Origin of the sequence: Curtobacterium sp. 9128 (genome assembly GCF_007673775.1) — a bacterium.
Taxonomy (GTDB): Bacteria; Actinomycetota; Actinomycetes; order Actinomycetales; family Microbacteriaceae; genus Curtobacterium.
In genome coordinates, this window is record NZ_VEAF01000004.1 from 285370 (window position 1) to 400712 (window position 115343).

At 71.5% G+C, this 115343-nt stretch carries 104 protein-coding genes, 7 tRNA genes, 1 other RNA gene and 1 pseudogene (2 of these 113 only partly in view); 76 read left to right on the top strand and 37 right to left on the bottom strand.

Annotated elements, in window-relative coordinates; genetic code table 11:
- Positions 1-537, bottom strand: the 5' portion of a protein-coding gene (locus FS641_RS10220) for an o-succinylbenzoate synthase (protein WP_260855777.1). The gene continues 474 nt to the left of window position 1, outside the view; only the first 537 of its 1011 coding nucleotides appear in the window; its start codon is at positions 535-537; the stop codon falls past the left edge of the window.
- 134 nt (positions 538-671) lie between these two features.
- Here FS641_RS10220 and FS641_RS10225 point away from each other — a divergent pair, with 134 nt between their 5' ends.
- The 4 genes from FS641_RS10225 to FS641_RS10240 are packed head-to-tail and all read left to right on the top strand — an operon-like array spanning position 672 to position 4330.
- Positions 672-1217, top strand: coding sequence for a hypothetical protein (locus FS641_RS10225; RefSeq protein ID WP_144763409.1), 546 nt, complete (start codon positions 672-674; stop codon positions 1215-1217).
- A 31-nt stretch (positions 1218-1248) separates the two neighbouring features.
- The gene (locus FS641_RS10230) at positions 1249-2178 is read left to right on the top strand and encodes a 1,4-dihydroxy-2-naphthoyl-CoA synthase (RefSeq protein ID WP_144763410.1); all 930 of its coding nucleotides are present in this window, start codon (positions 1249-1251) and stop codon (positions 2176-2178) included.
- The gene (locus FS641_RS10235; RefSeq protein ID WP_186317691.1) at positions 2178-3323 is read left to right on the top strand and encodes an AMP-binding protein; all 1146 of its coding nucleotides are present in this window, start codon (positions 2178-2180) and stop codon (positions 3321-3323) included. Before FS641_RS10230 ends, FS641_RS10235 begins: the two co-directional genes overlap by 1 nt.
- Before the next feature lie 11 nt (positions 3324-3334).
- Positions 3335-4330, top strand: coding sequence for a 1,4-dihydroxy-2-naphthoate polyprenyltransferase (locus tag FS641_RS10240; protein WP_260855778.1), 996 nt, complete (start codon positions 3335-3337; stop codon positions 4328-4330).
- Between the two features lie 13 nt (positions 4331-4343).
- Here FS641_RS10240 and FS641_RS10245 read toward each other — a convergent pair whose 3' ends face one another.
- Positions 4344-4667 carry a DUF4229 domain-containing protein gene (locus tag FS641_RS10245; RefSeq protein WP_144763413.1) on the bottom strand — a complete coding sequence of 108 codons (324 nt, stop codon included), beginning with the start codon at positions 4665-4667 and terminating at the stop codon, positions 4344-4346.
- Positions 4668-4731: 64 nt separating this feature from the next.
- Between FS641_RS10245 and FS641_RS10250 the strand changes: the two genes are divergently transcribed.
- Both FS641_RS10250 and menD read left to right on the top strand, forming a co-directional pair.
- Positions 4732-5085, top strand: coding sequence for a PLD nuclease N-terminal domain-containing protein (locus FS641_RS10250; protein ID WP_144763415.1), 354 nt, complete (start codon positions 4732-4734; stop codon positions 5083-5085).
- Between the two features lie 58 nt (positions 5086-5143).
- Entirely contained in the window at positions 5144-6811 is a 1668-nt protein-coding gene (menD, locus tag FS641_RS10255) for a 2-succinyl-5-enolpyruvyl-6-hydroxy-3-cyclohexene-1-carboxylic-acid synthase (protein WP_313957799.1), read from the top strand.
- A 446-nt stretch (positions 6812-7257) separates the two neighbouring features.
- On the opposite strand, the gene FS641_RS10260 is transcribed toward menD, so the two are convergent.
- Positions 7258-8517, bottom strand: coding sequence for an isochorismate synthase MenF (locus FS641_RS10260; protein ID WP_144763417.1), 1260 nt, complete (start codon positions 8515-8517; stop codon positions 7258-7260).
- 64 nt (positions 8518-8581) lie between these two features.
- On the opposite strand from FS641_RS10260, the gene FS641_RS10265 reads away from it, so the two are divergent.
- The 4 genes from FS641_RS10265 to FS641_RS10280 all read left to right on the top strand — a co-directional run bounded on the left by FS641_RS10265 (position 8582) and on the right by FS641_RS10280 (position 13108).
- Positions 8582-9373 carry a demethylmenaquinone methyltransferase gene (locus FS641_RS10265; protein ID WP_144763419.1) on the top strand — a complete coding sequence of 264 codons (792 nt, stop codon included), beginning with the start codon at positions 8582-8584 and terminating at the stop codon, positions 9371-9373.
- 43 nt (positions 9374-9416) lie between these two features.
- Positions 9417-10493 (top strand): polyprenyl synthetase family protein, encoded by a 1077-nt coding sequence (locus tag FS641_RS10270; protein ID WP_144763421.1) that lies wholly within the window; start codon positions 9417-9419, stop codon positions 10491-10493.
- A gap of 85 nt (positions 10494-10578) precedes the next feature.
- Positions 10579-11949, top strand: coding sequence for an FAD-dependent oxidoreductase (locus FS641_RS10275; RefSeq protein WP_144763423.1), 1371 nt, complete (start codon positions 10579-10581; stop codon positions 11947-11949).
- A 4-nt stretch (positions 11950-11953) separates the two neighbouring features.
- A complete protein-coding gene (locus tag FS641_RS10280; RefSeq protein WP_144763425.1) occupies positions 11954-13108 on the top strand; it encodes a heparan-alpha-glucosaminide N-acetyltransferase domain-containing protein in 1155 nt (384 codons plus the stop codon).
- A gap of 46 nt (positions 13109-13154) precedes the next feature.
- Here FS641_RS10280 and cls read toward each other — a convergent pair whose 3' ends face one another.
- A complete protein-coding gene (gene cls / locus FS641_RS10285) occupies positions 13155-14615 on the bottom strand; it encodes a cardiolipin synthase (RefSeq protein ID WP_144763427.1) in 1461 nt (486 codons plus the stop codon).
- 33 nt (positions 14616-14648) lie between these two features.
- On the bottom strand, positions 14649-15137 hold the full coding sequence (locus FS641_RS10290) for a YajQ family cyclic di-GMP-binding protein (RefSeq protein ID WP_144763429.1): 489 nt from the start codon (positions 15135-15137) through the stop codon (positions 14649-14651).
- Between the two features lie 125 nt (positions 15138-15262).
- Between FS641_RS10290 and FS641_RS10295 the strand changes: the two genes are divergently transcribed.
- Both FS641_RS10295 and FS641_RS10300 read left to right on the top strand, forming a co-directional pair.
- A tRNA-Tyr gene (locus FS641_RS10295) sits at positions 15263-15344 on the top strand.
- Between the two features lie 73 nt (positions 15345-15417).
- Entirely contained in the window at positions 15418-16239 is an 822-nt protein-coding gene (locus tag FS641_RS10300; RefSeq protein ID WP_144763431.1) for an inositol monophosphatase family protein, read from the top strand.
- Between the two features lie 207 nt (positions 16240-16446).
- Here FS641_RS10300 and FS641_RS18075 read toward each other — a convergent pair whose 3' ends face one another.
- Entirely contained in the window at positions 16447-16734 is a 288-nt protein-coding gene (locus FS641_RS18075; protein WP_186317692.1) for a hypothetical protein, read from the bottom strand.
- Between the two features lie 208 nt (positions 16735-16942).
- On the opposite strand from FS641_RS18075, the gene FS641_RS18080 reads away from it, so the two are divergent.
- The 3 genes from FS641_RS18080 (at position 16943) to FS641_RS10315 (ending at position 17876) form a co-directional block, all read left to right on the top strand.
- Complete coding sequence (locus FS641_RS18080; protein ID WP_186317693.1) at positions 16943-17608, top strand: M23 family metallopeptidase; 666 nt, start codon at positions 16943-16945, stop codon at positions 17606-17608.
- A 90-nt stretch (positions 17609-17698) separates the two neighbouring features.
- Positions 17699-17770, top strand: a tRNA-Thr gene (locus tag FS641_RS10310).
- Positions 17771-17802: 32 nt separating this feature from the next.
- A tRNA-Met gene (locus FS641_RS10315) sits at positions 17803-17876 on the top strand.
- A gap of 301 nt (positions 17877-18177) precedes the next feature.
- Here FS641_RS10315 and FS641_RS10325 read toward each other — a convergent pair.
- On the bottom strand, positions 18178-18567 hold the full coding sequence (locus FS641_RS10325) for a hypothetical protein (protein ID WP_144763437.1): 390 nt from the start codon (positions 18565-18567) through the stop codon (positions 18178-18180).
- A gap of 108 nt (positions 18568-18675) precedes the next feature.
- Here FS641_RS10325 and FS641_RS10330 point away from each other — a divergent pair, with 108 nt between their 5' ends.
- Genes FS641_RS10330 through FS641_RS10340 form a run of 3 tightly spaced genes read left to right on the top strand, consistent with a single transcriptional unit; the run spans position 18676 to position 20575 of the window.
- Positions 18676-19125, top strand: coding sequence for a MaoC family dehydratase N-terminal domain-containing protein (locus tag FS641_RS10330; RefSeq protein WP_144763439.1), 450 nt, complete (start codon positions 18676-18678; stop codon positions 19123-19125).
- Complete coding sequence (locus FS641_RS10335; RefSeq protein WP_144763441.1) at positions 19122-19544, top strand: MaoC/PaaZ C-terminal domain-containing protein; 423 nt, start codon at positions 19122-19124, stop codon at positions 19542-19544. The genes FS641_RS10330 and FS641_RS10335 overlap by 4 nt, the downstream gene beginning before the upstream one ends.
- 14 nt (positions 19545-19558) lie before the next feature.
- Positions 19559-20575 (top strand): UDP-N-acetylmuramate dehydrogenase, encoded by a 1017-nt coding sequence (locus tag FS641_RS10340; protein WP_260855779.1) that lies wholly within the window; start codon positions 19559-19561, stop codon positions 20573-20575.
- A gap of 109 nt (positions 20576-20684) precedes the next feature.
- Here the strand turns inward: FS641_RS10340 and FS641_RS10345 are convergent, their stop codons facing one another.
- The gene (locus FS641_RS10345) at positions 20685-21917 is read right to left on the bottom strand and encodes a pyridoxal phosphate-dependent aminotransferase (protein WP_144763445.1); all 1233 of its coding nucleotides are present in this window, start codon (positions 21915-21917) and stop codon (positions 20685-20687) included.
- Positions 21918-22056: 139 nt separating this feature from the next.
- Here FS641_RS10345 and FS641_RS10350 point away from each other — a divergent pair.
- From FS641_RS10350 to FS641_RS10375, 6 genes are all read left to right on the top strand, one after another.
- Positions 22057-22129, top strand: a tRNA-Trp gene (locus FS641_RS10350).
- 21 nt (positions 22130-22150) lie between these two features.
- Entirely contained in the window at positions 22151-22429 is a 279-nt protein-coding gene (gene secE / locus FS641_RS10355; protein ID WP_144763447.1) for a preprotein translocase subunit SecE, read from the top strand.
- A 158-nt stretch (positions 22430-22587) separates the two neighbouring features.
- A complete protein-coding gene (gene nusG / locus FS641_RS10360; protein WP_144763449.1) occupies positions 22588-23631 on the top strand; it encodes a transcription termination/antitermination protein NusG in 1044 nt (347 codons plus the stop codon).
- 136 nt (positions 23632-23767) lie between these two features.
- Positions 23768-24199: a 50S ribosomal protein L11 gene (rplK, locus tag FS641_RS10365; RefSeq protein ID WP_144763451.1), complete on the top strand. Its 432-nt coding sequence runs from the start codon at positions 23768-23770 to the stop codon at positions 24197-24199.
- Positions 24200-24287: 88 nt separating this feature from the next.
- Positions 24288-24977 carry a 50S ribosomal protein L1 gene (gene rplA, locus FS641_RS10370; RefSeq protein ID WP_144763453.1) on the top strand — a complete coding sequence of 230 codons (690 nt, stop codon included), beginning with the start codon at positions 24288-24290 and terminating at the stop codon, positions 24975-24977.
- A gap of 74 nt (positions 24978-25051) precedes the next feature.
- The gene (locus FS641_RS10375; RefSeq protein ID WP_144763455.1) at positions 25052-25666 is read left to right on the top strand and encodes a Pr6Pr family membrane protein; all 615 of its coding nucleotides are present in this window, start codon (positions 25052-25054) and stop codon (positions 25664-25666) included.
- A gap of 108 nt (positions 25667-25774) precedes the next feature.
- Here FS641_RS10375 and FS641_RS10385 read toward each other — a convergent pair whose 3' ends face one another.
- Positions 25775-26350: a YqaJ viral recombinase family protein gene (locus FS641_RS10385; protein WP_260855794.1), complete on the bottom strand. Its 576-nt coding sequence runs from the start codon at positions 26348-26350 to the stop codon at positions 25775-25777.
- Between the two features lie 199 nt (positions 26351-26549).
- Positions 26550-27761, bottom strand: coding sequence for an ROK family protein (locus tag FS641_RS10390; RefSeq protein WP_186317694.1), 1212 nt, complete (start codon positions 27759-27761; stop codon positions 26550-26552).
- A 141-nt stretch (positions 27762-27902) separates the two neighbouring features.
- Here FS641_RS10390 and FS641_RS10395 point away from each other — a divergent pair, with 141 nt between their 5' ends.
- The 6 genes from FS641_RS10395 to FS641_RS10420 all read left to right on the top strand — a co-directional run bounded on the left by FS641_RS10395 (position 27903) and on the right by FS641_RS10420 (position 34296).
- Complete coding sequence (locus FS641_RS10395) at positions 27903-28649, top strand: sugar phosphate isomerase/epimerase (protein ID WP_222122082.1); 747 nt, start codon at positions 27903-27905, stop codon at positions 28647-28649.
- Complete coding sequence (locus FS641_RS10400; protein WP_144763460.1) at positions 28646-29818, top strand: Gfo/Idh/MocA family protein; 1173 nt, start codon at positions 28646-28648, stop codon at positions 29816-29818. The genes FS641_RS10395 and FS641_RS10400 overlap by 4 nt, the downstream gene beginning before the upstream one ends.
- Positions 29819-29950: 132 nt before the next feature.
- Positions 29951-31255: a sugar ABC transporter substrate-binding protein gene (locus tag FS641_RS10405; RefSeq protein WP_144763463.1), complete on the top strand. Its 1305-nt coding sequence runs from the start codon at positions 29951-29953 to the stop codon at positions 31253-31255.
- 122 nt (positions 31256-31377) lie between these two features.
- Complete coding sequence (locus FS641_RS10410) at positions 31378-32370, top strand: carbohydrate ABC transporter permease (RefSeq protein ID WP_186317695.1); 993 nt, start codon at positions 31378-31380, stop codon at positions 32368-32370.
- A complete protein-coding gene (locus tag FS641_RS10415) occupies positions 32363-33202 on the top strand; it encodes a carbohydrate ABC transporter permease (RefSeq protein WP_144763465.1) in 840 nt (279 codons plus the stop codon). Before FS641_RS10410 ends, FS641_RS10415 begins: the two co-directional genes overlap by 8 nt.
- Before the next feature lie 155 nt (positions 33203-33357).
- A complete protein-coding gene (locus FS641_RS10420; protein WP_144763466.1) occupies positions 33358-34296 on the top strand; it encodes a biopolymer transporter Tol in 939 nt (312 codons plus the stop codon).
- Between the two features lie 84 nt (positions 34297-34380).
- Here the strand turns inward: FS641_RS10420 and FS641_RS10425 are convergent, their stop codons facing one another.
- The 5 genes from FS641_RS10425 to FS641_RS10445 form a co-directional block, all read right to left on the bottom strand.
- A complete protein-coding gene (locus tag FS641_RS10425) occupies positions 34381-35055 on the bottom strand; it encodes an ABC transporter ATP-binding protein (RefSeq protein WP_144763872.1) in 675 nt (224 codons plus the stop codon).
- Positions 35056-35156: 101 nt separating this feature from the next.
- Positions 35157-36689 (bottom strand): ABC transporter permease, encoded by a 1533-nt coding sequence (locus FS641_RS10430; protein ID WP_144763468.1) that lies wholly within the window; start codon positions 36687-36689, stop codon positions 35157-35159.
- A gap of 107 nt (positions 36690-36796) precedes the next feature.
- Positions 36797-37495, bottom strand: coding sequence for a glycosyltransferase family 2 protein (locus tag FS641_RS10435; RefSeq protein WP_260855780.1), 699 nt, complete (start codon positions 37493-37495; stop codon positions 36797-36799).
- Positions 37492-38844: a PIG-L family deacetylase gene (locus tag FS641_RS10440; RefSeq protein WP_144763472.1), complete on the bottom strand. Its 1353-nt coding sequence runs from the start codon at positions 38842-38844 to the stop codon at positions 37492-37494. Before FS641_RS10440 ends, FS641_RS10435 begins: the two co-directional genes overlap by 4 nt.
- Entirely contained in the window at positions 38838-39848 is a 1011-nt protein-coding gene (locus FS641_RS10445; RefSeq protein WP_144763474.1) for an acyl-CoA/acyl-ACP dehydrogenase, read from the bottom strand. Before FS641_RS10445 ends, FS641_RS10440 begins: the two co-directional genes overlap by 7 nt.
- A gap of 103 nt (positions 39849-39951) precedes the next feature.
- Between FS641_RS10445 and FS641_RS10450 the strand changes: the two genes are divergently transcribed.
- From FS641_RS10450 to rplL, 4 genes are all read left to right on the top strand, one after another.
- A complete protein-coding gene (locus FS641_RS10450; RefSeq protein WP_144763476.1) occupies positions 39952-40692 on the top strand; it encodes a response regulator transcription factor in 741 nt (246 codons plus the stop codon).
- Between the two features lie 19 nt (positions 40693-40711).
- Entirely contained in the window at positions 40712-42223 is a 1512-nt protein-coding gene (locus FS641_RS10455; protein WP_144763478.1) for a cell wall metabolism sensor histidine kinase WalK, read from the top strand.
- A 288-nt stretch (positions 42224-42511) separates the two neighbouring features.
- A complete protein-coding gene (rplJ, locus tag FS641_RS10460) occupies positions 42512-43027 on the top strand; it encodes a 50S ribosomal protein L10 (protein WP_144763481.1) in 516 nt (171 codons plus the stop codon).
- Between the two features lie 54 nt (positions 43028-43081).
- Positions 43082-43468, top strand: coding sequence for a 50S ribosomal protein L7/L12 (rplL, locus tag FS641_RS10465; protein WP_144763483.1), 387 nt, complete (start codon positions 43082-43084; stop codon positions 43466-43468).
- A 157-nt stretch (positions 43469-43625) separates the two neighbouring features.
- Here the strand turns inward: rplL and FS641_RS10470 are convergent, their stop codons facing one another.
- Positions 43626-44549 (bottom strand): hypothetical protein, encoded by a 924-nt coding sequence (locus FS641_RS10470; protein WP_144763485.1) that lies wholly within the window; start codon positions 44547-44549, stop codon positions 43626-43628.
- Between the two features lie 224 nt (positions 44550-44773).
- Entirely contained in the window at positions 44774-46201 is a 1428-nt protein-coding gene (locus FS641_RS10475) for an APC family permease (RefSeq protein WP_144763487.1), read from the bottom strand.
- A 135-nt stretch (positions 46202-46336) separates the two neighbouring features.
- Between FS641_RS10475 and FS641_RS10480 the strand changes: the two genes are divergently transcribed.
- From FS641_RS10480 to FS641_RS10500, 5 genes are all read left to right on the top strand, one after another.
- Positions 46337-48229, top strand: coding sequence for an ABC transporter ATP-binding protein (locus FS641_RS10480; protein WP_395879376.1), 1893 nt, complete (start codon positions 46337-46339; stop codon positions 48227-48229).
- A gap of 92 nt (positions 48230-48321) precedes the next feature.
- The gene (locus FS641_RS10485) at positions 48322-49686 is read left to right on the top strand and encodes a cystathionine beta-synthase (RefSeq protein ID WP_144763489.1); all 1365 of its coding nucleotides are present in this window, start codon (positions 48322-48324) and stop codon (positions 49684-49686) included.
- A gap of 34 nt (positions 49687-49720) precedes the next feature.
- Positions 49721-50923: a cystathionine gamma-synthase gene (locus FS641_RS10490; RefSeq protein WP_260855781.1), complete on the top strand. Its 1203-nt coding sequence runs from the start codon at positions 49721-49723 to the stop codon at positions 50921-50923.
- Between the two features lie 9 nt (positions 50924-50932).
- Complete coding sequence (locus FS641_RS10495; protein WP_144763493.1) at positions 50933-52345, top strand: MFS transporter; 1413 nt, start codon at positions 50933-50935, stop codon at positions 52343-52345.
- Positions 52346-52373: 28 nt separating this feature from the next.
- Entirely contained in the window at positions 52374-52937 is a 564-nt protein-coding gene (locus FS641_RS10500) for a hypothetical protein (protein ID WP_186317696.1), read from the top strand.
- Between the two features lie 18 nt (positions 52938-52955).
- Here FS641_RS10500 and FS641_RS10505 read toward each other — a convergent pair whose 3' ends face one another.
- Positions 52956-53537: a TetR/AcrR family transcriptional regulator gene (locus FS641_RS10505; RefSeq protein ID WP_186317697.1), complete on the bottom strand. Its 582-nt coding sequence runs from the start codon at positions 53535-53537 to the stop codon at positions 52956-52958.
- Between the two features lie 230 nt (positions 53538-53767).
- Between FS641_RS10505 and FS641_RS10510 the strand changes: the two genes are divergently transcribed.
- Together FS641_RS10510 and FS641_RS10515 are read left to right on the top strand one after the other, a co-directional pair.
- A complete protein-coding gene (locus FS641_RS10510) occupies positions 53768-55024 on the top strand; it encodes a multidrug effflux MFS transporter (protein WP_144763499.1) in 1257 nt (418 codons plus the stop codon).
- A gap of 144 nt (positions 55025-55168) precedes the next feature.
- Positions 55169-57190, top strand: coding sequence for a helicase HerA-like domain-containing protein (locus FS641_RS10515; protein WP_144763501.1), 2022 nt, complete (start codon positions 55169-55171; stop codon positions 57188-57190).
- Between the two features lie 105 nt (positions 57191-57295).
- On the opposite strand, the gene FS641_RS10520 is transcribed toward FS641_RS10515, so the two are convergent.
- Complete coding sequence (locus FS641_RS10520) at positions 57296-57847, bottom strand: hypothetical protein (protein ID WP_144763503.1); 552 nt, start codon at positions 57845-57847, stop codon at positions 57296-57298.
- 263 nt (positions 57848-58110) lie between these two features.
- Positions 58111-58198 (bottom strand) — tRNA-Ser (locus FS641_RS10525).
- Positions 58199-58319: 121 nt separating this feature from the next.
- On the opposite strand from FS641_RS10525, the gene pta reads away from it, so the two are divergent.
- Together pta and FS641_RS10535 are read left to right on the top strand one after the other, a co-directional pair.
- Complete coding sequence (gene pta, locus FS641_RS10530; RefSeq protein WP_144763505.1) at positions 58320-60464, top strand: phosphate acetyltransferase; 2145 nt, start codon at positions 58320-58322, stop codon at positions 60462-60464.
- 55 nt (positions 60465-60519) lie between these two features.
- Complete coding sequence (locus FS641_RS10535; protein WP_144763507.1) at positions 60520-61716, top strand: acetate/propionate family kinase; 1197 nt, start codon at positions 60520-60522, stop codon at positions 61714-61716.
- Between the two features lie 121 nt (positions 61717-61837).
- On the opposite strand, the gene FS641_RS10540 is transcribed toward FS641_RS10535, so the two are convergent.
- The gene (locus FS641_RS10540; RefSeq protein WP_144763509.1) at positions 61838-62512 is read right to left on the bottom strand and encodes an SDR family oxidoreductase; all 675 of its coding nucleotides are present in this window, start codon (positions 62510-62512) and stop codon (positions 61838-61840) included.
- Between the two features lie 36 nt (positions 62513-62548).
- Here FS641_RS10540 and ffs point away from each other — a divergent pair.
- From ffs to FS641_RS10600, 12 genes are all read left to right on the top strand, one after another.
- Positions 62549-62645: signal recognition particle sRNA small type (gene ffs, locus FS641_RS10545), an RNA gene on the top strand.
- Between the two features lie 129 nt (positions 62646-62774).
- Positions 62775-65747 (top strand): DNA polymerase III subunit gamma and tau, encoded by a 2973-nt coding sequence (locus tag FS641_RS10550; protein ID WP_144763511.1) that lies wholly within the window; start codon positions 62775-62777, stop codon positions 65745-65747.
- Complete coding sequence (gene recR / locus FS641_RS10555) at positions 65747-66346, top strand: recombination mediator RecR (protein ID WP_144763514.1); 600 nt, start codon at positions 65747-65749, stop codon at positions 66344-66346. Before FS641_RS10550 ends, recR begins: the two co-directional genes overlap by 1 nt.
- Before the next feature lie 164 nt (positions 66347-66510).
- Positions 66511-67773, top strand: a complete 1263-nt coding sequence (locus tag FS641_RS10560) for an aspartate kinase (RefSeq protein WP_144763516.1) — start codon at positions 66511-66513, stop codon at positions 67771-67773.
- Between the two features lie 12 nt (positions 67774-67785).
- Positions 67786-68841 carry an aspartate-semialdehyde dehydrogenase gene (locus FS641_RS10565; RefSeq protein ID WP_144763518.1) on the top strand — a complete coding sequence of 352 codons (1056 nt, stop codon included), beginning with the start codon at positions 67786-67788 and terminating at the stop codon, positions 68839-68841.
- A 93-nt stretch (positions 68842-68934) separates the two neighbouring features.
- A complete protein-coding gene (locus tag FS641_RS10570) occupies positions 68935-70422 on the top strand; it encodes a malate:quinone oxidoreductase (protein WP_144763520.1) in 1488 nt (495 codons plus the stop codon).
- Positions 70423-70467: 45 nt separating this feature from the next.
- The gene (locus FS641_RS10575) at positions 70468-71622 is read left to right on the top strand and encodes an Rv2578c family radical SAM protein (protein ID WP_144763522.1); all 1155 of its coding nucleotides are present in this window, start codon (positions 70468-70470) and stop codon (positions 71620-71622) included.
- Positions 71623-71779: 157 nt separating this feature from the next.
- Entirely contained in the window at positions 71780-73009 is a 1230-nt protein-coding gene (locus FS641_RS10580; RefSeq protein WP_144763524.1) for a sensor histidine kinase, read from the top strand.
- On the top strand, positions 73006-74160 hold the full coding sequence (locus FS641_RS10585) for a hypothetical protein (RefSeq protein WP_144763526.1): 1155 nt from the start codon (positions 73006-73008) through the stop codon (positions 74158-74160). The genes FS641_RS10580 and FS641_RS10585 overlap by 4 nt, the downstream gene beginning before the upstream one ends.
- On the top strand, positions 74147-74848 hold the full coding sequence (locus FS641_RS10590) for a response regulator (protein WP_260855782.1): 702 nt from the start codon (positions 74147-74149) through the stop codon (positions 74846-74848). Before FS641_RS10585 ends, FS641_RS10590 begins: the two co-directional genes overlap by 14 nt.
- Positions 74848-75480 (top strand): thymidine kinase, encoded by a 633-nt coding sequence (locus FS641_RS10595; protein ID WP_144763528.1) that lies wholly within the window; start codon positions 74848-74850, stop codon positions 75478-75480. The genes FS641_RS10590 and FS641_RS10595 overlap by 1 nt, the downstream gene beginning before the upstream one ends.
- Positions 75481-75574: 94 nt before the next feature.
- Entirely contained in the window at positions 75575-76615 is a 1041-nt protein-coding gene (locus FS641_RS10600; RefSeq protein WP_144763530.1) for an LLM class flavin-dependent oxidoreductase, read from the top strand.
- 113 nt (positions 76616-76728) lie between these two features.
- Here FS641_RS10600 and FS641_RS10605 read toward each other — a convergent pair whose 3' ends face one another.
- The 5 genes from FS641_RS10605 to FS641_RS10625 form a co-directional block, all read right to left on the bottom strand.
- Positions 76729-77352 carry a response regulator transcription factor gene (locus FS641_RS10605; RefSeq protein ID WP_260855783.1) on the bottom strand — a complete coding sequence of 208 codons (624 nt, stop codon included), beginning with the start codon at positions 77350-77352 and terminating at the stop codon, positions 76729-76731.
- Entirely contained in the window at positions 77349-78374 is a 1026-nt protein-coding gene (locus FS641_RS10610) for a sensor histidine kinase (protein WP_144763532.1), read from the bottom strand. The genes FS641_RS10605 and FS641_RS10610 overlap by 4 nt, the downstream gene beginning before the upstream one ends.
- A 182-nt stretch (positions 78375-78556) precedes the next feature.
- Positions 78557-78630, bottom strand: a tRNA-Pro gene (locus FS641_RS10615).
- A 118-nt stretch (positions 78631-78748) separates the two neighbouring features.
- Entirely contained in the window at positions 78749-79705 is a 957-nt protein-coding gene (locus FS641_RS10620; protein WP_144763534.1) for a metallophosphoesterase, read from the bottom strand.
- The gene (locus FS641_RS10625) at positions 79702-82266 is read right to left on the bottom strand and encodes a transglycosylase domain-containing protein (RefSeq protein ID WP_144763537.1); all 2565 of its coding nucleotides are present in this window, start codon (positions 82264-82266) and stop codon (positions 79702-79704) included. The genes FS641_RS10620 and FS641_RS10625 overlap by 4 nt, the downstream gene beginning before the upstream one ends.
- A 50-nt stretch (positions 82267-82316) precedes the next feature.
- On the opposite strand from FS641_RS10625, the gene FS641_RS18085 reads away from it, so the two are divergent.
- Together FS641_RS18085 and FS641_RS10630 are read left to right on the top strand one after the other, a co-directional pair.
- A complete protein-coding gene (locus FS641_RS18085) occupies positions 82317-82475 on the top strand; it encodes a hypothetical protein (RefSeq protein ID WP_022907077.1) in 159 nt (52 codons plus the stop codon).
- A complete protein-coding gene (locus FS641_RS10630) occupies positions 82472-82933 on the top strand; it encodes a RidA family protein (RefSeq protein WP_144763539.1) in 462 nt (153 codons plus the stop codon). The genes FS641_RS18085 and FS641_RS10630 overlap by 4 nt, the downstream gene beginning before the upstream one ends.
- A gap of 78 nt (positions 82934-83011) precedes the next feature.
- On the opposite strand, the gene acs is transcribed toward FS641_RS10630, so the two are convergent.
- Positions 83012-84964 (bottom strand): acetate--CoA ligase, encoded by a 1953-nt coding sequence (acs, locus tag FS641_RS10635; protein ID WP_144763541.1) that lies wholly within the window; start codon positions 84962-84964, stop codon positions 83012-83014.
- 610 nt (positions 84965-85574) lie between these two features.
- Between acs and FS641_RS10640 the strand changes: the two genes are divergently transcribed.
- The 14 genes from FS641_RS10640 (at position 85575) to FS641_RS10705 (ending at position 98535) form a co-directional block, all read left to right on the top strand.
- Positions 85575-86591, top strand: coding sequence for a CpaF family protein (locus FS641_RS10640; protein ID WP_144763543.1), 1017 nt, complete (start codon positions 85575-85577; stop codon positions 86589-86591).
- The gene (locus tag FS641_RS10645; RefSeq protein ID WP_144763545.1) at positions 86588-87415 is read left to right on the top strand and encodes a type II secretion system F family protein; all 828 of its coding nucleotides are present in this window, start codon (positions 86588-86590) and stop codon (positions 87413-87415) included. The genes FS641_RS10640 and FS641_RS10645 overlap by 4 nt, the downstream gene beginning before the upstream one ends.
- A gap of 93 nt (positions 87416-87508) precedes the next feature.
- Entirely contained in the window at positions 87509-87712 is a 204-nt protein-coding gene (locus FS641_RS10650; RefSeq protein WP_144763546.1) for a DUF4244 domain-containing protein, read from the top strand.
- 64 nt (positions 87713-87776) lie between these two features.
- The gene (locus tag FS641_RS10655; RefSeq protein WP_144763548.1) at positions 87777-88079 is read left to right on the top strand and encodes a TadE family type IV pilus minor pilin; all 303 of its coding nucleotides are present in this window, start codon (positions 87777-87779) and stop codon (positions 88077-88079) included.
- Positions 88080-88129: 50 nt separating this feature from the next.
- Positions 88130-88708, top strand: a complete 579-nt coding sequence (locus FS641_RS18585) for an Rv3654c family TadE-like protein (protein ID WP_144763549.1) — start codon at positions 88130-88132, stop codon at positions 88706-88708.
- Entirely contained in the window at positions 88635-91412 is a 2778-nt protein-coding gene (gene topA, locus FS641_RS10665; protein ID WP_144763550.1) for a type I DNA topoisomerase, read from the top strand. Before FS641_RS18585 ends, topA begins: the two co-directional genes overlap by 74 nt.
- Positions 91409-92041 (top strand): dTMP kinase, encoded by a 633-nt coding sequence (gene tmk / locus FS641_RS10670; RefSeq protein ID WP_144763551.1) that lies wholly within the window; start codon positions 91409-91411, stop codon positions 92039-92041. Before topA ends, tmk begins: the two co-directional genes overlap by 4 nt.
- 72 nt (positions 92042-92113) lie before the next feature.
- Positions 92114-93256 (top strand): DNA polymerase III subunit delta', encoded by a 1143-nt coding sequence (locus FS641_RS10675; RefSeq protein ID WP_144763552.1) that lies wholly within the window; start codon positions 92114-92116, stop codon positions 93254-93256.
- Positions 93257-93312: 56 nt separating this feature from the next.
- On the top strand, positions 93313-93948 hold the full coding sequence (locus tag FS641_RS10680; protein ID WP_144763553.1) for a TetR/AcrR family transcriptional regulator: 636 nt from the start codon (positions 93313-93315) through the stop codon (positions 93946-93948).
- A 44-nt stretch (positions 93949-93992) separates the two neighbouring features.
- A tRNA-Thr gene (locus tag FS641_RS10685) sits at positions 93993-94065 on the top strand.
- 149 nt (positions 94066-94214) lie between these two features.
- The gene (locus FS641_RS10690) at positions 94215-96122 is read left to right on the top strand and encodes an alpha/beta hydrolase (RefSeq protein WP_144763554.1); all 1908 of its coding nucleotides are present in this window, start codon (positions 94215-94217) and stop codon (positions 96120-96122) included.
- A gap of 20 nt (positions 96123-96142) precedes the next feature.
- Positions 96143-96646, top strand: a complete 504-nt coding sequence (locus FS641_RS10695) for a hypothetical protein (RefSeq protein WP_144763555.1) — start codon at positions 96143-96145, stop codon at positions 96644-96646.
- A 105-nt stretch (positions 96647-96751) separates the two neighbouring features.
- Positions 96752-97684, top strand: coding sequence for an ABC transporter ATP-binding protein (locus FS641_RS10700; protein ID WP_144763556.1), 933 nt, complete (start codon positions 96752-96754; stop codon positions 97682-97684).
- On the top strand, positions 97681-98535 hold the full coding sequence (locus FS641_RS10705) for an ABC transporter permease (protein ID WP_144763557.1): 855 nt from the start codon (positions 97681-97683) through the stop codon (positions 98533-98535). Before FS641_RS10700 ends, FS641_RS10705 begins: the two co-directional genes overlap by 4 nt.
- A 100-nt stretch (positions 98536-98635) precedes the next feature.
- Here FS641_RS10705 and FS641_RS10710 read toward each other — a convergent pair whose 3' ends face one another.
- Both FS641_RS10710 and FS641_RS10715 read right to left on the bottom strand, forming a co-directional pair.
- Complete coding sequence (locus tag FS641_RS10710; protein WP_144763558.1) at positions 98636-100342, bottom strand: alpha-glucosidase; 1707 nt, start codon at positions 100340-100342, stop codon at positions 98636-98638.
- A gap of 127 nt (positions 100343-100469) precedes the next feature.
- Positions 100470-102149, bottom strand: a complete 1680-nt coding sequence (locus FS641_RS10715; protein ID WP_144763559.1) for an HAD family acid phosphatase — start codon at positions 102147-102149, stop codon at positions 100470-100472.
- Between the two features lie 129 nt (positions 102150-102278).
- Between FS641_RS10715 and FS641_RS10720 the strand changes: the two genes are divergently transcribed.
- From FS641_RS10720 to FS641_RS10735, 4 genes are all read left to right on the top strand, one after another.
- A complete protein-coding gene (locus FS641_RS10720; protein WP_144763560.1) occupies positions 102279-103283 on the top strand; it encodes a Gfo/Idh/MocA family protein in 1005 nt (334 codons plus the stop codon).
- Positions 103284-103293: 10 nt separating this feature from the next.
- Positions 103294-104787, top strand: coding sequence for a D-alanyl-D-alanine carboxypeptidase/D-alanyl-D-alanine-endopeptidase (gene dacB / locus FS641_RS10725; RefSeq protein ID WP_144763561.1), 1494 nt, complete (start codon positions 103294-103296; stop codon positions 104785-104787).
- 23 nt (positions 104788-104810) lie between these two features.
- Positions 104811-105431 (top strand): isochorismatase family protein, encoded by a 621-nt coding sequence (locus FS641_RS10730; protein WP_144763562.1) that lies wholly within the window; start codon positions 104811-104813, stop codon positions 105429-105431.
- 68 nt (positions 105432-105499) lie between these two features.
- Positions 105500-106207 (top strand): hypothetical protein, encoded by a 708-nt coding sequence (locus FS641_RS10735; RefSeq protein WP_144763563.1) that lies wholly within the window; start codon positions 105500-105502, stop codon positions 106205-106207.
- Between the two features lie 5 nt (positions 106208-106212).
- Here FS641_RS10735 and FS641_RS10740 read toward each other — a convergent pair whose 3' ends face one another.
- From FS641_RS10740 to FS641_RS10775, 8 genes and pseudogenes are all read right to left on the bottom strand, one after another.
- Positions 106213-108051 carry an ABC transporter ATP-binding protein gene (locus FS641_RS10740; RefSeq protein ID WP_144763564.1) on the bottom strand — a complete coding sequence of 613 codons (1839 nt, stop codon included), beginning with the start codon at positions 108049-108051 and terminating at the stop codon, positions 106213-106215.
- A 6-nt stretch (positions 108052-108057) separates the two neighbouring features.
- Positions 108058-108273, bottom strand: coding sequence for a helix-turn-helix domain-containing protein (locus FS641_RS10745; protein ID WP_144763565.1), 216 nt, complete (start codon positions 108271-108273; stop codon positions 108058-108060).
- Between the two features lie 180 nt (positions 108274-108453).
- Positions 108454-109899: an MFS transporter gene (locus FS641_RS10750; RefSeq protein ID WP_260855784.1), complete on the bottom strand. Its 1446-nt coding sequence runs from the start codon at positions 109897-109899 to the stop codon at positions 108454-108456.
- 201 nt (positions 109900-110100) lie between these two features.
- Positions 110101-110730 (bottom strand): annotated as a pseudogene (ribA, locus tag FS641_RS10755) (GTP cyclohydrolase II); the annotation flags it as partial.
- A 23-nt stretch (positions 110731-110753) separates the two neighbouring features.
- A complete protein-coding gene (gene ribD, locus FS641_RS10760; RefSeq protein WP_144763879.1) occupies positions 110754-111806 on the bottom strand; it encodes a bifunctional diaminohydroxyphosphoribosylaminopyrimidine deaminase/5-amino-6-(5-phosphoribosylamino)uracil reductase RibD in 1053 nt (350 codons plus the stop codon).
- A 45-nt stretch (positions 111807-111851) separates the two neighbouring features.
- Entirely contained in the window at positions 111852-112427 is a 576-nt protein-coding gene (locus tag FS641_RS10765; protein ID WP_144763567.1) for a GNAT family N-acetyltransferase, read from the bottom strand.
- The gene (gene trpS, locus FS641_RS10770; protein ID WP_144763568.1) at positions 112427-113437 is read right to left on the bottom strand and encodes a tryptophan--tRNA ligase; all 1011 of its coding nucleotides are present in this window, start codon (positions 113435-113437) and stop codon (positions 112427-112429) included. The genes FS641_RS10765 and trpS overlap by 1 nt, the downstream gene beginning before the upstream one ends.
- A gap of 37 nt (positions 113438-113474) precedes the next feature.
- Positions 113475-114317: an exodeoxyribonuclease III gene (locus FS641_RS10775; protein WP_144763569.1), complete on the bottom strand. Its 843-nt coding sequence runs from the start codon at positions 114315-114317 to the stop codon at positions 113475-113477.
- 43 nt (positions 114318-114360) lie between these two features.
- On the opposite strand from FS641_RS10775, the gene FS641_RS10780 reads away from it, so the two are divergent.
- A protein-coding gene (locus FS641_RS10780) for a M48 family metallopeptidase (RefSeq protein WP_144763571.1) crosses the window boundary here: on the top strand, positions 114361-115343 show its 5' portion. Its footprint extends 109 nt past the window's final position; 983 of the gene's 1092 nt are visible here — the first part of the coding sequence; its start codon is at positions 114361-114363; its stop codon lies off the right edge, out of view.

Genomic DNA, 115343 nt, shown 5'->3' on the forward strand with positions numbered 1-115343 from the left:
GATCCGCTCCCGCAGCGCCGCGAGCTCGGGGACGGTCCGGCACGGCTGCTCGGCGTACTGCAGGTCGAACGGCGCGAGTCGTTCGAGCGCCTCGGTGGCCTGGTCGACGCTCCACAGCCCGTTCGCGTCGACCCGCACGGACGCGTCGGGCCTCATCGCCCGCCGGACCTCGGCGACCCGGGCCACGTCGTCGTCGATCGTGGTTCCCGGTTCGGCGACCTTGACCTTCGCGGTCGTGCATCCCGGGTAGCGCGCGAGCAACCCCGCGACGGCGTCCGGCGTGACCGCTGGCACCGTGGCGTTCACCGCGACCGACTCGGCTGCGGGGGAGTGCGCGGTCCACCCGAAGTCGATCGCCGCCCGGAGCCAGGCGGCGGACTCGGTGTCGTCGTACTCGACGAACGGGGAGAACTCCGTCCAGCCCTCCGGCCCGCGGAGCACGAGGGCCTCGCGCGTCGTGATGCCGCGGAACCGGACGCGCATCGGCAGGGCGACGACGTGGGCGTCGGCGAGGAGATCGCTGAGGTCGGGGAGCACGGACCCATCCTCGCAGGCGGTCCCTCGGCGTCCAGGCGACGTCACGGTTCCTCGGAGGCGACCGCCAGGGCAGGGCATTAGCATGCATCGGTCGGCCCAGGTGGACGACGACCGTCCGACCTGAGGGAGGCCACGTGGCGTCTGATCCGCACCAGCGGTCGTCGCGGTACGCGCCCGCCACCCCCGGACGGAACGCGCGAGCGTCGGCCGACACACCGGCCGCCAAGAACAACCCGGCAACCAAGAACACCCCCGCCGCCAAGAACACCCCGGCACGCACCGCCGCCGCCGGGCGCACGCCGTCCCGCGACACCGACGAGTTCGCTCGGCTGATGCGGAGCAACACCGTCGACGTCCGCGCGACGAACGCCCCGCGGCGGCGCCGCAACCCCCTGGTCGGCAAGATCGCCTTCGGTCTGGCCATCGTGTCGGCGGCGGTCGACGCCAGTGCCTTCGCGGTGTTCATGGGCGGCGACACGACGTTCGCGTTCGGGATCTGCTTCGTCGTCGTGTTCCTGACCCTGGCGGCGGCGGTCCTCGGCTTCATCGCCGCGGTGGGCGGATTCGGTCGGTGGTACGGCGCGATCGGTGTCGTGGTGGCCTTCGTCGCGAACCCGGTGATCCTCATCGTCATCGTGGTGACGGTGGCGCCCGAGCTGCTCACGGAGATGGGCGGGTAGCACCCCCGGGACGGCTCGGTAGGTTGGAGGCATGCCCGACACCGTGTCCGACCTGTTCGACCCCGACGTCTGGACGACTGCTCCGGCAGCCGCGTCCTTCACCGACATCACCTACCACAAGCACGCGTCGAAGGGCATCGTCCGGATCGCCTTCGACCGGCCCGAGGTCCGCAACGCGTTCCGCCCCCGCACGGTCGACGAGCTGTACCGCGCCCTCGACGACGCCCGCCAGGACCCCCGTGTCGGCGTCGTGCTGCTCACCGGCAACGGCCCCAGCCCGAAGGACGGCGGCTGGGCGTTCTGCTCCGGCGGCGACCAGCGCATCCGTGGCCGGAGCGGCTACCAGTACGTCGGCGACGAGGGCGCACCGCCGGAGGGCGTCGACCCCGCTGCAGCACAGGCGTCGATGGGACGACTGCACATCCTCGAGGTCCAGCGCCTCATCCGGATGATGCCGAAGGTCGTCATCGCGGTCGTCCCGGGCTGGGCAGCGGGCGGCGGGCACTCGCTGCACGCGATCTGCGACCTCACGATCGCGAGCGCCGAGCACGGGAAGTTCAAGCAGACCGACGCCGACGTGGGCTCGTTCGACGGCGGGTACGGCAGCGCCTACTACGCCAAGCAGATCGGGCAGAAGTTCGCGCGCGAGGTCTTCTTCCTCGCGCAGGAGTACTCCGCGCAGCGCGCGTACGAGATGGGTGCGGTCAACGCCGTCGTCCCGCACGAGGACCTCGAGCGCGAGGCGATCCGCTGGGGCGAGATCATCCTCGGCAAGTCCCCGACCGCGATCCGGATGCTCAAGTACGCGTTCAACGCCGTCGACGACGGCATGGTCGGCCAGCAGGTCTTCGCCGGCGAGGCCACCCGCCTGGCGTACGGCACCGACGAAGCCGTCGAGGGTCGCGACTCCTTCCTCGAGAAGCGCGCCCCCGAGTGGACGTCCTTCCCCTGGCACTACTGATGCCCCGCCCCCTGGTCCGGATCGGCACCTCCGACCCGACGGCGGTGCTGCACGGCCTGGAGGCCGCGCTCGCCGGCGGTCCCGCACTGCTCCCCGTCGCCGAGGGTGCACCGGCGCTGCCGACGCCGGCTCCGGCCGACGTGGAGCGCCGGGTCGCCCTGGTGGTCGAGACGAGCGGGTCCACCGGCACCGGCAAGCGCGTCGCGCTCTCGTCCGAGGCGCTCCTCGCCGGAGCGGCAGCGGCGGACGCCGCCCTCGGGGGACCGGGGGGCTGGGTGCTCGCGCTCCCCACGCACTACATCGCCGGCCTCAACGTGCTCACCCGGTCGATCGCCGCGGGCACGACGCCGTCCGTCGTGCCGCCGGGACACTTCGACGCCGAGGCGTTCGCCGACGCGGCCGATCGGCTGGTCACCGGCCCGGCGGCCCCGCGGCGCTACACCTCCCTCGTCCCGGTGCAGCTCGCCCGCGTGTTCGACGACCCGCGGGCGACTGCCGCACTGGCCCGTTTCGACGCGGTCCTCGTCGGCGGCCAGGCCACCCCGCTCCCGCTCCGGGAACGCGCGACGACGGCCGGCGTGCGGATCGTCACCACGTACGGTGCGAGCGAGACGAGCGGCGGCTGCGTGTACGACGGTCGTCCGCTCGGCACCGTGCAGACCCGGCTCGTCGACGGTGAGCTCTGGTTGCACGGCCCGATGCTCGCCGAGGGCTACCTCGACGACCCGAGCCGCACCGCGGCGACCTTCGTCGAGGACGCGGGACTGCGGTGGTACCGCACGGGCGACGCTGCGACGCTCGACGGCGACCGCGTCCAGGTACTCGGTCGGCTCGACGACGTCGTCATCTCCGGCGGCGAGAAGGTGCCGCTCGGTTTGGTGGAACGCCACGTCCGCGAGCTGCCCGGGCAGGACGCCGCGGTCGTCACCCGACGCGACGCGGGGGAGTGGGGGGAGGTCCCCGTCGTCGTCACCGCGGTGCCGATCGACCTCGCGGTGGTCCGGGACCACGTCGGGGCGGTGCTCGGCCGGGCGGCTCGGCCCGCCGACGTCGTGGTCGTCGACCGGGTCCCCATGCTCCCGTCCGGCAAGCCGGACCGCCGTGCCGTCCTGGGGCTCGTCGCCGACCGTCGGCCGCGCGGATAAGATCGACGGTCGTGGCACGAGCGAAGAACGAGACGCACAAGCAGGGCAGGTCCGGGAACCCGGCGAAGGCCGCGACACCGGTGGACCGTCGTGGACGTGCGACCGCACGGGACTGGATCGGCGGGGCGCGCCTCCGCACGCTCACCCTCGGCGTCGTCCCCGTGGTGCTCGGGACCACGGTGGGCTTCGTCGACAGCGGGATCAGCGGCGACTTCGGCGCGTACCTGGCGACCGACCACCACCTGCTCGTCGCCGTCATGGCGCTGCTCGTCGCGCTGTTCCTGCAGATCGGCGTGAACTACAGCAACGACTACTCGGACGGCGTGCGGGGGACGGACGAGTTCCGCGTCGGGCCCGCTCGCCTCACCGGCGCCGGCATCGCGAAGCCCCGCACGGTGCTGACCGTTGCGCTGACGTTCTTCGGCCTCGCCGCCGTGGCCGGCATCGTCATCGTCGTGCTCACCCAGCTCTGGTGGCTCCTCGCCGTCGGGGCCGCGGCGATCGTCGCCGCGTGGTTCTACACCGGCGGCAAGAAGCCGTACGGGTACAACGCCCTCGGTGAGCTCTTCGTGTTCGTGTTCTTCGGCCTCGTCGCCGTGCTCGGCACCCAGTTCGTGCTGATCCGGGAGGTCACGGCGAGCGGCTGGGCTGCCGCCCTCGCCGCCGGCTTCTTCGCCTGCGCGGTGCTCATGGTGAACAACATCCGCGACGTCGACGAGGACCGGCTGGCGCACAAGCGCACCCTCGCGGTGGTCGTCGGGCTGCCCGTCGCCCGGGTGCTCTACGGCGTGTTCCTGCTGCTGCCGTACGTGCTGCTGGTGTGGTTCGTCCTGCTCTACTTCCGCACCGGGTTCGCGTACTTCTCGCTGCTGCTCGCCCTGCCGGCACTCGCCATCGGGATCTCCTCCCGGAAGCCGCGCGAACTCATCACCGCGCTGCAGCTGTCGTCGTTCGCGTCCCTCGCCTACGGCGTCGTGCTCGGCGTCATGCTCGCGATCCAGCCGTAGCCGCCCGCCGCGCTCAGTCGGTCGGGTGCTCGCGGCGTTCGGCGTGCCGCTCGGCGTCGGAGACCGGGCGCGCGGCCGGCGCCTCGGAGTCCTCGGCGTCGACGAAGTCGTCCTCGAAGTCGGAGTCGACGTCGTGCTCGGGCCGGACCCGGCGGTTCGCCATGCTCGTCGTCACCTGGACCCGGAGCTTCGGCAGGGCGATGTACGACACGAGCAGCCCGATGAGCGCCGCCCCGATCGTCGCCCAGTACCACGGCAGTCCGATCACGAAGAGCACGACGAGCGCCGCCGCGAAGATGCCGAGACGGGCGAGGGTGTAGACGAGCCACGCTTTCACCCGGCAAGTCTACGGACGCGCAACCGTGAGGCCGGTCACAGCCTGGCGACCTACACTGCACGGCATGGTCCGCTTGTGGCTCGTCGTCATCGTCGCCGCTCTGGCGTTCACGGTGTACGCGCTCATCGACTGCGCGACCATGCCGCGCCAGCGCATCCGCTCGCTGGGACGCGGCGTCTGGATCCTCCTGATCGTGGTGCTGCCCGTGCTCGGCGGGGTCCTCTGGTTCCTGCTCGGCCGCGCACCCGCGTCGGCGTCGCCCCAGCCCCGGTACCGTGGTCCTGAAGACGATCCGGACTTCCTCGGCGAGCACGCTCCCGAGCGGACCCGCACGGACAAGGACCAGGACGACGCGACCCTCCGCAACCTCGAAGAACAGTTCCACGACACCGACGACGACGGCCGCACCGATCGCTGACGGCGGCGGCTCCCGTCCCGGTTCCGGCAGCCCGGCGTCCGACTTCGCCGTCACGCTCCTGCAGGAGTTCGCCCGCGCCGGCGTCACCGACGTCGTCGTGAGTCCCGGATCGCGCTCGCAGGCCCTCGCCCTGGCGGCGGTCACACTCGAACGCGCCGGCGGCATCACCGTGCACGTCCGGCTCGACGAGCGGACGGCCGGGTTCTTCGCGCTCGGGCTCTCCGTCGAGACCGGTCGCCCCGCAGCCGTCGTGACGACCTCCGGGACGGCCGTGGCGAACCTGCACCCCGCCGTGCTCGAGGCGTACCACTCCGGCGTGCCGATGGTCGTCGTCTCGGCCGACCGCCCGGACGAGCTCCGCGGGATCGGCAGCAACCAGACCACCGTCCAGCCGGGGATCTTCGCGCACGCGGTGTCCTTCGTCCGCGACGTCGCCGCACCCACCGTGCACGGCGTCGACGCCAGCACCAGGGACACCGTGCGCGCACTGGTCCGCGAGGCCGTCGCCGCGGCATCGGGCCACACCGGACAGCCGGGCCCGGTGCAGCTCAACGTCGCGTTCCGCGAACCGCTCTCCGCGACGCTGGAGGACGTCGAGCCGGTCCCCGAGGACGAGGTGGACCTCGCCTTCGCGCGCCGACGCACCCACACGGGGCTGCCCGTCGCCGAGCTCGCCCCGGACGACGAGCCCGCGACCGTGGTGATCGCCGGGCACGACGCCGGGGCGGACGCCGAACGGATCGCGTGGGAACTCGGTGCGCCGCTGCTCGCCGAGGTGTCGAGCGGTGCCCGGTTCGGACGGAACCTCGTCGTCACCTACCGCGAGCTCCTCGGTGACCCGGACTTCGGTGGTCGCGTGCGGCGTGCCGTCGTGCTCGGGCACCCGACGCTCAGTCGCGAGGTGCCGGCGCTCCTGCGGCGGGACGACGTCGAGGTGGTGACCGTCCGCGCGACGGGGGCCGACCCGTTCGACCCGAGCCGAGCCTCCCGGCTGGTCGAGGACGTCACCGTGACGGGCCGGACCCGACCCGAGCACCGTGCGTGGGTGGGACGCTGGGTGGCCGCGAGCCGGGCCGCGCTCGGCGACGGCGATGCCGGACCCGACCTCGACGCCAAGCGGTCCGCGGACCGCAGTGAACGCAACCGGTTCCTCCGGGACGAGGTGGCGCTCCGCCGCCGACCGGTCGACCGGGCCATGCTCGCTGACGCCGTGTGGGGCGTCACCTGGCCGCACGACCGCCTGGTGCTCGGCGCCTCCCAGATCATCCGGGTCGCGGACGGCCGCGTCCCCGGGAAGAAGATCCGGGTCCACGCGAACCGCGGTCTCGCCGGCATCGACGGGACGGTGTCGACGGCGCTCGGCATCGCGGCGGCGCTCGAGCAGACGCAGGCGCCCGGCGGGACGACACGGGTACTGCTCGGCGACCTCACGCTGCTGCACGACCTCGGTGCGTTCGTCACCGGGACCGAGGAACGCACCAGTCGGGTGCAGGTCGTCGTGGGGAACGACGCCGGTGGGGCGATCTTCCGCGGCCTCGAGGTGGCGGAGACGACCCCGGCAGAGGACATGCGCCGGATGATGACGACGCCACAGCACGTCGACGTCGAGCGGGTCGTGACGGGCCTCGGGTGGGAGTACCGCCGAGCTGCGACCTGGGGCGACCTCGAGCAGGTGCTCACCGATCCCGCGGAGCGGGTCGTCATCGAGGTGCCGCTGGCCGATTGAGCGGTGCGGCGGCGGCTCGGCGCGGCCTGCTCGGGCTGGTGCGGCGTTGGTTGCTCGGTGCAGGGCTGTTGCGCGGCACGGGCCGACCAACGGCGCACCAGGCGGCAAGCCCGCACGGTGCGGCGGGGGCGAAAGGCGCACCGTGCGGACCTACGGCCGGGCGGCTGCCTGCTCGGCGCTGCCCGCTCGCGCTGGTGCGGCGTTGGCCGCTCGGTGCAGGGGTGTTGCGCGGCACGGGCCGACCAACGGCACACCAGCCGGCAACCCCGCACGGTGCGGCGGGGTGAACGGTGCACCGTGCGGACCTACGGCGGGGCCGATGCCCGCTCGGCGCTGCCCCAGCCGGCAACCCCGCACGGTGCGGCGGCCAGCAACTCTGCACGGTACGGCGGCCAGCAACTCTGCACGGTACGGCGGCCGGCAACACCGCACGGTGCGGGGCTGGCTCAGGCCAGGGCGTCGCGGATCGGCCGGAACTTCAGTGCGGTCTCAGCGACCTCGCGGGCCGGGTCCGACTCGCCGACGATGCCGGCACCCGCCCACGCCCGCACCGAGCCGTCCGCACCGATCTCGGCACTCCGGAGCGCGAGCATCCACTCCCCGTCACCGGACGCGCCGAGCCACCCGACGGGACCGGCGTAGCGCCCGCGGTCGACCCCCTCGAGCTCGGCGACGAGCCGGACCGCGACGTCCGTCGGTGTCCCCGCGACGGCGGCGGTCGGGTGCAGGGCGTCGGCGACGTCGAGCGAGGTCGTCCCCACCGGCAGGGTCGCCTGCACGTCGCTGGCCAGGTGCCACAGGTTCGGCAGCTGCAGCCGGAAGGGTTCGGCATCGACACGGAGGTCCGTGGCGAGCGGTCGGAGCGCGTCGACGAGACTGCGGATCGCGAAGGCGTGCTCGGAGACGTCCTTCGCGCTCGCCGCCAGGGCCTCGGCGGCCGCACGGTCGGAGACCGCGTCCGTGCCCCGCGCGGCACTGCCGGCGAGCACCCGGGCGGTCAGCCGTGTGCCGTCGGTGCGTGCGAGGGTCTCCGGGGTGGCGCCGACGAGCCCGTCCACGGCGAAGGTGACGCACTGCGGGTAGGCCTCGGCGAGGTCGAGGAGGAGCGCACGGCGGTCGGCCCGCGGCGGGAGCGTGCCGACCAGGTCGCGGGCGAGGACGACCTTCTCCGCCGCGCCCGCGGTGATCCGCCGGACCGCCTCGGCGACGGACGCGGCGTACGCGTCCTCGTCGATGGCTCCCGGTGCGAACGCGACGGACAGGTGCGGCCCGACGTGCGGGACGGGGACCGAGGTCCTGGTGAACGCCAGCGGTGCCGGGTCCACCGTGGTGTCGACGGCCGTCAGCCAGGCCTTGCCACGTCGGCGGCCGACGACGACACGCGGGACGATGAGCACGCTGCTCGCGGCCGAGTCGTCCGCGAACGCGAACGCCCCGAACGCCACCAGGCCGGAGCCGCGCAGCTGGACGGGGTCGTCGACGACCGCCCGTTCGACGATGGAGCGCCAGACCGCGGCGGCGTCGCGCATCCGACCGGGGCCGGAGAACTCGAACCGGAGCGCCTCGCCGATGCCGACGATGCCGTCGCCGCCGCGGACGAAGGCGAGCGGAGCGTCGGGGAGGGTGTGTCGGAGCACGGCGCCCGGATCGTCGAGGATCCGGGTCGAGACCGTGAGCGGCGCAGCCGCCGTGGCGGTTCGGGTCACGGGACGATCGTACGCGCGCCGCGTGTCCCGGGAACGCACGGGACGGACCTCTAGGATTGGTTGGGTGAGCAGAGCGGACATGCACAAGCGGCCGGACGAAGTGGCGGCCATGTTCGACGACGTCGCGGAGAAGTACGACCTGACGAACGACATCCTCTCCGCCGGCAACGCCCCGCTGTGGCGGGTCGCGACCGTCCGCGCCGTCGAACCCCGACCGGGCGAGCGCGTGCTCGACATCGCCGCCGGCACCGGGACGAGCGCTGCCGCGTTCGCGAAGAAGGGCGCCGACGTCACGGCGCTCGACCTGTCGGCGGGCATGATCGCCGTCGGTCGTGAGCGCCACCCCGAGATCACCTTCGTCGAGGGCGATGCCGAACACCTGCCCTTCGACGACGACACCTTCGACGCCGTCACGATCTCGTTCGGGCTGCGCAACGTCAACGACCCGATGCAGGCCCTCGGCGAGATGCTCCGCGTCCTGAAGCCCGGCGGCCGTGTCGTGATCTGCGAGTTCTCGACGCCGCCGCTCGCCGCACTGCGGTTCGGGTACGGCACCTACCTCAAGCGGGTCCTCCCCGGCATCGCCAAGCTGTCGAGCAGCAACCCGGCTGCGTACCAGTACCTCGCGGAGTCGATCGAGGCGTGGCCGGAACAGCAGGTCCTCAGCCAGTGGCTCCGCGGCGTCGGTTTCACGATGGTCGCCTACCGCAACCTCACGGCCGGTATCGTCGCACTGCACCGCGGACGCAAGCCCGTCGCGGGGACGGTCCGCGAGTCGGCCGCCCGCCGGGCGAAGGCCCGTCGTGACCACCAGGCGACCGGCGAGCAGCCGACCGTCGAGCCGACCGACAGCTGACCGGCTCCCACCCGTCGGACTTCCCCTGAACCCGGAGTTGCACTTGAACCCGAGCGTCCCGGTCGCACGCCGCGCACCGAGTCTCCGAGCCTCGCTGGGCATCGGCGAGCGGCTGTTCGCCAGTCCTGCGGAGCGCCGGTTCATCACCGCGGTCGACGACGGACTCGAACTCGTCGAGCAGGGGCTCGAGGACGCCATGCGCTCCGCCGACACCCTCGCCGACACCACGAGCCGGTACCTGCTCTCGGCCGGTGGCAAGCGCATCCGACCCACGCTGACGCTGCTCATCGCGCAGCTCGGCAAGGGCGTCACCGACCACGTGGTCAAGGCCGCGGTGAGCGTCGAGACGACCCACCTCGCCTCGCTGTACCACGACGACGTCATGGACGAGGCGCCCGTCCGTCGCGGGGTGCCCGCCGCACACGTGACCTACGGCAACAACGTGGCCATCCTCACCGGGGACCTGCTGTTCGCCCGCGCGAGCCTCATCACGGCCGACCTCGGACCCGAGGGCATCCGGATGCAGGCGGAGACCTTCCAGCGACTCTGCATGGGGCAGCTGCACGAGACGACGGGGCCCCGCCCCGAGGACGACCCGCTCGAGCACTACATCCAGGTCCTCAGCGACAAGACCGGCTCGCTCATCGCGACGGCCGCCCGCGCCGGTGTGCTGTTCTCCGGTGCCGACCGCGCGTACCTCGACGCCGTCGGGACCTTCGGCGAGAAGGTCGGCGTCGCGTTCCAGCTCGTCGACGACGTCATCGACCTGGCACCCGCGAAGGACAAGACCGGCAAGATCGCCGGCAACGACCTCCGCGCCGGGGTCGACACGCTGCCGCTGCTCCAGCTCCGCCGCCGTGCCACGACCGACGCCGGGGCAGCTGCGCTCGTGGAACGCATCGAGCGTGACGTCACCGGCGCCCCGGACGAGGCCGTCACCACCGACGTCTACCTGTCCGCCGTCGCAGCCCTCCGTGACCACGAGGCGACGACGGCCACCCGCGCCCTCGCCGGCCAGTGGGCGGACGAAGCCGTCGCCGCCCTCGCACCACTGCCCGACGGCGTCGTGAAACGGGCGCTCACCCGCTTCGCGGAGACCGTCGTGGACCGCACGCACTAGCGACCGGGGTACCGGTCGGGCCGCAGGACCACCACCACGCCGACCGACCGCGAGCACCCCACCCGAACGAAACTGGAGACGAACCGTGCCCACCCTCCGCCTCGCCATCGTCGGCGCCGGCCCCGCCGGCATCTACGCCGCGGACATCCTCCTGCGGGAGGCGCACGCGTACGACGTGTCGATCGACCTCTTCGAGCAGCTGCCGGCGCCGTACGGCCTCGTGCGCTACGGCGTCGCACCGGACCACCCGCGCATCAAGGGCATCGTGAACGCCCTCCGCGACGTCCTCGACCGCGGCGACATCCGCATCTTCGGCAACGTCCGGTTCGGCGAGGACATCACTCTCGACGACCTCAAGAAGCACTACAACGCGGTCGTGTTCTCCACCGGTGCCGTCAAGGACGCCGACCTCGACATCCCCGGCGTGGACCTCGAGGGGTCCTACGGCGCCGCGGAGTTCGTCAGCTGGTTCGACGGACACCCCGACGTGCCCCGTACCTGGCCGCTGAACGCGCAGAGCGTCGCGGTGATCGGCAACGGCAACGTCGCGCTCGACGTCTCCCGCATCCTCGCGAAGCACGCCGACGACCTGCTGCCGACCGAGATCCCGGACAACGTGTACCAGGGCCTCAAGGCCTCGCCGGTCACCGACGTGCACGTGTTCGGTCGTCGCGGTCCCGCGCAGGTCAAGTTCACGCCCCTGGAGCTCCGCGAGCTCGGCGAGGTGCCGGACGTCGACATGGTCGTGTACGACGAGGACTTCGACCACGACGAAGCGTCACTCACCGCGATCCAGACGAACAAGCAGGTGATGGTCATCAACCGCGTGCTCGAGCAGTGGCGGAAGCGCGAGCCCGGAACCGCCAGCCGTCGCCTGCACCTGCACTTCTACGCGAAGCCGCTCGAGTTCGTCGGCGAGGACGGCAAGCTCACCGCCATCCGCTACGAACGCACGCGTCCGAACGGACAGGGCGGCGTCGAGGGCACCGGCGAGGTCCGCGAGATCCCGATCCAGGCCGCCTACCGCGCCGTCGGCTACTTCGGCTCCCCGGTCCCCGGCGTGCCGTTCGACGAGCGGCACGGCGTCATCCCGAACCACGAGGGCAAGGTCCTCGACGACGACAACAACCAGATCCCCGGCGTGTACGCCACCGGGTGGATCAAGCGCGGCCCGGTCGGCCTGATCGGGCACACGAAGTCCGACGCGATGGAGACCGTGCAGCACATCGTGGGGGACCAGGCGAGTTGGTGGACCCCCGAAGACCCGTCGCCCGAGGCGGTCCCGGCCCTGCTCCGCGAGCGCGGCGTCGAGTTCACCGACCTCGACGGCTGGCACAACCTCGACGCGCACGAGATCGCACTCGGTGCGCCCCAGGGCCGTGCTCGGGTCAAGGTCGTCCCGCGCGACGAGATGATCGACGCCTCCCTCGGACGCGTCGCCGCCGACCGGACCTGACCCGATGACCGCCGTGCACCCCGCCGCCGTCACCGCGGTGCGGGGCGCACGGCTGGTCGGCATCGACGTCGCCCGTGCCGTCGCGCTGCTGGGCATGGTCGCGGCGCACGTGGGCGGCGTCGCCGAGCAGCTGGACTGGTCCGACCCATCCACCTGGTCCGCCGTCGTGAACGGGCGGTCGTCGACGCTCTTCGCCGTCCTCGCGGGCGTCTCGGTCGGTCTGGTGAGCGGCCGCACCGCGCCGCCCGGTCCACCGGAGATCGGTCGGATCCGCGCCCGGCTGGCGGTCCGCGCCGTCCTGGTCGTGGTGATCGGCGTCCTGCTCATGGCGCTCGGCACCCCGGTCTACGTCATCTTGCCGACCTACGGCGCCCTGTTCCTGCTCGTCGTCCCGGTCCTCCGGTGGCGGCCATGGGCGCTGTCGGTCGCCGCGGCCGTCTGTGCACTGCTGTCGGCTCCGGTGGCGCTCGCGATCGTCCCCGCCTACGCGGGCGCCGACACGTTCGGCGTCCAGCTCGGTCTGGTCTACCCGGTGGTCACGTTCCTGACGTACGTCCTGGTCGGGCTCGCGGTCGCCAGGGCCGCACTCGGCCCACGCCGGTACTCGGGCGACGCATCAGCGGTGTCCGGGCCGGACCGGTGGGGGGAGGCTCGGCGAACGCAGATCGCGCTCCTCGCGTCCGGCGTCCTGGTCGCCGTGGCGGCGTACGTGGTCGGCACGCTCGCAGCGCCCGTCCCGTCGGACGCCGACGAGGCGTTCCCCGGCGTCCCGTTCATCCCGCAGGGGGCGACACCGGGGGAGGCGGTCGCGCAGGTGTTCCTCTCGCCGCGGGACCACTCGTCGTCGATCGTCGACGTCGTCGGCACCGGCGGTGTCGCGGTCGCCGTCATCGGGCTCTGCACGCTGCTGTTCGACGGCCGGGGTGCGCTCGCACGGCGGATCGCCGCGCCGCTCGCCGCGGTCGGGTCGATGCCGCTGACGATCTACGCGCTGCACCTCGTCGTCATCGCCGTGCTGCCGCCGCTCCCGCAGCAGGCGTCGACCTGGTGGTGGTTCGCGATCGGTGCGACCGTGTTCGCCCTGGTGTGGACCCGGTTCCTCGGGCGCGGGCCGGCGGAGCGGCTCGTCGCCCGGATCGTGTCCGCGACCACGCGCTGACCGGACGGGCGCGCCGGGGGCGCGCCGGGCCTCCCGGCCGTCGTCGCTACTGCAGGGCGGCGGTGAGCCGCGCGACGTTGTCGAGCACCTGCGACCGACGCGTCCGGCCGAGCCACGCGTCCAGGTCGAGCGGGATGCTCGCGGCGCGGTACGCGTCCTGCACACCCCGGAGCGCCTGGACGAAGCTCTCGCCACGGACCATGACCGAGATCTCGAGGTTCAGGCTGAACGAGCGCATGTCCATGTTGCTCGACCCGATCACCGCCACGTCGTCGTCGATCGTGAAGTGCTTGGCGTGCAGGACCGTCGGAGCCCGGTACAACCAGATCTTCACGCCGGCGCGGAGGAGCCCCTCGTAGTAGGAGCGCTGCGCGTGCCACGTCATCGCGTGGTCGCCGATCTCGCCGACGAACAGCTCGACCTCCACCCCGCGCTGGGCCGTCGTCGTGATCGCGTACAGCATCGAGTCGTCCGGCACGAAGTACGGCGACGTGATCGAGACCTTCTTCTGCGCCGAGTACAGCAGCGCGTTGAACAGGCGCAGGTTGTTCTCACCGTCGAACCCCGGCCCGGACGGCACGACCTGGCAGTCGATGGCGTCCCCGCGGTCCGCTCGGTGCACCGGGTCGCTCTCCCGCAGCAGGAGCTCGTCGGTCTCGCTGTACCAGTCCGTGACGAACAGGGCGTTGATGCCCGCGACGACCGGCCCCTCGAAGCGGGCGAACAGGTCCTTGTACGCCAGGCCCTTCTCGATGTGGGCCTTGAGGTCGTAGGACTTGTCGATGAGGTTCTGCGACCCGGTGAACGCGACCGAACCGTCGATCACGACGATCTTGCGGTGGTTGCGGAGGTCCGGGCGCTGGAACCGGCCCTTGAGCGGCTGCAGCGGCAGCATGAGGTGCCACTCGATGCCCGCCCGGTCGAGGAACGCCAGCGTGTCCTTGTACCCGGGGTAACCGCGGCTTGCCCAGTGGTCCATCAGGAAGCGGACGGTGACACCGCGTGCCTGGGCGCGGGCGATCGCCTCGAAGAAGACGCGCGTCGTGTCGTCGAGGGTGGCGATGTAGAACTCGACGTGCACGAACCGACGGGCGGCGTCGACGGAGCGGGCCATCTCGGCGATCGACTCGTCGTAGTCGGGGTAGAGCTCCGCCTGGTTGCCACCGACGAGGGGCATCGCACCGAGCTTCCGGTTCAGTTCGGTGATGCTCTCGAACCACGGCGGCCACGGGTGGTCGCGACGCACGCGCTCGATGCCCTCGGTCTGCTCGAGGATGTACGCGTTGATCTCTGTCTGCTTCTCACGCCGGGCCTTCGGCAGCTTCGTCGACCCGATCACCAGGAAGACGATGAAGCCGATGTACGGGATCAGGAAGATCGCCAGCAACCACCCGGTCGCCGTCTGGGGCTTCCGGTTGATCGGGACGTAGATGATCGAGAAGGCACGGATCGCCAGGTCCAGGAGGACCAGCAGGACGGTCAGTGCGACGGTGAGCCAGTGCTCCACAGGGGTGTCGTGTTCGTCAGCTGCGCGAGCGCGTCAGCGGAAGTTGATGAACTGGAGGGGCACGTCGAACTCTTCGCCCTTGAGCAGCTGGATCGTGTTCTGCAGGTCGTCACGGCTCTTCGACGAGACGCGGAGCTCGTCGCCCTGGATCTGGCTCTTCACGCTCTTCGGCGCCTCGGCACGGAGGAACGCGCCGATCTTCTTCGCGACGTCCTGTTCGATGCCGTTCTTGAACGACACCTCGATGCGGAACTCCTTGCCGGAGGCGTAGGGCTCGCCGGCGTCGAGGCTCTTGAGGCTGATGCCGCGCTTGATCGCCTTGGACTCGAACACGTCGAGGACGGCGGTCGCGCGCTCGGCGGTGTTCGCCTTGATGAGGACGTCGTCACCGCTCATCGCGATCGACGCGCCCACGCCCTTGAAGTCGTAGCGCTGTTCGATCTCCTTGGCGGCCTGGTTGAGGGCGTTGTCCGCCTCCATCTTGTCGACCTTGCTGACCACGTCGAAGGAACTGTCTGCCATGCCGACCAGCCTATCCGGCGGCGCTGACCGCGGTCCGGCACCACCGTGGTCACGACCACGTGCACCCATCCGCTATGCTGTTCTGGCGCCTCCGGTTGGTGACTACACGGGCTGGGTGCGCACCTGGCGAGTTACCCAAGCGGCCAAAGGGATCTGACTGTAAATCAGCCGGCGTAGCCTTCGGGGGTTCGAATCCCTCACTCGCCACACGACACGAGCCCCGTCCACAGGACGGGGCTCTCGTCGTTCCCGGAGCGGGTGTTCCTGGCAGGATCGGGGCATGACCGCTGCGCCGACACCGACCGAACTCGCCGACCTCGCCGAGTCCATCGCGACCGAAGCCGCCGCGCTGGCCGCCCGTCGTCGGGCCGAGGGCGTCGAGGTCGCCGACCGGAAGTCGAGCATCGCGGACGTCGTCACGGCCGCTGACCGCGAGGTCGAGGCGCTCGTGCACGACCGCATCCGCGCGGCCCGTCCGGACGACGGCTTCTTCGGCGAGGAGACCGGCGCTGCGCCGGGGACCTCCGGGCTCACGTGGGTGGTCGACCCGATCGACGGCACCGTCAACTACCTCTACGGTAGCCCGCAGTACGCCGTCAGCATCGGTGTCGTCCGCGGTGAGCCCGACCCCGCCGTGTGGGAACCCGTCGCCGGGGTCGTCGTCGCGCCGGCGACGGGGGACGTGTACCGCGCGGTCGCCGGGGAGACGGCGACCCGCAACGGGACGCCGATCGCCGTGTCGGAGCCCGCTTCGCTCGGCGAGACGCTCGTCGCCACCGGGTTCGGGTACACCGCCGACCGTCGTCGTGAGCAGGTCGCCGTGTTGACGGGGCTCCTCGGGGAGGTCCGCGACATCCGCCGAGCCGGGTCCGCTGCGCTCGACTGCTGCGCGGTCGGCGCCGGGATCGTCGACGCCTACTACGAGCGCGGGATCAACCCGTGGGACATGGCCGCCGGGTCGATCGTCGCCGCGAGTGCCGGCGCCGTCGTCACCACGTGGGAGGCCGGCGGGACCCGCTCCTTCCTGTTCGCGGCACCGACGATCGCGGCTCCCCTCGAGGCCCTGGTCCGCGCGGCCGAAGCCGGCGTCCTGGGCGACTGAGCCCGCCTCCGGACCGGCTGGGCGGCGTCGACGACGACTGGCGGCGGGCGGCGAGCCCTGGTACCGTCGCTCGGGCCCCGTTACCCGCTCGTTACCTGCGCCACCGCCGCGACGACGACCGAATCGATCAGGACCCCCTCCGAACCGCATGCCTGAAGCCACGCTCTCGCCCGCTGTCCACGGACAGGACGCCTCCGACGGACCCACTCAGGTGGTCCACACGACCCGGCGGGCCCGCATCGAAGCGGAGCGTGCGGCAGCGAAGCAGGAGCACCGCCGCGCCGAGCCGGAGCGGGCTCCGTCTCCCGTGGCCGCGGTCCCGACGGCGGCGACCGCTGCCGGGTCGCCGGTGACGCCCCCGGCGCCGTCCTCGCCCGCGATGCCGGTTTCCGCCGTCGACCCCGTCACGCCGCCGGCACCGTCCTCGCCGGTCGTCGCGCCGGCTGCTGTCCAGGCGGCGACCGCGGCTCCGGCTGCTGGCCAGGGGGCGACCACGGCTCCGGCTGCGGCTCCCGCTGTCGACTCGACTCGTCCGGCTCGACGGGTGTCCGGCCAGGTTCCGTCCGTCCGACGGCGCCCCGCCGCCCCGGCGGCCGGCCAGCGGGTCGACCGCGCCACGCGACACCTCGGCGCCGGTCGCACCGCTGCTCCGTCGACACGTTCCGGACGCACCGGTGCGTCCTTCCGCACGAACGCCTCCCGCGTGACGGCGGTCGGGGCACTGCTGTTCGCCGCCGGCCTGGTCGTTTCCACCTCGCTCCCGGCGCAGGCGCTCTACACGCCGGAGCCCGGTTCGACGACGGTGCAGGCGGTCGGCAGCGGCGACACGCAGTCCGTCCGGGTCGGTGACGCAGCGGCCGTGCCGACCGACCGGGACGCGTACACGGTGTCCGATGCCACGCAGTACAAGAACCTCGACTCGTCGAGCTTCACGAACGACCCGAAGGGCACCATCCAGTGGCCGTTCCTGACGGGCGTGCCGATCACCTCCGGGTTCGGCGGCCGACAGGTCGAGGGCTGCTCGTTCTGCTCGACGAACCACCAGGGTGTCGACTTCGCACCGGGGGCCGGGACGCCCATCCGGGTCATCGCCGCCGGTACCGTCATCAAGGTGCAACCGCACGACGGTGGGTTCGGCAACGACGTGTGGGTCGAGCACGACGTCGACGGCAAGCAGTTCACGAGCGTGTACGGCCACATGATGGACAACTCGTTCAAGGTCGTGAAGGGGCAGCAGGTCGCGGTGGGGGACGAGCTCGGGCTGGTCGGCTCCACGGGCAACTCGACCGGTCCGCACCTGCACCTCGAGGTCCACGTCGACGGTGTCCCGGTGGACCCGCTGGCGTGGCTCAAGGCCAACGCGAACTAGGCCCTCTGCGGCGGCACGCCCGGGCGACACGGCCGGTTCGGGGCCCTCTCCGGGTTCTGCTATCCTCGTGTGGTGCCGCTCGCGGTACACGCCCCGATAGCTCAGTGGTAGAGCACTTCCATGGTAAGGAAGGGGTCGTCAGTTCAATCCTGACTCGGGGCTCCGACCCGGCGAGAAACCAGCGCCGGATCTGTGGCGGGGTAGCTCAGTTGGTTAGAGCACACGACTCATAATCGTGGGGTCGCGGGTTCAAGTCCCGCCCTCGCTACCGCAAGCCCGGCGTCCGCGCCGGGCTTTCGTCGTTCCCGGGCCTGCCGGTGTCGGTGCCGCCGCCCTCACGAGCCCTGGTCGCCGGATCCGGTGCCGTTCGCCCGGGCCGCGGACGTGGTGCCGTTCGTCGCCGCACAACCGGATGCGCGCCGCGCCACGCCGATCGCCAGCGTTCCGTGCTCCCGGTTGTGCGAACGACGCCGCCAGCGCCGCCCGCGGCGCACCGTGCGCCGCCCGCGGCGCCGAGCACCGCCCGCGCGCCGAGCACCGCCCGCGAAGAGCACCTCTGACCGCCCCCGCTACGCCCGCGTCCGGCCGGCGTTCCCCTGCAGCAGCCCCGCCGACCGCAGCGTCCGCTCGAGCAGCCCGGTGACGTGCTCCCACCGCTGCCGCCGCCGCGCCGCACCGATCGAGCCCCCGGCGACGGCGGGCCCCTCGCCCGCAGACCGGAGCGTCAGCAGCGAACGGCCGCCGGCGGTCGACACGACGACCTCGTAGCGTCGGTACTCCCGGGACGGGTGCACGAGCGCGCCGAGCAGCACCGTCCACAGCCGACTGCCGGAGCTCGCCGTGATGGTCCCCGGGACGGCCTCGACGTGGTGCCCTGCTGATCGCAGCGCGGTCGCCGCGAGCTCCATCGCCGTGGACCGGTCAGCGGTGTGCACGGCGAACTCGATGCTCGTCTCCATGCGGTCCCCCCTCGCTCGAACGGATACCCCCCGGTATCTGCTGTCAGCATAGCCGATGCTTCCTCATGCACCACCGGGCATCGAACAGCGCTCGGTAGACTGCGCGTCGTGTCAGTGAACCCCGATCTCGTCGGCAGGAGCTTCCCGCCGGCCCCGAAGTACCTGGTCGGCCGTGAGAAGGTGCGCGAGTTCGCCCGCGCCACGTTCGCGACCAACCCGATCCACCACGACGTCGACGCCGCGCGCGCGGCCGGGTACGACGACGTCGTCGCACCGCCGACCTTCGCGGTCGTCGTGCAGGAGGCCACGCTCGCGCAGCTCCTGGCCGCGCCCGACGCCGGGATCGACTTCTCGCGCGTGGTGCACGGCGAACAGCGGTTCACGCACGAGCGCCCGATCGTCGCCGGGGACGAGCTCACCGCGACGCTGACCGTCACGAGTGTGAAGACCCTCGGCGGCAACGCCATGGTCACCGCCGAGAGCACGATGACCGACGCAGCGGGGGAGCACGTCGTCACGGCGACGTCGACCCTCGTGGTCCGAGGGGACGACGCATGACCACCGCAGCCACCGAGACGCCCGTCGGCACCGTCGTGGCCGAGCGCGAGGTGCACCTCACCCGCGACTCGCTCGTCCGCTACGCCGGTGCCTCCGGCGACTTCAACCCGATCCACTACCGCGACGACGTCGCCGCGTCCGTCGGGCTCCCCGGCGTGCTCGCGCACGGCATGCTCACGATGGGCCTCGCCGTCCAGCCGGTCTCGGAGTGGCTCGGCGACCGCGGCTGGGTCGCCTCGTACGGCGTCCGCTTCACGCGCCCCGTCGTCGTCGACCCGGAGCAGGGCGCGACCGTCGGCGTCGTCGCGAAGGTCGGGACCGTCGACGACCAGGGTCGTCCGCAGCGCATCGACCTCACCGTGACGGCAGCCGGGCAGACCGTGCTCGGCAAGGCGCAGGTCACGGTGGTGTTCCGCTGACCGTGTCGACGCCGGTGCTGGCCGACCTCACCACGCTCCGCGTCGGTGGGCCCGCCGCCCGGCTGCTGGTCGCGGACACGACCGAGGACCTCGTCGCGTACGTCCAGGACGCCTGGGCGGACGACGACTGGCTCGTCGTCGGCGGCGGCAGCAACCTGCTGGTCGCCGACGCCGGGTTCGACGGCACCGTCGTCGTGGTGCGCACCCGAGGCGTCGAGCACGACGTCACCGCGGACGGCGTCACCGTCCGCGTCGCGGCCGGTGAGCCGTGGGACGCGTTCGTCGCCACGACCGTCGAGCACGGCTGGACCGGCCTGGAGGCCCTCAGCGGCATCCCGGGCACCGTCGGCGCGTCCCCCGTGCAGAACATCGGGGCGTACGGGGTCGAACTGTCCGACGTGCTCACCCGCGCCGAGTTCCTCGATGCGGCCACGGGGGAGCGCGCCTGGCTCGACGCGGCCGAGCTGGCGCTCGGCTACCGCACGTCCACGCTGAAGCACGGGCGCCGTGGCGTGGTGCTCACCGTCGAGTTCGCCCTCGGGACCGACACCGACGGCGGTGTGCCGGTCCGGTACCCGCAGCTCGCCGGGTCGCTCGGGGTCGAGCTCGGGGCCCGCGTCGCCCCGTCGACGATCCGGTCCGCCGTGCTGGGGCTGCGCGCGGGCAAGGGCATGGTCCTCGACGCCGACGACCGGGACACCTGGAGCGCCGGGTCGTTCTTCACGAACCCGATCGTGTCGCGGGAGTTCGCGGACACCCTGCCCATCGACGCGCCGCGCTGGCCGGCCGGCGACGAGGTCAAGCTCAGTGCCGCCTGGCTCATCGAGCACGCCGGCGTGCACCGCGGGTACGCACTCGCCGGGTCGCACGCGGCGATCTCGTCGAAGCACACCCTCGCGCTGACGAACCGTGGTGACGCCTCCGCCGCCGAGGTGGCGGAGCTCGCGCGGTACGTCCAGCTGACCGTCCTCAACCGGTTCGGGGTCGCGCTCGTGCCGGAACCCGTCGTGGTCGGCGACCTGCTCGCCTGAGGCGAGCAGAGCCTCCCGTCCGCGTCGTGCGGGTCCCGCCGGGCCGCACCCCCGGAACGACGACGCGCCCCGTCGGAGCGGGGCGCGTCGTCGTTGCCGGGGTGCGGGGTCAGCTGAAGAGCTCGGCCAGGCGCCGCACGCCCTCGGCGATGTCGTCGTCACCGAGGGCGTACGACAGTCGCAGGTAGCCGGAGGGTCCGAAGGCCTCGCCGGGGACGACGGCGACCTCGGCGTGCTCGAGGATCAGGTCCGCGAGCTCGAGCGTCGTCGTCGGGGTCGAACCGGCCCATTCGCGCCCGAGCAGCGCCGTGACGTCGGGGTAGACGTAGAACGCGCCCTGCGGCGTTGGCGTGACGAAGCCGGGGATCGCGTTGAGCCCTGCCACGATGGCCTGCCGACGGCGGTCGAAGGCCTCGCGCATCGCCGTGACCGGTTCCTGCGGGCCGTTCAGGGCCGCGATGGCCGCGCGCTGCGACACGTTCGACACGTTCGACGACAGGTGCGACTGCAGGTTGGACGCGGCCTTGACGGCGTCGGCCGGGCCGATGGACCACCCGACGCGCCAGCCGGTCATCGCGTAGGTCTTGGCGACGCCGTTCACGAGGATGGTGGTGTCCGCGAGGGCCGGGACCGCCTCGAGCACGCCCGTGAAGCTGATGCCGTCGTAGACGAGGTCCTGGTAGATCTCGTCGCTGATCACCCAGATGCCGTGCTCGAGCGCCCACTCGCCGATGGCGCGGGTCTGCTCAGCGGAGTACACGGCGCCGGTCGGGTTCGAGGGGGAGCAGAACAGCAGCGCCTTCGTCTTCGGCGTGCGCGCTGCCTCGAGCTGCTCGACCGTGACGAGGTACCCCTGGTCGCTGCCGGCGAAGACCTCGACCGGGACACCACCCGCGAGCCGGATGGCCTCGGGGTACGTCGTCCAGTACGGCGCGGGGAGCAGGACCTCGTCCCCGGCGTCGACGATCGTCTGGAACGCCTGGTAGACGGCCTGCTTGCCGCCGTTCGTGACGATGACCTGCGACGGCTCGACGGCGATGCCGGACTCGCGGGCGGTCTTCGCGGCGATCGCCTGCTTGAGCTCGGGCAGCCCGGTCGCCGGGGTGTACCGGTGGTTCGCCGGGTCCTGGGCGGCGGCGACGGCGGCCTCGACCACGTGCGCGGGCGTCGCGAAGTCGGGTTCGCCGGCGGCGAAGGAGATCACCGGTCGTCCAGCGGCCTTCAGCGCCTTGGCCTTCGCATCGACCTTGAGCGTGGCGGACTCGGCGATCGCGGCGATGCGGGACGCGATGCGCGGACGCTGGTTGGCGGTGGACTCGGGGCCGTTGGCTGCGGTGCTCACCCGCCCAGCCTATCGGCGCGGCACGCCGGAGCATCCGTCAAGTGGACACCGTGTGACGCACTCCCGTACACTCGTCTGCGGCGGTCACGGCCTGCATGATGGCGGACGTGGTCACCCGGGAGTCGGGATCGGCTCCCGAAGGGCGGTGGCTCAATTGGTAGAGCAGCGGTCTCCAAAACCGCAGGTTGCAGGTTCGAGTCCTGTCCGCCCTGCACCTCTGGAAGGGTACGAAGTTGGCGAGCAAAGACGTGGAAGCGACGGCGGACGACGTCGTCGCCAAGGCGAAGCAGGACCGGGCTGGACGCCGCGGCCCGATCGCGGCGATCGCCCTGTTCATCCGCCAGGTCATCGGTGAGCTCCGCAAGGTCGTCACACCGACCCGCAAGGAGCTCTTCAGCTACACCGGTGTCGTCCTGGTCTTCGTCGTCGTGATGATGGTCCTCGTGTCGATCCTCGACTTCGTGTTCGGACTCGGTGTCGGCTACGTCTTCGGCAACGGTCCGACCGCCTGATCAGGCTGTCCCCGTAGGCTCTGCACAACGGGCCGACCTCCTGGCCACCCGGCACCCCGCCCGCGCAGATCGCAGATCCCGCGGGCGGTTGCAGAACCGGACGCCCCCAGGGACCGAACGCCAACCCGATCCGCACCACCGAACGGAAAGAACCGACAGTGTCTGACAACTCCCGCGACGAGATCGACCTCGCGACCGCTGCCGAGCAGTCCTCCGAGGTGGAGGAGAACCAGGAAGGCGACGTCGAGACCGGCGAGGAGCGCTCGGCGGAGTCCGCTGAAGAGCGTGCGATGGAGATCGAGGACGAGGACGACGAGTCCCTCGGCCTGAGCTCCGAGCCGGACGACGGCGCCGTCGCCGGCATCGACGAGACCCTCGAGGCGCTCCAGGAGTCGCGTGACCCCGAGGCCGACGCCGTCGTGGACGACGCGCTCGAGATCGACACCGCCGACGAGGCCGAGGCCGCCGTCGAGGCCGTCGAGGACGAGGAAGAGTCCGAGCTCGAGGAGGAGTCGCCCGAGCAGGCCAGCGCCACGATCGCCGCCGAGGAAGGCGCCGACGCGCTCGAGGACGACGAGCCGGCCGAGGTCGACCCGTACGAGGCGTTCAAGGCCGAGCTGCGGATGAAGCCGGGCAAGTGGTACGTCATCCACTCCTACGCGGGCTTCGAGCGTCGCGTGAAGTCGAACATCGAGAACCGCATGGTCTCGATGTCGATGGAGGACTACATCTACCAGGTCGAGGTCCCGATGGAGGACGTCGTCGAGATCAAGAACGGGCAGCGCAAGCTCGTCACGCGCGTCCGGATCCCCGGCTACGTGCTCGTCCGTCTCGACCTCAACGAGGACTCGTGGTCCGTCGTCCGGCACACCCCGGGTGTCACCGGCTTCGTCGGCAACGCGCACAACCCCACCCCGCTCCGCTTCGACGAGGCGTTCGGGATGCTGAAGTCCCTGGTCCAGGTCGCCGAGCCGGCACCGACCAAGGGCGGCAAGGGCGGCGGCCAGATGCAGGCCCAGCCGGCGGCCGAGGTCGACTTCGAGGTCGGCGAGACGATCACCATCAAGGAGGGCTCGTTCGCGGGTCTGCCCGGGTCGATCTCGGAGATCAAGCCGGAGAGCGGCAAGCTCACCGTGCTGGTCTCGCTGTTCGAGCGTGAGACGCCGGTCGAGCTCAGCTTCGACCAGGTCACCAAGCTCTAGCGCTCACACATCCGGTAGACTCATCGAGTTTGGGCCCGACACTCCGGTGTCGGGCTCGTCACCGCGAGCCGGATCCGCCGGTTCCGCGGGAGAGTGCACGGGTCCCCGTGCGTTCGATCCCAGGAGGAAGCACAACATGGCACCGAAGAAGAAGGTCACGGGCCTGATCAAGCTGCAGATCAACGCGGGAGCCGCCAACCCGGCCCCGCCGATCGGTCCGGCGCTCGGTCAGCACGGCGTGAACATCATGGAGTTCTGCAAGGCGTACAACGCCGCGACCGAGTCGCAGCGCGGCAACGTCGTCCCGGTGGAGATCACCGTCTACGAGGACCGTTCGTTCACGTTCGTCCTCAAGACCCCGCCGGCCGCCGAGCTCATCAAGAAGGCTGCGGGTGTGCAGAAGGGGTCCTCGACCCCGCACACGGTCAAGGTCGCGAAGATCTCGATGGACCAGGTCCGTCAGATCGCCGAGACCAAGCAGGCCGACCTGAACGCCAACGACATCGACCAGGCCGCGAAGATCATCGCCGGCACTGCTCGTTCGATGGGCATCACGGTCGAGGCGTAGGCCTCACCCCACTCAGGTCCACACCCCAAACCCTTCCGTGGGAGAGCCTCGCCGGCTCGCCAACCACGTATCTCGCAAGGAGACCACCATGGCGAAGAAGTCCAAGGCCTACCAGGCCGCGGCCGCGAAGATCGAGGCCGACAAGTTCTACACCCCGACCGAGGCCGTCGCCCTGGCCAAGGAGACCGGCTCTGCGAAGACCGACTCCACGGTCGAGGTCGCGCTGAAGCTCGGCGTCGACCCCCGCAAGGCGGACCAGATGGTCCGTGGCACCGTCATCCTGCCGCACGGCACCGGCAAGACCTCCCGCGTCATCGTCTTCGCGACGGGTGCCGCGGCTGAGGCCGCCATCGCCGCCGGCGCCGACGAGGTCGGTGGCGACGAGCTCATCGCGAAGGTGGCCGACGGCTACACCGCGTTCGACTCGGCCGTCTCGACGCCGGAGCTCATGGGCAAGGTCGGTCGTCTCGGCAAGGTGCTCGGCCCGCGTGGCCTCATGCCGAACCCGAAGACCGGCACCGTGACCCCGAACGTCGCGCAGGCCGTGAACGACATCAAGGGCGGCAAGATCGAGTTCCGCGTCGACAAGCACGCCAACGTGCACTTCGTCGTCGGCAAGGCCTCGTTCACCGCCGAGCAGCTCGACGAGAACATCTCGACCGCGCTCGAGGAGATCAACCGCCTCAAGCCGAGTGCCTCGAAGGGCCGCTACGTCATGAAGGGCGCCGTCTCGACGACCTTCGGACCGGGCATCCCGCTGGACGTCAACAGCATCTGAGTCCGACTCGCTCGAAGGCCCCGAACCGGTACCGGTTCGGGGCCTTCCTGCGTGCCAGCCGATACCGTTGCGGTGTGCGCACGCTCGTCAACTCCCTCCGGCTCATCGCCGTGATCGCGGTCGTCGCTGCGATCGTCGCCCAGTTCGTCCGGACGTCGCAGGGCCCCGGCGTCGTCTTCTGGAACTTCTTCGGCTACTTCACGATCCAGTCGAACATCATCATCGCGGCGGCGTTCGCGCTGGCCCTGGTCGCCGCCGCACGTCGACAGCGTGAGGGGGTCGGTGCGTCGGTCTTCCGGGGGGCGGCGACGGTGTACATCGCCACGACCGGCATCGTGTACAACACGCTGCTCGTCGAGGCCGCACTCGGGAACTCGTTCACGGTGCCGTGGTCGAACGACCTGCTGCACAAGGTCATCCCCGTCTACGCCGTCCTCGACTGGCTGCTCTTCTCGGACCGCGCCCGGCTGCGGACGCGGCACGTGTGGTGGTTCCTGCTCTACCCGGCGGTCTGGCTCGTCGTGGTGCTCGTCCGCGGAGCGACCGACGGCTGGGTGCCGTACCCGTTCCTTGACCCGGGCCTCGGGTACGGGGTCGTGGCGCTGTACTGCCTCGGGGTGGCGGTCTTCATCGCCCTGATGGGGTTGCTCGTGATCGGGATGAGCCGTCTGCGGTTGATCCGGGTCTAGCCGGAGCCAGCCAGCCGGAGCCAGGCCGGCCGGAGCCAGGCCGGCGGGGCCAGCCGGCCGGAGCCAGGCCGGCCGGAGCCAGGCCGGCCGAAGCCGGGCCGGCCGGCGTCAGCGGGCGTCGCGCAACCGGTCGAGCACCAGGTCCGCCAGCTGCACGAGCCCGCGGATCTGGTCGTCGTCGCGGTCGATCCAGCGGCACTTCGGTTCGTCCGCGACGGGCACGAAGTCGTCGTGCTCCTCCCAGACGAACAGCGTGCGCTCGGCGCCGAGGACGTACTGCTGCCACCAGACCTGCCGCAGGTAGTGGCGGGGGACGCGCTTCCAGCCGGACGAAGTCGTCTTGATCTCGGCGAGCAGGAGGCGGCCGTCGCGGTCGTGTCCGACGCCGTCCGGGGTCGCCAGGTGGGCGCGGTTCGCGCTCGCGTGGAACAGGTGCGCCGACGGCTGGATGCCGTGCGTCGCGGCCACCCACGCGGCGATCACGGGCTCGCGCTCCTTGCCGTGCTCGGTGTAGACGTTGCCGGAGAACCGGGAGCCGTAGCGCTTGTCGAGCACGACGGCCTCGACGGCGCGCAGCGAGGCGAGCCGGGCGACGTCGGTCGCCGTGATCCCGGCGGCGCGGGCGCGGAGCCACGCGACGCGGTCCGAGGAGTGGGCGACGATCCGCTCGGTGTGGCCGCGCAGGGTCGTGAAGGTGTCGTGCGCGCGGGTGACGGACGCGTCGGAGGCGAGTTCGGCCTCCAGGCCGTCGCCCCACAGGGTGGGCTGCACGATCGTCACCCGACGATTGTCCACCCGCGCACCGACGGTGGCGAACCGGCGCACCGTCGGTGGCCGACCGCGCACCGTGCCGGTGCCTGCTGGACGACGGGTCTGCGCCCGCTCAGGAGACGAGTTCGCGACCCTCGGCGAACGCGACGAGCTCGTCGACGCCGGCGGGGGAGAGCGCGTAGCCGATGGCCAGTGCCGCCGCGCCCTGGAGCGCCGCGATGCCGCCGGCACGGGACGGCGCGATGACGAGGTGTTCGGTGGCGAGCGGCATCGACCGCGAGTAGACGACCTCGCGCACGCCGGCCAGCAGGTGTTCGCCCGCCTGCGTGACGGACCCGCCGAGGACGATCACCGAGGGGTTCATCAGCGACACGCAGGTGGCCAGGACCTCGCCGATGTCGCGCCCGGCCTGGCGGACGGCACCGATCGCGTCGATGTCGGAGCGGGTGACGAGGTCGATCACGTCCGCGCTCGAGTGGACGTCGTGACCGCGCTCGCGGAGCGCCCTGGCGATGGCGGGACCGGACGCGACGGCCTCGAGGCAGCCGGTGTTCCCGCAGTGGCAGGGCATGTCGCCTGCCCTGGAGACCCGGACGTGCCCGATGTCCCCAGCGGTGCCCTGGGCACCCCGCTGCAGGCGTCCGTCGGAGACGATGCCGGAGCCGATGCCGGTCGCCACCTTGACGAAGAGCAGGTGGTCGACGTCCGGCCAGCCGTGCTCCCGTTCGCCGAGGGCCGCGATGTTCACGTCGTTGTCGAGCAGCACGTGCGCGGCGATGTGCTGCCGGAGCCACCCGGGGACGTCGAAGCCGTCCCACCCGGGCATGATCGGCGGGTTCGCCGGACGGCCGGTGGAGAACTCGACGGGTCCCGGAACGCCGATGCCGATCGCGATGACGTCCCGCCGGCTGCGGCCGACCTCGTCGAGGAGTTCGTCGATCGCCTGCACGAGCCACGTGAGCGTGGGGACCGGGCCCGCGGCGATGTCGATCCGCGCCTCGCGGGTGGCCAGCGGCGCTGCCACGAGGTCCGTCACGGCGACCCGGCCGTGGGACGCGCCGAGGTCGGCGGCGATGACGAGCCGCGAGGTCGACCGGAGCGCGACCTGTGCCGGCGGACGCCCACCCGTGGACGCCGCCGTCTCGACGGGTCCGACGAGTCCGACGTCGGTGAGGGCGTCCAAGCGCACGCCGATGGTGGAGCGTGCTGCCCCCGTCAGTGCGGCGAGCTCGGCCCGGGTCCGCGGGACACCGTCGCGGAGGATCTGGAAGAGCTCGCTCGTCCCGACCGGAGGCGACGCTGCCGTCCGAGTCAAGTCGACCATGCGGGGAGTGAACCACACATCGAACCGGGCACGCAATGAAGATCGTCGAAGTTCTGCGGACTTCTGCTTGACCGCCGACAGAAGTGCTCGTAGTGTGACGCTCGGTCACTGACGACCGCAGTCTCGATGAGGAGAACACAGGTGACACAACCGCTTTCGGTCCAGCTCTACACGGTCCGCGACGCACTCGGAGCCGATCTGCCCGGCACCCTGCAGCGCATCGCCGGCATCGGCTTCACGAAGGTCGAGCTCTTCGGCTACGTGGACCGCGCCGACGAGTACGCGGCCGCACTCACCGAGGCCGGACTCGAAGCCCCGAGCGGTCACGCCCGGCTCCTCGACGCCGGCGAGCAGGACCTCGAGCGGATCTTCCACGCCACGGCGACGATCGGCACGCAGACCCTGATCGACCCGCACATCGACGAGGCCCGCTGGACGACCCGCGAGGACGTCGAGGCGATCGCCCGCGAGCTCAGCGCGCTCGCCCCCCGCGCCGCGGACCACGGCCTGACCCTCGGGTACCACAACCACGCGTTCGAGTTCTCGAACCGCATCGACGGTGTCAGCGCCTACGAGGTCTTCGCCGGCGCGCTGTCCGACGACGTCGTGCTCGAGCTCGACACCTACTGGGCGAAGGTCGGCGGGGACGACCCGGTGGCCGTCATCGAGAAGCTCGGCGACAAGGTCCAGTTCCTGCACGTCAAGGACGGCGACGGATCGCACGACGACAAGCAGCAGGTCGCGGTCGGCAACGGCATCATGCCGATCCGCGAGATCGTCGCGGCGGCGCCGAACGCGCTGCACGTGATCGAGCTCGACGACCACGACGGCGACGTCTTCCAGGCCGTCGCCGACTCGTACACGTTCCTGCAGGGCGTCGGCGCATGACCGACACCACGACGGGCGAGCAGGGCGCGGCGACGTCGGACGCGGCCGCGCAGGGCGGCACGGCGAAGACCGGGCCGGTCGGAGTCGGCGTCATCGGCGCCGGGGTCATCTCGGACCAGTACCTCTCGAACCTCACGGTCTTCCCGGACGTCCGCGTCCACTTCATCGCCGACATCGACCTGCCCCGCGCAGCGTCGCAGGCCGAGAAGTGGGGCGTTGCCGGGTCGGGCACCGTCGACGAGCTCCTGGCCATCGACGACATCGAGATCGTCGTCAACCTGACGATCCCAGCCGCCCACGTCGAGGTCGCGCTGCAGGCACTCGCCGCCGGCAAGCACGTGTGGGGCGAGAAGCCCTACGCGCTCGACCGGCAGAGCGCCGCGCAGCTGCGCGACGCCGCCGTGGCCGCGGGCAGGACGGTCAGCGTGGCGCCGGACACCTTCCTCGGTGCCGGCCTGCAGACTGCGCTCCGCACCATCCGCGACGGTCGGATCGGCACGCCCCTCAACGGCCTGACCCTCTTCCAGAGCCCCGGCCCGGAGTCGTGGCACCCGAGTCCCGAGTTCCTGTTCGCGGTCGGTGCCGGCCCGCTGTTCGACATCGGCCCGTACTACATCACGACCCTCGTGCAGGCGCTCGGCCCGGTGTCGAAGGTCACCGCCACGGCGTCGAAGTCCCGCGCGACGCGCACGATCGGTTCCGGACCGAAGGCCGGCACGGAGTTCCCGGTCGAGGTCCCGACGAACCACTCGGCGCTCATCGAGTTCGAGAACGGGGGGAGCGCGCAGAGCGTGTTCTCCTTCGAGTCCGACCGTGGGCGGACCGGTTTCGTGGAGATCGCGGGGGAGACGGGCACCGTCGTGTTCCCCGACCCGAACAACTTCGACGGGGACACCGAGCTGTACGCGCTCGGCTCCGACGGACCCGAGACGATCCCCGCGGTCGGCTCCACCTACTCGCGCGGCACCGGCGTGGTCGACCTGGCCCGCTCGCTCCGCGCCGGCGAGGGGAACCGGGTCCCCGGTGCCCTCGCCTTCCACGTCCTCGACGTGATGGTCTCCATCGCCGAGAGCGCCGAACGTGGTGAGCCGGTGCTCGTCGAGAGCACCGTCACACCCTCCCCGACCCTCCCCGAGGGCTGGGACCCCGCGGAGCAGACCCTGGTCTGACCCGCAGCCGTGGGGCCGTCCCTGGCGGACCCGCGGCGACACAGCAGCACCCGAACCACCCGTTGCACCCGCTCCACCCGGAGCACCAGCAGTACCCACTGCACCATCTCAACGACGAGAAAGTAGAGAGTCATGCGCACTGCCATCCGCGCACTGGCCATCACCGCGGCCGCGGCACTCACCGTGACCGGCCTCGCAGCCTGCTCCTCCGGTGGGGGCTCCGGCTCCTCCGGTGACAGCAAGACGCTCACCTACTGGGCGTCCAACCAGGGCACGTCCCTGCAGAACGACAAGGAGGTGCTGACGCCCGTCCTCGAGAAGTTCACCAAGGAGACCGGGATCAAGGTCAACCTCCAGGTCATCGGCTGGAACGACCTCCAGACGAAGATCCAGACCGCCGTCACCTCGGGCCAGGGCCCGGACGTGGTCAACATCGGCAACACCTGGGCGACCTCGCTCCAGGCCACCAACGCGTTCATGCCGTTCGACGACTCGGCGATGAAGGCGATCGGCGGCGCGGACAAGTTCGGCAAGGTCGCGCTCTCCACCGGTGGCGCGCCGGGCAAGACCGTCACGAGCGTCCCGCTCTACGGCCTCGCGTACGGCCTCTACTACAACAAGCAGATGTTCCAGGACGCCGGCCTCCAGCCGCCCACCTCGTGGGAGGACCTGACCGCTGACGCGCAGAAGCTCACCACGGGCGGCAAGTACGGCTTCACCATCGCCGGTGGCTCGTACACCGAGAACGCGCACTTCGCGTTCATCAACTCGGCCCAGAACGGCGGCGAGTGGTTCGACAAGAGCGGCAAGCCGACCTTCACGTCGAGCGCCAACGTCGACGGCATCAAGCGCTACCTCGACCTGATGCAGAGCGACAAGGTCGTCAACCCGTCGAACGCCCAGTACGACAACGGCACCCAGGCGGTCTCGGACTTCGCGAACAAGAAGGCCGCGATGATGCTGACGCAGAACAACGCGAACGCGACGATCGAGTCGAACGGCATGTCCGCCGACGACTTCGGCGTGGTCCCCTTCCCGGCCCCCAAGGGCGAGAAGGACATCGCGAGCTTCCCGGCCGGCATCAACCTGTCCGTCTTCAAGAACACGAAGAACAAGGACGGCGCGCTCAAGTTCGTCAAGTACATGACGAGCTCGGACACGCAGACCACGCTCGACAAGCCGTACTCGGCACTGCCGGTGCTCGCCTCCGCTGCTGACTCGGTCACCGACGAGCAGACGAAGACGTTCCTCGACATCTACAACAACAAGGCGAAGCCGCTCCCGCTGGTGCCCGCCGAGGACCAGTTCGAGTCCACGGTCGGCAAGGCGATGAACGACATGTTCGCGAAGATCGCGACCGGTGGCACGGTGTCCGACAGCGACATCAAGTCCGCGCTGCAGACCGCCCAGGACCAGGTGTCCCAGGCGAACGGCTGATCCGGCCTGGAGGCCCGGGGCGCGTCCGCAAGGCCGCCCCGGGCCTCCACCACTCACCGCGACCGGCCACTGCCAGGGCCGACGCAGTACTCGAACTCTCCTGACGCCGAAAGGCCCTGCTCATGACCACGACGGTCCTGCCAGACTCCGAGGCCCCCGACCTGCTGCACACGAAAGCGCCGACCCTCGCGGGACCCCCGCGCAAGGGCAAGCGCCGAGTCCAGTGGCTGCCGTACGCACTCGTCGGTCCCGCGATCCTCTTCGAACTCCTGATCCACATCGTCCCGATGCTCACCGGCATCTGGATCAGCTTCGTGCAGCTCACCAAGTACTTCATCGCGAACTGGGGTGCGGCACCGTGGGCCGGCCTGCACAACTACCAGGTCGCGGTCGACTTCAACCAGGCGATCGGCAAGGGACTCCTCAACTCGTTCCTCATCACCTGCGCCTTCACCGTCCTGGTCGTCGGCCTGTCGTGGGGCTTCGGCATGATGGCCGCGGTCGCGCTGCAGAAGCCGTTCAAGGGCCGCGGGCTGTTCCGCACGCTGTTCCTGGTGCCGTACGCGCTCCCCATGTACGCCGGCGTCATCACGTGGAAGTTCATGTTCCAGCGGGACTCGGGTGCGATCAACCACATCCTGGTCGACCAGCTGCACCTGATGGGCAACGGCCCGTTCTGGCTCATCGGCAACAACGCCTTCGTGGCCGTCGTCGTCGTGGCGATCTGGAAGACCTGGCCGTTCGCGTTCCTGATGCTGATGGCCGGCCTGCAGTCGGTCCCGTCGGACGTGTACGAGGCCGCCTCGGTGGACGGTGCGAAGCCGTTCCGCCAGTGGCGCTCGATCACGCTGCCGATGGTCCGCCCGGTGAACGTGACGCTCGTGCTCGTGATGTTCCTCTGGACCTTCAACGACTTCAACACGCCGTACGTCCTCTTCGGCTCGACGGCGCAGCCCCCGGCGGCCGACCTGCTCAGCTTCCACATCTACAACGCGTCGTTCATCACCTGGAACTTCGGCTCCGGTGCCGCGATGAGCGTCCTGCTCCTCCTCTTCCTGCTCGTCGTCACCGGCATCTACCTCGCCGTGACCAACCGGAGGTCCGTCCGTGCGTGAAACAGTGGGCGCAAAGTCCTTCAAGATCATCGTCCTGGCACTCCTGACCGTCTTCACGGTCGTGCCGCTCTACGTGATGATCACCACGGCGATCAAGCCGCTCGGTGACGTGCAGAACGACTTCACGTGGATCCCGACCAACATCACGTTCCAGCCGTTCATCGACATGTGGTCGACGGTCCCGCTGGGGCAGTACTTCATCAACTCGCTCGTGGTCTGCACCGTCGCGACGGTCTTCTCGCTCATCATCGCCACGTTCGCCGCCTACGCGGTGTCGCGGTGGAACTTCAAGGGCAAGAGCACGTTCACGACCGCGGTGCTCTCGACGCAGATGTTCCCCGGTGTGCTGTTCCTGCTCCCGCTGTTCCTCATCTTCACGAACCTCGGGAACTCGCTCGGCATCCAACTCGTCGGCAGCTGGACCGGCCTGATCATCACCTACCTGACGTTCACGCTCCCGTTCTCGATCTGGATGCTGGCGGGCTACTTCGAGACCATCCCGCGCGAGCTCGACGAGGCGGCGATGGTCGACGGTTCGGGCCCGATGGGTGCGCTGTTCCGGATCATCCTGCCCTCGGCCCGTCCGGGGCTCGTGGCGGTCGGCATCTACTCGTTCATGACCGCATGGGGTGAGGTCCTCTTCGCCTCGGTGATGACGAACGGCAACGGGCAGACGCTCGCGGTCGGTCTGCAGCAGTACTCGACCCAGACGAACGTGTACTGGAACCAGATCATGGCGGCGTCCCTCGTCGTCTCGATCCCGGTCGTGATCGCGTTCCTCGTGGTCCAGCGGCAGTTCGTCGCCGGGCTGACGGCGGGTGCGGTGAAGTAGTCGGCCTCGCCGCGGCGGCCTCGCAGCGGCGGCCTCGCCGCGGTTCCGATCTCACGGGCTGAGCGACGGTCCACGCGCCGAGTTGCGCGTGGACCGTCGCTCAGCCCGAACCACTGCCCGGACGGACACCAGGGTGGACCAGACAGGATGGACGCATGACAGAACCGCGAGGCCGGCAGCTCCTGCCGGGACAGACCAGCCGGGTCCACGTGTACGACCTCGAGCGGCGTGAATCCCGGCTCGTGTTCGCGTCGAGCACCGTCCTCGTCGAGGCGCCGAACGTGCTCGACGACCACACCCTCGTGCTCAACGGCGACGGTGACCTCTGGCTGCTGCGCCTCCCCGAACCGGGCACCGTGCTCGACGAGACCGCCCTCGAGCGCGTCCCGATGCCCGGTGTCGCCGAGATCAACAACGACCACGTGCTCGACCCCTCCGGCAGGTCCGTCGTGGTGAGCAGCCGCGACGGCGACCTGCACCGCGTCCCGCTCCCGGCCGGGGGTGCCGCCGCAGCCCTCACCGACGCGTCGACGGCCCTGCCCGTGGTCCGGAAGTTCTACCTGCACGGCATCGCTCCGGACGGGTCGACCCTCGCGGCGATCGTCGGGGAGCTGACCGAGGAGGGGGTCTGGACGACCGACGTCGCCCTCGTCGACCCCGCCACGGGCGACCCGACGTTCCTCACCCGGGACGCCTTCCCGGACGACGGGGTGTCCTTCGCGGGGGAGGTGCTCGTCTGGAACTCGGAGCGCTTCACCCCGGGGACCGCGCAGCTCGTCGCGCTGGCAGCCGGGGCGACGGACCCGGTGCGGATCACGGCCGACGACCGGGTGAACTGGTTCCCGCACGTCTCGCCGGACGGCGCGCACCTGCTCTACCTGTCGTACGAGCCGGGCGTGCAGGGGCACCCCGCCGACCACCGCGTCGAGCTGCGGCTGCTCCCCGGGACCCTGGTGCGCGGCGCGCGGATCATGCCGGCACCGGAGACCCTCGTGACGCTCGACGGCGGTCAGGGGACGGTCAACGTGCCGCCGTGGGCGCCGGACTCGACCTGGTTCGCGTACTGCGACTACCCCGTGGCCGAAGCGAACTGACGCGCCCTCTGACGGACACCGCACCCCGAGACGACGGGGCGCGGTGTCCGCGACGGGGAGCGACGCCAGGAGGGCGCCCGGTGCCTACAGCTCCTGTACCCGCCCCTGTTCGATGCGCAGGCGACGCTCCGCCCGCTTCGCCACCCACGAGTCGTGCGTCACGACGACGACCGTCAGCCCGCGGTCCCGCCACTGCCGCTCGATGATCGCCATGACGTCGTCGCGGGTGGCTTCGTCGAGGGCGCCCGTCGGCTCGTCCGCGAGCAGGACGCTCGGGTTCTTCACCAGCGCCCGGGCGATCGCCACGCGCTGCTGCTGCCCACCGGAGAGCTCGGCCGGCAGGTGCTCGAGTCGGTCGCCGAGGCCGACCTCCTGCAGCGCCGCCGTCGCGCGCTCGCGGATCTCGGAGCGCGCGCGGTTCGCGAGTGAGCCGGCGAACGCGGTCTCGACGTTCTCGAGCGCCGTCAGCGTCGGCACGAGGTTGAACCCCTGGAACACGAAGCCGATCTGCATCGCCCGGACGTCGGTCAGCGCTCGGTCGCCGAGCGACGCCACGTCCCGGTCACCGAGGAGCACCGATCCGGCAGTCGGTCGGTCGAGTGCGCCGAGCATCTGCAGCAGCGTCGACTTGCCGCCGCCGGTCGGCCCCTGCACCGCGACGAACTGGCCGGCCGGGATGGTCAGGTCGACGCCGGCCAGGGCGGTGACGGTGCGGTGCTTCTGCCGGTACGTCTTGCGCACGTCGGTGAGTCGGTACATCGGACTGGAGGCACGGGTCGCCTCCGTCGTGGGGGCGGCGGTCTCGCTGGTGGTCACGGTGGCTCCTGTCGTCGGTTCGGTCGCGGTGTGCTCGTCGGTCATCAGGCCACGCTCCGGAGCGCCTCGGCCGGACGGAGCCGACTCGCGCGCCAGCCGCCGAGTGCGCCGGCGACGAGGCCGCCGAGCACCGCCAGGCCGACCGCGAGCAGGACCACCTCCACCGTCACCGGCGCGTGCAGCACGACGTCCGTCGTCGCCGCGGTGCTCGCGCCGCCGCCGAACCCACCGGCCGGTGCTCCACCGGTGGTGCCGCTGCCGGCTGCGGCGGTCGCGGCACCGCCGGGCATGCCCCGCCCGGGGCCGCGGGTGCTCGTCGCGGCGCTCGCCGAGATCGTCGGCGCGACGACGTTCACGACGAGGACACCGAGGAGCCCTGCGGCCACGCCGACCACGCCACCGATGAGCCCCTGGACGAGGGACTCGCCGGCGACCTGCCGGGTGATGCGGCCGTTCGACCACCCGATGGCCTTGAGGGTGCCGAACTCCCGGGTGCGTCGGGTGACGCCGGAGATCGTGAAGAGGACGGCGATGCAGAACGCCGCCGCGAGGACCAGGACCGACAGCCACGTGCCGAGGTTCGCCACGAGGGTCGATGCGGTGGCGAGGGAACCGGAGACGCTCGAGGCCAGGTCGGCCTCGGTCGAGACGGTCGCGCCGCTGAGCCGCTTCCGGAGTGCCGTGGTGATCGTGGTGACGTCGGAGGACGACTCCGCCGAGACGTACACCGAGGTGACCTTGCCGTCGAGGTCGGCCAGCGCCTGCGCGGTGTCGAGCGGGACGTAGGTGTTCGACCCGGTGGTGCTCGAGGAGCCGGTGGAGGCGACGATGCCGATGACGGTGAACGTCGTGCCACCGATGTCGAGGGTGTCCCCGACGGCCTTCGACGCGCTCTTCGCGTAGGCGGCGTCGAGCACGACGACGTCCGTGCCGGCGTCGGCCGCGCGGAACGTGCGCCCCTTCGTGACGGTGGTGCTCGTCAACGGACCGACCGCGTCGCCGGACACCGGGATGCCGGTCACGCTGAACGAGTCGACGCTGAACGACCCACCGCCGAAGCCGCCGCCGGTCCCGCCGCTCGGCGGCCCCTGCTGGGTGCCGGTGCCGGTGCTGCCGCTTCCACTGTCGCTGCTGCTGCTGCTGTCGCCGCTGCCGCTCTGCTGCTGGACGGACCCGGAGAACGTGCTGTCCTGCAGGGTGAGCACGCCCGTCGCGGCCCGCACGCCGTCGGTGTCCGTGACGGTCGTCACGGCCGACGACGACAGCGTGCCGGTGCCGGGAGCGACCGACAACCGGGACTGCGACAGCTGCGTGCTGCCGCTGCCGGACCCGTTCTGTCCGCCGAAGTCGAAGGACGGGCGCCCGCCGGACGACGACGGGGTCGTGGTCTTCGTCACGGTGATGTCGGTACCGACGCCGTAGACGGACTGCAGCACGCTCCGCTGCGCCGACTGCACGCCGCTCGCGATCGAGGAGACGATGACGACGAGGGCGATGGCCAGTGCCATACCCGTCGCGATGATGACGGTCTGTCTCCTGCGGTTCGTGAGTTCGCGCCGGAGGTAGGTCAGGGACATGGTGCTCCTCGTTGGTCGGACCGGGGCTGCCGGTGCGGGGATGAGGAGACCGTAGGGAGCGGGCCAGTGCCCGTCCCATCACGTCCGTATGAGGGCGCTGTGCGGTGTCAGGAGGCGTCGCCGTAGCTCTGCCGGAGGTGCTCCGCGTAGCCACCGGGAGTCCGACCGGTGAAGCGGCCGCTCGTCACCACCGGGAACTCGACCGTCGCGTCGACGCGGAGTCCGAGCGCGCGGGCGCGTTCCACGAGCCGGACGTCCTCGTGTTCGGGCACCGGGTCGAAGCCGCCGAGCGTGCGGTACGCGGCGACGAGCACCCCGAGGTTCGCCCCGTGCACGTGGCCGAGCGCCGCGCCGGGCGGGTGCGCCGCCGTCCACCGAGCGAGCACCACGGGGTCGAGGTCGTCGGGGTCGGGCACGACCGCGCCCACGAGCAGGTGTGCCCCGCGCGCCATGGCGTCGGCCTGCTGGACGAGCCACGTGGGGTGGACCCGCGAGTCGGCGTCCGTGTTCGCGATCCAGTGTCGGGTGGCAGCGGTCGGGCTCGCGGCACGGACGGCGTGCTGGACACCGAGCGACCGGGCACGACCGACGCCGACGTGCGGGGTCTCGATGACCGTGAACCCCGACCGCCCGGCGATGGCGGCGCTGTCGTCCGTGCACCCGTCGAGCACCACGGTCACGCCGGCGGTGAGCGTGGGGTGCTCGACCGCGAGGCGGTCCACCGCGACGCGGAGCGCCCCGAGGCACGCGGCCAGGTGGTCGGCCTCGTCGTGCGCGGGCACGACGACGTCGATGCGACCGGTCACCGGACGAGCCCCTCGCCACGGGCGACGGACGACACGGCGGGGCCCGGCAGGACACTCAGCACGAAGTCCTCCTCGACGTGGCGGACGACCGCGGGCCGCGGCCACCGCTCCGCGAGCCTGGCGTCGACGACGTCGCCGCTCGAGACGGCCTCGTCGTCGGGGTGCCGCCAGTGGCAGGCGACGAGCACACCGTCGTCCGCCAGGTGGTCGAGCACCAGGTCGATCGTCCGGTCGAGGTCGGCGGCGGACAGGTAGTAGCCGACCTCGCTCATCACGACGAGGTCCCACGTGCCGTCCGGCCACTCGGACGGCAGGGACGCCTGCACGAACCGGGCGCGGGGGGCTCGAGCACGCGCGCGTTCGAGCGGTGCCGCGGCGATGTCCGTCCCGAGGACGTCGTCGGCGCGTTCGGTCAGCGCCGCCGTCAGGACACCGGTCGCGCATCCGATCTCGAGCGCCGAGCGGTAGCGCTCCCGGGGCAGCGCCGCGAGGGTGACGGCACGCTTGCGGCGTTCGTACCAGGAGCCGTCGAAGTCCCACCCCTCGGGTTTCCTGGCGTAGTGCGCGTCGAACGACTCCCGCGACCGGGAGCGGTCGACGCCGAAGTACCACTCGGTGTCGCGGAGGTGGTGCGCCGCGTGCCGGTCGTCGACGATCGGCTCGTCGCCGGGGGCCGGAGACAGCGGCAGCACCTGGGAGCGGTAGGCGGCGAGGGCCGCACGCTTCCGCGTGAGGGCGTCGTCGCCGAGCGGGAGCGTCATCGCCGCCGGCCACGGCGCCGCGGACTCCGCCGGCACGTCCCAGTGCCAGGCCCAGATCGGGTAGGCGAGCAGGTCCACGTCGTCCCGCTCCGCCGCCAGGGACTCGGCGACCTCGCCGGCGACGCGGTGGTCGCGGTGGCCGTCGCCGGACCACGGCGCGACGAGCAGGGTGCGCCCGGTGGTCTGGTCGAGGCGGGCGACGAGGGCGTCCCGGAGGGTGTCCGGCTGCTCGCGGAGTCCGACGTCGGGGACGCCGAGGGTGCTCGCGGTCACCTCGGGGTGGAGGGTGGCGAGGGCGTCACGGAACTCGACGGCACGGACCCGGGCGAGGTCCTCCGGCGTCGTGGTCGGGGAGTCCGGGTGCGATCCCTCGCCGAGGGACACGAGGACGACGTGCACGGGGACCCCGGCGCTCGCCGCGGTCGCGATGAGGCCACCGGCGCCGAGCGTCTCGTCGTCCGGGTGCGGGGCGACCACCAGGACGGCGTCCGTCTCCGCGAGGTCGACCGACCGGGCGGCGGTGGTCGCCAGGAAGGTGGTCCACGCGTCGGGGTCGGTCCCGGGCTCGCGGTGGTCGAAGCTCACCATGCGACACCGCCGCGCTCGAGCACGATGCGCCCGAGGCGCGCGAGGTCGCGGTCGCCGTGGTCCTGCAGCACGTACAGCTCGAGGTCGGCGACCCGCGCGGCGACCGCGGGATCGGACACCAGCGGGCCCGGACCGAGTGCGGCGACGACGCGGGTCCGGACGGCGTCCACGGCGCGGCGCACCCGCGACCGGACGAGCTGGGCGAGGAGCGGGCCGTCCGTCGGCACGTCCGCGTCGATGCGGGCGGCGGCGTCGGCGAGGGCGTCCTCGGCGTCGGCGAGGTCGGCCACCACGGCGCCGAGCGCCAGGCGGAGCAGGTCGCTCTCCGGCCGGTCGGCGGCGTGGGCACGGAGCAGTCGGGCGAGCCCGACGGCACCGCCCCACCAGCACGCCGCGACGCCGATGCCGCCCCACGCGAAGCCGGGACGCGCGAGGTACCAGCCGGGACCGCCGACCGGGACGGCTCGGACACCGTCGAAGTCGACCGGTCCGCTCGGCACGTCGGGCATGCCCCGTGCGATCCACTGCTCGTCGTGCGTGGTGACGCCGTCCTGCCGCAGGTCGACGGCGAACAGCGCTCGGTCCTCGCCCCGGTGCGCGGTGACGAGCGCGTGGGAGAGCGACGACGCCAGCGAACACCACGGCTTGGTCCCGGTGAGCACGGCGTCCTGGTCGGCCTCGAGCCGGACCCCGGGTCCCTCGGCGGCGAACACGCCCCACGTCGAGTCCTGCGGCACGTCGACGCCGGCCTGGGCGAGGATCCCCAGTGCGTCGAGGTGCGGTTCCACGGTGCGTGCGAGCGCGACGTCCGCCGCCGCGACCGCGGCGAGCGTGACGAACGTCCTGGCGGCGGTCCCCGTCGTCAGGGGCGGCGTGGCGGCGGCGACGGTCCTCGCGAAGGCGAGCCGGTCTGCGGGGGCTGCACCGAGCCTCCCGGCTGCGGAAGCCAGGCCGGCGGTGTCCACGTTCGACGCGTCGGTGGGCCAGGCCCTCGAACTGATCATGCGGCCACGCTACGGGCAGCACCCGAGTGGGCGCAGGATCATCCACAGACCGTCATGGGCTGGCCCACAGACGCCTCATAGGAACGTCTCGATACTCAGAGAGGTGACCATCTCCCAGCCCTCAGCAGCTCCGCGCCTCACCCGTGCCGACGGTTCGCCGTTGCGCATCCTCGTCGTCGACGACGAAGCCAGCCTCACCGACCTGTTGTCGATGGCCCTGCGCTACGAGGGCTGGGACGTCACGAGCGCGAACGGCGGGCAGGACGCGCTGGCGAAGGCCCGTGAGTTCCAGCCGGACGCGATGGTGCTCGACGTGATGATGCCGGACCTCGACGGACTGCAGGTGCTGAACCGGCTCCGCCAGAACAACGACGACACCCCGGTGCTGTTCCTCACCGCGAAGGACTCGGTGGAGGACCGCGTCACCGGGCTCACCGCCGGCGGCGACGACTACGTCACGAAGCCCTTCTCCCTCGAGGAGGTCGTCGCGCGACTCCGCGGGCTCATCCGCCGTTCGCAGATCTCCGTCTCGGAGGCGGGGGACTCCCGCATCGTCGTCGGGGACCTGGTCCTCGACGAGGAGTCGTACGAGGTCTCCCGCGCCGGCCGTGCGATCGAGCTGACCGCGACCGAGTTCGAGCTGCTCCGCTTCCTGATGCGCAACCCGCGGCGGGTGTTGAGCAAGGCGCAGATCCTCGACCGCGTGTGGTCGTACGACTTCGGCGGGAAGTCGTCCGTCGTGGAGATCTACATCTCCTACCTCCGCAAGAAGATCGACGCCGGCGAGCAGCCGATGATCCACACCGTGCGCGGCGTGGGCTACGTCATCAAGCCCGTCTCCTGAGCACGACCGGTCCCACCCCGTGACACTCCGCCGCCGACTCGTCCTGAGCATCGTCGCCCTGGTCGTCGCCGTCAGCGCGGTGATCGGCGCGGGGAGCATCATCGCGCTCGCCTCGATCCAGACCGGAGCGATCGACCAGCAGCTGCAGAACGCGACCAAGCGCGCCACGAACAAGTTCGGGCAGGGCCAGGGCGACCAGCCGCCCGGGGACGACGTCCTGCGACCGGCGGGTCAGGCGGCGGGCACCCTGACGGCGTACTACGTCGTCGGGCGCGCCGGCGGCATCGTGATCCAGGACGACGGGTCCCCGGCCGCGCTCGACGCCGACCAACTCCGGCGGCTCGGTGACGTGAAGGTCGGGGTCGACCCGGCCACGATCGACCTCGGGAGCACCGGACGGTACCGCGTCGCCGCGGTTCGGGTCGACACCGGCTACCCGGGCGACGCCGTGCTCGTGGTCGGCCTGCCGATGTCACCCGTGTACCAGAGCGTCTGGTCGCTGCTCTGGGTCGTGATCGTCGTCGTCGCCACCGCACTGCTCGCCGCGTCGATCGTCGCGGCCGTCGTCGTCCGCCGGTCCCTCCGCCCGCTCGAGCGGGTCGCCGAGACGGCGTCGACGGTGGCGCGGATGCCCCTCGACCGCAGCGACGCCCTCGACGGCGTCCGCGTGCCGGACACCGATCCGCGCACCGAGGTCGGCCGCGTCGGCTCCGCGTTCAACCGGATGCTCGGCCACATCGGCGGCGCGATGCAGGCGCGGGAACGGTCGGAACAGAAGGTGCGGCAGTTCGTCGCGGACGCCTCGCACGAGCTGCGCACCCCGCTCGCGTCCGTCCGGGGGTACGCCGAGCTCACGCGGCGGATGGGCGGCGACCTGCCGCAGGACGTCGTCTACGCGATGAGCCGGATCGAGTCCGAGTCGGTACGGATGACCTCGATGGTCGAGGACCTGCTGCTCCTGGCCCGGCTCGACGAGGGCCGCGAGATCGCCTTCGACGAGGTCGACCTGACCGGCCTGGTCCTCGACGCCGTGAACGACGCCCACGCCGCGTCGCCGGAGCACCCGATCGAGGTCGACGTGCCCTCGTCGCCGGTCGTGGTCCTCGGCGATGCCGCACGGTTGCACCAGGTCATCGTGAACCTCGTGACGAACGCGAGGACACACACCCCGGACGGCACCCGGATCACGGTCGGCATCGCGGCGGGGCCGGACGGTGGTGTCGACCTCAGCGTGCGGGACACCGGGCAGGGGATCGACCCGGAGTTCCTGCCGAAGCTCTTCGAGCGGTTCGCCCGGGCCGACAGCTCCCGTTCCCGGACCGCCGGCTCGACGGGCCTCGGGCTCGCGATCGTCGACGCGGTCGTGCAGGCCCACGGTGGGACGGTCGGGGTGACGAGCGAGCCGGGCAACACCGTGTTCACGGTGCACCTGCCCGGGCACTCGACCCCGTCGTCGCCCGCGTCGTCGGAGGCGACGGCGGACACGGCCGACTGGTCGGCTGCCCCTGCCGTGTCCGACACGACCACCTGACGGACGCCAGGCCCACGCCGGCGCCGCCACGGGCCCGGCCGTCCGGCGGTTGAGCGCGGGGCGCGTCGTCTGGTACAGTTCTCGAAGCCAAAGACCGCCGGATGTCGCCGTGCTCGCACGACGACCGAAGGTCCTCCTCGTGAGGCATCCCGCGCAGGTGTTCCGAACCTCTCCCGCCATCTGGTGGAAGCAGCTCCGAGCCCCTGCGCCGGAGCTTTTTTCGTGTGTGGACTGTGTTCGACACAGTCATCGACCTGGGGCTACCGGCAAGAAACCCCAAGGAGAACCATGGCGAACAAGGAAGCTGCGGTCGCCGAGCTCACGGATGCGTTCCAGAGCTCGAACGCCGTTCTGCTCACCGAGTACCGCGGTCTCACGGTCGCGCAGCTCAAGGAGCTCCGCAACTCGATCCGTGAGCACGCCACGTACGCCGTGGTGAAGAACACGCTGACCAAGATCGCGGCGAACAACGCCGGCATCTCGTCGTTCGACGACGAGCTCGCCGGTCCGTCCGCTCTCGCCTTCGTCCACGGTGACACCGTCGCCGTCGCGAAGTCGCTGCGTGCATTCGCCAAGGCGAACCCCGAGCTCGTGGTGAAGGGCGGTTACTTCGACGGTAACCCGCTCACCGCGACCGAGGTGGACAAGCTCGCCGACCTCGAGTCCCGCGAAGTGCTGCTCGGCAAGCTCGCCGGCGCCTTCAAGGCCTCGCTGTTCGGTGCTGCGTACCTGTTCAACGCACCCCTCTCGCAGGCCGTCCGCACGGTGGACGCCCTCCGCGAGAAGCAGGAGTCCGCGGCCTGACCAGGCTCGCGTTCCACAACCACACCACGCATCAGTAAGTAGTAGGAGAAAATCATGGCGAAGCTTTCGCAGGACGAGCTCATCGAGGCCTTCAAGGAGCTCACGCTCATCGAGCTCTCGGACTTCGTGAAGAAGTTCGAAGAGGTCTTCGAGGTCACCGCCGCGGCCCCCGTCGCCGCTGCTGCCCCGGCCGCTGCCGGTGGCGCCCCCGCCGAGGCCGCTGAGGAGAAGACGGAGTTCGACGTCGTCCTCAAGTCCGCCGGTGACAAGAAGATCCAGGTCATCAAGGAGGTCCGTGGCCTCACGTCGCTCGGCCTGGGCGAGGCGAAGTCCCTCGTCGAGACCCCCGACGCCAAGGTGCTCGAGGGCGTCAACAAGGAGACCGCTGACAAGGCGAAGGAGGCCCTCGAGGCCGCCGGCGCCACCGTCGAGCTCGCGTAGTCTCGACCGTCTGGTCTGGAGGCCGCTGCCCCTCGGGGCGGCGGCCTTCGTCGTGTGCGGGGCGTGCGGGCGCGGCACGCGGTTCTTCGCGCTCACCGACACCTCACGCCCGTCTGCGCCCGTGCAGTGTCGGTGAGCGCGTGAGGTTGTCCGCTCACTACATCACCCCGTGCGCGCGGAAGAGCGCCAGGAGACGATCGGGCTCCACGAGGTGCCACCACGTCACGCGGACGACGGCGCGGACGGCGGGGACCGCGCGGAGTCGGTCCTCGCGACGCTTCTCGGCCCAGAGCACCTCGGTCGGATCGCGTCCGTCGAGCATGGCGGGGTCGACGTACTTCTGCTTCCCGTCGAACTCCACGACGACGCCGAGCGTCGGGAACCAGAAGTCCACCCGGTCGACGGTGCCGTCGGCGTGCCGGAACTCGGCCTGGGGAACGCATGGTGGGAGCCCGAGCTGGACGAAGCGGATCGCGGCGAACGACTCGCCCGGCGACTCGTGCGCGGGGTGCAGCGCGGTCAGTACCTGTTCGGCGCGGACCGATCCCCGTGCCGGGCGCACGGGCACGGCACGCCGCAGGTCGTCGAGCAGCAGCGTCCCCGTTCGGAGTGCCGCGTCGATGGCCACGGCGGCTCGGTGCGGTGGCTCGGAGACGATGACCGACGTCGCGGTGTCGAGCGCGCTGGTGACGGGGACACCGTCGAACGCAACGGCCGCGGTGTCCGGCGTCCGAACGGTGGGTTGCCGGATCAGCCCGGCGCGGTGCTGGACGACCCGGATCGTCGGGTCGGCCACGTGCACCTTGTCCGGCGGTGAGCCGACGAGCGGCCATCCGTGGATCAGTGCCGCCGTGAGGTGCGAGAACACCGACCCGGCGCGGAGTCGCGGCGCGATCGCCCTCGCTCGGGCGAGGTGCTGGCCGACCGGGCTGAGCGATGCCCATTCATCGGCGGCGATGAACACCCCGGCGAGGAGCCGGACGAGCGAGCCCGCAGCGTGCCGACGCTGGAGCGAGCGTGCCGCGCTCGGGTCCGAGGCGGTCGCGCGGAGGAGGGTCGGTCGGTGTCTGCTCTCGATCACACGGGCGATCCTCCCGTCCGGCCGGTGCCCGTCAGCCCGCCCGCGTGAATCTGTGGAGAACGCGCGCCGGTTCACAGCCGAGCTCGGGCGTCCGCCGCGGGCCCGTGGCGGCCCGCCGCGGGCAGCTCACGCGCCCACCGACAGCTCACGCGCGTCTGCGCCCGTGAACTGTCGGTGGGCGCGTGAGATCGGCCCGGTTCGGAGGGCGGGCCGTCCGGCCGGCGTCAGCGCAGGGTGCTGTAGCGGCGTCCGTAGAGCAGGTAGAGGGCGGCGCCGACGACCATCCAGACGCCGAACGCGATCCACGTGCCGGCGCCGAGGAACACGGCGAGCAGGACGCAGCACAGCGTGCCGAGGACCGGGACCACAGGGAAGAGCGGCACGCGGTAGGAGCGCTCGAGCGTCGGCTGGGAACGCCGGAGCACGATCACGGAGACGTTCACGAGGGCGAACGCCACCAGCGTGCCGATGCTCGTCGCGTCGGCGAGCTCGCCGAGGGGGACCAGCGCTGCGACGACCGTCACGACGCCCCCGACGATCAGCGTGTTCGCGATCGGGGTCCCGGTCCGGCGTGACACCCGGCCGAACACCCGCGGCACGAGGCCGTCCCGCGCCATGGTGAGCAGGATGCGGGTCTGTCCGTAGAGCACGGTCAGCACCACGCTCGCGATCGCGACCACCGCGCCGACCGAGAACACGAGCGCCACGAGCGGCTGCCCGGTGACGTCGACGACGATCCGCACGAGCGACGCCTCGTCGGCGGAGAACGACGTCCACGACCGTGCGCCGATCGCGGCGACCGCCACCAGGATGTAGAGCGCCGTGATGAGCGCGATCGACCCGATGATCGCGCGGGGGAGGTCACGGCGGGGGTCCTTCGCCTCCTCCCCGGCGGTGGACGCGGCGTCGAAGCCGATGTACGAGAAGAACAGCCGGGACGCCGCAGCGGTCACACCGGCGGCGCCCATCGGTGCGAGGGGCTCGAAGTTCCCCGCCCGGAACGCGGTGAACGCCACCGCGACGAAGAACACCAGCAGCGCGATCTTGACGACGACCATCAGGGTGTTGACCCATGCGCTCTCGCGGGCACCGGGGAGCAGCACCGCGGTGGCGACGAGCACGAGCGCCGCCGCGGGCAGGTTGACGACGCCACCGTCGCCGGGGGGAGCGGACAGCACGGTGGGGAGGTGCAGGTGGAACACCCGAAGCGTCTCGTCGACGTACTCGCTCGCGCCCACCGCGACGGCGGCGACCGACACGGCGTACTCCAGCACGAGGCACCACCCGCACACCCAGGCGATCCCCTCGCCCATGGTCGCGTACGTGTACGAGTAGCTGGACCCCGAGGTCGGGACCGCTCCGGCCATCTCGGCGTACGACAGCGCGGACAGGAGCGCCGCGACCCCGGCGAGCACGAAGGAGATCCACACGGCCGGGCCCGCGAGCGGCACCGCCGTCCCGAGCACGACGAGGATGCCGGTGCCGAGCGTCGCGCCGACGCTGATCATCGTCAGGTGCCAGACACCGAGCGTCCGCCGGAGCGGTTCCCCGTCGACACCGGTCGCGGCCTCGGCCCGCAACCGGTCGATCGGCTTCCGTCGTGCGAGCTGGTGACGGAGGGCTGGTGCGGGACGGGAGGGCGCGGACGGCATGGGGCCTCTCGGGACGGGGAGCGGGACGGATCATGCTCGCACGGGGTCCGGGCGGGGGCAATTCCGTCGGACCACGGGGCTACATTTGCTGGGTGAGCACGCCGTTCGGGGTGCGCCGGGCGGAAGGACCTCGCGATGAGCATGCACGGGATGCGCGGCGGGGGCATGGGCGGTCGCGGTGGCCGGATCTCGAGCGGCGACGTCGACGCGCAGAAGGCGGCCAACGCCGAGGCGCCGGTGATCCCGAACCTGCTCCGCCGCATCGCGGGGCTGTTCGTGCCGCACCGTCGCGCGATCATCGGGACGGTCGTCCTCGTGCTCGTCGGTGCCGCGCTGTCGGTGATCCCGCCGCTCCTGACGCAGAAGGCGTTCGACCTCGGGTTGTTCCCGGCGTCGGGCCACCCGGACGTCCCGGTGCTCGCCGAGCTGGTCGCGGCGATGGTGGCGCTCTGGATCGCCAGCGCCGGGGTCGGCGTCTGGCAGACGTACCTCACGGCCACGGTGGGCAACAAGGTCATGGGCGCGATGCGGATGCGGCTCTTCGCGCACCTGCAGCGGATGGAGCTGGCGTTCTTCACCCGGACCAAGACCGGGGTCATCCAGTCGCGCCTCCAGAACGACGTCGGCGGTGTCGCGAGCGTCCTGAACAACACCATCTCGTCTGTGCTCGGGAACACGGTCACCGTCATCGCGGCCGTGGTGGCGATGCTCCTCCTCAGCTGGCAGATGACCCTGGTCGCGGTCGTCCTGCTGCCGCTCCTGGTGATCGCACAGCGCCGGGTGGGTCAGGTCCGAGCGCGGATCGCGGGTCAGACCCAGGAGTCGCTGTCCGACATGACGGCCATCACCCAGGAGGCCCTGAGCGTCTCCGGCATCCTGCTCGCCAAGAGCTTCAACCAGCAGCGCAGCGAGACCCACCGCTACGGTGAGGAGAACCGCAACCAGATCGGCCTGCAGGTCCGCCAGCAGATGTCCGGCCAGTGGTTCTTCGCGATCGTGCAGATCTTCCTGTCGATCATCCCGGCGGTCATCTACCTGGTCGCCGCGTACCTGATCCTCGGTGGCGTCCCGATCACGGCGGGCACCATCGTCGCGTTCACCACCGTCCAGTCGCGCCTGCTCTTCCCGACCGTCGGGCTCCTGCGCGTCGTCCTCGACCTGCAGACCTCGGGGGCGCTGTTCGCCCGCATCTTCGAGTACCTCGACCTCCAGCCGGCCATCACGGACTCGCCGACCGCCCGCACGGTGGACGAGTCGCGGGTGGGCCACGTCGCGTTCGACGACGTCACCTTCACCTACCCCGACGGGGAAGCCGACCGCCCGACGCTCCGCGGCGTCTCCTTCGAACTCCGGCCGGGGCAGTTCGCTGCGTTCGTCGGCCCGTCCGGTGCGGGCAAGACGACGGTGTCGTACCTGGTCCCGCGGCTCTACGAGGCAACCGCCGGTTCGGTGCGCTTCGCGGGCGAGGACGTCCGTGACCTCGAGCACGAGGACCTGATGCGCCACATCGGCATCGTCAGCCAGGAGACCTACCTGTTCCACGCCACCATCGGCGACAACCTCCGGTACGCCAAGCTGGACGCCACGGACGCGGAACTCGAACGGGCCGCACGTGCCGCGAACATCCACGAGACCATCGCCTCGTTCCCGGACGGCTACGACACGGTGGTGGGGGAGCGCGGGTACCGCCTGTCCGGTGGGGAGAAGCAGCGGATCGCCATCGCCAGGGTCATGCTGAAGGACCCGCCGGTGCTCGTGCTCGACGAGGCGACGAGCGCGCTCGACTCCATCTCCGAGCACGTCGTGCAGACCGCGCTCGACGCCGCGGCGCGGGGCCGGACGACGATCTCGATCGCGCACCGCCTGTCGACCATCCGCGACGCCGACGTCGTCTTCGTGCTCGACCACGGGCAGATCGTCGAACAGGGCACGCACGACGAGCTCCTGGCCCTCGACGGCACCTACGCGATGCTGTACCGCCAGCAGAACGCCCCGATCGGGTCAGCGGCCGGGGCGGTCGACGGCTGATCACCACCGGGGGTGATGGCGGGCTCCGACGCACGGCGTCATCCAGCGTCGATCCCGGGACCGGTGTCGAGGGTGCCGCCTAGACTCGATCCGTGCGTTACGCGAACTCGGTCGTCGACCTCGTCGGCGACACCCCGCTCGTCAAGCTGAACCGCGTCACCGATGGTGTCCGGGCCACGGTGCTGGTGAAGGTCGAGTACCTGAACCCCGGCGGCTCGGCGAAGGACCGCATCGCCACGCGGATCATCGACGCCGCCGAGGCATCGGGCGACCTCGGCCCCGGCGGCACGATCGTCGAGCCCACCTCGGGCAACACCGGGGTCGGGTTGGCGCTCGTGGCCCAGCAGCGCGGCTACCGGTGCGTGTTCGTCCTGCCCGACAAGGTCGGCGAGGACAAGCGGAACGTGCTCACCGCGTACGGTGCCGAGATCGTCGTCACGCCGACGGCCGTCCCGCCCGAGCACCCCGAGTCGTACTACTCCGTCTCCGACCGGCTCGTCCGCGAGATCCCCGGTGCCTACAAGCCGAACCAGTACGCCAACCCGAACGGTCCCCGCAGCCACTACGAGACGACCGGCCCGGAGATCTGGCGCGACACCGAGCAGCGGATCACCCACTTCGTCGCCGGCGTCGGCACTGGTGGAACCATCTCCGGCACCGGGCGCTTCCTCAAGGAGGCTTCCGACGGCCGCGTCCGGATCGTCGGCGCCGACCCCGAGGGCTCGGTCTACTCCGGCGGTACCGGTCGGCCGTACCTGGTGGAGGGCGTCGGCGAGGACTTCTGGCCGCCGGCGTACGACCCCGAGGTCCCGGACGAGATCATCGCCGTGTCCGACGCCGGGTCGTTCGCGATGACGCGGCGACTCGCGCGCGAGGAAGGGCTGCTCGTCGGCGGGTCGAGTGGCATGGCGGTCGTCGCGGCGCTCCGTGCGGCGCGCGACCTGACCGAGGACGACGTCGTCGTGGTGCTCCTGCCCGACGGCGGCCGCGGCTACCTCGGCAAGATCTTCAACGACCGCTGGATGCGCTCCTACGGGTTCGCCGAGACCGACGACGCCCGCACGGTGGGGTCCCTCATCGCCGGCAAGGACGGCCGGCTGCCCGACCTCGTGCACGCGCACCCGTCGGACACCGTGCGCGAGGTCGTCGACATCATGTCGCGGTACGGCGTCTCGCAGATGCCGGTGCTGAGCGCGGAACCGCCCGTCGTGATCGGCGAGGTGATCGGTGCCGTCGCCGAGAAGGACCTGCTCGAGCAGGTGTTCACCGGCGCCGCGAAGATGGCCGACGCGGTGTCCGCGTCGGTCGGCGACCCGCTGCCGCTCATCGGCATCGGTGAGTCGGTGTCCACCGCCCGACGGGCGCTCGAGACCGAGGACGCGCTCCTGGTCGTCGAGGACGGCAAGCCCGTCACCGTGCTCACCCGCCACGACCTCCTGACCTACCTCTCCGAGTGAACCGCTCCGCCCCGAGTGAACCGCTCCGCCCCGAGTGAACCGCTCCGCCCCGAGTGAACCGCTCCACCCACAGACGAGGAACCACCGCAGCATGACCGAGTTCGACACCCGCGCCATCCACGCCGGCCAGGAGCCCGACGGGCCGACCGGCGCCGTCATCCCGCCGCTCCACCTGACGTCGACGTACGTGCAGGACGGCATCGGCCAGATGCGGAACGGCTACGAGTACTCCCGCTCGGGCAACCCGACCAGGGACTCGCTCCAGACGCTGCTCGCCGACCTCGACGGTGGCGTCGCGGCGTACTCGTTCTCGTCCGGGCTCGCGGCCGAGGACGCCCTCCTCCGCGCGACCCTGCGACCGGGTGCCCGTGTCGTGATGGGCAACGACGTCTACGGCGGCACGCACCGTCTGGTCAGCCGGCTGCACGTGCCGTGGGGCGTCGACCTCGTCGTCGTCGACATGAGCGACCTCGACCGGGTCCGCGCCGCACTGCAGGACGCGCCGGAGCCGACCGTGCTGTGGGTCGAGACGCCGACCAACCCGCTCATGAAGATCGCCGACGTCGAGGCCCTGGCCGCCGTCGGGCACGATGCCGGGGCCCTCGTCGTCGTGGACAACACCTTCGCGTCCCCGGCCCTCCAGCAGCCACTCGCGCTCGGCGCGGACGTCGTGGCGTACTCGACGACGAAGTACCTCGGGGGCCACTCCGACGTCGTCGGCGGCGCGGTCGTCCTCGCCGACCAGGAGCTCGCCGACCAGGTGCAGTTCCTGCAGTTCGGCGCCGGAGCCATCTCTTCGCCGTTCGACGCGTGGCTGACGATCCGCGGCATCAAGACGCTCGCGGTCCGCATGGAACGGCACTCGCAGAACGCCCAGGCCGTCGCCGAGGCGCTCGTCGGACACCCGGCGGTCGAGCGGGTCTTCTACCCGGGACTCCCGGACCACCCCGGTCACGACGTGGCGGCGCGGCAGATGCGCGGCTTCGGCGGCATGCTGTCCGTGGCGCTCGCCGGCGGCCCGGACGCGGCCCGGAGCTTCGCGGAGTCGACCGAGGTCTTCGCACTCGCGGAGTCCCTCGGCGGGGTGGAGTCGCTGATCGGGTACCCGAGCGAGATGACCCACGCCTCCGTCAAGGGCACCGAGCTCGCCGTCCCGGAGAACGTGGTGCGGCTGTCGGTCGGGATCGAGGACGCCCGTGACCTGGTCGACGACGTCACCCAGGCGCTCCGCCGTTAGCCTGATGCGGTGACCGCGACGACGCCGAGGACGACCCTGTTCAGCACGGGGTACGCCCTCCCGACGGTCGGCATGGTCGCGATCGTGGCGGTCGCCGCGTTCCAGAACCTGGCGATGACGACGATCATGCCGGAGATCAGCCGTGACCTGCACGGCGAGACGCTGTACTCGCTGAGCTTCGCGGCACCGCTCGCCGCGGGGGTGCCGGGGATGGTCCTCGCGGGGAACTGGTCCGACCGTGCCGGCGGCCGGGTGGTGGCCTGGGTGTCCGCGGCGCTGTTCGCCCTCGGCACGGCGATCGTGATGGTCGCACCGACGATGCCGGTCTTCCTCGCGGGACGACTCGTCGAGGGGTTCGGCGCCGGTGCGATCGACGTGGTCCTGTACGTGCTCGTCGCCCGGATCTTCCCGGTCGAGCTGCACGGGCCGGTCTTCGCCGGGTTCGCCGCCGCGTGGGTCGTCCCGGCGCTGGTCGGCCCGGCGCTCGCGGGCCTCGTCACCGAGGCGTTCGGCTGGCACTGGGTCTTCGCCGGGGCGCTCGTGATCGCGGTCGTCGCGTTCACCCTGCTCGTCCCCACGCTCGCTCGGCTCCACCCGCCGGCACCGTCGCTCCGGCCACCGTGGCAGCGCGCCCGGATCGCCTGGTCGGTCGGTGCCGCCGTCGCGGTGCTGCTGCTCAACGTCGCCCCGGACCTGCCGGTCGCGCTCCGGGTCGGCGCCGTGGTGGTCGGGCTCGTCGGCGCGTGGTTCGCGCTGCGGCCGCTGCTGCCGCGTCGGACGCTGACCGCGGCCCCCGGACTGCCCTCGGTGGTGCTGCTCCGCGGGGTCCTCGCGGCGGGGTTCTTCGGTGCCGAGGCGTACGTGCCGTTCCTGCTGCAGGCGCAGCACGGGCTGTCGCCGTCCGCCGCCGGGCTGGCACTGACGGTCGCCGCGCTCAGCTGGGCGGGTGCGAGCTGGGTGCACGGCCGACTGGGCGAGCGCCTGACCGCCGCGACCGCGTTCGGCTGTGGGCTCGGACTGGTCCTGGTCAGCCTGGTGACCGCGTTCGCCGTGGCGACGTGGGACCTGCCGGTCTGGGTGCTGGTCGCCGGGTGGTTCGTCGGCGGCGCCGGGATGGGGGCGGCGTACCCGCGGACCTCGATGCTGACGCTCCGGTTCTCCCGCGAGGGGGACGACGGCTTCGCCAGTTCCGCCCTGACGATCGCGGACGCTTCCGGCAGCGTGGTGGGGCTCGCCGTCGCCGGGCTGCTGTTCACCGCGACCGGCGGCCGGCACGACGCCGTGGCGTTCGCGAGCGTCTTCGCCGCCATGACGCTCATCGCCCTCGTCGGGATCCCGGCGGTGCGGCGGCTCGGTCCGGTGCCGTCGTCGTCGGCGCCCTCGTCTCCGGTGCCGTCGTCTCCGGGGCCGGAGAACGGGTAGCGTGACAGGCCGACGTCGAGGAGGAACCGTGCGCCGCATCCTGGCCGCCGCCGCAGTCGCGGTGAGTGCCGTCGCCGTGATCGCCGGCTGCAGCGGGACGACCTCGGTCGCGCCGACGCCGGTGCAGAGCACGGACCTGACGAGCTCCGACGGTGGGTTCGACCAGCACGCGGTGATCGGCGTCGTCCTGCTCCCCGTCGACGGGAGCTCGTCGAGCGGGGAGGCACTGCCGGACCGCTTCCGCACGGCGTTGACCGAGGCGGGCTTCCGCCCGGACGTCCGCGTCGCCGACACGAACGACCCGGCGGGCTCGCAGCGGTCGGCCGTGCACGACCTCGTGCGCACCGGGGCGAAGGCGCTGCTCGTCGCGGCCGACGACCCCGCGTCGCTGACCGGCGAGCTGCAGACGGCGCACGACGCCGGGGTGGTGGTCGTCGGGCTCGGGGACCAGCTCCCCGCGAACGGCACCGGTGGAGACGGCGTCTCCGCCGACTACCGCGTCGCGACGACCGGATCCGACGCCGACCTCGTGCACCGTGCCGTCGCCGCGGTCACGTCCCTGCAGCGCGGCGAGAAGCCCGACGGCGACTGAACGCCACTGCCGCGGGTGTCAGCTCCACCAGGCGGGGAACGACAGCGTGATGGTGTCGACCAGGGCCTTCCGGGACCGCCGCGGTCCGGCGAGCCACGCCTCGATCGCCCCGACGAAGCCCTGCGCGACGAAGCCGGCGGCGACGTCGTCGACGAGCTCCGGCCGGGTGTCCGGGTCGAGGTCGCGGATGTGCTGTGCACTGGACACCGTGAAGTGCTCGACGAGCAGGCGGTGCAGCGACGCGTCCTCCGGGTCGGGCAGCGCCCTGCTGTAGATGTCCCGGTGCAGGACGACGTGCTCGACGACCGCGTTGATGCCGCGGCGGGTGATCGCCGTGAACTCGTCCCGCCCAGCGCCCCGTTCGGCGGCCGTGCGCCGCGCCTCGGCGTCGTCGTCGCGGATGCGGTCGAGTTCCGGGGTCAGCACGTCCGCCAGGAGCGACCCGGGCGACACCGCGTGCGAGTAGAACGTGGCCCGGTTGATGCCGGCCGCGCGGGTGACGTCCGCCACGGTGATCCGCGACACCGGTCGGTCGGCCGCCAGTCGGAGGATCGCATCGCGCAGCGCTGCTGTGGTGTGCAGGATCCGAGCGTCCACCATGACGCCAACCCCCTCGTGCCGGTACTGGTCCGCCCGGATGCCCCCGAGCCCTCCGACGGTACCGCAGGACCGACCGGGGGAGCGCTGCCGGGCCGGGGACACGCGGCACGACCACGGCACGGGTGTCGCGGCGGCCGCCGTCGGCCCTAGGATGGTTCCGCGGACGAATCGATTCGATCGACGCTCGTGTCCCGCTCCTCCACCGCCCCTCATCGTCGAAGGACTCCGCCGTGACCGCGCCCGCGACCACCGGTTCGCTCACCGTCATCCTGCATCCGGGGGACTCCCTCTCCCGTGCCCAACGGCTCGTCTACGTGTTCGTGCTCGGTGCGCTGACGGCGCTCGGACCCTTCACCATCGACCTGTACCTGCCGGCGTTCCCGTCCTTGAAGGAACAGTTCGGCGTCACCGACGGCGCGGTGCAGTTGACCCTGACCGCGACGACGCTCGGCTTCGCCGTCGGCCAGCTGCTGGTCGGACCGTGGAGCGACAAGGTCGGCCGCCGACTCCCGCTGATCGTCGCGACCACCGTGCACATCGCCGCCTCGATCGGGGCGTCGCTGGCTCCGGACATCGAGCTGCTCGCCGTCTTCCGCGTGCTCCAGGGCATGGGTGCCGCGGCCGGCGGCGTCGTCGCGATGGCGACGGTGCGGGACCTGTTCGGCGGGAAGCCGTTGGTCCGGATGCTGTCGCGCCTGGCGATGGTGAACGGGCTCGCGCCCATCCTCGCGCCGCTCATCGGTTCCCAGATGCTGCGGGTCGTCAGCTGGCGTGGGATCTTCGTGTTCCTCGCCTGCTACGGGTTGGCGGTCGTGATCGCCTCGATCCTGCTCATCGTCGAGACGCTGCCGCCCGCTCGCCGACAGGAGGCCGGTCACTCGACGATGCGGCAGCGGTACCGGGCGCTGTTCCGCGACCGCATCTTCGTCGGGGTCGCGCTCATCGGTGCGATGGTCTTCAGCGGGCTCTTCTCGTACCTCAGCGCGTCACCGTTCCTGTTCCAGGACGTCTTCGGGCTGAACGCCCAGCAGTACGGGCTGCTCTTCGCGGTGAACTCGATCGGGGTCGTGCTCGGAGTACAGATCTCCTCGCGGGTCGCGCAACGGGTCGGACCGCAGTGGATCCTGGCGTGCTCGACGGCCACGCTGTTCCTCGCCTCGACCGCGATCATCGTGCTCGACCTGCTCGGCGCCGGACTCGTCGGCGTGCTGATCCCGCTCTGGTTCTTCATCGCGGCCTGCGGCTTCTCGTTCCCGCTCGTCCAGGTGATCGGCCTGGCTGCGCACGGCAAGGAGGCCGGGACGGCGGCGTCGGTGCTCGGGGCGCTGAACTTCGGCGTCGCCGGCCTGGTCTCGCCGATCGTCGGGTGGCTCGGCATCTCGCACGCGGCCCCGATGGCCGCGGTGATGGCGTGCACGTCGGCGGTCGCGATCGTGCTCCTCTGGACCGTCGTGCGACCGCGGACGGTGCCGGCGCTCTCGCACTGAGGCCGCTCGGTCGCCCGCCGCGGGCCTGCCGATCGCCGCGTCCGAACGACGGCGTCCACGTCGTACGACGACGATCTCGTCGTTCGGCGTCGAGGTCCTGCCGGGGCCGTTCCGCGGTGGCCCGCGCGTCCCTAGGCTGTGCGCATGAGCGACGTGGTGGAGCAGGCACGGGCCGCGGCTGCGGCCGCCCGGGCAGCGGCGGACGAGGCACGGCGCCTGGCGGACGAAGCAGCGGCGCGCGCCGAGGAACTCGCGCGGGCGCTCGAGGCGGCTGCGCCCGCGGCGGCGGCCGGCGGGTCCACGGACGGCACCGGCCAGGAGGCCCGTCCCGCCCCCACCGCCGACGTCACGGAGCCCGGTGGGGCGGCTCCGGAGCCCGCTGCAGCCGGACCGCAGGCCGACCCGGTGACGGGCACCGAGCCTCCCGGCAGTGCCGCGGTGACCGCCGGACCGCTCGGCGACGCCGCCGTCGCCGCGATCCGGGACGGCTACGCCGTCGCCGGCAGCGCCCTGGAACTCGGCGCCCTCGTCAACGGCGACGCGCGACCCGACGTACAGGTGCGCATCCCGCTCGGCATGCTGAACCGGCACGGACTGGTCGCCGGCGCGACCGGCACCGGCAAGACGCGCACGCTCCAGGTCCTCGCCGAACAGGTCGCGGCGAACGGTGTCCCGGTGTTCGCCGCCGACGTCAAGGGCGACCTGTCCGGTCTGGCGATACCGGGGGAGGGCAACGAGAAGCTGCTGGCCCGTACCCGCGGCATCGGTCAGGAGTGGCTGCCGGTGGCGAGCGAGGCGGAGCTGTTCTCGCTCGGGGGCCACGGCACCGGGATCCCGATCCGGGCGACGGTCTCCGGCTTCGGCCCACTGCTGCTCGCGAAGGTGCTCGGCCTCAACGCGACCCAGGAGTCCTCGCTCGGGCTCGTGTTCCACCACGCCGAGCGCGCCGGGCTGCCGCTCGTCGACCTGACCGACCTGCGGAGCGTCCTGACGTTCCTGGTCAGCGACGAGGGCAAGGCGGAGCTGGCCGACCTCGGCGGGCTGTCGAAGCAGACCGCGGGGGTGATCCTCCGTGAGCTCATCACCTTCGCCGACCAGGGCGCCGACGCGTTCTTCGGGGAGCCGGAGATCGACACCCGGGTGTTCCTCCGGACCGCCGCCGACGGTCGCGGCATCGTCAGCCTGCTCGAGGTACCCGGCGTGCAGGACCAGCCCGCGGTCTACTCGACCTTCCTGATGTGGCTGCTCGCCGACCTGTTCAACGAGCTCCCCGAGGTCGGCGACCAGGACAAGCCGAAGCTGGTGTTCTTCTTCGACGAGGCCCACCTGCTCTTCAGTGGCGCGTCGAAGGACTTCCTCGAGCAGATCGTCCGCACCGTGCGACTCATCCGGTCGAAGGGCGTCGGCATCTTCTTCGTCACGCAGACACCGAAGGACGTGCCGAACGACGTGCTCGCGCAGCTCGGGTCGCGCATCCAGCACCAGCTCCGCGCGCACACCCCGGACGACGCCAAGGCCCTCCGCGCCACCGTGTCGACGTACCCGACGAGCGAGTACGACCTCGGCGAGGTCCTCACCTCGCTCGCGACGGGCGAGGCCGTGGTCACGGTGATGAACGAGAAGGGCGCGCCGACGCCGGTTGCGTGGACGCGGCTCCGTGCGCCGCAGGGATCGATGGACCCCATGCCGTCGCCCGAGATGGAGGCGCGGGTCGCCGCGTCCCCGCTCCTCGCCGCCTACGGGACCCCCGTCGACCCCGACTCAGCGCACGAGATGCTGGCGCGGCGGATGGAGGCGGCCGCCGCACAGGCAGCGGCGGCCGAGGCGCAGGAGGAAGCGGCCGCCGCTGCCGCCGAGGCCGAGCAGGAGTCCGCACGCGCCGCGGCCGCGGCCGCGAAGGAGGCGGCAGCGCAGGCCAAGCAGGAAGAACGGGAGCGGGCTGCGGCACAGCGGGAGTACGAGCGGACGCAGCGGGAGTTCGAGCGGGCGGAGCGTGCGGCGCAGGCGAAGCGGTCGCGGACGTCGTCGCGGACCTCGTCGTCGCGGACCTCGACCACGCGTCGGGCGGACGACCCGCTGTCGGACATCCTGGGCAGCGGCCTCGGGCGGACGATCGCGAAGGAAGTGGTGCAGGGCATCTTCTCGACGCTGCGGCGCCGGCGGTAGCGGTCCGGGGGACGTCCCGGTCAGCGGCGGTGGTGACGTCGTCCCGCTGCATGGCGGTCCGGCCTCACGGCGAGGTCAGCAGGGTCGGCGTCAGCGGCGTCGGCGTCAGTGTCGTCGGCGTCCGGCCGGGTAGCGGCGCGCGAACTCGCGCGCCGGCAGCGGTCGGCCGAGCTCGGTGACCTGCACGCCGAGGCCGTCCACGACCTGGTCGATGCCGGCGTCACCCCACACGTCGGCGCGCATCCGGAAGAGGTGCTGCCCCGCGGCGTCGAGGGCGATCAGCTCCCGGGTGGTCCGGTCGACCGACCCGCCGAACGTGGTCGCGAGCACGACGGCGTCCACCGAGGCGACGTCGACCGTGCGGCTCGGGGTGAGGACACCACGCACCGTGACGCGGTCCTCGCTGAGCCCGACGAAGGCCGCGCGGAGGCGGGCGAAGAGGATCCCGACGAGCACCGCGAGGACGACGACCAGGGTGGCCACGGCGGCCCAGAGCCGCAGGGGGAACGAGACCCACAGCAACGCGACCGCCAGCGGGACGGCGGAGAACACGATGCTCAGCGCGGTGGAGCGCACGAGTGCCGGGCGCGGCCGGATGACGACGTCGTACACCGCGTCGTCCGTGATCGCCGTCGCCGGCGCCGTCGTGTCCCCCACGGCTGATCTCCTCGTCCCCACGGCGCACCCGTCCCTCGGGCGTGCCGTGCGGTCAGCATAGGGGACCCGCGGGTATCGGAGACGAGTCTGTCCACTCTCGGAGCGATCCCATGGGCTGCGGGGTTCGGACCGGTCCACACGATGGGGGACCGGGGAGCTGCAGGCTGTCGATCCGGCCCGGGAACGGCGAAGGCGCACGGTCCGTGTGGACTCGTGCGCCTCGTCGTGGTGCGCGCTCGCGCTGCACCCGTTCCTGCTGGTGATGGCGGAGAATGGGGGATTCGAACCCCCGAGGGCTTGCACCCAACACGCTTTCCAAGCGTGCGCCATAGGCCACTAGGCGAATTCTCCTGGCGCCATCTCGCGATGACGACACCCCATGGTACAGGTCTTCCGGGGTGTGCATGACCACGACCCTCCACAGCCCCGTCCTCCCAGAGGTCGTGCCGAGTCCGGCGACTAGCCTGGGACCGTGTCGACCCGCATCTACATCACGTCAGCAGAAGGACACACGGGCAAGAGCACGGTGGCGCTCGGTGTCCTCGAGACCCTCGCCCGCACCGTCGGACGCGTCGGCGTGTTCCGGCCCGTCGCGCGCAGCGTGGACGAACCCGACTACGTCCTCGAGCTGCTCCTGCAGCACACCGCCGCTGGCCAGTCCTACGAGGACGCCATCGGGGTCACCTACGACGACGTGCACGCCGACCCGGACGCCGCGCTCGGCACGATCGTCAACCGGTTCGCGCAGGTCGAGCGGCAGTGCGACGCCGTCGTGGTCCTCGGCTCCGACTACACCGACGTCGGCAGCCCGACCGAGCTCTCGTTCAACGCCAAGGTCGCCACGAACCTCGCCGCGCCGGTGCTCCTGGTGCTCGGCGGACGCGATGCGGCGGAGCGCGGGGTGCGCACGCCGGCCGACATGGCGCAGGTCGCCGACGTCACCACGAGCGAACTCCGCGCCGCACACGCGCAGCTGCTCGGCGTGGTCGTGAACCGAGCCGATCCCGACGCCCTCGACGCCATCTGCGACAGCGTCGCCCGGGCGGTCCACGACGACCACCCAGACGTCCCGGTGTGGGCCATCCCCGAGGACACCGTGCTCGTCGCGCCGACCGTGCGTGCGCTGCTCGCGGCCACCGGCGCCACCCTGGTCCGCGGTGACGACGCACTCCTCGACCGTGAGGCCCTCGGAACCGTCGTGGCCGGCATGAGCATGGAGAACGTGCTCCCGCGCCTCATCGAAGGCGGCATCGTCGTCGTGCCGGGTGACCGCAGCGACGTCCTCATCGCGACGCTCCTCGCGAACCAGTCGGACACCTTCCCGAGCCTCGCCGGCGTGATCCTCAACGGCGGGTTCGAAACGGCGCCGCAGATCACACGTCTGCTCGAGGGGCTCTCGAGCTCGCTCCCGATCGCCACGAACGACCTCGGTACCTACGACACGGCGCTCCGCATCACCCAGACCCGCGGGCGCCTCGCAGCGGACTCCCCGCGCAAGGCCGACCTCGCCCTGGCCCTGTTCGAGCGGCACGTACAGGCCGACGAACTCCTGGCGCGCCTGCAGGTCACCCCGTCCGGCGTGGTCACCCCGCTGATGTTCGAGCACGGTCTGCTCGACCGGGCGCGCGAGTACGGCAAGCGCATCGTGCTGCCGGAGGGTGACGACGACCGCATCCTCCGCGCCGCATCGACGCTCCTGCAGCGGCAGGTCTGTGCGCTGACGATCCTCGGCGACCCGACGGCCATCCGCGCCCGCGCGACCGAACTCGGCCTCGACCTCGACGGCGCGCAGCTCGTGTCGCCGTTCGACCCGGAGCTCCGGGAGCGTTTCGCCGAGGAGTACACGAAGCTCCGAGCGCACAAGGGGATGAGCATCGAGCTCGCCCGCGACACCGTCACCGACGTGTCCTACTTCGGCACGCTCATGGTCCAGCTCGGTCTGGCGGACGGCATGGTCTCCGGGGCGAAGCACACCACCGCGCACACCATCCGGCCGTCGTTCGAGATCATCAAGACGCGCCCGGACACGTCCATCGTGTCGAGCGTCTTCCTGATGGCCCTGGCCGACCGCGTGCTCGTCTACGGCGACTGCGCGGTGATCCCGGACCCGTCGAGCGAACAGCTCGCGGACATCGCGATCTCCTCCGCCGAGACCGCGACGCAGTTCGGCATCGAGCCCCGCGTGGCGATGCTCAGCTACTCCACCGGCGACAGCGGTTCCGGCGCCGACGTCGACAAGGTGCGCGCCGGCACCGCGTTCGTCCGGGAGCGCCGCCCCGACCTGCTCGTCGAGGGCCCGATCCAGTACGACGCCGCCGCCGACCCCACGGTCGCGAGCACGAAGATGCCCGACTCGCCGGTCGCCGGCCACGCGACGGTGTTCATTTTCCCGGACCTCAACACCGGCAACAACACGTACAAGGCGGTGCAGCGCTCCGCCGGCGCCGTCGCGATCGGACCGGTCCTGCAGGGGCTCCGCAAGCCGATCAACGACCTCTCCCGCGGGGCGCTGGTCAGCGACATCGTCAACACGGTCGCGATCACCGCGATCCAGGCGGGCACGGCGGCGCAGACCGACGCAGCTGCGCCGACCGGCCACGCGCCGACCGCGGCCTGACCACCCGACCCGTCCCGAGCCTCCCGTCCCGCCACCTCCTGAAAGTGAGCCACCAGTGACCGCTGCCCTCGTCGTGAACTCCGGTTCGAGTTCGTTCAAGTACCAGCTGATCGAGCTCGACGGTGAACGGACGCTCGCGTCCGGACTGGTCGAGCGCATCGGTGAGTCGACGGGCTCGTGGAAGCACACGAACGCGCTGTCGGGGGAGTCGTCCTCGAACGACTCCGCTCCGGTCCCCGACCACGCCGCCGGCTTCCAGGCGATGCTCGACGCGTTCGCGAAGGTCGGGCCGTCGTTCGACGAGCACCCGCCGGCGGTCGTGGGACACCGGGTGGTCCACGGCGGGACGACCTTCGACCGCGCCACCGTCGTCACCGACGAGGTGGAACGTCAGATCGAGGAGCTCTCCAGCCTGGCGCCGCTGCACAACCCGGCCAACCTCGAGGGCATCCGGGCGGCGAAGCAGGTCTTCTCCGACGTCCCGCACGTCGCCGTGTTCGACACCGCGTTCCACCAGACGATGCCGCCGCACGCGTACACGTACGCGATCCCGGCTGACCTCGCCGCGAAGTACGCCATCCGCCGCTACGGCATGCACGGCACCAGCCACAAGTACGTCTCCGAGCAGACAGCGGTGTTCCTGGACCGGCCGCTGTCCGAGCTAAAGACGATCGTGCTCCACCTCGGCAACGGAGCCTCGGCCGCCGCGATCGACGGCGGTCGGTCCATCGAGACGTCGATGGGACTCACGCCACTCGAGGGGCTGGTCATGGGGACGCGCTCCGGCGACCTCGACCCAGCCGTCCTCATCCAGCTGCACCGCGAGGCCGGGCTCTCCTTCGACGACCTCGACGACATGCTCAACAAACGCTCCGGTCTGCTCGGGCTGACCGGCAACGGGGACATGCGTGACGTCCAGGCGGCGGCGATCGACGGGGACGAGACCGCCGAGGCGGCGCTCGCCGTCTACCGGCACCGGATCCGTCGGTACGTCGGCGCGTACACCGCGCAGCTCGGAGGCCTCGACGCCGTCGTGTTCACGGCGGGGGTCGGGGAGAACAACGCGCTGCTCCGCCGTCGCGTGCTCGCCGGACTCGAGCACCTCGGCATCGAGGTCGACGACGATCGGAACGAGCTGCACTCCAAGGAGGCACGGCTCATCTCCACGGACGGCTCCCGTGTGGCGGTGCTCGTCATCCCCACGAACGAGGAGCTCGAGATCGCCCGCCAGTCGGCGGCGGTCGCGCTGTAGTCGCTCTGCCGTCGTGCCGTCGTGCCGTCGTGCCGTCGTGCCGTCGGGCCGTCGGGCCGTCGTGCGGTCGCGCGACGGTCCGGCTGACGCGTTCGGGTGAGCGCGTTCAGCCGGACGCGGTTCAGCCGAGCGCGGCGAGTGCGGCCGGGATCGGGGTGTTCCCGCTCGTGACCTCGAACTGCCGGCCGATCGCGCTGTCGTCGAGGAGCGTGTGGAGCACCACGGCCGCCACGTCGGCGCGCGGGATCGAACCGCGCGGGACGGTGCTGCCCACGGCGATGGTCCCCTGCGGGGGCGTGTCGAGCAGGCCACCGGGGCGGACGATCGTCCACCGCAGGCTCCGTGCCCGGAGGTTGGCGTCCGCCTCGGCCTTCGCACGCAGGTAGACCTGGAACACCGCGGTGTCGTCCGCTGCCGGGACGACCGCGAGCTGCGGGTCGTACGAGTCGGCTGCCATCGCCGAGATCATCACGTACCGGTGGATGCCGGCGCGTTCGGCCGCGTCGGCGAGGAGCAGGGCGCCGTCCCGGTCGACGGTGAGCTTGCGCTCCGCCCCGCTGCCCGGACCGGCGCCGGCGGCGAACACGACGGCGTCCACGCCGCGCAGACGGAGGGCGAGCTCGTCGTCGTCGAGCTGTTCGAGGTCGGCGATCATCGCTGTCGCCCCGGTCTGCTCGACGTCGGCGACGTGGGCCGGGTTGCGGACGATGCCGACGGCCTCGTGGCCGGCGTCGGTGATCATGCGGGCGAGGAGCAGGGCGATCTGGCCGTGTCCTCCGGCGATGGCGATCTTCATGGTTCGATCGTGCTCCTCGTGTCCGGTAGAGTGCTCTGTGGCTCCTCACGTGACGCCATCCAGGCCAACTCCCCCAGGGCGGAAACGCAGCAAGGGTAACCGGGCTCTGGCGGGTGCGTGAGGAGTCTTCTCGTTCCCCGGGCGCAACGGACGGACGCCATCCACGCGGGGTGCGTGAGGCGACTCGCCGTCTCCGGAGGAGTCCTCCCCAGGTCGCTGCCGTGCGGCTGTGGCTGTCGGCCGTCCCGGTTACCCTTGGGGCGTGGTCACCGCCCTGTATCGCCGTTACCGGCCTGAGAACTTCGCCGAGCTCATCGGGCAGTCGCAGGTCACCGACCCGCTGCGCACCGCGCTCCGGACCAACCGGGTGAACCACGCGTACCTCTTCAGCGGCCCGCGTGGCTGCGGCAAGACGACCTCGGCGCGCATCCTGGCGCGCTGCCTCAACTGTGCCGAGGGCCCGACCGACACCCCGTGCGGCGTGTGCCCGAGCTGCGTCGAGCTCGCGCGGGGCGGGAGCGGCTCGCTCGACGTGATCGAGATCGACGCCGCCAGTCACAACGGTGTCGACGACGCCCGCGACCTCCGTGATCGAGCGGTCTTCGCGCCGGCTCGTGACCGCTACAAGATCTTCATCCTCGACGAAGCCCACATGGTGACGCCGCAGGGCTTCAACGCGCTCCTGAAGCTGGTCGAGGAACCGCCGGAGCACGTCAAGTTCATCTTCGCCACCACCGAGCCCGAGAAGGTCATCGGGACGATCCGCTCCCGCACGCACCACTACCCGTTCCGGCTCGTCCCGCCGGCGGCGATGCTCGAGTACGTCGAACAGCTCTGCACGCAAGAATCCGTGTCGGTCGCGCCGGGCGTGCTGCCGCTCGTCGTCCGCGCCGGTGGCGGGTCCGTCCGCGACACCCTCTCGCTGCTCGACCAGTTGATCGCCGGCAGTGAAGACGGCGCCCTCCGCTACGAGCGCGCGGTCGCCCTGCTCGGCTACACCGACAGCGCGCTGCTCGACGACGTCGTGGACGCCCTCGCCGTGGCGGACCCCGCATCCGCGTTCGCGGCGGTCGACCGCGTCATCCAGACCGGTCAGGACCCCAGGCGGTTCGTCGAGGACCTCCTCGAACGACTCCGTGACCTCATCGTCGTCGCCGCCACGAACGAGAGCGCCGGCGCTGTTCTCCGGGGCGTCTCGCCAGAGGAACTCGACACCATGTCGCGGCAGGCCGGTGTGTTCGGCGCGAGCGGCCTCTCCCGCGGTGCCGACATCGCGAACCGGGCGCTCACCGACATGACCGGTGCGACCTCGCCCCGCCTGCACCTCGAGCTCATGATCGCGCGCATGCTCGTGCCGGAGGCCGACGACACCCAGCGCGGTGCGCTCGCCCGGGTCGAACGCCTCGAACGCAGGGTCGGTGTCGGCGATGCGGGCGGTCACGCCGGAAACCCGGAGCCCACGTCCGCGCCGATGCAGGCTGCCGTCCCGGCTGCTCGTCCCGCCCAGAACGAACCGGTGCAGCGTCAGCAGGCGCCGGCGTCCGCGGCGGCCCCGGGCGGCTCGCAGCGACCCGCCACACCCCCGACGGCTGCGGCGCCTCCGGCCGACCGTGTCGAGCCTGGGCGACCCGCCGCCGACGTTCCCGCTGCCCCGGTCGCGAACGCGGCGCAGGACGCTGCCGCCTCGTGGGCGGCCGTCGCCCCGGGTTCAGCGGATGCCGGCTCGGCGGCCCCGGGTGCCGCGCAGGCGTCGGACCAGGCGTCGAGTGCTGCGCAGGAGTCCGACCATGCGCCGGACGCTGCGCCGACGTCCGACCGAGCGTCGGTCTCCTCGACCGGCATCGGGACCGTGGTCGGTGCCGAGCCCGCGCTGCAGCCGATCGCGCCCGTCGGACTCCAGCAGATGCGGGATGCCTGGCCGCAGGTCCTCGAACACGTCCAGCACGCGGGGCGTTCGGCGTGGACGATCGTCCAGCCCGCACAGGTCACCGCGCTCCGTGACGACGTCCTGACGCTGACGTTCCCGAGCCAGCAGGACGTCGCCTCGTTCAAGGACATGTCCGACCCGGCGACCAGCGTGAGCGAGCTCGTCCGTGCGGCCATCATCGACGTGCTCGGGTTCCGGGTGAAGTTCGTCGCACGCGGTCCTGGTGGCCAGGCCGGCGCCCAGCAGCGTCCCTCGGCACCCGCCGCACCGTCGGTGGCTCCGTCGGGGCCGTTCGGCAGCGCAGCGCCGACGGCTGCACCTGCGACGTCCGCCGCTCCTGCTCATGACGCTCCTGCTGCTGCTCCGGCAGCGTCGGCGACGCCGGCCGCAGCCTCCACGCCGTCCCCGGAGCAGTCCGCTCCGACGCAGTCGGCCCCGTCGACGGCCGGGTCGCAAAGAGCAGCCCAGTCTCCGTCGGCTTCGGACGACGCAGCCGACGGCGTCTCCGAGCGCCGAGCAGCTCCGCCGGCGGCGCAGCGCCCGGTGCCGTCCTCGACCCAGGACCATCGCCAGCCCCAGGACCATCGCCAGCCCCAGGACCAGCGCCAACCCCAGGACCAGCGCCAACCCCAGGCCGGTCCCCAGACCCCCGAGCGGCAGCCCGACAGCACGCCGCCGGCAGCGTCCGGCCCCGTCACCGAGTGGGCCGTCGCCACGATCCCCGCGACCGATCCCACCGCCGGCGTGGTCCCGGACGACGTCGAGCCGACGTGGGCTGCACCCATGGGGTCGATCGGCCCCGGCGAGACCGTTGCTCCCGCATCCTCGACCGAGCCCTCGTCCGGCGCGGTCGCCGAGACCCAGGCCGCGCTCGACGCCCTCAAGGCAAAGGGGCGCGCCCCGCAGCAGGCGGCCTCGCAGCAGGCGGTGCCGCAGCAGACGTCCTCGCAGCAGACCACCCCGCAGCAGCCCGCTCCGGACGTGCCGGTGGACGACTACCCGCTGGACGACGAGCCCTTCGACGACGGTGCACCGTTCCCGGACCCGGGCCCCGGCGGTCCGACGCCGCCGCGCTCCACCGGACCGGACGCGCCCGCCGCGGCCCAGCAGCCAGCAGCCGCCCGCAGCACGGGCCAGACTCAGCAGCAGCCCGCGCAGCAGCAGCCCGCGCAGCAGCGGGCCGCCCAGCAGCAGGCAGCCCCCCAGGTCCGTCGGACCCCCGTACCGGGTCGGTACGGCGAGGCCGTCGTCCGTGAGATCCTCGGTGCCCAGTTCATCGAGGAGACGTCGTTGAGCGAGGGAGCCTGATGTACGACGGCATCGTCCAGGACCTCATCGACGAGTTCGGTCGGCTGCCCGGCATCGGCCCGAAGTCGGCGCAGCGCATCGCGTTCCACATCCTCCAGAGCGAGTCGTTCGACCCGTCGCGCCTGTCGGAGCTCCTCGCCGACGTCAAGGAGCGCGTCCGCTTCTGCGAGATCTGCGGCAACGTGACCGAGTCGGAGCGCTGCAGCATCTGCCGCGACCCCCGCCGTCAGCCGGCGGTCATCTGCGTGGTCGAGGAGGCGAAGGACGTCGCCGCGATCGAGCGCACCCGCGAGTTCCGCGGGCTCTACCACGTGCTCGGGGGAGCGATCAGCCCGATCGACGGGGTCGGCCCGGACGACCTCCGCATCCAGCAGCTGATGACCCGGCTCGCCGACGGCACCGTGGAAGAGGTCATCATCGCGACCGACCCGAACCTCGAGGGCGAGGCCACGGCGACCTACCTCAGCCGCCTGCTCGTGCCGATGGGCATCCGGACGACGCGTCTGGCATCGGGCCTGCCGGTCGGCGGCGACCTGGAGTACGCCGACGAGGTCACCCTCGGCCGTGCGTTCGAGGGGCGCCGCCTGGTCGGCGGATGACCCGATCCCGCTCCGTGCAGCACGTGGGGCCTGCCGGTGCCTCGGCTGCCACACGCACGATCCTTGCGTGACGGCCCGCTCACACGCAACATCCCCGAAACACCCCCTACCATTGTCGAAGCCGCGCTCCGTCGCGGAACCGTCGTCCCCAGGAGTACCGACCCGTGGCCTTGATCGTGCAGAAGTTCGGTGGATCGTCCGTCGCGAACGCCGAGAGCATCAAGCGCGTGGCCAAGCGGATCGTGGCGACGAAGAAGGCCGGCAACGACGTCGTCGTCGCGGTGTCCGCGATGGGCGACACGACCGACGAACTGGTCGACCTGGCGCACGAGGTCACCCCGATCCCGGCCGGGCGGGAGCTCGACATGCTCCTGACCGCGGGGGAGCGCATCTCGATGGCGCTCCTCGCGATGGCGATCAAGAGCCTCGGTGTCGAGGCGTCGTCCTACACCGGCAGTCAGGCCGGCATGCTGACCGACGCCCAGCACGGCAAGGCCCGCATCGTCGACGTCACCCCGCGCCGCGTCCGCGAGGCCCTCGACGCCGGACACGTGGCCATCGTGGCGGGCTTCCAGGGCTTCAACCGCACCACCGGCGAGATCACCACGCTCGGCCGCGGCGGCTCCGACACCACGGCGGTCGCACTCGCTGCCGCGTTGGACGCCGACATCTGCGAGATCTACACCGACGTGGACGGCATCTTCTCCGCCGACCCGCGCGTGGTCCCGAAGGCCCGCAAGATCGACCGCATCACCAGCGAGGAGATGCTCGAGCTCGCCGCCTCCGGCGCCAAGGTCCTGTACATCCGTGCCGTCGAGTACGCCCGCCGGCACGGCGTCACCCTCCATGTCCGCTCGTCGTTCAGCAACGTCGAGGGAACCATCGTCTACAACCCTGCAGAGGGGGAAACCGTGGAAGAACCGATCATCACCGGCATCGCCGGAGACCTCTCCGAGGGCAAGATCACCGTGGTCGGCGTGCCCGACCAGCCGGGGAAGGCCGCCGAGATCTTCACGATCGTGGCGCGTGCCGGAGCGAACATCGACATGATCGTGCAGAACGTGTCGGCGTCGAACGGTCGCACCGACATCTCGTTCACGCTGCCGAAGGACCAGGGCCAGAGCGTCCTGACCGCGCTCGGCGTGGCGAAGTCCGAGATCGGCTTCGAAGCGATCCAGTATGACGACCAGATCGGCAAGCTCGCCCTGGTCGGTGCCGGCATGCGCACCAACGCCGGTGTCTCCGCGGAGCTCTTCCGCGCGCTGCACCAGGCATCGATCAACATCGAGATGATCTCGACGTCGGAGATCCGGATCTCGGTGGTCACCCGCGCCGACACCCTGAACGAGGCCATGCGCGTCGTCCACCAGGCCTTCGGCCTCGACGCCGACAACGAGGCCGTCGTGTACGCCGGCACCGGCCGCTGAGAGGAGCACCCCGTGTCTGAGGACTTCACCGTCGCCGTCGTCGGCGCCACCGGTCAGGTCGGTGCCGTGATGCGGCGCCTGCTCGAGGAGCGGGCGTTCCCCGCGACGACCGTGCGCTTCTTCGCCAGTGCCCGGTCCGCCGGCACGACGCTGCCGTTCCGCGGCGAGGAGATCGTCGTCGAGGACTCCGAGACCGCCGACCCGTCCGGCATCGACATCGCGCTGTTCTCGGCCGGTGCGACGGCGTCCCGTTCGCTCGCGCCGCGGTTCGCCGCCGCCGGGGCGCTCGTCATCGACAACTCCAGCGCCTGGCGGATGGACCCCGAGGTCCCGCTCGTCGTCAGCGAGGTGAACCCGCACGCCATCGACCAGGCCGGCAAGGGCATCATCGCCAACCCGAACTGCACGACCATGGCGATCATGCCGGTCCTGAAGGTGCTCGATGCCGAAGCCGGCCTCCGCCGACTCGTCGCGACGACGTACCAGGCGGTGTCGGGCAGCGGGCTCGCCGGCGTCGACGAGCTCCTCGGCCAGGCCAGGGCCGCACTCGAGCAGGACACCGCTCGCCTGACGCACGACGGCTCGGCCGTCACCTTCCCGGACCCCGTGAAGTACGTCCGTCCCATCGCCTTCGACGTGGTGCCGCTCGCCGGCAGCATCGTCGAAGACGGCCTGGGGGAGACGGACGAAGAGAAGAAGCTCCGCAACGAGAGCCGCAAGATCCTCGAGCTGCCGGACCTGCTCGTCGCCGGGACGTGTGTCCGGGTGCCGGTGTTCACCGGCCACTCCATCTCCGTCAACGCCGAGTTCGAGCGCCAGCTGGCGCCCGAGCGCGCCACCGAGATCCTGGCGGGTGCGCCCGGCGTGGAGCTCTCCGACGTCCCGACGCCGCTCCAGGCCGCCGGGCAGGACCCGACCTTCGTCGGACGCATCCGCGCGGACCAGTCCGCCCCGGAAGGACACGGTCTGGCGCTCTTCGTGAGCAACGACAACCTGAGGAAGGGCGCAGCCCTCAACGCGGTGCAGATCGCGGAAGTGGTCGTCGCGCGCCGCGCGGTCGCGGCGTGACCACCTGACGGACTGGAGGCTCCCCAGCGGCCGGCACCGAGCCTCCCGTCCGTCTCCCTCCGCGCTGTCAGCGCGCGCCGCTAGGATCATCGGGTGGCAGTGAAGCAGGTGGATCCGATCGACGTCGTCCTCATCGGGGGTGGCATCATGAGCGCCACGCTGGGCGCACTGATCCACCGGCTCGAGCCCACCTGGCGCATCCGGGTGTACGAGCGGCTCAGCACGGTCGCGCAGGAGTCGTCCAACCCGTGGAACAACGCCGGCACCGGGCACTCCGCGCTCTGTGAGCTGAACTACACCCCCGAGCTCCCCGACGGCCGCGTCGACATCGCCAAGGCCGTCACCGTCAACGAGCAGTTCCAGATCTCCCGGCAGTTCTGGTCGTTCCTCGTCGAGACCGGTGCGCTCCCCGAGCCGTCGAACTTCATCAACCCGACCCCGCACATCTCCTTCGTCTGGGGCGAGGACAACGTCGCGTACATGCGTGCCCGGTACGAGGCGATGAAGGACCACCCCCTGTTCGCCGGACTCGAGTTCAGCGACGACGCCGAACAGATCCGCAAGTGGGCACCGGCGCTCATCCCCGGTCGCAAGCGCGACCAGCCCATCGCGGCGACGTACTCGGCCGCCGGGTCCGACGTCGACTTCGGGTCGCTGACCCGGCAGCTGTTCGACCAGCTCGAGGTGGACGGCGTCGAGTTCGAGCCGAACCACCAGGTGACGAACATCCGACGCGGCAAGGTCTTCGACGGCTGGGCACTCGACGTCCTGCACGAGGTCGGGCGGTCGAAGCAGAGCATCGCCGCGAAGTTCGTGTTCGTGGGTGCCGGCGGCGGCGCGCTGCACCTGCTGCAGAAGTCCGGCATCCCGGAGATCCGCGGGTACGGCGGCTTCCCGGTGTCGGGCGAGTTCCTCCGCACCGACGACCCCGAGGTCGTCCAGAAGCACGCGGCGAAGGTCTACGGCAAGGCGAGCGTCGGCGCACCGCCGATGTCGGTGCCGCATCTCGACACCCGGATCGTCGACGGCTCGGCCTCGCTGATGTTCGGACCGTACGCGGGCTTCAGCCCGAAGTTCCTCAAGCAGGGGTCGATCTTCGACCTCGTGCGCTCCATCCGGCCGCACAACCTGCGTCCGATGCTCAGCGTCGCGTTCTCGAACTTCGACCTGGTGCGGTACCTGATCGGACAGCTCCTCGCGTCGAAGTCGAAGAAGTTCGATGCGCTCCGCGACTTCATGCCGGCCGCGGAACCGGAGCACTGGCACCGGATCACCGCCGGCCAGCGCGTGCAGGTCATCAAGCCGGACAAGGACAAGGGCGGCGTGCTGCAGTTCGGGACCGAGGTGATCACCTCGGCCGACGGGTCGATCGCCGGGCTCCTCGGCGCCTCCCCGGGGGCGTCCACGGCGGTGCCGATCATGCTCGGGCTGCTGCGCAAGTGCTTCCCGGACCGGTGGGACCGGTGGGAAGCGGCGGTCCGGGTGATGGTGCCGACGTACGGCAAGGACCTCGGGCACGACGCCGCACTCGCCGACGAGACGCTCGAGCGCACGGCGAAGGTGCTCGGACTGCACCACTGACCCGCGGCGCTTGCAGTGCGTTCGAACATGTGTTCGAATGACCGCATGCGATGGGACGGGCAGGCGATCACGGCGTCCGACGGCGACATGCTGCCAGGGCTCGAGTCGAACAGCGGGTTCGTGCGGAGCGTCACGACGCCGGAGTTCGCGGGGGTCACCTTCCACGAGGTCCTCGCGAAGTCGGCGCTGAACCGTGTCGGCGCGATCGAGGGCGGCACGTGGGGGATGACGATCAACCCCTACCGTGGGTGTTCGCACGCGTGCGTGTACTGCTTCGCGCGGCCCACCCACACCTACCTGGAGTTCGACGGCGGCGCAGACTTCGACCAGCAGATCGTCGTCAAGACGAACGTGGCCGACGTCCTGCGACGCGAACTCGCCAAGCCGTCGTGGGACCGCCACCCCGTGGCCCTCGGCACCAACACCGACCCCTACCAGCGGGCGGAGGGCAAGTACCGGCTCATGCCGGGCATCATCGCGGCCCTCGCCGACTCGGGGACGCCGTTCAGCATCCTGACGAAGGGCACCCTGCTCCGCCGGGACATCCCGGCTCTGGTGGCGGCGTCCGAACGGGTCCCGGTCGACCTCGCCATGTCCATCGCGGTGTACGACGACGACCTGCAGCAGTCCGTCGAGCCGGGCACGCCGACGACCACGGCACGACTCGCCACCGTCCGGGCCCTGCGCGACGCCGGTCTGTCCTGTTCGGTGTTCCTGATGCCCGTGCTGCCGTTCATCACCGACACCACGGCGCACCTCGACGACGCGATCGGCCGTGCCGCTGCCGCCGGTGCGACGAGCGTGATGTACTCGGCGCTGCACCTGAAGCCCGGCGTGAAGCCCTGGTACATGGACTGGCTCGCGCGGACCCACCCGGACCTCGTCGAGCGGTACCGCGCGATGTACCTCGACAACACCTACGCACCGCGGGACTACCGGCGGTGGCTCGGCGAGCGGATCCGGCCGATCATGCGGACGCACGGCGTCGGGCTCGGCCGGGTCGATCCGGCGACGGGGTCGATGGGCTTCTCGGTGGACGGGCCGGGGAGCGACCGCGCGGCGGGGGTCTCGCCGCTCAAGCGGGCCGACCCGGCGTGGGAGCACCGATCGGCCCTCGGCGGTGGGTCCCGGTCGCGTGCGCTCGGTTCGGGCAGACGGCCGAGTCCGGGGATCACGAACGGCGTCGCGACGCTCTTCTGACGTCAGCGCAGAGCACGTTCGGGGGACACGGTTTCGTCGGTGATCCCGGGTATCATCGGATCAGTCGTCGCCCGGTGCCCGATCCGGGGTACACGGCCGGTCCAACGGTGGTTGGATCGTGGGCGGCGCTCCCTGGCTCCCGGAAGGACGATCCACCGTGCTCGGCATCCCCACACACCTCGCTCCGCGTGTCAACGCGTGGTCGACGGTGCGGGCGTTCCACGCGGCGGCGATCGGTTCCCTGGTCGCTGCAGCGATCGTGCTGCTGCTCGTCCGGCTCAGCGTGCCGGGATCCCACGTCCTCCCCGCTGTCCTCGCACTCGTTCCGATGCTCGCCATGGTCGGCGTGCACGTGCAGTTCGGCACGTGGCGGTCAGCGGTGGCGTTCCTCGTGGTCGGTGGGGCCTGTGCCTGGTGGTTCACGCTCGTCGTCCAGCAGGAGATCGCCGTCCCGTGGGTGGTCTCGTACCTGCTGTCGCTCGTCGTGGTCCCGCTCGTGCTCGTCGGCGGTGCCGGCGCGGTGCCCGAACGGGTCGTGCTCTGGTCGGTCGGTGGCTTCGCCGTCGGTCGGCTGGCGACGCTGGCCGCCACGGCACAGTCCGGACGGCCGGCGAACGTGCTGGTGCTCGCGTGGGTGACGCTGGCCTTCGTGGTGGCGATCGTGCTCGTCGCCGGTCGGACCACGGCGCGTGCTCAGCGGGTGCAGCCGGAGCTCCTCCGTTCGGCTCGCGAGGAACACGTGTCCGCCTACCGCGCCGGAGTCGAGGCCGAGGCCGCGGCGATCCTGCACGACACCGTGCTCAACCACCTCGGGGCCATCGCGCTCGCTCCCGACGGGCCGATGGACGCGCAGCTGGCGAAGACCGTCGAGTCCGACGTGGCGATGCTCACCGGCCGGGAGTGGCTGGCGCCCACGACGGACACCGACGACGGCGCAGCGGTCGAGGCGTTCGAGCGGATCCTCGAGGACTCCCGTGCTGACGGGCTCGACGTGCTCGTCACGGGGGACCCTGCCTCCATCGGCCGCCTCCAGCCCGATGCGGTCACCGCGCTCGTGCGGGCCGTCGGACAGTGCCTGGCGAACGTGCACAAGCACGCGGACACCGACTCCGCCGAGGTGAGCGTGTTCGACGACGGCACCGCGTGCACCGTGATGGTCGTCGACGACGGGCGGGGCTTCGACGAGCAGCAGACCGGCTCCGACCGGATGGGGCTGCGGAACTCCGTCCGCGAGCGCATCGGCCGGGTCGGCGGTGACGTCCAGGTGTGGTCGTCGCCCGGGACCGGCACGAGCGTGATGATGAGCGTCCCGTACGGCACGCGCACCGGGTCGGTCGCGACGACCGGTGGCTCGGCGACGGGCGAACGTCTGCGAACGGCCTCGTGAGCGCCCGTGCACCCCGCGGCGTGCAGGACCGCACGGCGCAGCAGTACGACCCGCTCGGCGCGATGGGGTCCCGTCCGCTGACCGTCGTCCTCGGCGCCGTCGGCGTGGTCTGGGCGATCTCCGTCTCCGTCTTCGACCGTGACGTCGTCGGCATCCCGACGCTCAGCGCGCTCGCGATCCTGCTGCTCGCCGCGTCGACCGCCGTCGTGTTCGTGGCGTCGAGCCCGTTCCGTGCACCGTTCCCGCGGTGGGCGTTCGTGCTGCACGTCGGCCTGCTGGCGCTCGCGACGGTGGCGAGCGTGGCCGCGCAGTGGGGTCCTGACCGGAGTGCGCTGAACGACTTCATGTCGCTCCTGACCGCCACCGGGATCGTGATGGTCGCACCGTACCGACCGTGGCGCGACCTCGTCGTCGGCGGGGTCGTGCTGGCCGTGGTGGACGCCGCCAGCTGGGGTGGCGCCGCGTGGGTGTTCCCGCACGCGGTCCCGGTGACGGTGGCGGCGTTCCTCGCGGCCGCCCCCACGCTCGTGCTGACCGCGGCCGCCGGGGTCTTCGCGTGGACGTTCGCGGGGCTGGCCGAGCGGGTGCAGATCCGAGCCGGGTCGTACTCGGTGGAGCGCGCCGAGCGCGACGGCATCGCCGAACGTGTCCAGCAGGACCGATCGGTCATCCTCGCGCGGGACGTCGCACCGTTCTTCGCCGAACTCCGCACCCGCGACACCATCACCGACGCCGACCGTGCGCGCGCCCGCGAGATCGCCGACGGCATCCGCCGAGCGATGGTCGCCGACGCGGACCGGACCTGGTTCGAGTACGCCGTCCTGGCGGAGGGCGGCGCCGGTGCGACCGTGGACGACCCCGACGGCATCATCGCCACGCTCGACACCGACCAGCGGACCGTCGTCCGGACGTTCGTCCGTGCTGCGCTCGGTGCGTCGACGGTGGACCCCGCCGGCTTCCGTGCGACGGTCCGACGGACCGCCGAGGACCGTGCGGAGATGGCGCTCGAGGTCGCGGTGGCCGACTCCGACGTCGGCATCCACCGCACGTTCGACCCCTACTTCGCCGTGCTCCGTGTCACCTTCCCCGACCTCGACGTCGCGGTCCGTCCCTCGTCCCTCGCATTAAGGTTCTCCTATGACCAGCACTGACCCGCACAGGCTGACGGAAGGGATGTCCACCCTGCCGAACCCCGGATCCCGTCGGGTCCGGCTGGCCATCCTCGACGACCACGAGGTCCTGCTCGACAGCCTGTCCAGCTGGATCGCCGTGAACGCCTTCGACTTCGACCTCGCCCTCACTGCGCACACGTGGCTCGAGATGGTGCACAGCGACAGCTTCCCGACGGACCTGGTGTTCCTCGACTTCCAGCTCAAGGAGCCGGTGTCGATCGAGGCCCGTGTCCGCACCTGCCGTGCCGCCGGTGCGAAGGTCATCGTCCTGTCGAGCGTCGACGCCCGCGAGTCGCGCGACCGCGCTCTCGCCGCGGGTGCCGCAGCGTTCCTGTCGAAGTCGCTGCCGATGCGCGAGGTGATGGACGTCGCCCGCGACGTCATGGGTGTCGAGCGGGAGACGCCGACGCAGCGCGAGTGGCGCCCCCTCCCGACCGGTGCGACGGCGCACCAGCGCCCGAAGCTCAGCCACGGTGAGGAAGAGGCGCTCCGGCTCTACGTGTCCGGGTACTCCACCAATGAGGTCGCGAGCCAGATGAACGTGCAGTACGAGACCGCGAAGACCTACCTGCGGCGCGTCCGCGAGAAGTACGCCAAGGTCGGTCGTCCGGCGTCGAAGAAGTCCGATCTGATCCGTCGTGCGGCGGAGGACGGCTTCCTCGCGTAGTGGCGAAGCTCTACTTCCGCTACGGGGCGATGAACAGCGGCAAGAGCACCGGGCTCCTCCAGGCCGCCTACAACTACGAGGAGCGCGGCCAACGCGTCCTGCTGGCGAAGCCGGCGATCGACACGAAGGGCGATCACGAGATCGTCTCCCGCCTCGGCGTCACCCGCACCGTCGACGTGGTGTTCTCGGCTGAGGACGACGTCCGCGCCGCCGTGGCCGATGCCGGAGCGGTGGACCCGGCATCGGGGCACCTCGACGGCATGGTGCGGCCGGTCAGTTGCGTGCTCGTCGACGAGGCACAGTTCCTCACCCCGCACCAGGTGGACGACCTGCTCCGGGTCGCCGTGCTCGACGGCATCCCCGTGCTGGCGTACGGAATCCGCACCGACTTCCGGACCGAGGCGTTCCCCGGCAGCCGGCGTCTCCTCGAACTCGCGCACTCGCTCGAGGAGCTGAAGACCATCTGCCGCTGCGGGCGCAAGGCGGTCTTCAACGCCCGCAAGGTCGACGGCACCTTCGTGTTCGACGGCTCGCAGGTGGCGATCGACGGCGTCGACGTCGGGTACGAGTCCCTGTGCGCGAACTGCTACCTCACCGAATCCGGCGGCCGCCTGGACGGCGACCTCGGCTGACGCCCCGGACCGTCTGCCGGCCAGGAGGCGCGGTGCGGAGCCGCCCCGTGCCTCCCGTCGGAATGCCGGCGCGCTGGCGCGCGTTGGCGACCACATGAGCGACGCATCCGTGCACCTGTCCGTCCTCGACCTGGCGACCCGCGAGTACGGGCAGTCGAACACCGAGGCGCTGCAGGGCTCCATCGACATGGCGGTCCACGCCGAGCACCTCGGCTACGAACGCTTCTGGGTCGCCGAGCACCACGGCATGCCCGGCATCACCTCGTCGGCTCCGGCGGTCCTCCTGAGCGCCGTCGGCGCCGCCACGAGCACGATCCGCATCGGTTCCGGCGGCGTGATGCTGCCGAACCACGCGCCGCTCGTCGTCGCGGAGCAGTTCGGCACGCTGCGCGCCCTCTACGGCGACCGTGTCGACCTCGGACTCGGTCGCGCACCCGGCACCGACGGTGCGACGGCGATGGCGCTGCGCCGGACGGACCGTCTCGACGTCGACGACTTCCCGGAGCGTCTGGCCGACCTCATCGGGTTCTTCACCGGCATGGACGCCGCGAACCCGCTGGCCCGCATCCGCGCTGTCCCCGGGTACGGCGACGTCCCGGAGTTCTGGCTGCTCGGCTCCTCCGGCTACAGCGCCCAGGTGGCGGGTGCGCTCGGGATCTCGTTCGCGTTCGCGCACCACTTCGCGTCCGACAACACCGAGGCGGCGCTCGCGCTCTACCGCGACTCCTTCCGACCGTCCCGGTTCCGCTCGGAGCCGAACGCGCTCATCGGCGTGCAGGTCGTCACGGACGAGGACCCGGCCGTCATCGAGGAGCAGAGCGCTCCCGGGATGATCTCGTTCATCCGGATGCGGCAGGGCACCAAGCCCGAGCCCGTCTCGATGGAGGAGGCGCGCGCCTACGAGTTCAGCGACCTCGAGCGTCGCTTCATCGCCGCGCGCACGGAGCGGCAGGCCTACGGGAACGCCGATCAGGTCGCGGCGAAGATCAACGGGCTGCTGGAGTCCACGGGAGCGAACGGCGTCATCGTCGCGCCCGGCGCCGCGCAGGCCCGGTACCGGCACCAGGCGCTCGACGTGGTCGCGTCGCTGCACGAGGCGGGCCGTCTGGTCCGTCCGTCGGTCGCCGTCGGCTGACCGCGGGTCGGTCCTCGGACGCGTCGGTCGGTCCGCCGTCCGCGCGCGTCCGTCGGCCGTTCGCTCGTGTCTGCCGTCCGGTCGCGCCCGCGTCGTCGGACGGGAGGCTCGGTTCAGCCGAGTAGGCCGAGACGCGTCGCCGCCGCCACGGCTCCGACCCGACTCGTCACGTCGAGCTTCCGGAACACGTTGTAGACGTGCCGCTTCACCGTCCCGACCGCGAGGCCGAGCTCCGTGGCGATCTCGGCGTTCGAGCGCGCGGCGGCGATGAGACGCAGGACCTCGACCTCCCGGTCGCTCAGGGGTGAGCCGGCCCTGGCGTCCGTCACGACGTCCACCGGGAACGTCACCGGCGCCGCCGGTCCGGTGCTCGCACGGACGATGCGCTCGACGAGTTCACGGCTCGGGGTGTCCTTCGTCACGAAGTCGACGGCGCCCGCGTCGAGCAGCGCCCGGCGGAGCACGGCGTCGCGGTGCATGGTGAGCACCACGACGGCGATTCCCGGGTGGTTCCGCCGGACGGTCGCGATCGTCGTCCGCGCCGGGGGACCGTCGAGCTCGACGTCGAGGAGCAGCACGTCGATGGCGGCTGCCTCGGCGCCGTCGAGGACCTCGGACGGGCGCTCGCCGTGCGCGACGACGCGGATCGTCGGGACCGAGGACAGGATCGTCGCGAGTCCCTCGCGGAACAACCGGTGGTCGTCGACGATCGCCACGTGGGTGACGGCCGGGCTCACAGCGCGCCCTTCGGGACCACGAGCGTGACGGTCGTGCCGGTACCCGGTGTGCTCACGACGTCGAGCCGCGCTCCGATCAGCGCCGCGCGCTCGCGCATCGTCGACTGGCCGAGTCGACCGTCCGCGACGGCACCGGTGTCGAAGCCCGGCCCCTCGTCGGCGACGGTGACCTGCACCGCGTCGTCCCGCCAGTCGAACCGCACCCGGACGGCCGTCTCGTGCGCGTGCTTCCACCAGTTGGTCAGCGCCTCGAGCAGGATCGTCAGCGCCTCCTCGGCACGCCAGTTCACGAGGGTGTCCGGCGTGCCGTGCGAGTCGATCGTGACGAGCTCGCTCTCCGGGAAGAGATCGCGGACGTGTCGGGCGAGCGCAGCGTCGAGCAGGTCGTCGCCGACACGGGCGTGCAGGGCGACGGCGAGGTTCTGCACGTCGCCGAGGGCGCGGCGCAGCTGGGCGGCCGCGGCCTCGAGCTGCGCCGTGCGCTCGGGTGCCGGGGGATCGGTGAGGAGCGCGAGGTCGATGCGCTGGAGACCCGCGAGGATCCCGTGGGCGACACGGTCGTGCAGGTCGCGGGCGACGTGCGCGCGGGAGTCGAGGTTCGCCGTCGTGACGCGCTGCCGCAGCGCCTCGGTGTACGCGACCGCTCCCGCCGGGAACCGGCTCCAGATGCCCGCGTGCAGGGCTCTGGACGCCCGCAGGAGCTCATCGGGGGTGGCGGCGCCGACCTCGTCGACGAAGACCGGCAGGTACTCGTCGAAGAGCACCTCGGCGGCGAGCATCGCCCCAGCGGGGTGCTGCATGTGCTCGGCGTGCAGGGCGCCCGTCGCCAGGTGTTCGTCGGCGAGGAGCCCGTCGCTCGTCAGCGAGTGTTCCAGGCCCTCGGCGTACCGGCGGTGGGCGTCCGTGAGCATCGACGTGACGTTCTCGAGCAGACTCGCGGCCATCACCGGGTCGTCACGGAGTTCGGGGGTCATCGCCCCGATGCGGGCGACGACGGGGGCGAGGCGGTCGGGGATCTGCATGGCGCGATCAGGCTAGCGGTGTCCGTCGCTGCGCTCGGCGGTGGGCCGGGGGATGTGTCGCGGGACACACGCCCCGGTCGCGCCGGGGAACGACGAAGGCCGGCGAACGACGAAGGCCCGGGAACGACGAAGGCCCGGGAACGACGAAGGCCCGGGTCCGTGTGGACCCGGGCCTTCTGCTGTCGGGGTGACAGGATTTGAACCTGCGACCTCCTCGTCCCGAACGAGGCGCGCTACCAAGCTGCGCCACACCCCGAGGTGTGTCGGCCACTCCGCGGAGCGACCTGAAGCAGTCTAGCCGATGATCCGGGGTGCTCACGACCACACCCGTGCCGGCCGGGCGCGTCGCTCTCGGCGGCGTCGACGGGAGTGCGTCAGCCGGCGCGCGCCGTGAACGTGACGACGACGGCCTCCGGGCGGCAGGCGAACCGCACCGGGGCGTAGATCGACGTCCCGAGTCCGGCGGACACCTCGAGCCAGGCCCAGTGCGTCCGCTCCTGCCAGCGGTGCAGACCGCTGGCGTACTGCCGGGGGAGGTCGCAGTTCGTGACGAGTGCCCCGACCCCGGGGACGGCGACCTGGCCACCGTGCGTGTGTCCGGCGAAGACCACGTCGGCACCCTGCCGGACGAACGCGTCGAGCACCCGGCGGTACGGGGCGTGCGTCACCCCGATCGCGACCGGAGCCGGACCGTCCTCGTCCTCGGACCAGGGCACCTCGCTGCGCATCTCGTCGACGTTCGTCGGCAGCAGGTCGAGACGGTCCCAGTCGCGGTGCGCGTCGGACGTGCCGAACAGCTCGAAGCGGGAACCGCGGACCTCGATGGCGTGGGCCTTGTCGTTGAGGTCGAGCCAGCCGAGCGACTCGAAGAACGCGGTCTGGCGTTCGACGTCGAGGTCGACCGGTCGTGCCTTCGCGTGCAGTCGGCTCGGGCCGCCGAAGTACTTCAGCGGGTTCCGGGGGGAGGGGCCGTAGAAGTCGTTCGACCCGTACACGAACGCGCCGGGGATCCCGCGGAGGGGCTCCAGGGCGTACTCGACCGCGGCGTTGGCGGTCTCGTGGCCGAGGTTGTCGCCGGTGTTGACGACGAAGTCGGGCTCGACGAGGCTGAGATCCCGCAACCACTGCTGCTTGTCCGCCTGCCACGGCGCCATGTGGATGTCCGACAGGTGCAGGACGACGACGTCGCGGGATCCCGGGGGGAGGACCGGGACGGTCTCCCAGCGGATGCCGAAGCGCCGGCGCTCCACCAGGGTGCCCCAGGCCGCGGCGCCGACACCGACCGCTGCCGTCGCCGCGAGGGTGCCGAGGGTCGTGCGCCCGCGGGTCACTTGCAGTCCTTCGGCGCCTTGCCGTCCTTCTCGCCGAAGAGCTTGAGGGTGATCCCGGTGGCCTTCGCCGTGTTCGTGCCGGCGCCGGGGTCGACGCTCGACACGGTGCACTGGTTCTTGCCGTTGCCGGGGTCGAACTGGTCGGAGACGTTCACGGTGCCGAACCCGGCGCCGTTCAGCGTCGAGCGGGCGTCCCCGAGTGCCTTCCCGGCGACCTCGGGCACCGTGGCCTGCGAGCCGTCAGTCGTGTACACGGTGACGCTCGAGCCCTTCGACAGGAGCGAGCCCTCCGCCGGCGACGTCGAGGAGACCGTGCCCGCTGTGCCGCCCCCGGCCTGCGCGCCGCCGTCGACGTAGGTCAGGCCGGCGGACTGCACGATCGAGCGAGCCTCGTCGGTGGTCTTGCCCGCCAGACCCGGAACGGCGATGCTGTTGCCGCGGATCGCGGTCTGCGACGGCTTCGGGAAGGCCTCACCCGGGTACATCTGGTTGATCGGGGTCATCGCCTGCTTCCAGACGTTCGCACGAGCAGTCGCGTACGCGCCACCGCCCGCTCCGCTCGAGTAGCGGCGGAGGTTGACCTTGCCGCCGTCCCAGTTGCCCTGCCAGTACGCCGTGGCGACCTTCGAGCTCGCCCCGACGAGCCAGATCTGCTCCGCCTGGTCGGTGGTGCCCGTCTTGGCGAACATCGGCGTGCCATCGGCGGTCTGCGCGCCCACCGCGGTGCCGTACTGGATCGTGCCCTGCATCGCGAACGCGGCGGTCGCGGCGACGCTCGGGTCGAGGACCTGCTTGCACTCCTTGGGCTGGCCGCCCAGGCTCTTGCCGTTCGCGTCGGTGATGTTGTCGATCGCGATCGGCTTGCAGTACGTGCCGTTGTTCGCGACGGTCGCGTACGCCGAGGCCATGGTCATCGGCGCGATGGTGTTCGTCCCGAGGATCGAGGACGGGTAGGAGTTCAGCTCGGTCTTCTCGTCGGCCGAGTGGACGCCGAGGTCCATGGCGGTCTGGCGGATGTCGCAGAGGTCGAGCTTCGCCGCCATCGAGGCGAAGGCCGCGTTCACCGAGAGCGCCGTCGCCTTGGCGACCGTGTAGTCGCCCTTCTCACCGGGGCTGTCGTTCTTCGGGCCGTAGCTGGTGTAGTCCGTTGCGCCACACTGCTTCCAGCGGGTGATGTTGTGCGGCGTGCCGTTCACGACCTCGTTCAGGCCGTGGCCGTCCTTGAGCCAGTCGAGCAGCGTGAACAGCTTGTACGTCGAACCGGTCTGGAACCCGCCCGACCCGCCGTACTCCTTGTCGACGCTGTAGTTGAGCGACGTCGCGGTCGGCGGCGACTGCAGCGACTGGTCGAAGTCCCGGTTCTGGGCCATCGTCAGGATGCGGCCGGTCGAGGCCTCGATCGAGTTCATCGTCGCGCCGAGCTGGAAGCGCGTCTCGGTGTTCGGGTCGTACTTGTTCAGCAGGTCCTTCTGCTGGTTGTTCAGGTCGAGGTTCAGCGTCGTCTGGACGGTGTAGCCGCCGTTCCGCCACGCGGCGTTGCGGTCCTTCTCGGACCCGCCGAGCTGCGACATCTGCTTGACGACCTTGACCGCGTAGTCGCAGAAGAACTGTGCGCCGTTGCCCGCCGCGGCCTTGCAGCCCTGGTTCGGTGCCGTCAGGTGCACGTAGTCGGCCGGCTTCGAGGCGATCGCCGCGTCGAACTGTTCCTTCGTCAGGTGCTTCTGGGCGTACATCGACTTGAGGATGACGTCGCGACGCGCCACGTTGGCGTCGTAGTACTTCGGGTCCGACAGGTTGCGGCTGTTCGGGGACTGCACGATCGCGAGGATCGAGGCGGCCTCCTGCGGGGTGAGGTCGGTCGCGCTCTTGTTGTAGTAGTGCTGCGCGGCGGCCTGCACGCCGTACGTCTGGTCGCCGAAGTAGGCGATGTTGAGGTACCCGGTCAGGATCTCCTGGTGCGAGTACTTCTTCGCCAGTCCGATCGCGAGCTTCATCTCCTCGAGCTTGCGGGGGATGGTCTGCTCGACGGCGTCGTTGTAGGCCTTGGTCCGCTCTTCTTCGGTCGGGAGCTCGAGGGCCTGCTGCATCTTGATGTTGCGGACGAGCTGCATCGTCAGCGTCGACCCACCGCCGGATTCGCCGAGCCCGCCGGCGAGCGAGCCCACGCCGGCACGCACGAGCGAGGTCATGTCGACGCCGCCGTGCTCGTAGAAGCGCTTGTCCTCGCCGTCGATGGCCGCGTTCTTCAGCTGGTCGCTGATCTGGTCGAACTTCAGCTCCTGGCGGTTCTGGTCGTAGACCGTCGCCAGGTGCACGGGCTGACCGCCCTGGTACGCGAGCACCTCGTTGCGCTGCGGCAGGTCACCGATCTCGATGTACTCCGGCAGGGACTCGAACACGCCGATCGTCGAGGTCGTCGTGACACCCGCGACGGCGATCGCCGGGGTGACGCCGATCGTGACCAGGAGTCCGGCGAGCGCGCTGAAACCGACGAATCCGACGAAGGCGCCGACTGCAGAGACGGGCTTGGTCCGCGAGGCAGACGTCTTCTGGGCAGACATAGGATGCAGCCTAAACGACACCTCGGACTGAAAGGCTGGCAAGGAACCGCATGACTCGCTGGGAATACCTCACGACGCCCTTGATCATCCACAACACCACCGCCATCCTCAACAACTTCGGCGACGAGGGCTGGGAGCTGGTGCAGGTCGTCACCGGTCCCGAGGGGGGCCTGGTCGCGTACCTGAAGCGTCCGAAGGCCGACGCGTGAGCGTCGCCGAGCGCCTCGACGAGCTCGGGCTGACGATCCCCGCGGTCGCCGCGCCCGTCGCCGCGTACGTGCCGGCGGTGGTCACCGGGCAGTACGTGTACACGGCCGGCCAGCTGCCGGTCGTCGACGGTGCGCTGCCCGTGACGGGCAAGGTCGGTGCCACCGTGGACGCCGAGACCGCGACCGCGCAGGCGCGCCAGGCAGCGCTCAACGCGCTGGCCGCCGTGCAGTCCGTCGCCGGCTCGCTCGACCGCGTCGCCCGCGTCGTCAAGGTCACGGTCTTCGTCGCCTCCGACCCCGCATTCACCGGGCAGCCCGGCGTCGCGAACGGCGCATCGACCCTGGTCGGCGACGTCTTCGGCGAGGCCGGCGTCCACGCGCGGAGCGCGGTGGGCGTCGCGGTGCTCCCGCTGGACGCACCGGTCGAGGTCGAGCTGGTGGTGGAGCTGACCGCCTGACGGGCGTTCCCCCGTCTGCCAGACGTGATGAGGGCCTCCAGTCCGTACTGACTGGAGGCCCTCATCACGTTCCGCGGACTACATGAGTTCCGCGATGGTCGCCATGATCGTCGGGTCGGCCAGCGTGGTCGTGTCGCCGATCCGGCGGCCCTCGGCCGCGTCGCGGAGGAGGCGGCGCATGATCTTGCCGGATCGCGTCTTCGGCAGCTCGGGCACGATGACGATCTGTCGGGGCTTCGCGATCGCGCCGATGCGGGTGCCGACCCAACCACGCAGCTCGGCGGCGACGGCGTCGCGGTCGACACCGTCGGCGGCCTCGGTGGTCAGGATCACGAACGCCACGATCGCCTGCCCCGTCGTCTCGTCGGCGGCGCCGACGACGGCTGCCTCGGCCACGCCCTCGTGTCCGACGAGTGCCGACTCGATCTCCGCGGTGGACAGCCGGTGACCGGAGACGTTCATCACGTCGTCGACCCGGCCCTGCACCCAGATGTCGCCCTGTCCGTCGAGCCGTGCGCCGTCGCCGGCGAAGTAGCGGCCCGGGAAGCGGTCCCAGTACGTCTCGACGAAGCGGTCCGGGTCCCCCCAGATGCCGCGCGCCATCGACGGCCACGGTTCCGTGATCGTCAGGTAGCCGCTCTCGCCGGGGTCGGCGCGGTGCCCGTCCTCGTCGACGATCTCGGCAACGATGCCGGGCAGCGGGGTCTGCGCTGCTCCGGGCTTGAGCTTCGTGACGCCGGGGAGCGCCGAGATCATGATCGCGCCGGTCTCGGTCTGCCACCACGTGTCGACGATCGGGGTGCGGTCGTGTCCGATGACCTGCCGGAACCAGTGCCACGCCTCGGGGTTGATCGGTTCGCCGACGCTGCCGAGCAGACGGAGTGACTCGAGGCTGCGGGCGTCGGGGACCTGGCGTCCGCCCTTCATCGCGGCGCGGACCGCGGTCGGTGCCGTGTAGAGGACGGTGACGCCGTACGCGTCGACGACGTCCCACCAGCGGCCGGGCTCCGGCTCGTCCGGGGTGCCCTCGTAGAGCACCTGCGTCACGCCGTTCGCGAGCGGGCCGTACACGACGTAGGTGTGCCCGGTGATCCAGCCGATGTCGGCCGTGCACCAGTAGACGTCCTTGCCGGGGTGGATGTCGAACACGTTGCGGTGCGTGTAGGCGGCCTGGGTCAGGTACCCGCCGGACGTGTGGACGATGCCCTTCGGCTTCCCGGTGGTGCCGGACGTGTAGAGGACGAAGAGCGGGTTCTCAGCCGGGAAGGCCTGCGCCTCGTGCTCGGGGGCGGCCTGCGCGAACGCGTCGTGCCACCAGAGGTCACGGTCATCGTCCCAGGCGATCTCGTTGCCGCCGCGCTTGACGACGACCACGTGCTCGACACTGTCGGTGCCCTCGCCCTGCAGGGCCTCGTCGACCGCGGGCTTCAGCGGCGCCACGGCACCGCGGCGCCAGCCGCCGTCGGCGGTGACGACGAGCTTCGCGCCGGCGTCCTCGATGCGGGCGCGGAGGCTCTCGGCGCTGAACCCGCCGAAGACGACCGAGTGCACCGCGCCGATCCGTGCGACGGCGAGCATCGTCACGACGGCCTCGGGGATGAGCGGCATGTAGACGACGACGCGGTCGCCCCGCGTGACGCCGAGCGACTCGAGCATGTTCGCGGCACGCTGGACGTCGGCCGTCAGCTCCGCGTAGGTGATCCTTCGGGTGTCGCCGCGGGCGCCCTCGAAGTGGATCGCCACGCGGTCGCCGTTGCCGGCCCGGACGTGGCGGTCGAGGCAGTTCTCCGCGACGTTGAGGGTGCCGTCGGCGAACCACGACGCGAACGGAGCTGCCGACCAGTCGAGCGTCTGCGTGAACGGCGTCCGCCAGTCGAGGAGTTCACGGCTCTGGTCCGCCCAGAAGGCCTCGCGGTCCCGCGCGGCGGCCTCGTGCAGGCGCTCGTCGGCGACGGCGTCCGCGACGAAGTCCGCGGGCGGCGGGAAGGTGCGGTCGTCGTGTCGTTCGTCGACGTTGGTCGGAGTGGACATCGAGGTCCTTTCGCGTCGTTGCGTCCGGGGTGCAGTCGGAGACTACCCCTCGCCCACGACTCGTCGCGCCCGCGCCGACACGGTGTTCCGCTCGGCGCGGGGCCGGCCTCGTCCACGTGCCACCGGTGCCGTCGTCCACTCGGCGCGTCGGGGTTGCCCGGGACACGTCGATGTGGGGTACAGTGGTTCCTGCCGGACTCGTTTCCGGCGGCATCGGATCGGATTCCCCCCAATCCTCCGTTGTCATGGCGGCACCTGTTCCCCCCAACCGGTGCCGCCTCTTCTTTTTCCCCGACCGGTCCGGCGTGCAGCGTCGCCCGACGGACCGGCCGGGCTCCGGGGGATCGGCGCAGGTATGCGGAACGGTGGACAGACCGGTCCACGCGCTCGCGCTCCGTGACCGCTCGGTTGCGGAGCGATCGGACGGCCCGCAGGTCGGCCCGCGCTTCCGCCCGTTCCCGGACGCCGGCGCGGACGGTCGAGGACGCGGTCCGGGGTACGTGGAATGTGTTCGGGGGACAAAACTGCGCACTGGTGGTGATGACAACACACTGTCCCCACGTCGTCGACCGCCTGCTCCGGGGCGACCAGGGGGTTCTACCGTTCCCGGATGCACCGCCACAGCGCCGCGACTCCGCCCTTCATACCGGGCTCGACCCTGCCGCGTCGTGCCCGCCACGGGGTCGACCCGTTCGAGTTCGAGGAACTCACCCCCTTCGTCACCGACGACTCGGTCACCGACGTCCTGGTGAGCGGCGGCGTCGGGGTGTGGCTCGACCGCGGTGACGGGCTCGTCGACGCCGGGATCGTCCTCGCCGAGGAGCGCACCAGGGAACTCGCGACGCGGCTCGTCGCCGTCGGCGGACGACACGTCGACGAGACCACTCCGGTCGCCGACGTCCGACACGGCGACGGCGTGCGCGTGCACGTCGTCCTCGCACCGGTCGCCGTCCGCGGGACGGCACTGTCCGTCCGGTTGCCACGTGGAGCGCCGCCGACCCTCGACGCACTCGAGCAGAGCGGCACCTTCGACCGCATCCCGAGGAGCGTCGTCGCCGACGCGGTCCGCCTGCGCCGCAACGTGCTGGTCTCCGGAGCGACGGGCAGCGGGAAGACAACGCTCCTGGCCGCGATGCTCGCCAGCGTGCCCGACGACGAGCGCATCGTGACGATCGAGGACCTCGCCGAGCTCCGGATCCACCACCCCCACGTCGTCGCACTCGAGGCACGACAGGCCAACGCGGAGGGGGTCGGCGACATCGGACTCGACCGCCTCGTCCGCGAGTCCCTCCGGATGCGTCCCGACCGGATCGTCGTGGGGGAGTGCCGTGGCGGTGAGGTCCGGGAGCTGCTCTCCGCGCTCACCACCGGACACGACGGCGGTGCGGGCACCGTGCACGCCAACGGGCTCGACGACGTCCCGGCCCGGCTCGAAGCCCTCGGCGCGCTCGCCGGGCTCGGTCCGACCGTGTTGGCACGCCAAGCGGTGAGCGCCTTCGACCTCGTGCTGCACATGCAGCGGCGGCGCGGGCTCCGGCGACTCGTGGCTGCCGGGAGGCTCGGGCTGGACCATGCGGACCGGCTGTCCGTGGAGCCGGTGGTCACCGCTGCGGCGCGGCGCCGGTGAGCGCACCGGCCGACGGGGAGACGCTGCACCTGGCCCGGCTGCTGGACCGCGTCGCCGTCCTGGTGGCGTCGGGTGTGCCGCCGCCGCGCGCCTGGACACTCGCCGGGCCGGTGCCCCGTGGTCCGGCGCGGGAGGACGTCGCGGTCGTCGTCGCCGTCGCTCGGCAGACCGGCGCCCCGGTCGCTCCGACACTGCATGCACTCGCGGCGGCGGTCCGGCGCACGGCGGCGGCGGACCGTGCCGTCCGCGTCGCGCTCGCCGGACCGCGGACCAGCGCGAACGTGGTGCTCGCCCTGCCGCTCCTGGGAGCGGGGCTCGGGGCGACGTGGGGTGTCGACTCGGTCGAGGTGCTGACGTCGTCCCCGATCGGATGGGCGTGCTGTGCTGCCGCAGCCCTGCTCGTGGCGGTCGGCCGGGTCTGGACCAGGCGACTCGTCGACGCGGCGAGCCCGAGCGGGCGCATCCCGGGCGTCCTGCTCGACGCCTGGGCGGTGGCGCTCTCCGGCGGCGGGTCCTGGTCGGGTGCGGCCGAGGTGGTCCGTGGCGCCACGGACGGTCGGCCCGCAGCGGAGATCGAGGGAGACCGCCTGCGCGAGGTGCTCGACCTCGCCCGTCGCGCCGGCGTCCCCGCGGCGACCCTGCTGCGGCACGCGGCGGAGGACCTCCGTGACGACGTCGCCGCCGAGGCCCTCGCCACGGCGGAGCGCCTCGGCGTGCGGCTCGTCGTGCCGCTCGGGATGTGTGTGCTGCCGGCGTTCGTCCTGATCGGGGTGGTGCCCGTCGTCGTCGGGATCCTGTCCTCCACCGTGCCGGGTGTGCCGTGAGCTCTCCACGGAGACCGCGCTGCCGTCTCCGGTGCGGGCGTCGGATCGCGAAGCTGGTCGCACCGATCAGTTCCCGACAGGAAGGACACCACCATGACCGATCGATCGACACCGTCGTCCGCACCGGGTGCTCGCCTCGCAGCCCGGCTCCGCGACGACCGGGGCTCGGCCACCGCGGAGTACGCCGTCGTCATCCTCGCCGCCGTCGCCTTCGCCGGGGTGCTCGTGGCGGTGATGCGCTCCGGAGAGGTCCAGACGATCCTCACCGACCTCGTCCGCGGTGCGCTCTCCCTCTGATGTCCGCCGGTCTGCTGCTCGACGACGACGCCCGACGCCCCGTGCCGATCGCGGGTCGGTCACGGTGGAGTTCGCCGTCGTGCTGCCGGCGGTCGCCGTCGTGCTGGCCCTGGCGATCGCCGGGGTCGCGCTCGTCGATGCGCAGGGGCGCCTCCAGGTGGCGGCGGCGACCGCGGCTCGGGCCTACGGGCGGGACGACCCCGCTGCCGCGCGGGCGGCCTTCGACGACACCGCACCGGATGCCACCATGAGCGTGACCCGGCAGGACCATGTCGTGTGTGTCGTCGCCGAGCGCCGTCCAGGTACGGGGCCGTTGGCGGCCGTGACCGTCCGGAGTCGAGCGTGCGCGGCGACCGCCGGTCGGTGAGCGGCCTGCCATCGGGTGTCCCTCCGCTACGTCCGGAATCTCCGCCAGGTGTGGGGTCCCCGCCCCGTGCGGGGTCGTCGGAGCGGGGATCGGCGACGGTCCTGCTCGTCGCCGTCCTCGCCGTGACGATGGTCGCGGTCGGAGCCGTGCTGGCTGCCGCCGGCGCCCGGGTCGGGTCCGTCCGTGCGGCGTCGGCGGCGGACGCGGCAGCGCTCGCCGGTGCCGCCGCCGTCGTCGGGCTCGTGCCAGGCGGTCCGTGCGCCGCCGCAGCACGGGTCGCCCGGGCCAACGGCACGGACCTCGTCGCGTGTGCTGTGCGCGGCGCAGTCGTCTGGGTCGTGGTCTCGGTCGCCGCCGGACCCGTCACCCTCCACCGCTCGGCGGTGGCCGGTCCGGCACCGGTCCCTCCCGAAGCGCACGACCGGGCATCGTCCCGGTGGGCATCACCGCCACTGTGTGTATGGTGTGGCTGTCGGCCCGCCGGTCATCGATGTCCCGGTCGACCCGGACGCGTCCGCGTCCCAGGGCCGACAGCACCATCGATCAAGGAGTCACGTGCCAGGCACGAAGAAGCTCGTGATCGTCGAGAGCCCCGCGAAGGCGAAGACGATCGCGCAATACCTCGGTGACGGATACGAAGTCCAGGCGTCAGTCGGACACATCCGGGACCTCATCGAGCCCAAGAACCTCCCGCCCGAGCTCAAGAAGGGCTCCGTCGGCAAGTTCTCGGTCGACGTCGACAACGGGTTCGAGCCGTACTACGTCGTCTCCGACGCGAAGAAGAAGACCGTCGCCGAACTCAGGCGCGCCCTGAAGGACGCCGACGAGCTCTACCTCGCAACTGATGAGGACCGCGAGGGCGAGGCCATCGCGTGGCACCTCCTGCAGGTGCTCAAGCCGAAGGTGCCGGTCAAGCGCATGGTGTTCCACGAGATCACCAAGGAGGCGATCCAGCGTGCGCAGGAGGCCACCCGTGAGCTCGACACGGCGCTCGTCGACGCGCAGGAGACCCGCCGCATCCTCGACCGTCTCTACGGCTTCGAGGTGTCCCCGGTGCTCTGGCGGAAGGTCGGACCCGGACTGTCCGCCGGCCGCGTCCAGTCGGCGGCGACGCGTCTGGTCGTCGACCGCGAGCGCGAGCGCCTGGCGTTCGTCTCGGCGAACTACTGGGACCTGACGGCGCGCTTCGAGAAGGTCGGCGAAGGTGCGTTCTCCGCACGGATCGCCCGGGTGCAGGGCACGCGGGTCGCTTCGGGCCGCGACTTCGACGACCGCGGAACGACGACCTCGGACGCCGTCGTCCTCGACGAGGCATCGGCCACGACCCTCGCCTCGGTGCTCGAGCGTGCTGGCGATGCCGTCGTCCGCAGTGTCGACTCGAAGCCGTACACGCGTCGTCCCGCTGCGCCGTTCACCACGTCGACGCTGCAGCAGGAGGCGGCGCGCAAGCTCCGGTTCTCGGCGCGCCAGACGATGAGCGTCGCGCAGTCGCTGTACGAGAACGGCCACATCACCTACATGCGAACCGACTCCGCGTCGCTGTCGCAGCAGGCGGTCACCGCGGCCCGGAAGCAGGCCGCCGACCTCTACGGCGCCGAGACGGTGCCGGACAAGCCCCGCAGCTACGCGGGCAAGAGCAAGAACGCCCAGGAGGCGCACGAGGCCATCCGCCCCGCAGGTGACACCTTCCGCACGCCGTCGCAGATGGAGAAGGTGCTCCGCGGCAACGACTGGAAGCTCTACGACCTGATCTGGAAGCGCACGGTCGCGTCGCAGATGGCGGACGCCAAGGGCTCGACCGCATCGGTGGTGCTCGGCATCACCTCGACGGAGTCCGTCGAGGGCCTCGCGTCGACGGCGAACGGGACGGACGTCGAGTTCACCGCGTCGGGCACGGTCATCACGTTCCGTGGCTTCCTCAACGCCTACGAAGAGGGCCGTGACGAAGAGCGGCACGACGCCGCCGCGAACAGTGCGGACGCCAAGCTCCCGGCGATGGCCGAGGGCGACCACCTCGGTGTCGACGACGTGGAGGCGAAGGGGCACGACACCTCGGCGCCGCCGCGCTACACGGAGGCGAGCCTGGTCAAGACGCTCGAGGAGCTCGGCATCGGCCGTCCCTCGACGTACGCCGCCATCATCTCGACCATCGTGGACCGCGGCTACGTGACCCCGCGCGGCACCTCGCTCGTGCCGAACTGGATCGCCTTCAGCGTCGTGCGGCTGCTCGAGGACTACTTCGGTGACCTCGTGCAGTACGACTTCACGGCGGAGATGGAGAACGACCTCGACCGCATCGCGAGCGGCGACGAGGACCGTGTCGACTGGCTGAACGGGTTCTACTTCGGCGGTGGTGACCAGCGCGGGCTCCGCACGGTCATCGACAACCTCGGCGAGATCGACGCGCGGGAGATCAACTCCGTCGAGCTCTCGCCCGGGCTCACGCTGCGCATCGGGCGCTACGGGCCGTACATCGAGACCCCGAGCGACGACCCGGAGAAGCCCCGCCGGGTCAACGTCCCCGAGGACCTCGCCCCCGACGAGCTCACCGCCGAGAAGGCACGCGAACTCGTGGAGGCGCCCGTGGTCGGCGACCGCGTCGTCGGCATCAACCCGGACTCCGGGAAAGAGGTCCTGGCGAAGGACGGCCGGTTCGGTCCGTACGTCACGGAGCGCACGCCGGAACCCGAGCCCACGGTCGACCCCGCCACCGGTGAGGTCCTGAGCGCCGAGGGCGGCGTGAGCACCACCACCGCGACGGCCACGGCGACGAAGGCGGAGCCCGCGACCAAGGCCAAGAAGACGACGAAGAAGGCGGCCGCGCCGAAGGAGCGCACCGCGTCCCTCTTCAAGTCGATGGACCCGCAGACCGTCGACCTCGAGACCGCGCTGAAGCTGCTCGACCTGCCGCGCACGGTCGGGGTCGACCCGGAGTCCGGCGACGAGATCACCGCGCAGAACGGTCGCTACGGGCCCTACCTCAAGAAGGGGACGGACACCCGGACGCTCCCGAGCGAGGACGCGATCTTCGACGTCGACCTCCCGGGCGCGCTCGAGCTGTTCGCGCAGCCGAAGTACGGCGCCAAGCGTGCCGCGAGTGCCGCGCTCAAGGAGTTCGACGCCGACCCGGTCTCCGGCAAGCCGATCAAGATGAAGGACGGCCGGTTCGGTCCCTACGTCACCGACGGCGAGACGAACGCGACCATCCCGCGCGGCGAGGAGGTCGACGCGGTCGACTTCGAACGCGCCGTCCAGCTGCTCGCCGACAAACGTGCGAAGGGCCCGGTCAAGAAGAAGACCACGACCAGGCGCGCGCCCGCGAAGAAGAAGTGACCGGTCGGTTCATCACGCTCGAGGGCGGCGACGGCGCAGGGAAGACCACCCAGGCCGAGCTGCTCACCGAGTGGCTCGAGGAGAACGGGCGGACCGTCGTCCGCACCCGCGAGCCCGGGGGGACCGACTTGGGCCTCCGCATCCGCGCGATGGTCCTGCACGAGCGCGGGCACGTCGAGCCCCGGGCCGAGGCGCTCCTGTACGCGGCCGACCGCGCCCACCACGTGGAGACGGTCGTCCGCCCGGCGATCGCGCGCGGCGACGTCGTGCTGCAGGACCGCTACATCGACTCCTCGGTCGCCTACCAGGGCGTGGCTCGCGGACTCGGGGCCGATCAGGTCAGGAGCGTCTCGGACTGGGCGGCGGACGGACTCGTCCCGGACCGGACCGTGCTGCTCGACCTCGACGTCGCCGAGGGCCGGGCGCGTGTCGCGGCGGCGCGCGGGGACGTCTTCGACCGCCTGGAGTCCGAGGCCGCCGCGTTCCACGACTCGGTCCGTGCCGCGTTCCTCGCGATGGCCGCCGACGAGCCGGAGCGGTTCCTCGTCGTCGACGCCGGTGCTCCCGCCGACGACGTCCAGCTGGCCATCCGCCGCGCCCTCGGGCCTCTCGTTGGGATCGCGCAGTGACCGTGGACGGATGCCCGACCAGGACCGGCGCACGATGACGCCCGCGTCGGTGGCGCCTGACAGGATGACGCCGTGAGCGTGTGGGACGGCCTGACCGGGCAGGAAGAAGCGGTCGCTGCCCTGCGCAGTGCCGCCGAGGCACCCGACGGCACCGGGGGCATGACCCATTCGTGGCTGATCACCGGCCCGCCCGGATCCGGACGCTCGAACGTCGCGACGGCGTTCGCCGCGGCGCTCGTCGGGTCCGGTCCGGACGACGACCACACCCTCCGGCAGATCACCGCGCACACCCACCCCGACGTCTCGGTCCTCACGACGCAGCGGGTCATCATCACCATCGACGAGATCCGACAGCTCGTGACGTCGTCGTACTACTCGCCGTCGGTCGGACGGTGGCGGGTCGTCATCATCGAGGACGCCGACCGCATGACGGAGCGCACCTCGAACCTGCTGCTGAAGGCGCTCGAGGAGCCGCCGACGCGGACGGTGTGGATCCTGTGCGCCCCGAGCGAGGCCGACCTCCTGCCGACCATCCGGTCCCGCGTCCGCTCGGTCCGGCTCCGCGTCCCGGGCATCGAGTCCGTCGCCGACCTCATCGTCGCTCGCACCGGCGTCGACCGGACGCTGGCCCTGGACGCCGCCCGGCAAGCGCAGAGCCACATCGGGATGGCGCAGCGCCTCGCCACCAGTGCGGACGCCCGTGACCGCCGTCGGCGCACGCTGCAGACCGTGCTCGGCATCCGGAGCGTCGGCGAGGCCGTGACCGCCGCGGCGGAACTCCTCGCCGTCGCCGACGAGGACGCCAAGGCCATCACCCAGCAGCGCGACGCCGAGGAACGCGACGCCGCGCTGCGGTCGCTCGGTGTCGAACCCGGCGGAACCGTGCCGCCGGCGCTCCGCTCGCAGCTCCGGGCGATGGAAGAGGACCAGAAGCGCCGGGCGACCAGGAGCCTGCGGGACGGCCTCGACCGCATCCTCGTCGACGTCTCGTCGCTGTACCGCGACCTGCTGCTCATCGGTCTGGGCGCACCGGGGGAGCCGGTGAACCTCGCGATGAAGGACGAGCTCGACCGGGCGACGGCGTCGGTGCCGCCCGCCGCCGCGCTCGAGATCCTCGACGCGATCGCCCTCGCACGGCAGCGCATCGCCGCGAACGTGGCGGCGCTCCTGGCGCTCGAGGCCATGCTCGTCACCCTGGTCCGCGCGGTCCGCTGACCCGGAGACGACCGCGCTGCCCGCCCGCTGACGGTCGGGCGTGGGAGAATCGCCCCATGCCCGAAGCAGAACCCGGCCTGCGGGAACGGAAGCGACGCGCCACCCGCCTGGCGATCCAGCAGGCTGCCCTGCGCATCGCGGCCGAGGACGGCCTCGCCGCGGTCACCGTCGACGAGATCTCCCGCCGGGCCGACATCTCGCCCCGGACGTTCTTCAACTACTTCCCGAGCAAGGAGCAGGCACTCCTCGGCGAGGACCCCACCCTGCCGCACGACGACGTCGTCGACGCGTTCGTCGGTGGCGGCCCGTCCGGGGACCTGCTCGCGGACATCGGCACGCTGCTCGTCCACTCGACACAGTCGCTGATCGAGGAGCGTGGGCTCATCGAGGAACGGCAGCAGGTGCTCCGCGCGAACCCCGAGCTCTTCAGCCAGCGGATGGCGTCGATGAAGGAGTTCCAGGCCGGGCTCGAGGGCGTGATCACCCGTCGCCTCACGAACGACGACCCGGCCTTCGCCGAGGACGAGGTCGCGCTCCGCCGACGCGCCAGACTCGCGTCACTGGTCTCCCTCGCAACGCTCCGACACGCCTGGTGGGAGTGGTCCGACTCACCGGCCGAGTCCCACCTGGTGGACGACCTGCAGCGGTCGTTCGACGAGCTCGGCGCGCTCGTTTCGCGCTCGCTCGTCTGAACCTGTATAGTTGTGACCCGTGCCGCTCCGGGAACGGAGCGTCCGCCGCCTTAGCTCAGTCGGTAGAGCGATTCACTCGTAATGAATAGGTCGTCGGTTCGATTCCGACAGGCGGCTCCCCGAAACCCCCTTGTTCCCGCGGAACAAGGGGGTTCTCCCGTTCCACGGGCCGTCGTCGCCAGCTCCGAACCGGTGCGTACCGCGTGTGGCATGCTGGGACGACCGGCGGCCATCCCGTCGGTCGTCGGTGGGGACGAGGGGGACACATGGGGGCGATCGAGTTCGACGACGCCGCGGCGAGCAACCTGGAGACGGCTGCTGGGTCGGCGGCGGACCGGCTCCGCGGACAGAGCGGTACACGTCGCGCCGCCGCGGACGACGCATCGACGGACTTCTCCGGCGCGTACGCGGACCGGTTCGCTGCCGCGGCGCTCGCCGAGTCGACGGATCGTCCGAAGCTCGCATCCGTGCTCTCGGACCTCCGTTCGCAGGTCCGGACCGTCGCGGCCGAGGCCGAGCGTGAGCGGAAGCGGCTCGCGGACCACGCCGCGTGGGAGGCCCGCGACCAGGCTCGTCGGGTGGCGGTGGCCGCCGACACGGTGCACGCCGTGACTGCGTGGGGCGAGGGCCTGCTGGACCCGCAGCCGCCGGACACGCCGATCCGTCCGACGCCGATCGACGCGTCGTTCTCGCCGCAGGAGCGGAGCAGGTCAGCCGGCGGCGGGACCAACGGTCGGAGTTCCGCTGACCCGAGTCGGCTGCGGTCGTTCGCCAGGGAGTCGCGGGCTGCGGACACCGCCGCGAACGAGGAGCTCCATCAGCTCCAGACCGCGTGGTCGACCTTCGTCGCCACCTGTGGTTGGGCACCCGTCGACAGCGCCACGTTCCTCGGCGGCTTCGAGCGACTGCTGACCGAGAACGCGGCTGATGCAGCGTGGGCCGACCAGATCGCGGATGCGTTCGACCGGGCCGGGGGCGGTCACTCCGTCGCGGACGCCGCGCTCGACATCGTGCTGTCCGGCGCCCTCCCGACGGCGCTCCGCGACCTGCTGGCCGCCGGGCTGTCGCCGAGCGAGGTCGCTTCGCGGTGGGGTGCGCTGGACTGGGCGGGCGGGAGCCCCGACGACGTCGCCGACCTCAAGGCCCTGCCGCTGGCGGTCCTCGCGCAGATCGGGAACCTCGAGGGGACGCCGTACTGGGCCCGCGGCGTCGCCAACCGAGCCGTGCTCGACGCTCGCCTCGCCGCCGCCGAGCGGAACCACGGCCCCGACCTCCCGGCGCTCCGTGACATCACGGCGACGCTCGACGACAAGACCCACCCAGGACCCGGCCGGACGCTGATCTCCCTCACGACCGATTCGCCGCCGCTCGCCGCGATCTCGATCGGGAACCTCGACACGGCGACGAACGTCACGTGGGCGATCCCGGGGATGGGGTCGAGCACGGAGAAGATGTCCGACTGGACCGATGCCGCGCAGAACGTCTACAACGAGCAGGCGACCGTGCACGGCGACCCGAACCACGCCGTCGTGGCGTGGATGGGGTACAAGGCGCCACCGATCCCGGGCAACGGGAACGTGGACCTCGGCGTGTTCCACTCCGACTACGCCGAGAAGGGCGCCGACCACCTCGCCGACGCCCTGCGCGGGTTCGACGCTGCGCGGAGCAACTCCCTGGTGCACACGAACGTCGTCGCCCACTCGTACGGGACGACGACCGCGTCGATCGCGCTGACGGAGTCCGACGTGCACGTCGACACGTTCACGACCGTCGCATCGGCGGGCATCCCGGACGACATCCCGTCGGCGTCGTCGATCCACGCGACGCACATGTACTCCGGGCAGGCGCGCGACGTCACGCCGCTCGTCGAACGCGACCAGGGCGACCAGTGGGCGCACATCGGCCGTGACCACAGCACCGACCACCACAAGGACCCCACGGACCCGGACTTCGGCTCGACGACGTTCGGGGCCGACGGCGACGACTCGCTGAAGGGGGTGACCGACCACGGGGTGCACACCGGAGGGAACACCGGGTACCTCGACCGTGGCACCGAGTCGCTCCGGAACGTGGCCTACGCCACCACCGGGCAGCCCGACCGGATGACGGAAGCACGGCCACCGGAGCCGACGTGGTTCGATGAGCAGTACGCCCACCGGCAGCCGACGCCGTGAGCGCGCCAGAAGAGAGAGCGATGATCGCCAAGACCCTCGTCGCGACCGCGGTCCTCGCGGCCACGACACTCCTGTTGACCAGCTGCGGAGGAACACCGGTGCAACCGAACGAGTCGAGCGCGACGGCCGTCCAGCCCGACGACGCGAAGCAGTCCATCGTCGACTTCGTCGACCGCTCCACAGCGGCGCTCGGCGGCGACTGGAAGCCCCGACAGGGGCCGGGCCTGAGCAAGTGCACGACGGGCGCGGGCGACGACGGAGTCTCGTGGGTCTACATCGTCGACCGGTCGGACGCAGGTGACCCGAAGGCCGACGTGGACACGCTCGAGCAGCTCTGGAAGCAGCGCGGGGTGACCACGGAGCGCTACCAGAGCGGTGGCCAGGACCCGATCCTCGGGGTCCGCGGAACGGGCGGCCCGACGACCACCGTCGACTTCACCGCCGATCCCCGTGGCTACGCGATCACCGGCGAGTCCGAGTGCGCCGAAGGCGACTACGCGACGATGGTCCGAGGCGGCGCCTGACGTCGTCGACGGGGACTGCCCTCCACCGCAGGGTGGAGGGTTGCATGCGGTATCTCGTACGCAAGGATGACGCGCTCGGCGCCCCGGCCCCCGTAGCGTGGCCGCGTGATCGAAGTCGACCATCTCACCAAACGCTACGGTCCGAAGCTCGCCGTGGACGACGTCTCCTTCGTCGTCCGCCCGGGCAGCGTGACCGGCTTCCTCGGGCCGAACGGCGCGGGGAAGTCCACCACGATGCGCATGATCATGGGGCTGGACCGGCCGACCGCCGGTCGCGCCGTGGTGAACGGGCGGCCGTACCAGACCTTCCGTGACCCGCTCCGGCAGGTCGGAGCCCTGCTCGAGGCGAAGGCCGTGCACTCCGGGCGCAGCGCGTACAACCACCTGCTCTCCCTCGCAGCGACGCACGGCATCCCGAAGGCGCGGGTGCACGAGGTCATCGACATGACCGGGCTCGACTCCGTCGCCCGGAAACGCGTCGGTGGGTTCTCGCTCGGCATGGGGCAGCGGCTCGGCATCGCCGCCGCGCTCCTCGGCGACCCGAGGACCCTGATCCTCGACGAGCCGGTGAACGGCCTCGACCCCGACGGGGTGCTCTGGGTGCGGCAGCTCGCCCGCCGGATGGCTGCGGACGGTCGGACGGTGTTCCTCTCCAGTCACCTGATGAGCGAGATGGCCCAGACCGCGGACCGCGTCGTGGTGCTCGGCCGGGGCAGAGTCCTCGCCGACGCACCGATCGCCGAGTTCGTCGCGGGCGCCGGGGGTGCGGGCGGCGCAACCGGCGGGGGTGCGCGGGTCGTCGTCCGGACGCCGTCGCCCGAACAGCTGTTCGCCGCGATCGGCTCGGACGCCGCTGTGACGGCCCGGGAGGACGGCTCCTTCCTCGTGGTCGGACCGGATGCCCCGACGGTCGGGGCGATCGCCGCCGGCGCCGGGATCGTGCTCCACGAACTCACCCCGCAGGGCGCGAGCCTCGAGGAGGCCTACATGGCACTGACCCGCGACGACGTCGAGTACCGATCGGAGGGCACCCGATGACCGCCCAGCACGCCGCGACCACCCGGGACACCATGCCCGGCGCGCACCTCTCCGCGACCAGGCTCGTCCGGAGCGAGTGGATCAAGCTCCGCAGCATCCGCTCCACCGTCTGGTGCTACGCGATCCTCGTCGTGCTCACGATCGCGATGGCGGTGCTGCTCGGACTGTTCGTCAACCGGGGCGGCCCCGACGTCCGGGGCGACCAGGCGAACAGCATCCTCGTCAGCATGAACACCGCCGGCGTCACGTTCACCGCGCTCGTCGTCGGTGTCCTCGGCGTCCTCATCATCACGGGGGAGTACGGCACCGGCCAGATCCGGTCGACGTTCACGGCCGATCCCGGTCGGGTCGGAGTCGTCCTCGCGAAGGCCTCCGTGCTCGCCGTGACGACGTTCCTGGTGAGCGTCGTGGCGACGTGGATCGGCGTGCTCGTCGCGGCACCGCTGCTGGCCGGCAACGGCGTGCACGGTGACCTGGCCGACCCCGCCGTCTTCCTGCCGATCCTCGGGTCGTCGGTGTACGTCACGCTCCTGGCACTGCTGGCCTACGGCATCGGGCTGCTCGTCCGGTCGAGCGCAGGCGGGATCGCCATCACGCTCGGCGTCCTGCTCGTGCTGCCGGTGATCCTGTCGCTGCTGTCCAGCCTGCTCGGTGCGCAGTGGCTCAGCGACGTCGCCCGCTTCCTGCCCTCCGACGCCGGCGGACAGCTGTACGCGTACTCGTCGGGTGCGCAGCAGCCGGCGCAGCCGGGTCTGGTGCTGAACGGGTGGGGCGGGTTCGCGGTCCTGCTCGCCGAGGTCGTCGTGGTCGGCGCCGCCGCCCTCGTGCTCGCGAAGCGACGCGACGTCTGATCCGACGGGAACACGGGCGCTGCCGCGCCGGACGGGAGGCTCGGTGCCGGACGTGCACCGAGCCTCCCGTCCGGCGCACGGAGACGAGCAGCAGCGGGGCTCACGCGAACTCGTGGACCCGTGCCTCCCACGGGCGCAGCGCGCCCGTCTCGGGGTCCGCGAGGTTACCGAGGACGCACGCACCGAGCCGTGTCACGATCGACCGCGGCAGCTCGAGCGGTGACGACGACAGGTTCGCGACCACGGCCAGCGCTGGCTCCGACGCATCGGCGAGGCGTCGGGTGAACGCCCAGAGCGACGGGTGGTCCGGTTCGAGCAGCGCGAACGCGCCGAGCCGGACCGTCCTCGACGTGTGCCGGAGGTCGATGAGCCGCCGGTGGTGCTCGTAGACCGAGCGGTCACCCGCCGCGCGGTCCGCGGCCACCGTCACGGTCGGCCAGCCCTGCCCCATGCCGATCCAGGGGGTCGTCCTCGAGAACCCGCCGGCCGGTTCGCTGTCGTCCCACGGGATCGGGGTCCTGGCGTTGTCGCGACTCCGGACGGCCAGGGCCTCGAGTGCGGCGGCGATCGGCATCCCCCGCCCGACGGCGCCGCGGAACCAGTTGAGCGACTCGACGTCGCGGTACTCGTCGATCGAACGGAACCCGGCGTTCACCATGCCGATCTCGTCGCCCTGGTAGACGTACGGCGTGCCTCGGTGGAGGTGCAGCACGGTCGCGAGGAGCGTGGCGGACTCGTAGCGGAACGCGAGCGGGTCGGCGTCGAGACCAGCGGCCGCCGCCACCGCTGCCGCGCCGAACCGCGACGCTGCCCGCGGCTGGTCGTGGTTGCCGAGGTAGAGCGAGTTCCAGCCGACCTCCGCCAGGCCGTCCTGCCACCGGGCGAGGGACGCCTTCAGCTCGGGCAGGTCGAAGGGCCGGTTGTCGAACTTCGTTGACGGGCCGTGGTCGAGGCCCACGTGCTCGAACTGGAACACCATGTCGAGCTCGTGTCGCGCCGGGTCCGTGAAGCGTGCGGCGTCCTCGACGGTCACACCGGGCATCTCCCCGACGGTGAGCAGGGCGTCCCGTCCGGCGAACACCCGCTCGTGCATCTCGCGCAGGTGGTCGTGGATGCGCGGCTGCATCACGTACGCGGCGCTGCCGTCGGACAGCGCCGCCGGGTCCTTCGCGATGTGGTTGATGACGTCCATCCGGAAGCCGTCGACGCCGCGGTCCAGCCAACCGTTCATCATCGCGTACACGGCCGACCGCATGTCCGGGTCGTCCCAGTTGAGGTCGGGCTGCTGCGGGGTGAACATGTGCAGGTAGTACTGGCCGGTGCCGGGGTCCCACGACCACGCCGGCCCACCGAACGCGGCACGCCACTCGTTCGGTTCGTGGCCGTCCACCGGGTCGCGCCAGATGTACCAGTCGTGCTTCGGGCAGCTCCGCGAGCGCTTCGCGGCCTGGAACCACGGGTGCCGGTCGCTCGAGTGGTTCACGACGAGGTCCATGACGAGCTTCATCCCGCGCCGGTGCACCTCGACCAGGAGCGCGTCGAACTCGTCGATCGTCCCGAACAGCGGGTCGATGTCCTCGTAGTCGCTGATGTCGTACCCGTTGTCGGCCTGCGGTGACCGGTAGACGGGGGAGAGCCAGATGACGTCGACACCGAGGTCGGCGATGTGGTCGAGGTGCTGGCGGATCCCGGCCAGGTCGCCGACGCCGTCGCCGTTCCCGTCGGCGAAGCTCCTCGGGTAGACCTGGTAGACGACGGCGTCCGTCCACCAGGGTTCCGTCCGGTCTGCTGGATCTGACCCGCTCACGTCAGGCGCCTCCTCGTGCTCGGACGCGCCCCGTCGCGCGCTCGTGGTGCACCGGCCGCCGGACGCGCCAGGTCGTGTGCCTGGCGTGTCCGGCGGCCGACTGTCGGTCACCTCGGACGCTACGCGCTCACGGCAGGTAGTACGTCGGGTTCGGCAGCTTCACCGCACGGTCGGCCGACCCGCCCAGCAGGTCGCTGAACTGGTCGCCGACGTTCGCGACCACGTCGTAGCGACCACCGGCCGGCGACTCGATGTGTGCGCGGGTCTGCGACTTGTACTCCACCGTCGTGCACTTGGCGGTGGCACACCGGATCCAGGACGGCTGCTGCGAGGCACCGACCCCGGTCCACTTCGTGTAGTAGGTCTGCGTCCCGTGCTGCTCGGCGCTGAACGCCGGGTACCCGACCTTCTGCAGGTTCGCGATCGTCGCGGCCTGCTGGTCGTCGTTCCGGCCGGTGAGACCGATGACGGTGCAGCCGGAACGCTGGGCGACCGACACGAGTGACGTCATCGACGGGGTGGCGGGGAAGCGCTGGTCCTGGACCCAGACGTCCTGCTCGGCCGGGTCGAACACGAAGTGCATGTCCGCGACCTCCATGTCGTAGGTCCAGAGCGTCGTGTCGTCCGCGTCGAGGACGATCGCGGGGTTCGTGTGCCGGGCTCGGCCGACCGCGCACTGGGCGGCGATCACCGGAGCCTGGCGCTGCACGATCGACCGCATCTCGCGGATGTAGGGGGAGTCCGACGTGTTGGCGATGCCGGTTCCGGGATCGCCGTAGTACGTCGCGATCGTCTTCTTCACCGAGTCGATGTTCGGGATGCCCTCGCCGCCCTGGGTGGAGCCGGAAGACCCGTCCGCCGCCATCGTGAAGTGCGTGCGCGGAGCGAGCCAGGGCTCGGAGACCCCGGGCAGGTCTGCGGAGGGCAGGAAGTAGGTCGGGTTCGGCAGCTTCACGCTCCGGTCCGCGAACCCACCCTGCAGGTCGCTCCACTGGTCGCCGATGTTGAGCGTGATGTCGTAGCCGAGGTCCTGCTCGATGTGCCTGCGGGTCTGCGCCTTGTACTCGACGGTCGTGCAGGACGCTGCGGCACAGGTGACGTACGACGGCTGCTGCGATGCACCGATGCCGGTCCACTTCGTGAAGAAGTTGTCGGCGGTGAACCCCCGGTAGCCGACCTCGGTCAGGTTGCCGAGCGTCGCGGCCTTCTGGTCGTCGTTCCGGCCGGTGAGTCCGAAGACCGTGAACCCCATGTCGGACGCGGTGTTGACGAAGTCGACCATCGACGGGGTGGCGGGGAAGCGCTGGTCCTGAACCCAGACGTCCTGCTCGGCCGGGTCGAACACGAAGTGCATGTCCGCGACCTCCATGTCGTAGGTCCAGAGTGTCGTGTCGTCCGCGTCGAGGACGATCGCCGGCTTCTGTCCCCGGCGCACGGCGCGGTCGTGGATCTGGCGCAGCTCGGCGGTCTGACGCTGCACGATCGACCGCATCTCGCGGATGTAGGGGGAGTCCGACTTGTTGGCGACGCCGGTTCCGGGATCGCCGTAGTACGTCGCGATCGTCTTCTTCACCGAGTCGATGTTCGGGATGCCCTCGCCGCCCTGGGTGGCGCCGGAGGACCCGTCCGCCGCCATCGTGAACGACGTCCTCGGAGCGAGTGCGGCGTCCGGATCCGGTCCGTGTCCGGGGTGGCCCCAGCCGTGCGCCGTCGCGGGGGACGCGCCGAGGACGCTCGACCCGACGACGAACGCGACGCCGACAGCGGCGACGGAGAGGAACCGGGAGGCAGACGCGGATCGACGCATGGAGGTCCTGATCTTCGGTGGTCGGCCCCCGGACGGGGGACGTGAGAGCACCGTAGCTGGCAATCCGCCGTGTAGTCCACATCGAAGTGCTGGATGTGGACACCCGGCCGGCGCTGGTAGACATGGCGCATGACGATTCGTTGGGGAGTCATCGGCACCGGCGGAATCGCCCGGTCCTTCGTGGGCGACTGCAGCCGAGCGGGGGTGGACTTCGTCGCGGTCGGCAGTCGGACCCGCGAGAGCGCGGCGGCCTTCGCGGACGAGTACGGCATCCCGCGGGCGCACGGCAGCTACGAGGAGCTCGTGGCCGACCCGGAGGTGGACGCCGTGTACGTCGCGACGCCGCACTCGCGGCACGCCGACGACGCCCTGCTCGCGATCGCGGCCGGCAAGCACGTCCTCGTCGAGAAGGCCTTCACCATCACGGCCGGCGAGGCACGGGCGGTGTTCGATGCCGCGCACCGTGCCGACGTCGCGGTGGTCGAGGCGATGTGGACTCGCTTCCTGCCGCAGATGCGGATGATCCGGCAGGTGATCGCCGAGGGGCGCATCGGCACGCCCCGACTCGTCGAGGCGACGCACCACCAGGCGCTGCCGACCGACCCGAACCACCGGCTCCGCGACCCGGCGCTGGGTGGCGGGGCGATCCTCGACCTCGGCGTCTACCCGATCTCCTTCGCGGTGGACGTGCTCGGCGCCCCGTCCGACGTGGTCGCCCTCGGCACGCGGAGTCCGCAGGGGGTGGACACGCAGATGGGCGTCGTGATGACCCACCCGGGGGGCGCCCAGTCGACCGTGCACTTCTCGATGGAGCTGCGGAGCCCGAACACCGCGTCGGTGATCGGTGACGCCGGGAGGATCGACATCGACTCGACCTGGTACACGCCGACGACCTGGCGTGTGCGGGACCGCGACGGCGCAGTCGTCGAGGAGTACGACGGCCGCGAGGAGCTCGCCGGCTACGCGCACGAAGCCCGCGCGTTCGAGGCGATGGTCGCCTCCGGCGCCCGCACCGTCGCCGTGATCGAACCCGAGCAGACCGTCGCGGTGATGGCGGTCATGGACGAGGCGCGTCGGCAAGTCGGCGTCACCTACCCGGCAGACGGTCTGGAGGCTGCTCCCGCAGTTCCGTAGGATCGCCTGGATGTCCGAGCACGAGTCCGTCCCAGAACGCCTCCGCAGTGCGCTCACCGCGATCCGCGGGTCGATCGCGCAGAAGCCCCTGCCGTGGGTGGCCGGCGGCCTGGCCGCCGTCCTCGTCCTGGGGTCCGGTGGTGCCGTGGCGGTCGCCGCGGCGACCGCGCCCGGCACCGACGGCGCCACCGCCTCCGGAGCGCCGGCCACCGCGTCGTCCGCCACGGGCAGCGCGTCCGCGACGCCCGTCGCCAGTGGCACCCCGACGCCGACGATCCCGCCACGCACCGTGCCGTCGGACGCACCCGGACCGACGGCGCTGAAGACCTGCTCCATCGCGGGTGTGGCCTCCGCCGCCGGACTCGGCCGCTTCGAGGGCTACGTCATGAACGCCTCGACGGGCCAGATGCTGTTCTCGCGGAACGGCGACACCGCGGCGCAGACCGGCAGCGTCATGAAGACCCTCACGACGGCGACCGCGTTGGCGGTCCTCGGCGGCGACCACACCATCCCGACCACGGTGACGGACGAGGGCAACGGCACGATCGCGATCGTCGGCCACGGTGACGCGACGCTCTCGGTCGGTGGAGCGACCGTCTACCCGGGTGCGCCGACCCTGGCGCAGCTCGCGCAGCAGGTCAAGGCGAAGCTCGGCGACACCGCGGTCGGGACGATCGTCACCGACGACACGTACTGGAACGACGCCGACGCCTGGGACCCGACCTGGCCGGTCAGCGAGCGCACGATCGGCTACCAGCCGGAGGTGACGGCGCTGATGGTCGACGGTGACCGGGCCAACCCCGCCGCGGCGACCTCGCCCCGTTCGCAGGACCCCGTCGGACGAGCGGGTGCGGCGTTCCGCACGGCGCTCGCGAACGCCGGCGTCGTCGGCGCGGCGAACGCGCAGATCGTGAAGCGGGCGACGACGAGCCAGTCCGTCATCGCGCAGGTGTCCTCGCAGCCGGTCTCGACGCTCATCGGGCAGATGATCCCGAACTCGGACAACACGCTCGCCGAGATGCTCGCACGGATCTCGTCGCGGGAGTCCGGGTCGGACGGCTCGGCCGCGTCGCTCACCGGCGTGTACCAGAAGGCGCTCGGCTCCTACGGCGTCGACCCGTCCGGGATCGTGATCAAGGACGGGTCGGGCGAGAGCGCGTCGAACGCCGTCTCCCCGGACTTCGTCGCGCACCTCATGGTCCAGGTGGCCGCCGGCGCGAAGGGCCTCGGCACGCTCGCACAGGCGTTGCCGGTCGCCGGGCAGTCCGGCACCCTCGCGAGCCGCTTCACCGGCGCGAACGCGGTCGCACGCGGCAAGGTGCACGCCAAGACCGGCTGGATCGACAGTGCGAACACCCTCGGCGGCTACATCGACGCCGCCGACGGCACGCGTCTGACCTTCGCGTTCTACGCCATCGGGTCCCCGCGGGCGGCCGCGCTCCCGGCGCTCGACGCCGTGACCGCGGCGGCGTACTCCTGCGGGAACGCGCTCACGAACTCCTGACCGGTCTGGTGTTGGATGGAGCCGTGAGCAGGGCGCTGATCGTGGTCGACATGCAGAACGACTTCACCGAGGGCGGTGCGCTCGGTGTGGTCGGGGGCGCCGAGCTGGCCGTGCGGGTGACGGCGTTCCTCGGGCGGCACGCCGACGAGTACGACCTGATCGTCGGCTCGCGGGACTGGCACCACGGCGACGACGACAACGGCGGCCACTTCGCCGTCGGCACCGCACCGGACCACCGGACCACCTGGCCGGTGCACTGCGTTGCCGGGACGCCCGGCGCCGAGTACCACCCGCGACTCGACACCGCGCCGATCGACGTCCACGTCCGCAAGGGGCAGGGGACACCGGCGTACTCGGCGTTCGAGGCGACGACCGAGTCCGGCGAGGGGCTGCTGGAGCTCCTGACGGCGCGCGAGGTGCACGCGATCGACATCGTCGGCATCGCCACCGACCACTGCGTCCGGGCGACGGCGCTCGACGGGCTCGACGCCGGCCTGGACGTGACGGTGTACCCGGACATGGTCGTCGGGGTCGACCCGGCGCGGAGCGAGGCCGCCCTGACCGAGATCGCCGACGCCGGCGGCCACGTCGAGCCCAGCGACATGGACGAGGGGCTCGCGAACCCCGGGGGCGCCCTGCTCTGACGCTTCCGTTCTGTCGGTCCTCCGGAGTACCGTCTGCTGATACATCAGCGGACGAGCTCGGAGGGGACATGGGCGGGAACAGCACGACCAGCAACGGCGACGGCAACCAGGTGCACGTCGAGGGCGACGCGCACGGTCCGGTCGTGGCCGGCGGCGGCATCCACATCGGCGACGGCAACACCGGGATCGTCATCACGGGGTTCGCCGACGACGACGGCCGGAAGCGCAACTTCACGATCGCGAAGGCCTCGCGTGTCCCGGTGACGGCGACCTGGATCGGGATCATGTCCGGAGTGGTGACGCTGATCGGCTTCGCGACCGGTGTCACCAGCGTGTGGCAGGCCGTGGCGGCGTTCCGTGACGGACTGTCCTCGGCACCGCCGACCGACCCGTGGACGGTGGCGTGGCTGCTCGGCGGGGTCGTGCTCGTCGCCGTGGGCGTGGCCGGGTTCTCGTCCGCCCGGTTCCTCCGTCGGCACGTGCTCCGGTTGCCCAGACACTGGCGGGCACGTGCGTGGGCCGGCATCCGCGACGGTTCCGGTCGGACCTTCCCGTGGCGACTGCGGCTCGCGGCCGAGTGTGAGCACTGCCCGGGTCGGAAGCTGCGGTTCGCGCAGGTCCCCGCGTCCTGGGTCGACCACTACCAGGGTGGGAAGACGACCCGGCGGGAGGTGACCGAGTGGCAACCGGTGGCGATCTGCCCACGCAACCCGGAACACCGTGTCCGCGTCGACGTCTCCGGCAACGACTTCGACGTCGCGCTCGGGCGCGGGTGACGGTGTCAGACCAACAGCTGGTGCTTCGCCAGGTCCCGGTAGAGCGGTGTGGACTCGACGAGCTCGGAGTGTGTCCCGACCCCGACGACCCGGCCGTGCTCGAGCACGACGATGACGTCGGAGTCCACCACGGTCGACAGTCGGTGTGCGATGACGAGCAGTGTGCGGTCCTCCGCGACGGCGTCGATCGCCAGGCGCATCTTCTGCTCGTTCACGCCGTCGAGGGACGACGTCGACTCGTCGAGGAGCAGGATCGGGGGAGCGGCGAGCAGTGCGCGGGCGATCGCCATCCGCTGACGTTCGCCACCGGAGAGCATGACGCCGTCCTCGCCGACCTGTGCGTCGAGGCCGCGGGGGTCGCGGTGGAGCACGTCGCCGAGGTTGACCGCCTCGAGGACGCGGACGCAGTCCTCCTCGGTGGCGTTCGGCGATCCGAGCAGGAGGTTCGCGCGGATGGTGCCGGCGAGCACCGGGGCGTCCTGTTCGACGTAGCCGATCTGCGCGCGGAGCTCGTCGCGGTCGAGGCCGCGGATGTCGAGTCCCGCGAGGCGGATCACCCCGCTCGTCGGGTCGTAGAAGCGTTCGATCAGCGCGAGGGTCGTCGACTTGCCGGCGCCGGACGGCCCCACGAGGGCGACACGCGAGCCGCGGGGTACCCGGAACGACACGTCGTGCAGCACCGCCTGCTCGTCGGGGGCGGACTGCGGGACGGCAGCCGAGCCTCCCGTCCGGCCCGTCGCACCGTCAGCACCGGACGCGTCCGCGGACCGGGCGTACCGGAACGACACGTGCTCGAACGTGATGGCGTCGTCGGTGGCGACGGCTGCGACCGGGTGCACCGCACGGTCGTCCTGGTCCTCGGTGGGCAGGTGCAGGATCTCCTCGATCCGCCCGAGCGCGCCGAGCGCCTGTGCGACGGCGACCGCGGCGCCCATGGCCTGGCCGAGCGGCATGATCATCATGAACAGCAGCAGGATGAAGGTGATCAGGGTGGCGATCGTGATCGTCCCGGCGGCGACCTGGGCTCCGCCGACGCCGAGGACGGCGATGAACGCCACCTGCATCACGATGCTCGCCACGGGGACGACGAACGCGGACATCTTCGCGATGTCGAGGCCGCGCCGGTAGGCCTCGGTGGCGTGGCTGTCGACCTCGCGCACCTCGCGCTCGGTGGCGCCGGCGGCACGGATGGTGCGGACGGCGCCAATGCCGCGCTCGACGGCTGCGGTGAGGTCGCCGACCTTCTCCTGCGCACGCTTGGACGCGACGCGGATACGACGGCTGAGACCACCGACGACGACGATCGCGACGACGACGATCGCCACGGTGATGCCGAGCAGGAGCGGGTCGATGACCGCCATCGCGATGATCGCACCGATGAAGGTGAGCATGCCGCCGATGGACTCGATGAGGCCCTGGGTCAGGACGGCGCGGAGCAGGGTCGTGTCGCTGCCGACGCGGGAGACCAGGTCGCCGGTGCGGCGGGTGTCGAACTCGGAGATCGGCAGGTTGAGGATCCGCGCGATGAGCTTGCGCCGGGTGGAGAGCACCACGCCCTCACCCGCGCGCTGCAGCAGGAAGTGCTGGACGCCGTTGAGCAGACCGGCCACGATGACCAACACGACCAGCGCCCACACGAGCATGTTCAGCGTGGTGCCGTGCTGCACGGCGGTGACGACCTGGTTGACGAGCAGGGGCTGCGCGAGTGAGGCACCGGCCCCCAGGATGCTCAGCACGATGATCACGACCATCGCGGGCTTGTTCTCGAACAGGTAGGACAGCAGGCGTCCGAAGGTGGCGCGGGGACCGTCGGTCTTCTTCGGTCGGGCGAAGGGGGAGCTCATCGATTCCTAGTCTCTGCCGTACTTCTTGTGCACTGCCTGGCGACTCACGCCGAGCAGGGTGGCGATCTCCTGCCACGACGCACCGGCGTTGCGGGCTCGGCGGGCGGCGAGCTCCTCGGTGCGGTCGAGCTCGCGGCGGAGCTCGCGCACGTTGGCCAGGGCGGAGAACGGGTCGTCTCCGGACGCCCCGGCGGCGAGGCTGGTGATCGTCGGCCGGTCCATGGTGTCAACCTACATTGACGCCGTGGTGTCGTCAACCTGCGTTGACGCAGTCGCCGGTCGACGCAGGTGACGATCGTCGGTCGACGCGGGTTGACGATCGTCGGTCGACGCAGAACGACGGTGTCGTTGTCGTACGACAACGACACCGTCGTTCGGGGTCGGCGGAGCAGTCGGTCGCGGCTACGGCGCGAGGCTGCCCGAGGTGTGCGCGTGCCCGTCGGACGCGGATGCGTCGGCGGGCACGCGGGGCCCGTCGGCGTCGGCGAAGTCGCCGCCGCGGGTCTCGCGGACGAAGAGCAGGGCGACGAGGGTGACCACCGCGGCGATCGTCAGGTAGAGCCCGACGAGGAAGATGGTGCCGTCGGGCTGCCACAGCGCCAGGGCGATCGTCGGCGCGAGCGAGGCGCCGAGGATCGATGCCACGTTGTACGCGATCGCCGAGCCGGTGTAGCGCACGTTCGTCGGGAACAGCTCGGGGAGGAGCGCACCCATCGGGCCGAACGTCAGGCCCATGAGCGACAGGCCCACGATGAGGAACGTCACGACCGTGATCGGGCCGGTCGACGCAGCGAACCAGAACTGGAACGTCAGGCCGAAGAGCGCGATGCCGATCGTCGTCGGGATGAGGGTCTTCCGACGACCGAAACGGTCGGCGAGGATGCCGGCGATCGGCGTGAAGATGCCGAAGAACACGACACCGATCATGAGCAGCGTCAGGAACTCGCCGCGGGAGTAGCCGAGTCCCACCTTCGGGACCAGGGCGGAGGCGGTCGAGCCGGTGGTGCCGTAGGACAGGGTGAACGTCGTCATGAAGTAGAAGAGCACGTAGGTGGCGACCATGCCGAGCGTGCCGACGATGAGCGCACGCCACGAGGTGCGGAACACCCGGCCGAGCGGCACCTTCGCGACGGTCCCGGACTCCTGCACGCCGCGGAACACCGTCGACTCGACGAGCCGGAAGCGCACGTAGAGCCCGACGAGCACGAGCACGGCGGAGAGCAGGAACGGCAGGCGCCAGCCCCACGCCTGGAAGTCGGCGTTCGGGGTGCCGTCCGCACCGGCCGGCATCGCCGCGTTGATGACGATGAAGAGGCCGTTCGCGAGCAGGAAGCCGATCGGCGCGCCGAGCTGCGGCATCGAGCCGAACAGGCCGCGCTTGCCCTTCGGCGCGTTCTCCGTCGCGAGGAGCGCCGCACCGGACCACTCGCCACCGAGCCCGACGCCCTGGGCGAAGCGCATCACCGCCAGGAGCACCGGCGCCCAGATGCCGATCGAGTCGAACGTCGGCAGGCACCCGATGAGGAACGTCGCCGTGCCCATCACGAGCAGCGACGCGACGAGGGTGGTCTTGCGCCCGATGCGGTCACCGAAGTGGCCGAAGATGATCGAACCGACCGGACGCGCGAAGAACGCCAGGGCGAAGGTGACGAACGAGGACAGCTGCGACGCCGTGGGGTCCTCGTTCGGGAAGAACAGCGTCGGGAAGACGAGGACCGCGGCGGTCGCGTAGACGTAGAAGTCGTAGAACTCGATCGAGGTGCCGATGAGGCTCGCGACGACGACGCGGGAGCGCGGGTTCGAGGCGGGTGCGGACGCGGGGGCAGGTGCAGCCGAGGTGGCGGACATGGTGCTTCAGGACTCCGAGCAGAGCGCCGAGGACGACGCAGCGGTACCGGACGGCGAACACCGATCGGTTCGCGCAGGTGGCGCGGGCGTTCGATCGGGTGCGTTCGGTTGGTGGTGGACCGCTCGTGACGGAACGGCCAGTGTACGACGGATGTCGCGAACCTGCGAATCAGCCGGGTGTCCGCTCGCCCGAGGGGCCCGTCAGTTGTGCGCGGGGGCCTCGAGGTCGGCGGGCAGGGTGTGGCCCATCCGGTCGCGCTTGGTGTCCAGGTAGCCGGCGTTCTGCGCGGAGATGCCGACGACGAGCGGCACGAGCGCGTCGACCGTGATGCCGTGCTCCTCGAGCTGACGCCGCTTCTCGGGGTTGTTCGAGAGCAGTCGCACCCGCCCGATGCCGAGGTCGCTCAGGATCCCGGCGGCGCCGCCGTACTCCCGCGAGTCGGCGGGGAGGCCGAGGGCGAGGTTCGCGTCGAGCGTGTCGAGTCCGTCCTCCTGCAGGCGGTAGGCCTTCAGCTTGTTGACGAGCCCGATGCCGCGCCCCTCCTGCCCACGGAGGTAGACGACCACACCGCCCTCCGCTGCGATCGTGTCGAGCGCCGCGTCGAGCTGCGGACCGCACTCGCACTTGAGGGACCCGAACGCCTCGCCGGTCAGGCACTCGGAGTGCACGCGGACCAGGGCGCCGTCCGCCGGCACCGACCCGTCCGGTGTCCTGCCGATGATCGCCACGTGCTCGGCGCCGGTCACGAGGTCGCGGTAGGCCCGCATCTCGAAGGTGCCGTGCGTCGTCGGGACGTTCGTGGACACCTCGAACTGGACCGGGCTCCCGGGGGTGGGGGAGGTCAGCGCGTCGGTCATGTGGTGCTCCGGTCGGTACGGGCCCCGTCGTCCGCGTGGTCGCCGTGGTGGGGCCGGCCGAGGCCGGACGGGCGTGCACGCACCAGCAGGTCAGGGCCGAGGCTGGTTGTCGATAGTACGTCCAACCGCAGGCGCTCGTGCATGCTTCCCACACCGAGGTCGCCGAGTGCGACACGTGGGCCGCCGAGCAGGACCGGTGCGACGTACACGAGGTACTCGTCGACGAGCCCGGCGGCGATGAACGCCGACGCCACGGTCGGGCCGCCCTCGACGAACACCGTCCGGACGCCGCGGTCGGCGAGGGCGCCGAGCGCCGCGTGGAGGTCGTGGTCGGCGAGCTGCAGGAAGCCGCGGGGGTGCGCGCGGACGGCGGCGGCCTCCGGGACCGGACGGTCGCCGAGGACCACGGCCAGGGGCTGGTCGGCGAGCAGCTCACCGGCGTCGCCGCGGGCGGTGAGGGACGGGTCGTCCGCGAGCACGGTGCCGGTGCCGACCACGATCGCGTCGTGCGCGGCGCGCTGCTCGTGCACGTGCTGCCGTGCGGCGGCCCCGGTGATCCACTTGCTCGTCCCGTCCGCTGCGGCGGCACGGCCGTCGAGGCTCGAGGCCCACTTCACGGTCACCCACGGGCGCCCGTTCCGCACCGACGCGATCCAGCGCTCCAGGAACGTGCCGGCCTCGTCGGCGAGCACCCCGGACACGACGTCGACGCCGGCGGCCCGCAGACGGTCGGCGCCACCGTGCACGGTCGGACTCGGGTCGTCGATCGCGTACACGACCCGGGCGACGCCGGCGTCGATGAGCGCGACGGAGCACGGCCCGGTCCGCCCGGTGTGGTCGCACGGCTCGAGGGTCACGACGACGGTCGCACCGCGGAGCTGCTCGGGGGAGGTCTTCGCCATCGCGTCGACCTCGGCGTGGGGTGTCCCGGCGCCCTTGTGCCACCCCTCGGCGAGGACGTCGCCGTCGGGCGAGAGGACGACCGCCCCGACCCGGGCGTGGTCCCCGAGCACGGGTCCCCTGGCCGCGAGCTCGAGCCCGCGACGCATCGCCCGGACCTCGGCCTCGGTCACGCTGTCGTCCACGGCCCGAGACTACCGGGACGCCTGCGCGTACGACTCCGGCGGCCACGGCAGGTCGGACGCCGGCGTGCCGTCGGCACGGCGCAGGCCCTTCCACGCGCGCGCCGGGGAGCCGTCGCGGTTCGGGATGACGGCGTCACCGGTGCCGGTGTAGGCGAACCCGGCACGGCGCGCCACGTTCGCCGACGCGACGTTGCCCTCGTAGCACTCCCAGTACACGTCGGGGGCGCCGCGGTCGAAGGCCCAGTCGACGACGAGCGACACGGCGTCGTGCACGAGTCCGCGCCCGCGGGCGGACGGCGCGAGCCAGAACCCGAGGTCGCGGCGCTCGGTGCGGTACGCGATCACTCCCTGGAGCCACGTCGACCCGGGCTGCCGGATGGCCCACGTGTACTCGCGGTCGGACGCCCATCCCGGACCGACGAGCGCGTCGACGAACGCCTGGGCGTCCTGCGGGCGGTACGGCGTCGGGACCGTGGTCCAGCGGACGACGTCGGGGTCCTGGCAGCCGTCGGTGATCGCGACGGTGTCGGCCCGGGTGGGGACGTCGAGCCGCACCCGCGCGGACTCGAGGGTGACCGGGAGCATCAGCGACGGGTACGCGGCACGAAGCCGATCCGGTCGTAGACACGTGCGAGGGTCGCCTCGGCGATGGACTCGGCACGTTCGGCACCGACCGCGAGCAACCGGTCGAGCTCCGCCGGGTCGTCCAGCAGTTCGAGCGTCCGCGTACGGACCGGCTCGAGCTCCGCCACGACGGCGTCCGCGACCTCCCCCTTCAGGTCGCCGTACCCCTTGCCCGCGAACGACGTCTCGAGCTCGGCGATCGGCGTCCGCGTGAACGCCGACAGGATCGCGAGGAGGTTCGTGATGCCGGGCTTGGCGGCCCGGTCGGCACGGATCTCCCGCTCGGTGTCGGTGACGGCCGAGCGGATCTTCTTCGCCGTCCGCTTCGGGTCGTCGAGCAGCTGGATGAGTCCGCTGTCGGACGCGGCCGACTTGCTCATCTTGCTCGTCGGGTCCTGCAGGTCGTAGATCCGTGCCGTCTCGGCGTCGATCTGCGCCTTCGGCACCACGAACGTGTCGCCGAAGCGTGAGTTGAAGCGGTTCGCGAGGTCGCGAGTCAGCTCGACGTGCTGGCGCTGGTCGTCGCCGACCGGCACGACGGCGGTGTCGTAGAGCAGGATGTCCGCGGCCATCAGGATCGGGTAGGTGAACAGTCCCACCGAGGCGGCCTCGGCGCCCTGGCGGGCGGACTTGTCCTTGAACTGGGTCATCCGGCTCGCCTCGCCGAACCCGGTCAGGGTGTTGAGCACCCACGCGAGCTCGGCGTGGGCCGGCACGTGCGACTGGACGAACAGCGTCGACTTCGTGGGGTCGATGCCGGCGGCGATGTACTGGGCGGTGGTCGACCGGGTGCGTGCGCGGAGCGCGGCCGGGTCCTGCGGCGAGGTGATCGCGTGCATGTCGACGACGCAGTAGATCGCGTCGTGCTCGTCCTGCAGGTCCCGCCACTGCATGAGGGCGCCGATGTAGTTGCCGAGGTGCAGGGACCCGGCGGAGGGCTGGATCCCGGAGAAGATACGCGTCGTGGTCATGGAGGAGTCCTGGTGGTGCTGGTGGTGGGGAGCGGGGTCAGAGTTCGTAGTCGACGACCACGGGGGCGTGGTCGGACCATCGCTGGTCGTACGCGCTCGCACGGTCGACCGTGTAGGACTGCACCTTCGCGGCGAGGTCCGGTGTGGCCATCTGGTAGTCGATCCGCCAGCCGGTGTCGTTGTCGAAGGCCTGGCCGCGCCAGGACCACCACGTGTACGGACCGTCGACGTCGCCCGCCTGGTCACGTCCGACGTCGACCCAGCCGAGACCGGGACCGGTGGAGCCGTCGGCGCCCTCGACCTGCTCACCGTCGGCACCGAAGAAGCGGCTGAAGTACGCGCGCTCCCGCGGCAGGAAGCCAGCACGCTTGACGTTGCCCTTCCAGTTCTTGATGTCCCGCTCGTCGTGGCCGACGTTGAGGTCACCGACGACGACCGCGAGCGGGTTGTGCGCACGGACCTGCGGCAGCCGCTCGGTCATCGCGTCGAGGAACTTCCACTTCTCGTCCTGCTTCGCGGTGTCGGCCTCGCCCGAGTGCACGTAGGTCGAGACGACCGTCACGAGCGTGCCGCCGATCTCGTAGTCGGCTTCGAGCCACCGTCCCGCCGAGTCGAACTCCGCCGGCCCCAGCTCGACGCGGTGGATGTGCGCCCGGTGCCGCGAGGCGATCGCGACGCCGGCCCGGCCCTTCGCGGACGCCGGGTCGTGCACGACGTCCCAGCCGTCGCCGAGGAGCCCGGTGAGGTCGTCGGTCGACGCACGGACCTCCTGCAGGGCGAGGACGTCGACGTCACGCCCGTCGAGCCAGTCGCCCATGCCCTTGCGGAACGCGGCACGGATGCCGTTCACGTTGACGGATGCGAGGCGCAGGCGGGTCATGCAGAACACCCTATCGGCGCGTACGGACTGCCAGGATGACCCCATGGACCAGCAGGACGCCGCGTCGTCGTGGGTGGACGACGTGGTGGACGTCGCTCGAGGGATGGTGGCAGACGGCCGCGCGCACGACGCCGTCGAGACCCTCTGGGCGCTCCTCGCGAACGAACCGGACCACCCCGCCGCCCTCCACGCGCTCGCCGAGGCGCTGCAGGCGGACGGGGACCCAGCTGAGGCCCTCGTGGTCGCACGTCGTGCGGTGACGGTCGACCCGGAGCGGTACCGCAGTTTCCACCTGCTCGGCCTGGCCGCGTACGCGTGCGGGGCATGGGACGAGGTGCGGCCGGCCTTCGCGGCGGCGGCGGAGCTCGCTCCCGAGGACCTCGCCATCGCCTCGGACGCGCTCGCGGTCGAGCTGGCGATGGGACGGTCCGACGCGCAGACGTACGTCATCGCGCGCCGGGCGTCGGAACAGCATCCGGCAGACCCGGTCATCGCTGCCCTCGTCGGCATGCTCTTCCACCGCGAGGGTCATCGCGGGACGGCGGAGACGGTGTGGCGAGCCGGTCTGGTCGCGACACCGACCGATCCCGTGCTCCGGTGGCGGATGCTCACCTCGAGTGCCGAACGTGGTGCCGACGCGGCGGTCGTCGAGCACGGCATCGCGTTGCGCATGGAACACCCGAGCCAGCAGACGGACCGGCTGCTCCGCCTCGCGGTGACCAGTCTGCTGCAGCACGTCCACGCGGTCTTCTTCGTGGGAGCGCTGGTCGGGGTGCTGCTCGCGGTCCTCGCGAGCAGCGTCGTGCCGGGACGCTGGCAACGCTTCGCCGACGGCGGCGTCCTCCTCGTGGTCCTCGGGATGGTCGGCGTTGCGGTGAACCTCGTCGTCCGCGTCGCCACGCGCCGGCTGCGAACGGGGACCGCCCCGCTCCTGCGGTTCGTGCGGCGCCGGGCCCGGGGTCTGGTCGGAGCCGCGGTGTTGGTCGCCGCGACCGGGGTCGGGGCGCTCGCGGCCGTGGTCGGACT

Coding starts and splice junctions, on each gene's coding strand:
- FS641_RS10230 (WP_144763410.1), top strand. CDS start 1,249: ATGCCCGACACCGTGTCCGACCTGTTCGACCCCGACGTCTGGACGACT.
- FS641_RS10235 (WP_186317691.1), top strand. CDS start 2,178: ATGCCCCGCCCCCTGGTCCGGATCGGCACCTCCGACCCGACGGCGGTG.
- FS641_RS10250 (WP_144763415.1), top strand. CDS start 4,732: ATGGTCCGCTTGTGGCTCGTCGTCATCGTCGCCGCTCTGGCGTTCACG.
- FS641_RS10280 (WP_144763425.1), top strand. CDS start 11,954: ATGACCGCCGTGCACCCCGCCGCCGTCACCGCGGTGCGGGGCGCACGG.
- FS641_RS10290 (WP_144763429.1), bottom strand. CDS start 15,137: ATGGCAGACAGTTCCTTCGACGTGGTCAGCAAGGTCGACAAGATGGAG.
- FS641_RS10300 (WP_144763431.1), top strand. CDS start 15,418: ATGACCGCTGCGCCGACACCGACCGAACTCGCCGACCTCGCCGAGTCC.
- FS641_RS10325 (WP_144763437.1), bottom strand. CDS start 18,567: ATGGAGACGAGCATCGAGTTCGCCGTGCACACCGCTGACCGGTCCACG.
- FS641_RS10335 (WP_144763441.1), top strand. CDS start 19,122: ATGACCACCGCAGCCACCGAGACGCCCGTCGGCACCGTCGTGGCCGAG.
- rplK (WP_144763451.1), top strand. CDS start 23,768: ATGGCACCGAAGAAGAAGGTCACGGGCCTGATCAAGCTGCAGATCAAC.
- rplA (WP_144763453.1), top strand. CDS start 24,288: ATGGCGAAGAAGTCCAAGGCCTACCAGGCCGCGGCCGCGAAGATCGAG.
- FS641_RS10390 (WP_186317694.1), bottom strand. CDS start 27,761: ATGGTCGACTTGACTCGGACGGCAGCGTCGCCTCCGGTCGGGACGAGC.
- FS641_RS10400 (WP_144763460.1), top strand. CDS start 28,646: ATGACCGACACCACGACGGGCGAGCAGGGCGCGGCGACGTCGGACGCG.
- FS641_RS10405 (WP_144763463.1), top strand. CDS start 29,951: ATGCGCACTGCCATCCGCGCACTGGCCATCACCGCGGCCGCGGCACTC.
- FS641_RS10410 (WP_186317695.1), top strand. CDS start 31,378: ATGACCACGACGGTCCTGCCAGACTCCGAGGCCCCCGACCTGCTGCAC.
- FS641_RS10420 (WP_144763466.1), top strand. CDS start 33,358: ATGACAGAACCGCGAGGCCGGCAGCTCCTGCCGGGACAGACCAGCCGG.
- FS641_RS10425 (WP_144763872.1), bottom strand. CDS start 35,055: ATGTACCGACTCACCGACGTGCGCAAGACGTACCGGCAGAAGCACCGC.
- FS641_RS10430 (WP_144763468.1), bottom strand. CDS start 36,689: ATGTCCCTGACCTACCTCCGGCGCGAACTCACGAACCGCAGGAGACAG.
- FS641_RS10440 (WP_144763472.1), bottom strand. CDS start 38,844: ATGGTGAGCTTCGACCACCGCGAGCCCGGGACCGACCCCGACGCGTGG.
- FS641_RS10445 (WP_144763474.1), bottom strand. CDS start 39,848: ATGATCAGTTCGAGGGCCTGGCCCACCGACGCGTCGAACGTGGACACC.
- rplJ (WP_144763481.1), top strand. CDS start 42,512: ATGGCGAACAAGGAAGCTGCGGTCGCCGAGCTCACGGATGCGTTCCAG.
- rplL (WP_144763483.1), top strand. CDS start 43,082: ATGGCGAAGCTTTCGCAGGACGAGCTCATCGAGGCCTTCAAGGAGCTC.
- FS641_RS10475 (WP_144763487.1), bottom strand. CDS start 46,201: ATGCCGTCCGCGCCCTCCCGTCCCGCACCAGCCCTCCGTCACCAGCTC.
- FS641_RS10480 (WP_395879376.1), top strand. CDS start 46,337: ATGAGCATGCACGGGATGCGCGGCGGGGGCATGGGCGGTCGCGGTGGC.
- FS641_RS10505 (WP_186317697.1), bottom strand. CDS start 53,537: ATGGTGGACGCTCGGATCCTGCACACCACAGCAGCGCTGCGCGATGCG.
- FS641_RS10515 (WP_144763501.1), top strand. CDS start 55,169: ATGAGCGACGTGGTGGAGCAGGCACGGGCCGCGGCTGCGGCCGCCCGG.
- FS641_RS10540 (WP_144763509.1), bottom strand. CDS start 62,512: ATGAAGATCGCCATCGCCGGAGGACACGGCCAGATCGCCCTGCTCCTC.
- recR (WP_144763514.1), top strand. CDS start 65,747: ATGTACGACGGCATCGTCCAGGACCTCATCGACGAGTTCGGTCGGCTG.
- FS641_RS10575 (WP_144763522.1), top strand. CDS start 70,468: ATGCGATGGGACGGGCAGGCGATCACGGCGTCCGACGGCGACATGCTG.
- FS641_RS10590 (WP_260855782.1), top strand. CDS start 74,147: ATGACCAGCACTGACCCGCACAGGCTGACGGAAGGGATGTCCACCCTG.
- FS641_RS10600 (WP_144763530.1), top strand. CDS start 75,575: ATGAGCGACGCATCCGTGCACCTGTCCGTCCTCGACCTGGCGACCCGC.
- FS641_RS10610 (WP_144763532.1), bottom strand. CDS start 78,374: ATGCAGATCCCCGACCGCCTCGCCCCCGTCGTCGCCCGCATCGGGGCG.
- FS641_RS10625 (WP_144763537.1), bottom strand. CDS start 82,266: ATGTCTGCCCAGAAGACGTCTGCCTCGCGGACCAAGCCCGTCTCTGCA.
- FS641_RS18085 (WP_022907077.1), top strand. CDS start 82,317: ATGACTCGCTGGGAATACCTCACGACGCCCTTGATCATCCACAACACC.
- acs (WP_144763541.1), bottom strand. CDS start 84,964: ATGTCCACTCCGACCAACGTCGACGAACGACACGACGACCGCACCTTC.
- FS641_RS10640 (WP_144763543.1), top strand. CDS start 85,575: ATGCACCGCCACAGCGCCGCGACTCCGCCCTTCATACCGGGCTCGACC.
- FS641_RS10650 (WP_144763546.1), top strand. CDS start 87,509: ATGACCGATCGATCGACACCGTCGTCCGCACCGGGTGCTCGCCTCGCA.
- FS641_RS10680 (WP_144763553.1), top strand. CDS start 93,313: ATGCCCGAAGCAGAACCCGGCCTGCGGGAACGGAAGCGACGCGCCACC.
- FS641_RS10690 (WP_144763554.1), top strand. CDS start 94,215: ATGGGGGCGATCGAGTTCGACGACGCCGCGGCGAGCAACCTGGAGACG.
- FS641_RS10695 (WP_144763555.1), top strand. CDS start 96,143: ATGATCGCCAAGACCCTCGTCGCGACCGCGGTCCTCGCGGCCACGACA.
- FS641_RS10705 (WP_144763557.1), top strand. CDS start 97,681: ATGACCGCCCAGCACGCCGCGACCACCCGGGACACCATGCCCGGCGCG.
- FS641_RS10715 (WP_144763559.1), bottom strand. CDS start 102,149: ATGCGTCGATCCGCGTCTGCCTCCCGGTTCCTCTCCGTCGCCGCTGTC.
- FS641_RS10720 (WP_144763560.1), top strand. CDS start 102,279: ATGACGATTCGTTGGGGAGTCATCGGCACCGGCGGAATCGCCCGGTCC.
- dacB (WP_144763561.1), top strand. CDS start 103,294: ATGTCCGAGCACGAGTCCGTCCCAGAACGCCTCCGCAGTGCGCTCACC.
- FS641_RS10735 (WP_144763563.1), top strand. CDS start 105,500: ATGGGCGGGAACAGCACGACCAGCAACGGCGACGGCAACCAGGTGCAC.
- FS641_RS10740 (WP_144763564.1), bottom strand. CDS start 108,051: ATGAGCTCCCCCTTCGCCCGACCGAAGAAGACCGACGGTCCCCGCGCC.
- FS641_RS10745 (WP_144763565.1), bottom strand. CDS start 108,273: ATGGACCGGCCGACGATCACCAGCCTCGCCGCCGGGGCGTCCGGAGAC.
- FS641_RS10750 (WP_260855784.1), bottom strand. CDS start 109,899: ATGTCCGCCACCTCGGCTGCACCTGCCCCCGCGTCCGCACCCGCCTCG.
- ribD (WP_144763879.1), bottom strand. CDS start 111,806: ATGCGTCGCGGGCTCGAGCTCGCGGCCAGGGGACCCGTGCTCGGGGAC.
- FS641_RS10765 (WP_144763567.1), bottom strand. CDS start 112,427: ATGCTCCCGGTCACCCTCGAGTCCGCGCGGGTGCGGCTCGACGTCCCC.
- trpS (WP_144763568.1), bottom strand. CDS start 113,437: ATGACCACGACGCGTATCTTCTCCGGGATCCAGCCCTCCGCCGGGTCC.
- FS641_RS10775 (WP_144763569.1), bottom strand. CDS start 114,317: ATGACCCGCCTGCGCCTCGCATCCGTCAACGTGAACGGCATCCGTGCC.